General features: G+C 37.0%; 119 protein-coding genes, 6 pseudogenes and 2 other annotated features (2 of these 127 cut by a window edge). Of the genes and pseudogenes, 104 read left to right on the top strand and 21 right to left on the bottom strand.

Annotated elements, in window-relative coordinates:
• Together gntK and JHE06_RS11935 are read left to right on the top strand one after the other, a co-directional pair.
• Window positions 1-310 carry the final stretch of a gluconokinase gene (gene gntK, locus JHE06_RS11940; RefSeq protein WP_236253518.1) on the top strand. Its footprint begins 1226 nt before the window's first position, so only the last 310 of its 1536 coding nucleotides appear in the window; its start codon lies off the left edge, out of view; it ends in the stop codon at window positions 308-310.
• A gap of 79 nt (window positions 311-389) precedes the next feature.
• Window positions 390-941, top strand: a pseudogene (locus tag JHE06_RS11935) (sugar O-acetyltransferase); the annotation flags it as partial.
• Window positions 942-1060: 119 nt separating this feature from the next.
• On the opposite strand, the gene JHE06_RS11930 reads toward JHE06_RS11935, so the two are convergent.
• Window positions 1061-2167, bottom strand: a complete 1107-nt coding sequence (locus JHE06_RS11930) for an ABC transporter ATP-binding protein (protein WP_058919538.1) — start codon at window positions 2165-2167, stop codon at window positions 1061-1063.
• Between the two features lie 543 nt (window positions 2168-2710).
• On the opposite strand from JHE06_RS11930, the gene JHE06_RS11925 reads away from it, so the two are divergent.
• From JHE06_RS11925 to JHE06_RS11870, 12 genes and pseudogenes are all read left to right on the top strand, one after another.
• Complete coding sequence (locus JHE06_RS11925; protein WP_058919537.1) at window positions 2711-3244, top strand: dUTP diphosphatase; 534 nt, start codon at window positions 2711-2713, stop codon at window positions 3242-3244.
• A gap of 232 nt (window positions 3245-3476) precedes the next feature.
• Complete coding sequence (gene radA, locus JHE06_RS11920; protein ID WP_058920296.1) at window positions 3477-4847, top strand: DNA repair protein RadA; 1371 nt, start codon at window positions 3477-3479, stop codon at window positions 4845-4847.
• Between the two features lie 83 nt (window positions 4848-4930).
• Window positions 4931-6040: a PIN/TRAM domain-containing protein gene (locus tag JHE06_RS11915; RefSeq protein ID WP_058919536.1), complete on the top strand. Its 1110-nt coding sequence runs from the start codon at window positions 4931-4933 to the stop codon at window positions 6038-6040.
• Between the two features lie 10 nt (window positions 6041-6050).
• Window positions 6051-6728, top strand: a pseudogene (gene ispD, locus JHE06_RS11910) (2-C-methyl-D-erythritol 4-phosphate cytidylyltransferase); the annotation flags it as partial.
• A 51-nt stretch (window positions 6729-6779) separates the two neighbouring features.
• A complete protein-coding gene (ispF, locus tag JHE06_RS11905) occupies window positions 6780-7256 on the top strand; it encodes a 2-C-methyl-D-erythritol 2,4-cyclodiphosphate synthase (RefSeq protein ID WP_197409005.1) in 477 nt (158 codons plus the stop codon).
• 23 nt (window positions 7257-7279) lie between these two features.
• Window positions 7280-8749, top strand: coding sequence for a glutamate--tRNA ligase (gene gltX / locus JHE06_RS11900; RefSeq protein WP_201088885.1), 1470 nt, complete (start codon window positions 7280-7282; stop codon window positions 8747-8749).
• A 57-nt stretch (window positions 8750-8806) separates the two neighbouring features.
• Window positions 8807-9044, top strand: a binding site (T-box leader).
• Window positions 9045-9132: 88 nt separating this feature from the next.
• Window positions 9133-9663 (top strand): serine O-acetyltransferase EpsC, encoded by a 531-nt coding sequence (gene epsC / locus JHE06_RS11895; protein ID WP_058919533.1) that lies wholly within the window; start codon window positions 9133-9135, stop codon window positions 9661-9663.
• 36 nt (window positions 9664-9699) lie between these two features.
• Window positions 9700-11106 carry a cysteine--tRNA ligase gene (gene cysS, locus JHE06_RS11890; protein WP_058919532.1) on the top strand — a complete coding sequence of 469 codons (1407 nt, stop codon included), beginning with the start codon at window positions 9700-9702 and terminating at the stop codon, window positions 11104-11106.
• A gap of 7 nt (window positions 11107-11113) precedes the next feature.
• Window positions 11114-11527, top strand: coding sequence for a Mini-ribonuclease 3 (locus JHE06_RS11885; protein WP_058919531.1), 414 nt, complete (start codon window positions 11114-11116; stop codon window positions 11525-11527).
• Entirely contained in the window at window positions 11514-12356 is an 843-nt protein-coding gene (rlmB, locus tag JHE06_RS11880) for a 23S rRNA (guanosine(2251)-2'-O)-methyltransferase RlmB (protein ID WP_082664221.1), read from the top strand. The genes JHE06_RS11885 and rlmB overlap by 14 nt, the downstream gene beginning before the upstream one ends.
• A gap of 35 nt (window positions 12357-12391) precedes the next feature.
• Complete coding sequence (locus JHE06_RS11875) at window positions 12392-12919, top strand: NYN domain-containing protein (protein WP_058920294.1); 528 nt, start codon at window positions 12392-12394, stop codon at window positions 12917-12919.
• A 109-nt stretch (window positions 12920-13028) separates the two neighbouring features.
• A complete protein-coding gene (locus JHE06_RS11870) occupies window positions 13029-13622 on the top strand; it encodes a sigma-70 family RNA polymerase sigma factor (protein ID WP_236253517.1) in 594 nt (197 codons plus the stop codon).
• 201 nt (window positions 13623-13823) lie between these two features.
• Here the strand turns inward: JHE06_RS11870 and JHE06_RS11865 are convergent, their stop codons facing one another.
• The 3 genes from JHE06_RS11865 to JHE06_RS11855 form a co-directional block, all read right to left on the bottom strand.
• Window positions 13824-14804: a polyprenyl synthetase family protein gene (locus JHE06_RS11865; protein WP_058919529.1), complete on the bottom strand. Its 981-nt coding sequence runs from the start codon at window positions 14802-14804 to the stop codon at window positions 13824-13826.
• Window positions 14805-14842: 38 nt separating this feature from the next.
• Entirely contained in the window at window positions 14843-15421 is a 579-nt protein-coding gene (locus tag JHE06_RS11860) for a Gx transporter family protein (protein ID WP_058919528.1), read from the bottom strand.
• Window positions 15422-15617: 196 nt separating this feature from the next.
• Window positions 15618-17480, bottom strand: coding sequence for an NAD(P)/FAD-dependent oxidoreductase (locus tag JHE06_RS11855; protein WP_201088884.1), 1863 nt, complete (start codon window positions 17478-17480; stop codon window positions 15618-15620).
• A gap of 362 nt (window positions 17481-17842) precedes the next feature.
• Here JHE06_RS11855 and JHE06_RS11850 point away from each other — a divergent pair, with 362 nt between their 5' ends.
• The 6 genes from JHE06_RS11850 to nusG all read left to right on the top strand — a co-directional run bounded on the left by JHE06_RS11850 (window position 17843) and on the right by nusG (window position 21798).
• Window positions 17843-18370 (top strand): FMN-binding protein, encoded by a 528-nt coding sequence (locus JHE06_RS11850; protein ID WP_058919526.1) that lies wholly within the window; start codon window positions 17843-17845, stop codon window positions 18368-18370.
• A 152-nt stretch (window positions 18371-18522) separates the two neighbouring features.
• Window positions 18523-19572 carry an FAD:protein FMN transferase gene (locus JHE06_RS11845; protein ID WP_201088883.1) on the top strand — a complete coding sequence of 350 codons (1050 nt, stop codon included), beginning with the start codon at window positions 18523-18525 and terminating at the stop codon, window positions 19570-19572.
• Between the two features lie 37 nt (window positions 19573-19609).
• The gene (menA, locus tag JHE06_RS11840) at window positions 19610-20551 is read left to right on the top strand and encodes a 1,4-dihydroxy-2-naphthoate polyprenyltransferase (protein WP_201088882.1); all 942 of its coding nucleotides are present in this window, start codon (window positions 19610-19612) and stop codon (window positions 20549-20551) included.
• A 159-nt stretch (window positions 20552-20710) separates the two neighbouring features.
• Entirely contained in the window at window positions 20711-20863 is a 153-nt protein-coding gene (gene rpmG / locus JHE06_RS11835) for a 50S ribosomal protein L33 (protein ID WP_058919523.1), read from the top strand.
• 36 nt (window positions 20864-20899) lie between these two features.
• Window positions 20900-21079, top strand: coding sequence for a preprotein translocase subunit SecE (secE, locus tag JHE06_RS11830; protein ID WP_058919522.1), 180 nt, complete (start codon window positions 20900-20902; stop codon window positions 21077-21079).
• A gap of 170 nt (window positions 21080-21249) precedes the next feature.
• Window positions 21250-21798: a transcription termination/antitermination protein NusG gene (nusG, locus tag JHE06_RS11825; RefSeq protein ID WP_058919521.1), complete on the top strand. Its 549-nt coding sequence runs from the start codon at window positions 21250-21252 to the stop codon at window positions 21796-21798.
• A 415-nt stretch (window positions 21799-22213) separates the two neighbouring features.
• Here nusG and JHE06_RS11820 read toward each other — a convergent pair whose 3' ends face one another.
• Entirely contained in the window at window positions 22214-22975 is a 762-nt protein-coding gene (locus JHE06_RS11820; RefSeq protein WP_201088881.1) for an NRDE family protein, read from the bottom strand.
• A 154-nt stretch (window positions 22976-23129) separates the two neighbouring features.
• Between JHE06_RS11820 and JHE06_RS11815 the strand changes: the two genes are divergently transcribed.
• From JHE06_RS11815 to JHE06_RS11770, 10 genes are all read left to right on the top strand, one after another.
• On the top strand, window positions 23130-23615 hold the full coding sequence (locus JHE06_RS11815) for a hypothetical protein (RefSeq protein WP_058919519.1): 486 nt from the start codon (window positions 23130-23132) through the stop codon (window positions 23613-23615).
• 124 nt (window positions 23616-23739) lie between these two features.
• Window positions 23740-24165, top strand: a complete 426-nt coding sequence (gene rplK / locus JHE06_RS11810; RefSeq protein WP_058919518.1) for a 50S ribosomal protein L11 — start codon at window positions 23740-23742, stop codon at window positions 24163-24165.
• Window positions 24166-24262: 97 nt separating this feature from the next.
• Window positions 24263-24961: a 50S ribosomal protein L1 gene (gene rplA, locus JHE06_RS11805; RefSeq protein ID WP_058919517.1), complete on the top strand. Its 699-nt coding sequence runs from the start codon at window positions 24263-24265 to the stop codon at window positions 24959-24961.
• Window positions 24962-25014: 53 nt separating this feature from the next.
• Window positions 25015-25142 (top strand) — a sequence feature (ribosomal protein L10 leader region).
• 55 nt (window positions 25143-25197) lie between these two features.
• Window positions 25198-25698: a 50S ribosomal protein L10 gene (gene rplJ / locus JHE06_RS11800; protein WP_058919516.1), complete on the top strand. Its 501-nt coding sequence runs from the start codon at window positions 25198-25200 to the stop codon at window positions 25696-25698.
• 90 nt (window positions 25699-25788) lie between these two features.
• A complete protein-coding gene (rplL, locus tag JHE06_RS11795) occupies window positions 25789-26154 on the top strand; it encodes a 50S ribosomal protein L7/L12 (protein WP_058919515.1) in 366 nt (121 codons plus the stop codon).
• A gap of 88 nt (window positions 26155-26242) precedes the next feature.
• On the top strand, window positions 26243-26848 hold the full coding sequence (locus JHE06_RS11790) for a class I SAM-dependent methyltransferase (RefSeq protein ID WP_058919514.1): 606 nt from the start codon (window positions 26243-26245) through the stop codon (window positions 26846-26848).
• A gap of 334 nt (window positions 26849-27182) precedes the next feature.
• Window positions 27183-30746, top strand: a complete 3564-nt coding sequence (gene rpoB / locus JHE06_RS11785; RefSeq protein ID WP_058919513.1) for a DNA-directed RNA polymerase subunit beta — start codon at window positions 27183-27185, stop codon at window positions 30744-30746.
• Window positions 30747-31211: 465 nt separating this feature from the next.
• Window positions 31212-34835, top strand: a complete 3624-nt coding sequence (gene rpoC, locus JHE06_RS11780) for a DNA-directed RNA polymerase subunit beta' (protein ID WP_058919512.1) — start codon at window positions 31212-31214, stop codon at window positions 34833-34835.
• A 387-nt stretch (window positions 34836-35222) separates the two neighbouring features.
• On the top strand, window positions 35223-36683 hold the full coding sequence (locus JHE06_RS11775) for an NAD-dependent succinate-semialdehyde dehydrogenase (protein WP_236253583.1): 1461 nt from the start codon (window positions 35223-35225) through the stop codon (window positions 36681-36683).
• A gap of 34 nt (window positions 36684-36717) precedes the next feature.
• Window positions 36718-37635 (top strand): NADP-dependent oxidoreductase, encoded by a 918-nt coding sequence (locus JHE06_RS11770; RefSeq protein ID WP_201088880.1) that lies wholly within the window; start codon window positions 36718-36720, stop codon window positions 37633-37635.
• Between the two features lie 63 nt (window positions 37636-37698).
• Here JHE06_RS11770 and JHE06_RS11765 read toward each other — a convergent pair whose 3' ends face one another.
• Entirely contained in the window at window positions 37699-38460 is a 762-nt protein-coding gene (locus JHE06_RS11765; RefSeq protein WP_201088879.1) for a prepilin peptidase, read from the bottom strand.
• 57 nt (window positions 38461-38517) lie between these two features.
• On the opposite strand from JHE06_RS11765, the gene JHE06_RS11760 reads away from it, so the two are divergent.
• From JHE06_RS11760 to rpsI, 43 genes are all read left to right on the top strand, one after another.
• Window positions 38518-38751 (top strand): hypothetical protein, encoded by a 234-nt coding sequence (locus tag JHE06_RS11760; protein WP_201088878.1) that lies wholly within the window; start codon window positions 38518-38520, stop codon window positions 38749-38751.
• A gap of 24 nt (window positions 38752-38775) precedes the next feature.
• On the top strand, window positions 38776-39189 hold the full coding sequence (gene rpsL / locus JHE06_RS11755; protein ID WP_058919508.1) for a 30S ribosomal protein S12: 414 nt from the start codon (window positions 38776-38778) through the stop codon (window positions 39187-39189).
• Window positions 39190-39256: 67 nt separating this feature from the next.
• Window positions 39257-39727: a 30S ribosomal protein S7 gene (gene rpsG, locus JHE06_RS11750; protein WP_058919507.1), complete on the top strand. Its 471-nt coding sequence runs from the start codon at window positions 39257-39259 to the stop codon at window positions 39725-39727.
• Between the two features lie 116 nt (window positions 39728-39843).
• The gene (gene fusA, locus JHE06_RS11745) at window positions 39844-41928 is read left to right on the top strand and encodes an elongation factor G (protein WP_058919506.1); all 2085 of its coding nucleotides are present in this window, start codon (window positions 39844-39846) and stop codon (window positions 41926-41928) included.
• 135 nt (window positions 41929-42063) lie between these two features.
• Window positions 42064-43254 carry an elongation factor Tu gene (gene tuf / locus JHE06_RS11740; RefSeq protein WP_201088877.1) on the top strand — a complete coding sequence of 397 codons (1191 nt, stop codon included), beginning with the start codon at window positions 42064-42066 and terminating at the stop codon, window positions 43252-43254.
• Between the two features lie 658 nt (window positions 43255-43912).
• Window positions 43913-44935: a branched-chain amino acid aminotransferase gene (locus JHE06_RS11735; RefSeq protein ID WP_201088876.1), complete on the top strand. Its 1023-nt coding sequence runs from the start codon at window positions 43913-43915 to the stop codon at window positions 44933-44935.
• 461 nt (window positions 44936-45396) lie between these two features.
• Entirely contained in the window at window positions 45397-45705 is a 309-nt protein-coding gene (rpsJ, locus tag JHE06_RS11730; protein WP_058919503.1) for a 30S ribosomal protein S10, read from the top strand.
• 28 nt (window positions 45706-45733) lie between these two features.
• The gene (gene rplC, locus JHE06_RS11725) at window positions 45734-46369 is read left to right on the top strand and encodes a 50S ribosomal protein L3 (RefSeq protein WP_058919502.1); all 636 of its coding nucleotides are present in this window, start codon (window positions 45734-45736) and stop codon (window positions 46367-46369) included.
• A gap of 26 nt (window positions 46370-46395) precedes the next feature.
• Window positions 46396-47019, top strand: a complete 624-nt coding sequence (rplD, locus tag JHE06_RS11720; RefSeq protein WP_201088875.1) for a 50S ribosomal protein L4 — start codon at window positions 46396-46398, stop codon at window positions 47017-47019.
• Window positions 47019-47303 (top strand): 50S ribosomal protein L23, encoded by a 285-nt coding sequence (rplW, locus tag JHE06_RS11715; protein WP_058919500.1) that lies wholly within the window; start codon window positions 47019-47021, stop codon window positions 47301-47303. The genes rplD and rplW overlap by 1 nt, the downstream gene beginning before the upstream one ends.
• 36 nt (window positions 47304-47339) lie before the next feature.
• The gene (gene rplB, locus JHE06_RS11710) at window positions 47340-48173 is read left to right on the top strand and encodes a 50S ribosomal protein L2 (protein ID WP_058919499.1); all 834 of its coding nucleotides are present in this window, start codon (window positions 47340-47342) and stop codon (window positions 48171-48173) included.
• Between the two features lie 52 nt (window positions 48174-48225).
• Window positions 48226-48504, top strand: a complete 279-nt coding sequence (gene rpsS / locus JHE06_RS11705) for a 30S ribosomal protein S19 (protein WP_058919498.1) — start codon at window positions 48226-48228, stop codon at window positions 48502-48504.
• 20 nt (window positions 48505-48524) lie between these two features.
• Window positions 48525-48881, top strand: a complete 357-nt coding sequence (rplV, locus tag JHE06_RS11700; protein WP_058919497.1) for a 50S ribosomal protein L22 — start codon at window positions 48525-48527, stop codon at window positions 48879-48881.
• Between the two features lie 3 nt (window positions 48882-48884).
• The gene (gene rpsC / locus JHE06_RS11695; protein ID WP_058919496.1) at window positions 48885-49541 is read left to right on the top strand and encodes a 30S ribosomal protein S3; all 657 of its coding nucleotides are present in this window, start codon (window positions 48885-48887) and stop codon (window positions 49539-49541) included.
• A gap of 2 nt (window positions 49542-49543) precedes the next feature.
• Entirely contained in the window at window positions 49544-49978 is a 435-nt protein-coding gene (gene rplP / locus JHE06_RS11690; protein ID WP_058919495.1) for a 50S ribosomal protein L16, read from the top strand.
• Window positions 49968-50162, top strand: coding sequence for a 50S ribosomal protein L29 (gene rpmC / locus JHE06_RS11685; RefSeq protein ID WP_058919494.1), 195 nt, complete (start codon window positions 49968-49970; stop codon window positions 50160-50162). Before rplP ends, rpmC begins: the two co-directional genes overlap by 11 nt.
• Before the next feature lie 27 nt (window positions 50163-50189).
• Window positions 50190-50456, top strand: coding sequence for a 30S ribosomal protein S17 (rpsQ, locus tag JHE06_RS11680; RefSeq protein WP_058919493.1), 267 nt, complete (start codon window positions 50190-50192; stop codon window positions 50454-50456).
• A 51-nt stretch (window positions 50457-50507) separates the two neighbouring features.
• On the top strand, window positions 50508-50876 hold the full coding sequence (rplN, locus tag JHE06_RS11675; protein ID WP_058919492.1) for a 50S ribosomal protein L14: 369 nt from the start codon (window positions 50508-50510) through the stop codon (window positions 50874-50876).
• A 36-nt stretch (window positions 50877-50912) separates the two neighbouring features.
• Window positions 50913-51224, top strand: coding sequence for a 50S ribosomal protein L24 (gene rplX / locus JHE06_RS11670; protein ID WP_058919491.1), 312 nt, complete (start codon window positions 50913-50915; stop codon window positions 51222-51224).
• Between the two features lie 26 nt (window positions 51225-51250).
• Complete coding sequence (gene rplE / locus JHE06_RS11665) at window positions 51251-51790, top strand: 50S ribosomal protein L5 (protein WP_058919490.1); 540 nt, start codon at window positions 51251-51253, stop codon at window positions 51788-51790.
• Window positions 51791-51808: 18 nt separating this feature from the next.
• On the top strand, window positions 51809-51994 hold the full coding sequence (locus JHE06_RS11660; protein WP_016184192.1) for a type Z 30S ribosomal protein S14: 186 nt from the start codon (window positions 51809-51811) through the stop codon (window positions 51992-51994).
• Window positions 51995-52026: 32 nt separating this feature from the next.
• Window positions 52027-52425, top strand: a complete 399-nt coding sequence (gene rpsH, locus JHE06_RS11655; RefSeq protein ID WP_058919489.1) for a 30S ribosomal protein S8 — start codon at window positions 52027-52029, stop codon at window positions 52423-52425.
• 31 nt (window positions 52426-52456) lie between these two features.
• The gene (gene rplF / locus JHE06_RS11650) at window positions 52457-52993 is read left to right on the top strand and encodes a 50S ribosomal protein L6 (protein WP_058919488.1); all 537 of its coding nucleotides are present in this window, start codon (window positions 52457-52459) and stop codon (window positions 52991-52993) included.
• Window positions 52994-53038: 45 nt separating this feature from the next.
• A complete protein-coding gene (rplR, locus tag JHE06_RS11645) occupies window positions 53039-53395 on the top strand; it encodes a 50S ribosomal protein L18 (RefSeq protein ID WP_082664219.1) in 357 nt (118 codons plus the stop codon).
• Between the two features lie 20 nt (window positions 53396-53415).
• Entirely contained in the window at window positions 53416-53916 is a 501-nt protein-coding gene (gene rpsE / locus JHE06_RS11640; protein ID WP_058919486.1) for a 30S ribosomal protein S5, read from the top strand.
• Between the two features lie 17 nt (window positions 53917-53933).
• Window positions 53934-54113, top strand: coding sequence for a 50S ribosomal protein L30 (rpmD, locus tag JHE06_RS11635; protein ID WP_058919485.1), 180 nt, complete (start codon window positions 53934-53936; stop codon window positions 54111-54113).
• A gap of 43 nt (window positions 54114-54156) precedes the next feature.
• On the top strand, window positions 54157-54597 hold the full coding sequence (gene rplO / locus JHE06_RS11630) for a 50S ribosomal protein L15 (protein WP_058919484.1): 441 nt from the start codon (window positions 54157-54159) through the stop codon (window positions 54595-54597).
• A complete protein-coding gene (secY, locus tag JHE06_RS11625) occupies window positions 54597-55895 on the top strand; it encodes a preprotein translocase subunit SecY (protein ID WP_058919483.1) in 1299 nt (432 codons plus the stop codon). The genes rplO and secY overlap by 1 nt, the downstream gene beginning before the upstream one ends.
• A gap of 60 nt (window positions 55896-55955) precedes the next feature.
• Window positions 55956-56612, top strand: coding sequence for an adenylate kinase (locus tag JHE06_RS11620; RefSeq protein ID WP_058919482.1), 657 nt, complete (start codon window positions 55956-55958; stop codon window positions 56610-56612).
• Window positions 56613-56865: 253 nt separating this feature from the next.
• Window positions 56866-57084, top strand: a complete 219-nt coding sequence (gene infA / locus JHE06_RS11615; protein ID WP_034551736.1) for a translation initiation factor IF-1 — start codon at window positions 56866-56868, stop codon at window positions 57082-57084.
• A 35-nt stretch (window positions 57085-57119) separates the two neighbouring features.
• Entirely contained in the window at window positions 57120-57233 is a 114-nt protein-coding gene (gene rpmJ / locus JHE06_RS11610) for a 50S ribosomal protein L36 (protein ID WP_034551737.1), read from the top strand.
• Between the two features lie 30 nt (window positions 57234-57263).
• Entirely contained in the window at window positions 57264-57629 is a 366-nt protein-coding gene (gene rpsM / locus JHE06_RS11605) for a 30S ribosomal protein S13 (RefSeq protein ID WP_058919481.1), read from the top strand.
• A gap of 25 nt (window positions 57630-57654) precedes the next feature.
• Window positions 57655-58041, top strand: coding sequence for a 30S ribosomal protein S11 (rpsK, locus tag JHE06_RS11600; RefSeq protein WP_058919480.1), 387 nt, complete (start codon window positions 57655-57657; stop codon window positions 58039-58041).
• A gap of 73 nt (window positions 58042-58114) precedes the next feature.
• Window positions 58115-59059, top strand: coding sequence for a DNA-directed RNA polymerase subunit alpha (locus tag JHE06_RS11595; protein WP_058919479.1), 945 nt, complete (start codon window positions 58115-58117; stop codon window positions 59057-59059).
• A gap of 26 nt (window positions 59060-59085) precedes the next feature.
• Window positions 59086-59466, top strand: a complete 381-nt coding sequence (gene rplQ, locus JHE06_RS11590; protein ID WP_058919478.1) for a 50S ribosomal protein L17 — start codon at window positions 59086-59088, stop codon at window positions 59464-59466.
• A gap of 657 nt (window positions 59467-60123) precedes the next feature.
• Complete coding sequence (locus JHE06_RS11585) at window positions 60124-60963, top strand: energy-coupling factor ABC transporter ATP-binding protein (RefSeq protein ID WP_201088874.1); 840 nt, start codon at window positions 60124-60126, stop codon at window positions 60961-60963.
• Complete coding sequence (locus JHE06_RS11580) at window positions 60939-61850, top strand: energy-coupling factor ABC transporter ATP-binding protein (protein ID WP_201088873.1); 912 nt, start codon at window positions 60939-60941, stop codon at window positions 61848-61850. The genes JHE06_RS11585 and JHE06_RS11580 overlap by 25 nt, the downstream gene beginning before the upstream one ends.
• Complete coding sequence (locus tag JHE06_RS11575) at window positions 61847-62644, top strand: energy-coupling factor transporter transmembrane component T family protein (RefSeq protein WP_201088872.1); 798 nt, start codon at window positions 61847-61849, stop codon at window positions 62642-62644. The genes JHE06_RS11580 and JHE06_RS11575 overlap by 4 nt, the downstream gene beginning before the upstream one ends.
• 189 nt (window positions 62645-62833) lie before the next feature.
• Window positions 62834-63649 (top strand): tRNA pseudouridine(38-40) synthase TruA, encoded by an 816-nt coding sequence (truA, locus tag JHE06_RS11570; protein WP_201088871.1) that lies wholly within the window; start codon window positions 62834-62836, stop codon window positions 63647-63649.
• Window positions 63650-64156 (top strand): GNAT family N-acetyltransferase, encoded by a 507-nt coding sequence (locus JHE06_RS11565; protein ID WP_201088870.1) that lies wholly within the window; start codon window positions 63650-63652, stop codon window positions 64154-64156.
• A 67-nt stretch (window positions 64157-64223) separates the two neighbouring features.
• Window positions 64224-64667 (top strand): hypothetical protein, encoded by a 444-nt coding sequence (locus JHE06_RS11560; protein ID WP_201088869.1) that lies wholly within the window; start codon window positions 64224-64226, stop codon window positions 64665-64667.
• 151 nt (window positions 64668-64818) lie between these two features.
• Window positions 64819-65262: a 50S ribosomal protein L13 gene (gene rplM, locus JHE06_RS11555; RefSeq protein ID WP_058919471.1), complete on the top strand. Its 444-nt coding sequence runs from the start codon at window positions 64819-64821 to the stop codon at window positions 65260-65262.
• A gap of 13 nt (window positions 65263-65275) precedes the next feature.
• Window positions 65276-65668 carry a 30S ribosomal protein S9 gene (gene rpsI, locus JHE06_RS11550; RefSeq protein WP_058919470.1) on the top strand — a complete coding sequence of 131 codons (393 nt, stop codon included), beginning with the start codon at window positions 65276-65278 and terminating at the stop codon, window positions 65666-65668.
• A gap of 96 nt (window positions 65669-65764) precedes the next feature.
• On the opposite strand, the pseudogene JHE06_RS12380 reads toward rpsI, so the two are convergent.
• Window positions 65765-66807, bottom strand: a pseudogene (locus tag JHE06_RS12380) (site-specific integrase); the annotation flags it as partial.
• A gap of 39 nt (window positions 66808-66846) precedes the next feature.
• Between JHE06_RS12380 and JHE06_RS11540 the strand changes: the two are divergent.
• The 6 genes from JHE06_RS11540 (at window position 66847) to JHE06_RS12355 (ending at window position 75464) form a co-directional block, all read left to right on the top strand.
• The gene (locus JHE06_RS11540; protein WP_201088868.1) at window positions 66847-67023 is read left to right on the top strand and encodes a YlcI/YnfO family protein; all 177 of its coding nucleotides are present in this window, start codon (window positions 66847-66849) and stop codon (window positions 67021-67023) included.
• A 374-nt stretch (window positions 67024-67397) separates the two neighbouring features.
• On the top strand, window positions 67398-70907 hold the full coding sequence (locus JHE06_RS11535) for a hypothetical protein (protein WP_201088867.1): 3510 nt from the start codon (window positions 67398-67400) through the stop codon (window positions 70905-70907).
• A gap of 16 nt (window positions 70908-70923) precedes the next feature.
• The gene (locus tag JHE06_RS11530; protein ID WP_201088866.1) at window positions 70924-72219 is read left to right on the top strand and encodes a phosphoribosyltransferase-like protein; all 1296 of its coding nucleotides are present in this window, start codon (window positions 70924-70926) and stop codon (window positions 72217-72219) included.
• 145 nt (window positions 72220-72364) lie between these two features.
• Window positions 72365-73363, top strand: coding sequence for a reverse transcriptase family protein (locus tag JHE06_RS11525; RefSeq protein WP_201088865.1), 999 nt, complete (start codon window positions 72365-72367; stop codon window positions 73361-73363).
• A 688-nt stretch (window positions 73364-74051) separates the two neighbouring features.
• Window positions 74052-74810 carry an SPFH domain-containing protein gene (locus JHE06_RS11520; RefSeq protein WP_201090075.1) on the top strand — a complete coding sequence of 253 codons (759 nt, stop codon included), beginning with the start codon at window positions 74052-74054 and terminating at the stop codon, window positions 74808-74810.
• Window positions 74811-75332: 522 nt separating this feature from the next.
• The gene (locus JHE06_RS12355) at window positions 75333-75464 is read left to right on the top strand and encodes a hypothetical protein (RefSeq protein WP_058919469.1); all 132 of its coding nucleotides are present in this window, start codon (window positions 75333-75335) and stop codon (window positions 75462-75464) included.
• Window positions 75465-76041: 577 nt separating this feature from the next.
• Here JHE06_RS12355 and JHE06_RS11515 read toward each other — a convergent pair.
• The 3 genes from JHE06_RS11515 to istA are packed head-to-tail and all read right to left on the bottom strand — an operon-like array spanning window position 76042 to window position 78535.
• The gene (locus JHE06_RS11515; RefSeq protein WP_201088441.1) at window positions 76042-76242 is read right to left on the bottom strand and encodes a hypothetical protein; all 201 of its coding nucleotides are present in this window, start codon (window positions 76240-76242) and stop codon (window positions 76042-76044) included.
• Complete coding sequence (gene istB, locus JHE06_RS11510) at window positions 76239-76991, bottom strand: IS21-like element helper ATPase IstB (RefSeq protein ID WP_201088440.1); 753 nt, start codon at window positions 76989-76991, stop codon at window positions 76239-76241. Before istB ends, JHE06_RS11515 begins: the two co-directional genes overlap by 4 nt.
• Window positions 76988-78535 (bottom strand): IS21 family transposase, encoded by a 1548-nt coding sequence (gene istA, locus JHE06_RS11505; RefSeq protein ID WP_201088439.1) that lies wholly within the window; start codon window positions 78533-78535, stop codon window positions 76988-76990. The genes istB and istA overlap by 4 nt, the downstream gene beginning before the upstream one ends.
• A 321-nt stretch (window positions 78536-78856) precedes the next feature.
• Between istA and JHE06_RS11500 the strand changes: the two genes are divergently transcribed.
• The 12 genes from JHE06_RS11500 (at window position 78857) to JHE06_RS11445 (ending at window position 95218) form a co-directional block, all read left to right on the top strand.
• Window positions 78857-79420: a restriction endonuclease subunit S gene (locus JHE06_RS11500; RefSeq protein WP_201088864.1), complete on the top strand. Its 564-nt coding sequence runs from the start codon at window positions 78857-78859 to the stop codon at window positions 79418-79420.
• Window positions 79421-79439: 19 nt separating this feature from the next.
• The gene (locus JHE06_RS11495) at window positions 79440-81035 is read left to right on the top strand and encodes a type I restriction-modification system subunit M (RefSeq protein ID WP_201088863.1); all 1596 of its coding nucleotides are present in this window, start codon (window positions 79440-79442) and stop codon (window positions 81033-81035) included.
• The gene (locus JHE06_RS11490) at window positions 81025-82266 is read left to right on the top strand and encodes a restriction endonuclease subunit S (protein ID WP_201088862.1); all 1242 of its coding nucleotides are present in this window, start codon (window positions 81025-81027) and stop codon (window positions 82264-82266) included. The genes JHE06_RS11495 and JHE06_RS11490 overlap by 11 nt, the downstream gene beginning before the upstream one ends.
• A gap of 13 nt (window positions 82267-82279) precedes the next feature.
• Complete coding sequence (locus JHE06_RS11485; protein WP_201088861.1) at window positions 82280-85450, top strand: type I restriction endonuclease subunit R; 3171 nt, start codon at window positions 82280-82282, stop codon at window positions 85448-85450.
• A gap of 18 nt (window positions 85451-85468) precedes the next feature.
• Window positions 85469-86461: a virulence RhuM family protein gene (locus JHE06_RS11480; protein ID WP_236253514.1), complete on the top strand. Its 993-nt coding sequence runs from the start codon at window positions 85469-85471 to the stop codon at window positions 86459-86461.
• A 457-nt stretch (window positions 86462-86918) separates the two neighbouring features.
• Window positions 86919-87410, top strand: a complete 492-nt coding sequence (locus tag JHE06_RS11475; protein ID WP_201088860.1) for a hypothetical protein — start codon at window positions 86919-86921, stop codon at window positions 87408-87410.
• A gap of 140 nt (window positions 87411-87550) precedes the next feature.
• Complete coding sequence (locus tag JHE06_RS11470) at window positions 87551-87844, top strand: bacteriocin immunity protein (RefSeq protein WP_201088859.1); 294 nt, start codon at window positions 87551-87553, stop codon at window positions 87842-87844.
• A gap of 558 nt (window positions 87845-88402) precedes the next feature.
• Window positions 88403-89188 (top strand): MurR/RpiR family transcriptional regulator, encoded by a 786-nt coding sequence (locus JHE06_RS11465; protein WP_201088858.1) that lies wholly within the window; start codon window positions 88403-88405, stop codon window positions 89186-89188.
• A 113-nt stretch (window positions 89189-89301) separates the two neighbouring features.
• The gene (locus JHE06_RS11460; protein ID WP_201088857.1) at window positions 89302-90732 is read left to right on the top strand and encodes a glycoside hydrolase family 1 protein; all 1431 of its coding nucleotides are present in this window, start codon (window positions 89302-89304) and stop codon (window positions 90730-90732) included.
• 30 nt (window positions 90733-90762) lie between these two features.
• Complete coding sequence (locus JHE06_RS11455) at window positions 90763-92214, top strand: M81 family metallopeptidase (protein ID WP_201088856.1); 1452 nt, start codon at window positions 90763-90765, stop codon at window positions 92212-92214.
• A gap of 35 nt (window positions 92215-92249) precedes the next feature.
• Window positions 92250-93623, top strand: coding sequence for a M24 family metallopeptidase (locus JHE06_RS11450; RefSeq protein ID WP_201090071.1), 1374 nt, complete (start codon window positions 92250-92252; stop codon window positions 93621-93623).
• 170 nt (window positions 93624-93793) lie between these two features.
• A complete protein-coding gene (locus JHE06_RS11445) occupies window positions 93794-95218 on the top strand; it encodes a PTS transporter subunit EIIC (RefSeq protein ID WP_201088855.1) in 1425 nt (474 codons plus the stop codon).
• Window positions 95219-95460: 242 nt separating this feature from the next.
• On the opposite strand, the gene JHE06_RS11440 is transcribed toward JHE06_RS11445, so the two are convergent.
• Both JHE06_RS11440 and JHE06_RS11435 read right to left on the bottom strand, forming a co-directional pair.
• Window positions 95461-96927: a PTS transporter subunit EIIC gene (locus JHE06_RS11440; RefSeq protein ID WP_201088854.1), complete on the bottom strand. Its 1467-nt coding sequence runs from the start codon at window positions 96925-96927 to the stop codon at window positions 95461-95463.
• Window positions 96928-97097: 170 nt separating this feature from the next.
• The gene (locus JHE06_RS11435) at window positions 97098-98504 is read right to left on the bottom strand and encodes a glycoside hydrolase family 1 protein (RefSeq protein ID WP_201088853.1); all 1407 of its coding nucleotides are present in this window, start codon (window positions 98502-98504) and stop codon (window positions 97098-97100) included.
• A 190-nt stretch (window positions 98505-98694) separates the two neighbouring features.
• Between JHE06_RS11435 and JHE06_RS11430 the strand changes: the two genes are divergently transcribed.
• The 5 genes from JHE06_RS11430 to JHE06_RS11410 all read left to right on the top strand — a co-directional run bounded on the left by JHE06_RS11430 (window position 98695) and on the right by JHE06_RS11410 (window position 102849).
• Complete coding sequence (locus JHE06_RS11430; RefSeq protein ID WP_201088852.1) at window positions 98695-99867, top strand: MFS transporter; 1173 nt, start codon at window positions 98695-98697, stop codon at window positions 99865-99867.
• Window positions 99864-100559 (top strand): FadR/GntR family transcriptional regulator, encoded by a 696-nt coding sequence (locus JHE06_RS11425; protein ID WP_201088851.1) that lies wholly within the window; start codon window positions 99864-99866, stop codon window positions 100557-100559. The genes JHE06_RS11430 and JHE06_RS11425 overlap by 4 nt, the downstream gene beginning before the upstream one ends.
• Window positions 100560-101088: 529 nt before the next feature.
• On the top strand, window positions 101089-101298 hold the full coding sequence (locus tag JHE06_RS11420) for a hypothetical protein (RefSeq protein ID WP_201088850.1): 210 nt from the start codon (window positions 101089-101091) through the stop codon (window positions 101296-101298).
• 205 nt (window positions 101299-101503) lie between these two features.
• On the top strand, window positions 101504-102244 hold the full coding sequence (gene truA, locus JHE06_RS11415; protein ID WP_201088849.1) for a tRNA pseudouridine(38-40) synthase TruA: 741 nt from the start codon (window positions 101504-101506) through the stop codon (window positions 102242-102244).
• A 380-nt stretch (window positions 102245-102624) separates the two neighbouring features.
• Entirely contained in the window at window positions 102625-102849 is a 225-nt protein-coding gene (locus JHE06_RS11410) for a hypothetical protein (protein WP_058919461.1), read from the top strand.
• Window positions 102850-103177: 328 nt separating this feature from the next.
• Here JHE06_RS11410 and JHE06_RS11405 read toward each other — a convergent pair.
• From JHE06_RS11405 to JHE06_RS11390, 4 genes and pseudogenes are all read right to left on the bottom strand, one after another.
• A pseudogene (locus JHE06_RS11405) lies at window positions 103178-103521 on the bottom strand (DUF1304 domain-containing protein).
• A gap of 18 nt (window positions 103522-103539) precedes the next feature.
• On the bottom strand, window positions 103540-103827 hold the full coding sequence (locus tag JHE06_RS11400; protein WP_201088848.1) for a putative quinol monooxygenase: 288 nt from the start codon (window positions 103825-103827) through the stop codon (window positions 103540-103542).
• Window positions 103828-103844: 17 nt separating this feature from the next.
• Window positions 103845-104474 (bottom strand): nitroreductase family protein, encoded by a 630-nt coding sequence (locus JHE06_RS11395; protein WP_201088847.1) that lies wholly within the window; start codon window positions 104472-104474, stop codon window positions 103845-103847.
• Between the two features lie 2 nt (window positions 104475-104476).
• Entirely contained in the window at window positions 104477-104896 is a 420-nt protein-coding gene (locus JHE06_RS11390; protein WP_201088846.1) for a MarR family winged helix-turn-helix transcriptional regulator, read from the bottom strand.
• Between the two features lie 174 nt (window positions 104897-105070).
• Between JHE06_RS11390 and JHE06_RS11385 the strand changes: the two are divergent.
• The 3 genes and pseudogenes from JHE06_RS11385 to JHE06_RS12250 all read left to right on the top strand — a co-directional run.
• A pseudogene (locus tag JHE06_RS11385) lies at window positions 105071-105909 on the top strand (recombinase family protein).
• 12 nt (window positions 105910-105921) lie between these two features.
• Window positions 105922-106014 (top strand): hypothetical protein, encoded by a 93-nt coding sequence (locus tag JHE06_RS12440; RefSeq protein WP_442861669.1) that lies wholly within the window; start codon window positions 105922-105924, stop codon window positions 106012-106014.
• 50 nt (window positions 106015-106064) lie between these two features.
• Window positions 106065-106251: pseudogene (locus tag JHE06_RS12250) on the top strand (type IA DNA topoisomerase); the annotation flags it as partial.
• Between the two features lie 130 nt (window positions 106252-106381).
• On the opposite strand, the gene JHE06_RS11375 reads toward JHE06_RS12250, so the two are convergent.
• A complete protein-coding gene (locus JHE06_RS11375; protein ID WP_201088844.1) occupies window positions 106382-108097 on the bottom strand; it encodes a catalase in 1716 nt (571 codons plus the stop codon).
• Between the two features lie 337 nt (window positions 108098-108434).
• Window positions 108435-109748, bottom strand: a complete 1314-nt coding sequence (locus tag JHE06_RS11370; protein ID WP_201088843.1) for an IS1380 family transposase — start codon at window positions 109746-109748, stop codon at window positions 108435-108437.
• 263 nt (window positions 109749-110011) lie between these two features.
• Here JHE06_RS11370 and JHE06_RS11365 point away from each other — a divergent pair, with 263 nt between their 5' ends.
• A complete protein-coding gene (locus tag JHE06_RS11365; protein WP_058919454.1) occupies window positions 110012-110437 on the top strand; it encodes a cupin domain-containing protein in 426 nt (141 codons plus the stop codon).
• A gap of 573 nt (window positions 110438-111010) precedes the next feature.
• On the opposite strand, the gene JHE06_RS11360 is transcribed toward JHE06_RS11365, so the two are convergent.
• Window positions 111011-111316 carry a bacteriocin immunity protein gene (locus JHE06_RS11360; RefSeq protein WP_201088842.1) on the bottom strand — a complete coding sequence of 102 codons (306 nt, stop codon included), beginning with the start codon at window positions 111314-111316 and terminating at the stop codon, window positions 111011-111013.
• 357 nt (window positions 111317-111673) lie between these two features.
• Window positions 111674-112054: a helix-turn-helix domain-containing protein gene (locus JHE06_RS12435; protein ID WP_201088841.1), complete on the bottom strand. Its 381-nt coding sequence runs from the start codon at window positions 112052-112054 to the stop codon at window positions 111674-111676.
• 312 nt (window positions 112055-112366) lie between these two features.
• Here JHE06_RS12435 and JHE06_RS12430 point away from each other — a divergent pair, with 312 nt between their 5' ends.
• A complete protein-coding gene (locus JHE06_RS12430) occupies window positions 112367-112687 on the top strand; it encodes a type II toxin-antitoxin system Phd/YefM family antitoxin (protein WP_442861668.1) in 321 nt (106 codons plus the stop codon).
• 3 nt (window positions 112688-112690) lie between these two features.
• Window positions 112691-112981, top strand: a complete 291-nt coding sequence (locus JHE06_RS11345; RefSeq protein WP_201088840.1) for a type II toxin-antitoxin system RelE family toxin — start codon at window positions 112691-112693, stop codon at window positions 112979-112981.
• A 118-nt stretch (window positions 112982-113099) separates the two neighbouring features.
• Here JHE06_RS11345 and JHE06_RS11340 read toward each other — a convergent pair whose 3' ends face one another.
• Window positions 113100-113315 (bottom strand): hypothetical protein, encoded by a 216-nt coding sequence (locus JHE06_RS11340; RefSeq protein ID WP_201088839.1) that lies wholly within the window; start codon window positions 113313-113315, stop codon window positions 113100-113102.
• Between the two features lie 205 nt (window positions 113316-113520).
• Between JHE06_RS11340 and JHE06_RS11335 the strand changes: the two genes are divergently transcribed.
• On the top strand, window positions 113521-114045 hold the full coding sequence (locus JHE06_RS11335) for a MepB family protein (protein ID WP_201088838.1): 525 nt from the start codon (window positions 113521-113523) through the stop codon (window positions 114043-114045).
• Window positions 114046-114600: 555 nt separating this feature from the next.
• Window positions 114601-115343: the 5' portion of an S-(hydroxymethyl)glutathione dehydrogenase/class III alcohol dehydrogenase gene (locus JHE06_RS11330; RefSeq protein ID WP_023179462.1), read on the top strand. Its footprint extends 367 nt past the window's final position; the window shows 743 of its 1110 coding nt (coding positions 1-743); it begins with the start codon at window positions 114601-114603; its stop codon lies beyond the right edge, outside the window.

Below are 115343 nucleotides of genomic sequence, written 5' to 3'. Positions count from 1 at the left end.
GGCAACGGGCGGGTTTTCAAGATCAGAAGTCTGGCGCCAAATGCTGACAGATATTTTTAATCAGGAATTAACATTGCCGGAAAGTTTTGAAAGTTCTTGTTTAGGTGCGGCAGTCTTCGGCTTAAAAAGCATGGGAGTCATCCAAGAACTATCAGAAGTAACGTCAATGACCGGTTTCGAATACAGTCATACTCCCCAAGCAGCAGAAGGAGAAATCTATGAAACGATGTTTCCAGTCTATCGACAACTAAGTCAAACATTTGCCAGCAATTACCATCAAGTTGCAGCAATACAACGGATTTTAGAATAAAACAATTTAAGGTGAGTCGCATATAGTACAGAAATATGGGATAATAAAAAAGAGATTTAATAATGAAAGGGGAAACAAGATGGCTTCTCAAAAAGAAAACATGATTGCTGGTGAAATGTACGATTCATCAGATCCAGAATTATCAACGGCTCGAAAATTTGCTCGAAAAACATTAAGAGAGTTCAATCAAGCAGAAGATTCAGATGAGGCAAAAGCACTGCTGAAAAATCTTTTTGGTTCAACAGGCGAAAATTTTCACTTCAATCCAGGCTTAGTAGCAGATTATGGATTTAATATACATATAGGTGAAAATTTTTATGCGAATTTTAACTGTACATTATTGGATATCTGCCCGATCACCATTGGAAAAAATTGTATGTTAGCTCCCAATGTCCAATTGTACACAGCGACTCATCCTTTAGATCCTGTAAAACGCAATACGGTTTGGGAGTATGGCAAGCCGATCACGTTGGGCGATAATGTTTGGATCGGCGGAGGCGCAATCGTGATTCCGGGAGTTACTTTAGGTAATAATGTTGTTGTGGCAGCTGGTGCAGTAGTCACGAAGTCATTTCCTGATAATGTGGTTATCGGCGGAAACCCTGCTAGAGTTATCAAAGAATTGGATCTTTAATACAAACTAAAAAACTATCCAATGAGGTAAAGTGCCTCAATGGATAGTTTTTTGCGTCCCGCTAAATTAGAGCAGAGACTAAACCTCCTCCTGATTTACCAGGAGGAGGCAGGGGATTATAAGCGAATGACATCTTGCGTTTCTGTATCAAAGAAGTGAGACTTGTTCAAGTCAAAAGCTAAATCGATAAATTCACCAGGAGCATGGTAATCACGAGCATCTACTTTTGAAATAAATTCCGTATCATCCACACGAGTATAAAGCATCGTTTCAGCACCAAGCAATTCAGAAACCACTACTTCAGCATGTACCACACTATTTGGATTGGTATCTAAAGCAATTTGTTCGCTATGGATATCTTCTGGGCGGATACCAAAGACTAATTTTTTACCTTCATAGCCTTGTTCTATCAAACTTTTACTTTTGCCTTCAGGAATGGTTAATTTTAAACCTGCTCCATTTGTGATGACATTGCCGTTCAATGTAACGTTAAAGAAGTTCATGGCCGGTGAACCGATAAATCCAGCTACAAAAACGTTTACTGGCGTGTCGTAGACTTCTTTAGGCGAACCAATTTGTTGAACAAAGCCGTCTTTCATAATAACGATACGATCGGCCATTGTCATCGCTTCTGTTTGGTCATGTGTAACATAGATAGTAGTCGTTTCTAAACGACGGTGCAACTTAGCGATCTCAGCCCGCATCGCGACACGTAATTTAGCATCCAAGTTAGATAAAGGCTCATCCATCAAGAAAACTTTAGCGTCCCGTACAATAGCTCGGCCTAAAGCTACCCGTTGGCGTTGTCCGCCAGATAATGCAGCCGGTTTGCGTTTTAAGTATTCCGTTAAGCCTAAAATCTCAGCGGCTTCTTCTACACGGCGTTTGATTTCTTCTTTTTTATATTTACGTAATTTCAATCCAAAAGCCATGTTATCGTAAACAGTCATATGCGGGTACAAGGCATAGTTTTGGAAAACCATAGCGATATCGCGGTCTTTAGGCGCTACATCGTTCATCAACGTATCTCCAATAAACAATTCCCCTTCAGAAATATCTTCTAAGCCGGCGATCATTCTTAAGGTCGTTGATTTCCCACAACCGGATGGTCCAACGAACACGATAAATTCACGATCTTTGATTTTTAAATTAAAGTCTGTTACGGAGTACTCTGGATTATTTTCGTATTTTTTATGAATATTATTTAAAGCGATCTCTACCATGTTTTTCACCTGTCCTATTCATTAGTTTATAAGTAACTCAATACATTCAGTGTAATGTAAACGCTGTCTTTTTGAAACGTAGCAGTGCACAAGTTTTTGTACATTTTTTTGTGCAACATGCCGATTTAAGTGGATAGGTGACAATTGAAGGGGAAAATCGCACCCTGTTATGAGCTAGAGTCCATTTATCTCACAATTGATCCAAAAAAGAGTAGCAAATTGTTAGATAAAGCCAGTCTAGTTCTGTAGTGTCCGTATAATGGTGTGAAAAGAGAAAGGTCAGTTCAACGTTTAATACAATATAGTTCCCACAACAAACATTGAGAAAGGATAATGGTTATGACCCAACTAAATCCTAATATAAATGTTGATTGGAAATTTATTGGATTCGAAAATGTCACTACCTGCTAGTCGGAAGATATCGTAATAAAGCCTGGTTTTTGGTATAATGAATAAGGAGTTTTAGGAATCTTGAAAAATAATATACAGTGATGTAAAAGTTTTCTATTAAACGAACTAGATTTAAAGGGGACCCAGTATAGAATGGAAAAAGTACGTGGATTTGAACGTGTGTCACATTACGAAACAAAAGATATTCAGTTACCGATCAGAGCAACGAACCATGCGGCCGGTTATGATTTTGAAGCTGCAGAAGATTGTTTAGTACCGTCGATTTGGAAAGTGTTGTTTAAGAATAAAGCAAAAGAAACCTTGGCAACGGATGCTGTTTTTCCGGAAGAAAATCGCAAATATTTAAAATCAACGTTGGTGCCAACAGGCATTAAAGCGTATATGGGAGAAAATGAGTATTTACAGTTAGCCAACCGCTCCAGCAACCCGATCAAAAATCAACTGCTGTTGCCTAACGGAGTAGGGATCATTGATGCGGATTATTACAATAACGAAAGCAATGAAGGACACATTTATTTTCAATTTGTTAATTACGGCATCACAGATCACTTGATCAAAAAAGGTGACCGAATTGGACAAGGAATTTTTATGCCTTTCTTGAAGGCTGATAACGAAAGAACAACCGGGCAAAGCCGATCTGGCGGTTTTGGTTCATCTGGCAGATAACGGCAAGTTGAAATGACAATGGCATAAGAAAAAGAAGAAACCAGGAGCTAAAGCTTCATGGTTTCTTCTTTTAAAAATCACAGTTTAAGCATTTGCGTATTCTATACTAAACGTGACGTTAACACAAACGGATTTGAAAGGCTTTTTGGTGGTTTTAAAGCGTATTCTCCTTTTATTTGTGGTAAAATAAGATTAAATTCAGCTTAATGAATCAGAAGGGAATGTTCGATTGGTGGCAAAAAAAATAGCAACAAAGTTTGTCTGCCAGGCTTGTGGATATGAATCCCCAAAATGGATGGGCCGCTGCCCAAACTGTGGCGCATGGAACCAAATGGAAGAAGAAATAATAGCAGATAAAAACAATCGTAGAAGCCGAGTCAGTATGGCTGGTAAAACAGCTAAGGCACAGGCTATAGAAGACATTACCGTTTCTAAAATCCCCAGAGTAAAAACTAAGCTAGCTGAACTGAACCGTGTATTAGGCGGAGGAGTTGTTCCTGGATCAATGGTGTTGATCGGTGGAGACCCGGGTATCGGAAAATCTACTTTGCTGCTGCAAGTCTCTGCCCAGCTCAATCAAGCAGGCGGAAAAGTTCTTTATGTATCAGGCGAAGAAAGTGCCGGCCAATTGAAAATGAGTGCCAATCGTTTAGGTGTAAAAGGTTCAGATTTTTATATTTATCCGGAAACGGATATGGCTGCCATTCGTCAGACCATCGAAGAGATCCAACCGGATTTTGTGATCATTGATTCCATTCAAACGATGAGCCAACCCGATGTTTCAAGTGTGGTCGGAAGTGTGAGCCAAGTACGTGAAAGTACCGCTGATTTAATGAAAATTGCTAAAACAAATAATATTGCTATTTTTATCGTTGGGCATGTAACCAAAGAAGGATCGATTGCCGGACCGAAAATGCTGGAACATATGGTAGACACCGTGCTTTATTTTGAAGGCGACCGACACCACACGTTCCGAATTTTACGGGCAGTCAAAAACCGTTTTGGTTCAACCAATGAGATCGGCATCTTCGAGATGCGAGAAGGCGGTCTAGTCGAAGTCGTGAACCCTTCAGAAATGTTTTTGGAAGAGCGACTAGCGGGTGCAACCGGCTCTGCCGTTGTTTCAGCCATGGAAGGTACCAGGCCGATTTTGGTAGAGATTCAGTCACTGATCACGCCGACTGTGTTTGGAAATGCTAAACGGACGGTTAGCGGACTAGATCATAACCGTGTATCTTTGATCATGGCTGTCTTAGAAAAACGAGCAGGGTTATTGCTGCAAAATCAGGATGCTTATCTAAAAGCAGCAGGCGGTGTAAAATTGGATGAACCTGCAATTGATTTAGCCATTGCCGTCAGTATTGCTTCAAGTTACCAAGAAAAAGAAACACGGCCTAAAGACTGTTTTATCGGAGAATTAGGTTTAACAGGAGAAGTCCGGCGCGTAAGCCGAATTGATCAACGAGTTCAAGAAGCTGCTAAATTAGGCTTTACTCGCTTGTTTATACCCAAAAACAACATTGGCGGCTGGACGTTCCCGGAAGGAATTGAAATCGTCGGTGTTACAACTATAGCCGATACGATCCGTAAAGCATTCGCTTAGATATAAAAGCAAGACAATCAAATGGAACATGCGTTTTTTGCTGAAAAAGTAAAAAACGCAGCCATTTCTAAAGGAGGATTATTTTGGCTAAAAAAATTATTACTGGAATTTTTTTACTGATTGGTGGAAGTGTAGGAGCGAGTTTTTTACCAATGGTATGGGAAATCTTTCATATATCAAATCAACTATTTAACAATTCATTTGTGAACATTTTAATTGGTGCTATTATATTTTTATTACTATCTATTCCTAGCGAGAAATACATTGAACAAGGCATAAAAAAATTAGAACTTTTATTAAGCCAACAAAGCGTCACATATTTACTTTTTGGCAGCCTTGGAACGATTATTGGAATGGTCTTGGCTTGGTTGGGCAGTTTATTTTTGATCGGCTTATCTTTGCCAGTGATCAGCAATGTTTTTCCGATCATTGTTATGGTCGTATTTGCTTATTTAGGTTTCCGGATCGGAACGACCCGACGCGAAGAATGGCGCAAGCTGTTTCAATCAAAAGCGAAGAAAAATACAGAAGACGATAGTCAGGTTTTGGAAAGAAGAGCAGATGAAACGTTCCGCAAATACAAAATTTTAGATACCAGTGTTATTATCGATGGACGGATTTACGATATCGCAAAAACCGGATTTCTTGAAGGAGTTATTTTGATTCCTAATTTTGTGCTGCAAGAACTGCAGTACATTGCGGATTCTTCCGATAGCCTCAAACGCGTTCGCGGACGCCGCGGGTTAGATATTTTGAATGCACTGCAAAAAGAAAATGATATGGAAGTTGAAATGTACGATGGCGACTTCGAAGACATTACGGAAGTCGATTCAAAATTGATCAAATTGGCTAAATTGTTAGACGGTGTGGTTGTGACCAATGATTACAACTTAAACAAAGTCAGTGAATTTCAAAACGTCCCTGTTTTAAACATCAATGCCCTTGCCAACGCTGTAAAACCTGTGGTCATACCTGGGGAAAATATGACAGTGTTGGTGGTCAAAGTTGGAACGGAACGCAATCAAGGTGTTGCTTATTTGGATGACGGCACGATGATCGTTGTTGAAGATGGACAATACTTTATGAATAAAACCATTGAAGTTGTCGTAACGAGTGCGCTCCAAACGGCAGCAGGACGAATGATTTTTGCGAAACCCGTCCACTCTCAAAAAGGAATTAAAGAAAAAGAATAGGGGACTTGTGATGAACAAAGACTATGAGCTGATTTTATTGGCGGCTGGTCATGGGAGGCGGATGAACGCTTCTGAAAATAAAGTTCTATTGCCGCTCCTGAATAAACCAATGATTGCTTATCCCTTAAACACTTTTTTAAGCGATAAAAACTGCCGGCACATTATTATAGTGGCCAAAGAAGACGAAATCTCCTTATTGAAAGAGCTGGTTAAAAAAGACAATACTTCTGCCCAGACACCGATTACGTTTACTGTAGGAGGGCGGGAAAGACAAGACAGTGTTTACGCTGGTCTAAAAAGCCTTCATGAGCCAGCTTCAGGTTTTGTGATGATCCATGATGGAGCGCGACCGTTCATTGAACGGAAAAGCATCGATCAGCTAAACGAAAAAGTTCATACTGCTGGTTCGGCTATTTTGGGCATGCCGGTCAAAGATACCATTAAATCGGTGGAACTAGGAAAGGTCAAAAAAACCTTGCCGCGGCCTGAACTTTGGCAAGTCCAGACTCCTCAAGCATTCAGCAGTCCATTGATTTTCAAAGCGCATCAAAAAGCGGATGAAGAACATTTCTTCGGAACGGATGATGCATCATTGGTTGAACGCTTAGGCGGAGCCGTAACAATGGTCGAGGGCAGTTATGACAACATCAAAATAACGACGCCGGAAGATTTGATCACAGGTGAAGCGATTCTTCAGCAACAATTAAAAGAGCATCAGAAAGAAAAAGGAGCTGATCTTATGCTGCGAGTTGGACAAGGATACGACGTTCATCAATTGGTTAAAGGTCGGCCTTGTATCATCGGCGGAGTGACGTTGCCTTATGAATATGGGCTACTAGGGCATTCTGATGCAGATGTTTTGATTCATGCAATCATTGATGCCTTACTCGGAGCCGCTGGATTAGGCGATATCGGCCAGTTGTTTCCAGATGACGATCCTCGATTTAAAGATAGCGATTCAAGACAGCTGCTGCAAACAGTCAGCGGCTTGCTGGCATCAAAAGGGTACCGTGTCGGCAACATCGATGCCACTCTGTTGGCTGAACAGCCTAAAATGCACCCTTATTTAAAAGAAATGCAAAAAAACCTAGCAATTGATTGTCAAATAGGCATAGAACGTGTTAACGTAAAAGCAACGACATCTGAAAAAATGGGTTTTGTCGGTCGCCAAGAAGGTATCGCAGCAATGGCCATTTGTTTATTAGAAATAAAATAAAAAACCGGAAATGAGGAAATAACATGACAAAAAAAGTTCGGGTACGTTATGCACCAAGTCCAACAGGGCATTTACACATTGGGAATGCTCGTACAGCATTATTTAATTATTTGTTCGCACGCCATAACGGTGGAGATTTTATTTTAAGAATTGAAGATACCGACCAAAAACGCAACATTACAAATGGCGAACAAAGCCAATTGGAAAACTTAGCATGGTTGGGCATCGATTGGGATGAAAGTCCTGACAAACCTGGTGAATATGGTCCTTACCGACAATCAGAACGCCGGGAAACTTATGATCCATTGGTAGAACAACTCCTATTAAGCAATCGTGCTTACAAATGTTATTGTTCTGAAGAAGAATTAGAAGCAGAGCGGGATGCGCAACGTGCTCGTGGAGAAATGCCTCATTATGGTGGAACTTGTGCTCATTTGACCGCAGCAGAAAAAAGCGAAAAAGAAGCAGAAGGAATTGAACCGGTTATTCGTTTCCGCGTGTCGCCAGAAAACACGTACAGTTTTGAAGATATTGTAAAAGGCCATATTTCTTTTGAAGCCGCAAGTGTTGGGGGCGATTTCGTGATCGCTAAACGCGATGGTATGCCTACATACAACTTCGCAGTCGTTGTGGACGATCATTATATGGGAATTACACACGTTTTACGTGGCGATGATCATATTGCTAATACGCCAAAGCAATTGATGATTTACGAAGCCTTTGGATGGAAAGCACCTGAATTTGGCCATATGACGTTGATCATCAATAGCGAAACAGGGAAAAAATTAAGCAAACGGGATGAAAGTATCCTGCAATTTATTGAACAATACCGTGATTTAGGCTACTTGCCGGATGCAATGTTCAACTTTATTGCATTACTGGGCTGGTCACCGGTCGGAGAAGACGAAATTTTTGACCAAGAAGCCTTTATTAAAATGTTTGATCCGAATCGTTTAAGCAAATCACCAGCTGCTTTTGATCCTAAAAAATTAGAATGGATCAACAACCAATACATGAAACAAGCAGACCTTGAAACGGTTACGTCTTTAGCATTGCCTCACTTGATCAAAGCGGGCTATGTAGAAGAAAACCCTTCAGCTGACAAACAAGCTTGGGTCCAAAAACTGATTGGCTTGTACCATGAACAAATGAGTTACGGCGCTGAAATCGTAGAGTTGTCTAGTTTATTCTTTACTGAAACTCCAGAGCTGGACGAGGTTGCCAAAGAAGTACTGGCCGGAGAAACGGTTTCTGAAGTTCTCCATGCATTTTATGACGTTCTGGATACATTAGAAACTTTTGATGTCGCTAGCATCAAAGCTGGCATCAAAACGGTTCAAAAAGAAACAGGCATTAAAGGGAAAAACCTCTTTATGCCGATTCGTGTAGCTGTAACCGGTCAATCTCACGGTCCTGAACTAGGAGAAACAATCGAATTATTGGGTCGCGAAAAAACAAAAGCTCATTTAAAAACCGCTATTGCTCATTTATAAGAGCCTTGCACGAAGTTGACTTGATATGAAACGAAGAACAGAAAGAATTAAATAGCATAAAAAACAGTGAAGAGAAAGAGTACCTTAAAAGAAACCTCCAGAGAGTCTGTATGGGTGAAAGCAGATGGTTTAGTTTAAGCGAAGTGCCTCTCTGAGTTGAGGTATTGAACCTGCAGTAGGTACCTATCGGCTAACATCCGTTAACTTGTCCAAGGTAGTTGTTGAAGGAATACAAAAAATGTAGACCTGACAAACTACGAAGAAAAGTGGAACCACGCGAGACAGCGTCTTTTATGCAGATAAAAGGCGCTGTTTTGTTTTTTTTGACCCATTCATTTGGTTGCTAAAAGTTAAATTGTGCAATGAAAGCGAGGAAAGGGTAGATGAATAGGCTAAAGGAAGATATACAAACGATCAAAAAAAATGATCCTTCAGTAAAAAGTACACTTGAAATTATACTGGCATATCCAAGTTTTTACGCGGTCTTATTGCATCGGTTGGCACACAGCCTTCACCGTCATCGTTTTTATTTAATTGCACGAATTGTGGCTGCTGGCTCTCGTTTCATTACGGGAATCGAAATTCATCCGGGAGCTGTTATCGGCAGAAGGTTGTTTATTGACCATGGCATGGGAATCGTGATAGGAGAAACAGCTGTGATCGGAGAAGACGTAACCATTTTTCATGGGGTAACACTAGGCGGAACCGGTAAAGACAAAGGCAAACGTCATCCGACTATTGGAAACAATGTTCTCTTATCTGCCCATGTTCAAGTACTAGGCCCCATTACGATTGGCAATAATGCTAAAATCGGCGCTGCAGCAGTGGTTCTAGAATCTATTCCAGCTGATGCTACAGCAGTGGGTATCCCGGCAAAAGTTGTGAAAAAAGCGGGTGTCAAATTGCCGCACTAATTTTTTCAATAAATGAATGATTAAAGGAGAATAGATATGTTAAAAATATACAATACATTAACAAGAGAAAAAGAATTGTTTGTGCCATTAGAGACCGGCAAGGTAAAAATGTATGTATGCGGACCAACGGTTTACAACTACATTCATATTGGAAATGCACGAAGCACCGTTGCTTTTGATACGGTTCGCCGTTATTTAGAATACCGAGGCTATCAAGTGAATTTTGTCTCCAATTTTACAGATGTAGATGACAAAATCATTAACGCAGCTAAAGCGTTAAACTTAACGGCACCAGAAGTAGCTGAACGGTTTATTCAAGCTTACTATGAAGATACGATAGCGTTGGGTGTTGAGAAAGCGACCGCCAATCCGCGCGTAATGGATAACATTCCAGCTATTATTGAATTTGTTGCGGTTTTAATTGAAAAAGAGTATGCATACGAATCCGCTGGAGATGTTTATTACCGCACCCGTAAATTCAAAAAATACGGCCAGTTGAGCGGTATTTCTATTGATGAGCTGGAAATCGGCGCCAGCAATCGGATGGAAGCCAATGAAAATGAAAAAAAAGAAGACCCGCTTGATTTTGCCTTATGGAAAGCAGCTAAGCCAGATGAAATCAGTTGGAATTCTCCTTGGGGAGCTGGACGCCCTGGTTGGCATATTGAATGTTCCGTGATGGCAACCAAATATTTAGGCGATACCATCGATATCCATGCCGGCGGACAAGACTTGTCTTTTCCACATCATGAAAATGAAATAGCTCAAAGTGAGGCCAAAACAGGGCATACGTTCGCACGTTATTGGATGCACAATGGATTCGTGACGATGGATAATGAGAAAATGAGTAAATCGTTAGGGAACTTTGTCTTGGTTCATGATATTATTAAACAAGTCGATCCGCAGATTTTACGCTTTTTTATGGCTACGACTCAGTATCGCCGCCCGATCAGCTATAATGACGCAACGATCGATGAAGCACGCAACAATTTGACTAAATTAACCATGGCATTTGATAATGTTTCTTATCGATTAGCTGATGCAGTCGCACAAAAACCGGCTGACCAGCATGAATTGGAAAAATTAGCTGAATTTAAGCAGCGGTTCATAGCAGAAATGGACGATGATTTTAATGCGGCCAATGGCATCACAGTTGTTTATGAATTGGCAAAAGCCATGAACGTCTACAGCGAGCAAAAAGAAGTTTCAAAAACCGTGTTAGAAGCAATGTTAACGCAATTTCAAGAATTGATGCAAATTTTTGGGATCACATTCGGCAAAGAAGAGCTGTTGGATCAAAAAATCGAAGAGTTGCTTGAAGAACGTACGGCTGCGCGTAACAATAAAGATTTTCAAAGAAGCGATGAAATCAGAGATTTGCTAAAAGCGGAAGGAATTATTTTAGATGACACCCCACAAGGAACAAGATGGAGAAGAGGATAACAAAAAAATGACAGAAAAAAATTGGGCTCTTTTAAATGGGCTGGCATTAGCTTATGTAGGAGATGCGATTTACGAAATTTATATTCGCGAACACTTGGTTCAAATTGGGCAGACCCGACCAAACCAATTGCATAAAATTGCCACTAAATATGTTTCTGCTAAAGCCCAAAACAGCTTGATGCACGATATGCTGGCAGAAGAAAATTTTTTAACGGAAGAAGAAGTAGCTATCTATCGGCGCGGACGAAATGCGAAAAGCCATACGTCTGCTAAAAATGTTGCTGTGACAACTTACCGGGTCTCAACCGGTTTTGAAGCCTTAATGGGTTATTTGCATTTGTCTAAACAGACCGAACGTATGGAAGAATTGATCAACTGGTGTATTCAGAAAGTGGAGGTAGCAAATAATGTCCAAAGATAGAAAGAAATTTGAAAAACGAAGCTCGAGCCAACAACGTCCGAATCGTCAAAAACCGCAAAATAGACCGGTCGAACCGGTTGAAGAGGTGGAAGAAGAACGCGATTTAGTGGCAGGACGTCTTCCAGCAATCGAAGTGTTAAAGTCAGAAAGAGACATCAATAAAATCTTCATTCAAGAAGGACTAAGCGGTTCGAAAATGAATGAGATTCAACAATTAGCTAAAAAACGCAGTGTTCAAGTATCGTTCGTTCCTAAAGCAAAATTAGACCAGTTAGTTGATGGAGTAAATCATCAAGGCGTTGTTATCGCTGCAGCTGCGTTCCAGTATGCTACGATTGATGATTTGTTTGCGGCAGCGGCTGCAAAAGGGGAAGAACCGTTCTTTATTATTTTAGATGGAGTAGAAGATCCTCATAACCTTGGTTCCATCATGCGTACAGCAGATGCCAGCGGAGCACATGGTATGATCATACCCAAGAGACGTGCAGTCGGATTAACCGCTACTGTAGCCAAAGCTTCAACAGGAGCTATTGAACATGTTCCAGTAGCTCGTGTGACCAATTTGACCCAAACCATCAATGAATTAAAAGAACGTGGTGTTTGGCTTTATGGAACAGACATGGAAGGGCAAGATTATCGGCAATGGGAAACTAATTTACCGATTGGGTTAGTGATTGGCAATGAAGGCAAAGGCATTTCACGTTTAGTAAAAGAACAAATGGACGGCATGGTAACGATTCCGATGACAGGTCATGTCCAAAGTTTAAATGCGAGCGTTGCAGCTAGTTTGTTAATGTACGAAGTTTTCCGAGGAAGATCTGCAAAATAAGTTAAAATAAGATGAGAAGGGTGGGCGGATTTATCATGAAAAAAGAATTGTTAATTATTGATGGGTATAATATGATAGGCTCATGGCCAGAATTAGTGAAATTAAAAGACAAAGATGAGATGGAAGATGCTCGTGATTTGTTGCTGCATGAGTTAGCTAATTACCAACAATATGAAGGCATGGACATACGCGTGGTATTTGATGCCCAACTTGTTCCCGGAATCCAGAAAACGTACAAAAAATACCATTTATCGGTTGTTTTTACGAAAGAAGGAGAAACAGCGGATAGTTATATTGAGCGGATGATCGGAGAAGAAAATCTGCTGATCACTCAAGTAACCGTTGCCACTAGCGATCTTGCGGAACAATGGTTAGTCTTTCAAAGAGGTGCGTTACGTAAATCGGCTAATGAGTTGTATAATGACTTAAAACGCGCTAAAAAAGCCATCGATGCCGATGCAAAAGATTATCGTTTTCAAAATTACCGTCGAAATTCGCCTTGGAATCACCACCAATTAGATACACTAGAAAAGCTAAGAGATGACTTAACGAAAGAAAAATAAGGTGCTTGCTTATTTTTTGAGAATTTTCGAGAATAGTAGACTCAAAAATATAATTGTTGTTATTTTTTTAGCTTGAATAGTAGACCATCTAAAGGAGGAACAAGATTTGTTGGATAAGGAGAATTTTTATACGCAAATGAGCGACAGCGAATTGATTCAAAGCATTAAAGGCGGGAACGAAGAACCATTTGATATTCTTTTTGAGCGATACCGTGCTTTAGCCATCAAAATGACAAACGGTTATTATTTGAAAAGTTTCGAAGCGGAAGATTTTTTACAAGAAGCACGGATGATTTTTTTAAAAGCAATTCATACTTATGATAGTGAAAAAGGTCACACGTTCGGAAATTTTTATAAATTGAACTTAAAACACCATATGTTCAGCCTCGTGCGAAAAGATATGGCCAAGAAGAGAACCATTGAAAAGCTTGCAGAATCTTATGATAACTTGCTTGAAATGAGAGAAGGAATGCAGCATCCAAGGCACGGGAATGTAGAAACCCCTACGCTTGAACTGCTCCAAGTACGTGAAAAACTGGCTGATTATCAAGCGACTTTGTCTGAATTTGAGCAAAAAGTATTTTTAGATTATATTCACAATGTCGATGTAGAAGATATTGCGGAAAATTTGAACTGTGACCTCTCTCAAATAAAAAATGCTTTGGACCGTTGTAAGCGCAAAATGAAACAATTATTTGATTGACTCATTTGTGTCTAAAAGTTGATAACACTTCAATAAACTCGTTTTAAAAGATGCATTCAGCCTTAAATGAAAGCGGATACTTTCGGTGGAGAGCTGAAGTTTTTCTGGAAATACCCCATGTGTCTACTATTCTTGCAAGTTTTTAAACACTTGTAGAAAAAGCCTTTGAAAAGATTAGTCATCTTTTCAAAGGCTTTTTTATTATAGTCGGCGATTTAATAAGCTAAGAGTAACTTCGCGAATGATCTCTTTCTCAACTTGATCGGGCAATTGCTGAATACGTTTGAGAGCTTTTTGCGTATATTTTTCTGCTAACTTTTGAGCTTCAGCTAATCCGCCGAGTTTGATAACCAATTGTTGAACTTCTAGGGCATCCTCCTTGGTCATCTGTTCTTGTTTTGCAATCAATTGTTTTAAACGTGGATCATTTTTCCGCAAAGCGTAAATCAAAGGAGAGGTGTACACGCCTTGTTTGACATCTTCTAAAACGGGTTTGCCAAAGTTTTCTGTACTTTGCGAATAATCTAAGATATCATCCATAATCTGAAAGGCCATTCCAATATGACTGCCAATGTAATATCCGTTTCGAGCAAACCGTTCGGATTGTCCGCCTTCTAAAGCCCCAGAATAGCAGGCAAGGGAGAATAGCTGAGCCGTTTTTCCGGATATTTGAGTTAAATAATTTCGAATGGTCATCGTTTGTTTATAACGCAAATGCATCTGGTCTAATTCTCCTAATAAAATGCGTTCCATACCTCTCGTATTTATTTCGATTTGATTGTCTGTAGTCGCATAGGTTGATAAGAGCCGAAAACAGACTGTGAAAAGATAATCGCCCGCATAAACAGCTACATCTTTGCCATACTGTGCTTGAATACTAGGTTTTCCGCGCCTTTTCGGAGAATCGTCAATGATGTCATCATGAATCAAAGTCGCCATATGCAACAATTCGATTGCAGCAGCTACTGAACGGGTTCTTTCGCTATTTTGTTCTTTTCCGAATTTAGAAAAGAGAAGAGTGTAAGCAGGTCGGACCATTTTTCCGCCGGCATGAATACGATCTAAGAGCACGGATTCAATTTCTTTGTTTCGTAATCGAACTTGTTCACCCATTAATTGGGTCGTTTTTTCTAATTCTGCTGCTAATTCAGGATAGGTTGTCCATAAAGGATGGATCTGCATAGCTCTTTCTCCTTTCTTTTCTAAACGCTAAGAAGCGGTTAGCTTTCAAGTGGTTTGAACCATTTGGTCAGTTTTTTCTTTTTGGCAGGCTGATCGTAATAGACAGCACGAAAATCGCGTAGTGTACGGACATGATCCAATAAGTAATTAGCGGCAATGCCGATAGCAATGCCAGATAAGATGCCCATAAAGGAAAGAACAGGTAAGTAGAGCATCACGGTCCAGGTCTGTGAGATCCAGCTCGCTACCATCAACTGCCCGACATTATGCAAGATTCCGCCAGTGGCGCTGATGCCGATTATGCTGACATATTTAGAACCTAATTGTTTCACGATCATCATGCCTAGGTAACTGAGGAGAGCCCCGGCACAACTATACATAAAAGTAGACAATGTTCCGCCTAATAAAGTAGTCATGATCAATCGCATCCACACAACAGTGAAACTATCTTTAAAAGGCAGTGTAAAAATCGCGACGATCGTTATTAAGTTGGCAATACCTAGTTTTGCTCCTGGAGCAAAAGCGAAGGGAAAGGGTATGCTTCTTTCTACTAAACCAAGAATTACGGCTTGAGCGGCAAGCAAAGCGATGTAAACAATTTTTTGGTTTTTAGTCATAGGCCATCCATCCTTAGTTTAATAGTTATTATGAGTGTTCAAGAAAAATAGTAAGAGACAGCAAAGAATGGTCAAAAAAATCATTCTTTGTTCTATCTTAGCATTTTAATGGAGCTGACTGCTAATAAGGTAAGATGAGTGAAAACAGAGACGTTCTGCTTCCACACATCTTTACACAAATTAATATCTATTCGGTTTATTTATATAAAGATCTAGGCGTTCCATACCACCATTTTCCAGCAGCTTTTTGCACCCAGGGAATCACGTAGTAGTCTAAACCAAACGCACGTCCAGAACCATTCATTAGCGCGATCGCTACGAAAACGAACCAGATATTTACCCAGTAGAACATACCGGATAATGCGAAACTAGCAACTAATCCAATGGTCAAAGCACTCAACAACCAAACAAACAAACCGGCGATGATTGCTAACCCAATGGCAATTTCAAGCAAGGTCATTACTTTTTGGAAAATTAGCGCCACTTCTGGAGTTGGGACCATAAATTTCATTAAACTCTCAAACCAGGCTGGGGCTTTAGAGAACACCATCATCGGTTCTTCACCATACGCAAAGCTCAAACTAAAGACTGGTTTAGCAACTTCCGCAACGGCTTCTCCAGCATCTGCTGCTTCAGAAGCACCGGTTGTAGCTTCTTGTAACCATGAGAACGGCAAAACGACTTCATTGCCAAACCAGCTTGTTGTTCCAAATAAGCCGAAGACTTTTTTTACTCCTTCGAAAAGCCACATGCTTCCGTAGAAAACACGTAGCGGAACGCTCCAAAGAACATTTCCGTAGCGAGAAAGGTGTCCGCGGAAAATGTTGCGTTGGTCTTTTATGTGGAAAAATTCATGGAAAATATATTGAACGGCATAATAGCCTGAACGAATCCCAAAGAAATAATACAAGTTAACGAGGTGTTTCATTAAAACAGCTAAAAATCCGCTCAAATGAATGTTGTCGCCTAAGTGGGCAACGCCGTATTTAGAACCGATCGAAACCATAAATCCTTGATATTTTCCAACGTACTTCTGTTTCTCTGTATTTTCAATTGCAGCAATAATGTTTTCAGCAGCGGTATGTCCTGTTTGTTCAGCTGCTTGAACGATTTGCGGTGTTGGAGTATCTTTGAACTCTTCATAATAAACGAGGTCTCCGATAACATAAACATTCTCTAGGCCTTTAGCTTCCATGTATTCATTTGCTACCAAGCGTCCTGCTCGTCCTTCAACCATATCGAAAGCTTCGGTGTCCGTATTTGCTTTTACACCTGCTGTCCAAATCAAGGTGTGTGTCGAAATTTTTTCACCAGATTTCAGTGTAATGCTTTCAGCGTCAACGGCTATGATTGGAGAAGACTTCAATAACTGAATACCTTTCTTGGTCATAAACCGTTCTGCTTTATCTGCATCGCTGCGAGAGATCATATTAAGAATAGTTGGAGCAGCTTCAACAACGGTTAACGTGATTTCAGAAGCATCGATTTTATTGTCTTTTGCTAAACGTTTTTTCCAATCTAATAACTCGCCAATCATTTCGATCCCGGTAAACCCAGAGCCGCAGACAACGAACGTTAACATGGCTTTGCGTTTGGCAGCATCTCGTTCAAGGGCTGCTTTGGCGACTGTTTCTTCTATATGAGTGCGGATTTTCACGGCATCTTCTAAAGACCAAAGAGTAAAAGCGTGCTCTTTTACGCCGGGAGTCCCAAAATCATTAGGTTCTCCGCCCATACCTAAGATAAGGTAGTCAAAGGCGTAAACATCATTTTCGGTAACGACTGTTTTTTTATTGTGGTCAATTTCGGTTACGGTATCTGTTACCAAGTGAACGTTTTTCAAACGGCAAAATAAACGTTGCAGATCATATTGGATAGCGTTTGGTTCAACTCGTCCTCCGGCTACTTCATGTAATTCAGTCATATACGTTTGATACGAATTCCGATCGATAAGTGTGATGGTTACGTCGGGGTTCTTTTTAAATTGTTTTGCTAATTTTTTGGTGGCCGCAATTCCTGCAAATCCAGCGCCAACAACAACAATATTTTTTTGGGACATCTTTCCCACTCCTTTTATAGTTAATAGATCTATTGAGCATACTTGCGATTAACCTACCTTGAAAAAGTTATTTGTAAAGTCTATTTCTAAAAATAAAAATTGCTTAAAAAAATATTTAGTTAACTATTTCACAAGTAACTTCGAGTTTATTATATAAGATAAGAATCTGTTTGTCTAGTTATTGTTGTGGTTTTTTTAGTATCCAATGTACTGAAATGCTATTTTTAAAAAATGATTCATTAAACTTGTGAAAAAAGTAGACAACTAAAACGAAACAGGCTATACTGAACTCAGATATTCCTTTAGGTTGTGAATTATTTATCAAACTAAGGAGTAGACTAAAGGAAAGGTGGTAAATGATTATGGAAATCAAAAAAGGTTTTAAGTTGGCATCGGTTATTTTTACTTCAGCAATTGTTTTGGCAGCTTGTGGAGACAACACGGCCACGGAAGATACTGCTTCATCAGCGGTTTCAAGTGAGGTGGCATCAAGCGAAGTACTATCAAGTGAAGCAACTGTTGGCGAATTACAAGATGGAACTTATAAATTAGAAGAAAAAAACTTAGATGATAATGGTTGGAAAGTCAACTTTACTATGGTTGTCAAAGACGGCAAGATTGCAGAATCAAACTATGACTATGTGGACAAAGACGGCAATTTGAAATCAGAAGATGAAGGCTACCAAGAAGCGATGAAAGAAAAAACCGGCACAGGCCCTGCAGAATACATTCCTGAATTAAATGCAGAGTTAGTGGCTAAAGGCGACCCGGCTGAAGTTGAAGTCGTAACCGGAGCTACTCACTCAGCAGAAGCGTTCAAGATGTATGCTCAACAATTGGTAGATGCTGCTGAAGAAGGAAATACAGAAACGATTATGGTAGACAATTAATAATCAATAGAAGAATCATCTTTCGCTAGCCGGCATCCGTGCTCAGTAGGTCTTAGATTAACTTCTAGGACCTATTTAACTGTTTTTATAGGCGGCGGGTTAGATATAATGAATACAAAGAACGGATAAAAGTGATAAAGGGGTTCTGAGAAATGAAACAATGGAAAATGCTCTTTTCTTTAATCGTTGCTTTGTTGATTGTTACAAGCTGCGGCAAAGAAAACGAAGCACGCGACTTAGTGAGCGATCCTTATAGTCGGACAGGATTTATGATGGGAACCGTTGTAAATGTAAAAATTTATAATGAAGGAAAAGAAGAGGTGTTAACAGCTGTTTTTGACCGCATGGAAGAATTGGCGGGAAAAATCACCGTGGATGAACCGGGATCAGAAGTTGAAGCGATCAATCAACAAGCTGGTATTGCTCCAGTAGCTGTTTCGGAAGATGTTTACGAGTTATTAGAAGCTGCATATGCTTACAGTGAAGAGACCCGCGGAAGTTTTGATATGACGATAGGGCCGTTGACTGAATTGTGGCATATCGGGTTTGACGATGCCCGAAAACCGGAACAAACTGAAATAGACGAAGCTTTAACATTAGTAGATTACCGACAAGTTGAGTTTGATGAAGCCAACCAGACGGTCTACCTTCCAAAGCAAGGGATGCGGTTAGATTTAGGTGCTATCGCCAAAGGTTACATCACCGATGAAGTCGTCAAAGTATTGAAAGAACACGAAGTAGATACCGCTATTGTGGATCTTGGCGGGAATGTTTTTGTGTTAGGCCACAGTCCGCGAGCTGAAAACGCAGATTGGAACGTTGGTGTTCAAGATCCTTTTGAAACAAGAGGGGAAATCTTGGGTTCCATTCCGGTCAGCAATCAAACGATAGTGACATCTGGTATTTACGAACGTTTTCTTGAAGTAGATGGAATGCAATACCACCATTTGATGGATCCGGAAACGGGTTACCCTTTTGACAATGAAATAGCCGGAGTCAGCATTATTTCAGAAAAATCTATTGATGGGGACGGGCTTTCAACAGCGGCTTTTTCAGATGGGCTTGAAGCTGGACTGGACTATATCGAACAAATAGAAGGTGTTGAAGCCATTTTTGTGACTAAAGATCGTAATGTCTATGTAACAGATGGATTGAAAAAAGGCTTTCATTTAAATAACGACACATTTACTTTACAAGAGTGAAAGAACATAAATAAGACTCAAGAAAGCAGGTGATGTAATGAAGGCAGCAACTTTTTTTAAATTAGTAGAGATTCAAACCAAAATTGCCAGTCTTTTTCCTTTTTTATTAGGGACATTGTTTGCCAGCTATTATTTTAAAGCCGTTAACTTTGGGAATACGATCGTTTTCTTTTTAGCGATGATTATTTTCGATATGACAACGACAGCTATTAACAACTTAATGGATTATCAAAAAGCAAAAGACAATGGCTACAAAGATGATGTCAATATTATTGGGCAAGAACGGATTTCTGAAGCGATCGTGATTCGTTTGATTCTAATGATGTTGGCAACAGCAGCGCTCCTTGGCCTATGGTTAGTAGTGCGGACAAATGTATTGTTATTCTTTATGGGAGGCGCCTGTTTTGTTATTGGAGTTTTTTATACATTTGGACCGGTACCGATTTCTAGAATGCCTCTGGGAGAAGCTGTTTCTGGATTAGTGATGGGATTTGGTATCTTTTTTATAGCGGTATATGTGAACATTCCCTCAGAACTCTTGCTCAGTTTAGCTTTTCGAGGAGTTGTTTTTTCATTAACGGGCAACCTCTTAACGATTATTAAAATCTTTTTTGTCTCACTGCCCACAGTCTTTCTAATTGCCAACATCATGTTGGCCAATAATATTTGTGATTTAGAACAAGATATTAGCAATCATCGTTTTACACTGCCTTTTTATATTGGGAAAAAGAATGCAGTAGGGCTTTTTAATCTTTTAATGTATGCTGCTTACGGAGTTGTAGTAGGGGCTGTTCTATTGAAATTGCTGCATCCTGTATTATTAGGAGTGTTGCTCACACTGGCTCCTGTTAGGGAAAATCTTGCGCAGTTTAATCAACGGCAAGTTAAAGAAGAGACGTTTTCGGTGGCGATTAAAAATATTTCACTTTTTAGCGGAGCAGAAATTCTTTTGTTGGCCCTTAGTTTATGGCTGCCTTAAAGGAAGCTGAGCGATTTTTACTTTTCAACTGGTGAAGTTTATTTACAATTTTACGATAAGGGTTATACTGCTGAAAAAAGAACAATTGACACCATGGAAGAGTGATGGTAAGTTTAGGGAGATGTTACTCGCCAATTCAGAAAGTATAGGTGGAAAAAAATGAACACTAAAAAAGCAGCGTTAGCCTGTTCTGTGTGCGGCTCTAGAAATTATTCTAAAAAGGTCAACAGTGCTGGCCGTACAGAGCGATTAGAAGTAAAAAAGTTTTGTAAATATTGCAATCAACATACCGTTCATCGTGAAACAAAATAACAAAAAACAGTTAGGTGTCCGTTCGGAGGGAATAACATGGGAAAAATAAAAAACTTTTTCGGTGACGTACGCCGAGAAATGAAACAAGTTACTTGGCCAACGAGCAAAGAATTAAAGAAAAACACGCTGATAGTTTTTGGAGTTTGTTTATTATTTGCAGTTTTCTTTATGGTTGTTGACTTTGGAATCGTCTCTATTCTTGATTTTATTTTATAAAATTAGCAGGAACCACTAGCGGGTTTGTCCGTTAGATGGTATACTTAATGCAAATAGATAGCGCGTAGAACCTTCTTTAATCCTAAGTGAATGAAGGTTTTTTTGTGTGTCGTGAATAAGAATGAAACAAATCAATTGAAATTGAACTAAAAAGAATAGGAGTGGTTGAGATGGAACAAGTTGAAATCGAAAAACACTGGTATGTCTTACACACATACTCAGGATACGAAAATAAAGTAAAACAAAACATCGAATCGCGTGCGAACAGTATGGGGATGGAAGATTATATCTTTCGCGTTGTGATTCCGGAAGAAGAAGAAACAGAAACAAAAAATGGGAAAGAAAAAGTGAGCATGAAAAAGACATTTCCGGGATATGTTTTAGTGGAAATGATCATGTCTGACGATTCTTGGTATGTCGTACGGAATACTCCCGGTGTTACTGGGTTTGTTGGCTCTCATGGAGCTGGAAGCAAGCCGGCACCGTTATTAAAAGAAGAGATCGAAGCTATCTTGCGTCGTTTAGGCATCAGCACGCGTCATAAAGAAGTTGAGTTTGAAGTCGGCGAAACTGTAACGATCATTGAAGGCGCGTTTAGCGGTATGACCGGGAAAGTTACCGAGATTGAATATGAGAAAGCTAAACTGAAAGTCAATGTTGAAATGTTTGGTCGTGAAACGAGTACTGAACTTGATTTCGAACAAGCAGATAAACTTTAATCACCATTAAAAACGGGCCCTTTGGCAAATCGTGTTGGTAACTCTTAAGGGTGGGAATTTCCTCCGGAAATTTCAAGTTTGTAGCATGAAGTCCCTTCCTTTATCAACATCAAAAATGAAGGAACCTTTTATTCTAACGGTGAATTTTGACTGTAATTATTTTTTCACAAAAAATAATGTAGTGATTTTGATTCACCAACGTTAAGTATTATAGAACCTAAAAACGAAAAGCTTTTTGTCGAAGACCAGCAAATCTTATGGATCAGCTGTCTCTGGCAAAAAGCTTCTTTTGTATTTTTGGCTCTTTGTTAAATCGTATTGGCGACTCTTGGGCAGGAAGATTTCCGCCAGAAATTTCAAGGTCGTGGAGTACAGTCATGACGTTTGCTGATATCAAAGAGGATAGCCCTGATTTTTAAGGAGTGATTTGAAACTGGAATTGGTTTTCTTCAATCTGTTCGGTCTGATTGTAGCGTCGTTCTGCAAATGTGACAAAATCGTTGTTATCGATGAATAAGGCTGTGGAAGAAACTGTTCCATATAAAGAGCTGCTGATAAAGAGAGTATCTGTTTCTTGATTTGTGTTTGTTTTTTGCGAGTTGGCTGTATCAGCCGGCTTTCCAAAAAGGTCAAGAAGAACAGTGGGAGATAGAGTTGCACTTTGTTTAACGTACTGCGCTAATCGTCGATTGCCTTCCACAACTTTAGGCCAAGGAGTATCAAGCGTAGCATTGCTCAGTCCGTGTGCTCCTGGCGAAAGCGGTATGAGTTGATCTAGGCGGCTATTGTAATGCATCAATGTTTCAGAATCTCCAACGAGCAAGTTGAACCCGTCGAATAGAGAACGTTGTTTCCGTAAATCATGCAAGAAGGTTTCTGGGGACATCTCGGTTGTTAAATAGTGCTGGACGATCGTTCCGCGGGATCGTGGTTTTGGTTGGCTGGCCATACTGGCTGTAGCAGAAGAGTGAGCATTCGTTAGAGCTGCGAAGCGCCCTGTTTTAGTGATGCCTAACCATGTTCCGAACTTACGCAAATCCCGGCCTGCTAAAATAAACGGTTCGTCTTCCCAAAAATGAGCTGCGGCAGTTGGGCGGTCATAAGCTTCATCACGGTTAGCGACTAAGATAAGTTTGTAATTAGGGTGTTCATGGAATTGGAAATTAAGCAAGCACATAGCGGACTTCCTTCCTATTGGTTTCTTTCTTAAGTATACTTAAGCTTAGAAAGCAATGCAAAAACAAGAAGTGCAGCTGAGCAATAAAGACTGTGCTATACTGTTGCCTTGAAACCGTTGTTGATTTGTAAGTTGCATTTTGGAGGGAACAGAAATGAAAGAAGCTATTTTACTGTTGGCTAAGCTGGTAAATGAGGTGCACGATGTCTTGGCGTATCAATTTGGCGTTCGTATGACTGATAAGGATTTGCATTTTTGGGTTATGGGCATCATTGGGATCATCTTTTTCCTGTTCGTCTATGTATTCTTTAAAGCGATTGAAAAAATGAAATTCAGCACAACCATTTTGGCATTTATTTATACCTTTACTATGATGGTGGTTTTAGTATTTGCGATTGAAATACAACAAGCGATCACGAATCGAGGCAATATGGAATTTGCAGATGCTGCCATCGGTTTATGGGGTTTTTTAGTTTTTTTCTTTGGTTATGCACTATTTGCGGGTATTGTTTACAGCGTTGTCCGTTCAGTGAGAAAAATGAGAAAGCAGCCGGAACAAACAGAAAAACAACTAGAAATAGAAGTTGAGGATAAGCCGACTAGACGCTATCGAACAGAAAAACGAAAAAACAAAAAATAGGGGTTGTCGTTAAGTAAAAGAGATGGTATAGTAATTGGGTACGTTTTGACGTATGCAAGAATGTGGGAGGGGAAATTTTAACCCCATTAACCACATCACGGACTCATTCAAGGAGGTATGTCTCGTGGCCAAAAAAGTTGTTAAGATAGTTAAATTGCAGATTCCTGCAGGAAAAGCAAATCCAGCTCCACCAGTAGGACCAGCTTTAGGTCAAGCGCAAGTGAACATTATGGGATTCTGTAAAGAATTCAATGCTCGTACGCAAGATCTAGGTGGCTTACTAACACCAGTTGTAATTTCTGTTTATGAAGATCGTTCATTTACATTTGTTACAAAAACACCGCCTGCTGCTGTTTTACTTAAAAAAGCTGCTGGTATTGATAAAGCATCTGGTGAACCAAACAAGAAAAAAGTTGCAACTGTTACAAGTGCACAAGTAAGAGAAATTGCTGAAACTAAAATGCCTGACCTAAACGCTGCTTCAGTTGAAGCTGCTATGCAAATGGTTGAAGGTACTGCACGAAGCATGGGATTTGTTGTAGAAGGCTAATCTCGAAACACGCTTCTCAGTGTCTCTCGTATGAAAGAAGACGAGGATCAAGTGGGAGGTAAAACCGTTATAACCACAATCAAGGAGGAAATGAAAGATGGCTAAAAAAAGTAAACAATATTTAGCAGCTTTGGAAAAAGTTGACACTGAAAAACTTTATTCTGTAGAAGAAGCTGTAGCTTTAGTGCAAGAAACAAACTATGCTAAATTTGATGCAACTGTTGAAGTAGCATACAGACTTGGTGTTGACCCTAAAAAAGCTGACCAACAAATTCGTGGGGCAGTTGTTCTTCCAAATGGAACAGGTAAAACACAAAAAGTTTTAGTTTTTGCTAAAGGTGAAAAAGCTAAAGAAGCAGAAGCAGCAGGAGCAGACTACGTCGGCGACGCTGAACTTGTTCAAAAAATCAATGGCGGATGGTTTGATTTCGACGTTGTTGTAGCAACTCCGGACATGATGGCTGAAGTTGGTCGTTTAGGACGCGTTTTAGGACCCAAAGGATTAATGCCTAACCCTAAAACAGGAACAGTTACAATGGATGTTGCTAAAGCAATCAATGAAATTAAAGCTGGTAAAGTAACGTATCGTGTTGATAAAGCAGGAAACGTTCACGCTCCAATCGGTAAAGTATCGTTTGATGCAGCTAAATTGGTTGAAAACTTTGCAACGATCCAAGACACAATGGTGAAAGTAAAACCTTCAACTGCTAAAGGCGACTACATTAAAAATGTTACCATTACAAGCACGTTTGGACCTGGTATCAAAGTTAACGTAAGTACGTTTAACAAAGCTTAATTTAAAAAAACAAAAAATGTCTTGACCTGGACGGTTTGAGTTGATAGAATCGTCTAGGTTAAGAACTATTACCGAAGACAGTAGGTGGCTATATGCCTTAATTTCCTGCCGAGGATGATATGTGAAAGCATACAATACTCCCTCTATGTCTACGGTGACATGGAGTTTTTTACGTTATAGAGACTTTTTAGTTGATGAAGCGAAAAAATTCCAATCGATCGGGAGGTGAAAAGTTAATGAGTCAAGCAGCAATTGAACAAAAACAATTACTTGTTGAAAAAGCAACAACTCGATTCCAAAACGCAGCATCTGTTGTAGTGATGGATTACCGTGGTTTAACTGTTCAAGAAGTAACAGACTTGCGTAAACAATTACGTGATGCAGGAATTTCAATGAAAGTTATCAAAAACTCTGTGTTGAGCCGTGCAGCAGAAGCAGCTGGTTTAGCAGGAATGGATGATGTTTTTAAAGGACCTACTGCTATCGCATTTAGTGATGAAGATGTTATTGCACCTGCAAAAATCATCGCTGACTTTGCAAAAGAAGCACCAGCTTTAGAAATTAAAGGTGGCGTCATCGAAGGCAAAGTTTCATCAGTAGAAGAAATGAACGCTCTTGCAAAACTACCAAACCGCGAAGGTTTGCTATCTATGTTACTATCAGTACTTCAAGCACCGGTTCGCAACACTGCTCTTGTTATCAAAGCAGTTGCAGAATCAAAAGAAGAAGTAGCTTAATAAGAGAAATGGCTTATTGTTCGTTTGAACACGTAAGTTAAGTAAGATGAACAAAACTAACCTATAAACCTATAATGGAGGAAAATAACAATGGCATTAAACATTGAACAAATCGTTGCTGATTTGAAAGAATCAACAGTATTAGAATTAAACGACTTAGTAAAAGCAATCGAAGAAGAATTTGGCGTAACTGCAGCTGCACCTGTAGCTGCTGCTGGTGGCGGAGAAGCTGCTGCTGCTGAACAAACAGAATTCACAGTAGAATTAACTTCTGTTGGAGACGCAAAAATCAAAGTTATCAAAGCAGTTCGCGAAGCAACTGGTTTAGGCTTGAAAGAAGCTAAAGCTTTAGTTGACGGAGCTCCTGCACCAATTAAAGAAGACGTTTCTAAAGAAGACGCTGAAGCTATGAAAGAAGCATTAGAAGCTGTTGGCGCAACTGTAACACTTAAATAATCAATCTGCTTTAACAGTAGAATTTTTAGACACGCAGTTCGCTGCGTGTCTTTTTTAACTTTAAAGCTAAAATCAAGGAGGGTTTGATATGGCAGATCATTATTTCACGAATAAACCAAGCGCGGCAAGCGAACATTCAGCGTGGACATACGAATTGCGCGGCCAAACATTTAAGTTTGTTACGGACTTGGGTGTGTTTTCGAAAAAAACAGTCGATTTTGGGTCGCGTTTATTGGTTGAGACACTTGATTTAACTTCGTTAGTTGAGGGAGATATTTTAGATGTAGGCTGTGGTTATGGACCGATCGGATTGGCATTCGCCAAAGAAGCTAGTGAACGTACGGTAGAGATGGTCGATGTAAACGAGCGGGCGCTTGGCTTAGCTAAGCAAAATGCTTCTAATAACCGAATCGGCAATGTTTCTATTCATATTTCTGATATTTACGAACAAGTAGCGCAAAAAGAATTTGCAGCAGTCGTCAGCAATCCGCCGATTCGTGCCGGGAAATCAGTCGTGCACGGTATTTTGACAGGTGCTTATGACTATCTCAAAAAAGATGGTATATTAATGATCGTGATTCAAAAGAAACAAGGTGCTCCTAGTGCTAAAGCGAAAATGGAAGAAACATTCGGCAATGCAGAAGTCATTAGTAAAGACAAAGGATATTGGATTATCCAAAGCGTTAAACGGTAAAAACCAAAAAGATGGTCATCTTTAACAAAACAGGATTTATTGTGCTTGACAGAGGGCTTTTTTTTCGGTAAAATAATCTAATGCAGTAAGTGTGTCCAGTAGAAGTAAACTTGTTCTGAAATATTGTCCAGAATAGGTTTTTAAAGAAAAACAAAAGAAAATGTGATTTTTATTTAAAAGTTCACGACTCTTTTGGTTTTTTTTTGTCAAAAAATAGGGTTGCAGATCAAATGTTGCGTATTTTTAATAATTGTTACGCAATTGTAATATGTTGATCCGCCGTAAATTTTGATGGTCTACGTACACAATCAAAACATTTTGAGGGGTGAACAGGTTGGCAGGCCATTTAGTAAATTACGGAAAACACCGTACACGTAGAAGTTTCGCACGAATCAACGAAGTTTTAGAACTTCCGAATTTGATTGAAATTCAAACCAATTCCTACCAATGGTTCTTAGATGAAGGCTTACGTGAAATGTTTAAAGACATTTCTCCAATAGAAGACTTCGCAGGAAACCTATCATTAGAGTTCCTTGATTACCAATTACAAGAATCTAAATATACCGTTGAAGAAGCTCGTTCTCACGATGCAAACTACTCAGCGCCTATTTATGTGAAATTACGTTTGATCAATAAAGTAACCGGTGAAGTGAAAGACCAAGAAGTCTTCTTTGGGGATTTCCCTTTGATGACCGACATGGGAACTTTTGTTATTAACGGAGCAGAACGAGTTATCGTTTCTCAGTTGGTTCGTTCGCCAGGTGTTTACTTTAACAGTAAACTAGATAAAAACGGTAAAGAAGGTTTCGGATCTACCTTGATTCCAAACCGTGGAGCTTGGTTGGAGTACGAAACAGACGCAAAAGATATTTCTTATGTGCGTATTGACCGTACACGTAAAATCCCGTTATCTGTTTTAGTTCGTGCGCTTGGGTTCGGATCAGACGATCAAATCCTTGAGATTTTTGGAGAGAATGAAAGCCTTCGTTTAACTCTAGAAAAAGACTTGCACAAAAACGCCAGCGACTCGCGGACGGAAGAAGCGTTAAAAGATGTTTATGAACGTCTGCGTCCAGGTGAACCTAAAACAGCAGATAGCTCAAGAAGCTTATTGACTGCTCGCTTTTTCGATCCAAAACGTTATGATTTAGCAAACGTGGGTCGTTACAAAGTGAATAAAAAATTAAACCTAAAAACACGTTTATTCAATTTAACATTAGCTGAAACTTTGGTTGACCCAGAAACAGGAGAAATCTTAGTAGAAGAAGGAACTAAATTAGACCGTGACCAAATGGACATTTTAGATCCTTACCTTGATGCTGGTCTAAACAGTGTTACGTATTACCCAACAGAAGATGCGGTCGTTACTGAACCGATCACTCTGCAAGTTGTAAAAGTTGTTTCTCCAAAAGACCCTGAACGAGTTGTGAATGTGATCGGAAATGGCGTAATATCAACAGAAATCAAAAATGCTACACCGGCTGATATTATTTCTTCAATGAACTATTTCTTTAACTTGCAAGAAGGCATCGGCAATGTAGATGACATTGACCACTTAGGCAACCGTCGTATTCGTTCGGTTGGTGAACTATTGCAAAACCAATACCGTATTGGTTTGTCTCGAATGGAACGTGTGGTACGTGAGCGGATGTCGATCCAAGATATGGCTACCGTTACACCACAACAATTGATCAACATTCGTCCAGTTGTTGCGGCCATCAAAGAATTCTTTGGGTCATCTCAACTGTCACAATTTATGGATCAAACCAACCCATTAGGCGAGTTGACTCATAAACGTCGTTTATCTGCTTTAGGACCCGGTGGTTTAACCAGAGACCGTGCTGGATACGAAGTTCGTGACGTGCATTACTCGCATTATGGCCGTATGTGTCCGATTGAAACACCTGAAGGACCAAACATTGGACTGATCAACAGCTTATCTAGTTTCGCAAAAGTAAATAAATTTGGATTCATTGAAACACCTTACCGTCGCGTAGACCGCGAAACTGGTAAAGTAACAGACCACATCGACTATTTAACAGCAGATGAAGAAGATGCGTATGTTGTTGCGCAAGCAAATGCAGAGTTGAATGAAGATGGCACATTTGCGAACGATATCGTATTGGCTCGTTATGTAGAAGAAAACTTAGAAGTACCGATCGGCCGTGTAGATTATATGGACGTTTCTCCTAAACAAGTAGTTGCTGTAGCAACAGCTTGTATTCCTTTCTTGGAAAACGATGATAGTAACCGGGCATTGATGGGTGCAAACATGCAACGTCAAGCTGTACCGTTGATCAGACCAGAAGCACCATTAGTGGGGACTGGTATGGAACACGTAGCGGCAAAAGACTCAGGCGCGGCAATTATTTGTCAAAATGACGGAATCGTTGAATACGTAGACGCTAAAGAAATTCGTATTCGTCAAGACAACGGGGCATTAGATAAATACCCTGTTACAAAATTCCGTCGTTCAAACGCAGGTACTTGTTACAATCAACGTCCAATCGTTGCTAAAGGCGATCGCGTAGACAAAGGCGAGATTTTAGCAGATGGTTCTTCTATGGAAAATGGGGAAATGGCTTTAGGTCAAAACCCATTAGTAGCCTTCATGACTTGGGAAGGGTACAACTATGAAGATGCGATCATCATGAGCGAACGTTTAGTCAAAGATGATGTGTACACGTCGATCCATATTGAAGAATATGAGTCAGAAGCACGTGACACGAAACTTGGACCTGAAGAAATCACTCGTGAGATTCCTAACGTCGGAGAAGATGCTTTAAAAGATCTAGATGAAATGGGTATTATCCGCATTGGGGCTGAAGTTCTTGATGGCGATTTGCTGGTTGGGAAAGTAACTCCTAAAGGGGTAACGGAACTATCAGCAGAAGAGCGTCTATTGCATGCGATCTTTGGTGAAAAAGCTCGTGAAGTAAGAGATACTTCTTTACGCGTACCACATGGTGGCGGCGGAACAGTCCATGATGTTAAGATCTTTACTCGTGAAGCAGGAGATGAGTTATCTCCAGGAGTAAACATGCTTGTTCGGGTTTACATTGTTCAAAAACGTAAAATCAATGAAGGGGACAAAATGGCGGGACGTCATGGTAACAAAGGTGTTGTTTCGTTGATTATGCCGGAAGAAGATATGCCGTTTATGCCTGATGGAACTCCTGTTGATATTATGTTAAACCCATTAGGGGTACCTTCACGGATGAATATTGGACAAGTACTTGAATTGCATATGGGAATGGCCGCTCGCAAAATGGGCATTCACATTGCATCGCCTGTATTTGATGGAGCCAATGAAAAAGACGTTTGGGAAACAGTTCAAGAAGCCGGAATGGCTGCAGATGCGAAAACCGTTCTTTATGACGGACGTAGCGGAGAACCGTTTGACAACCGCATTTCTGTAGGAGTAATGTACATGATCAAACTGGCCCACATGGTCGATGATAAATTACATGCTCGTTCAACTGGACCTTACTCACTAGTTACACAACAACCGTTGGGTGGTAAAGCTCAATTTGGTGGACAACGTTTTGGTGAGATGGAAGTTTGGGCACTTGAAGCTTACGGTGCAGCTTATACACTGCAAGAAATCCTGACATACAAATCAGATGATGTTGTTGGACGTGTTAAAACGTACGAAGCTATCGTTAAAGGCGATCCTATTCCAAAACCAGGTGTTCCTGAATCATTCCGCGTATTAGTTAAAGAATTACAAGCTTTAGGATTAGATATGAAAGTATTGAATGCTGAAGATGAAGAAATTGAACTACGCGATATGGATGACGATGATGACATCGTAAACATTGATGCTCTAAGCAAATACGCTGAAGAACAAGAAAAAGTTCGCGCAGAAGCAGCAGAAAAAGAACGACTAAAAGATTAAGATGCGAAGCGCTCTGTTCAGCTCTGACAGAAAAATAGAAAAATTCCCGCAGAAGGCTGTAAGCCTTGAGGACAATTTTGTCTTTTTTCCGAAGAGCTAGAGCGCGCAGCTCAATTAAATTAGGATACGTAATACGCCTGATAGACTTGAAAGAAAAATAGGGAAGTACCGCAAGAGGCTAGAGCCTCGAGGATATTTCATCTATTTTCCGAAAGTCTGGCGTATGCAGTTCAACTAAGATGCGGAACACGCTTGATAGGCTCGAAAGAAAATTTGGGAATTCCACAGAGGATGTTTCATCCTCGAAGAAATTCATCTATTTTCCGAGAGACTAGCGTGTGCAGCTCAATTAAGAAGATGCGGAGAGTTCCTCCGGGGACTCGGGTTTCCGCTCTATTTTGTAATGAACCAAAACAGTGAGCAGATAGGGCAGCTCGATATAAAAAATAAAGGGAGGTAGGCCCCTTGATAGACGTTAATAATTTTGAAAGTATGCAAATTGGTTTGGCCTCTCCAGATAAGATTCGCAGTTGGTCTTATGGAGAAGTAAAAAAACCTGAAACCATTAACTATCGTACATTGAAACCTGAACGAGATGGTTTATTCTGTGAACGTATTTTTGGACCTTCAAAAGACTGGGAATGTGCTTGTGGAAAATACAAACGAATTCGTTACAAAGGCATCGTCTGCGACCGTTGTGGAGTTGAAGTAACTCGTTCTAAAGTACGTCGTGAACGTATGGGTCATATTGAATTAGCAGCACCAGTTACTCACATTTGGTATTTCAAAGGGATTCCAAGCCGTATGGGACTTGTGTTAGACATGAGCCCACGTGCTCTTGAAGAAATCATTTATTTCGCTTCTTACGTTGTTATCGAACCTGGTAACACACCGATGGAAAAGAAACAATTATTGACTGAAAGAGAATACCGTGAACGTCGTGATCAATATGGAACAGAATTCCAAGCTGAAATGGGAGCAGAAGCCATTAAGCAATTATTGAACGATGTAAATCTTGAAAAAGAAGTGACTGAATTAAAAGAAGAATTAAAAACAGCACAAGGCCAAAAACGGACACGTGCTATTCGTCGCTTGGACATCCTAGAAGCTTTCCGTAATTCTGGAAACCACCCATCATGGATGGTTATGGATGTTATTCCGATTATTCCTCCAGAGATTCGCCCAATGGTTCAATTAGAAGGCGGACGCTTTGCGACAAGTGATTTAAATGACTTGTACCGTCGTGTAATTAACCGTAACAACCGTTTGAAACGTCTACTAGATTTAATGGCACCGAATATCATTGTTCAAAATGAAAAACGGATGTTGCAAGAAGCAGTCGATGCTTTGATTGATAATGGTCGTCGCGGCCGTCCAGTTACTGGACCAGGTAACCGTCCATTGAAATCATTGTCACACATGCTAAAAGGGAAACAAGGTCGTTTCCGTCAAAACTTACTTGGTAAACGTGTAGACTATTCAGGCCGTTCGGTTATTGTTGTTGGACCAACGCTTAAAATGTACCAATGTGGATTGCCGAAACAAATGGCCATTGAACTTTTCAAACCATTTGTAATGAGAGAACTTGTTGCCCGCGATATCGCCAGCAATATCAAAAACGCAAAACGCAAAATCGATCGTCAAGACGATGCTATCTGGCCTGTCTTGGAAGAAGTTATCCGCGAACACCCAGTTTTGTTGAACCGGGCACCAACATTACACAGATTAGGAATCCAAGCTTTTGAGCCTGTTCTTGTAGAGGGTAAAGCTATTCGCTTGCACCCATTAGTCTGTGAAGCTTATAACGCCGACTTCGATGGAGACCAAATGGCTGTCCATGTACCGTTAAGTGAAGAGGCACAAGCTGAAGCGCGTATGTTGATGCTTGCTGCTCAAAACATTCTAAATCCAAAAGATGGTAAACCAGTAGTTACTCCTTCTCAAGATATGGTATTGGGGAACTATTACCTTACAATGGAAGAAGAAGGACGCGAAGGCGAAGGAATGACATTCAGCAGTTTGAATGAAGCATTGGTTGCTTACCAAAGCGGCTATGTGCATTTACATTCACGGATTGGAATCCGTGCAATCGATATTCCGAACAAACCGTTTACTGAATGGCAAAAAGATAAAATGATGATCACGACTGTTGGGAAATTGATCTTCAATGAAATCATGCCTGGGGAATTCCCATACATGAATGAGCCAACTCAAGTAAACCTTGAGGTTGCTACACCAGACAAATACTTTGTCGAAGCAGCAACGGATATTCCGGCTCACATTAAAGAGCAAGCGTTGATCAAACCATTTAAGAAGAAAAACCTTGGTAATATTATTGCAGAAGTTTTCAAACGTTTCAAAATAACCGAAACATCAAAAATGTTAGACAGAATGAAAGACTTAGGATACAAATATTCTACTATTGCAGGGATTACCGTAGGAATTTCGGATATCGTTGTCTTGCATGAAAAACAAGAGATGTTAGATGAAGCTCATGGACAAGTAGACAATGTAACCAAACAATTCCGTCGTGGTTTAATTACGGATGATGAACGTTATGAACGTGTTATTGCTATCTGGAATGCTGCTAAAGACCGTATTCAAGTGAAATTGATGGAAAGTTTAGATGACCGCAACCCGATCTTCATGATGAGTGACTCAGGTGCCCGTGGTAACATCTCCAACTTTACTCAACTGGCTGGTATGCGTGGATTGATGGCTGCACCGAATGGACAAATCATGGAATTACCGATCACATCTAACTTCCGTGAAGGACTATCAGTTTTAGAAATGTTTATCTCTACCCATGGTGCTCGTAAAGGAATGACCGATACGGCTCTGAAAACGGCTGACTCGGGTTACTTGACTCGTCGTTTAGTAGACGTGGCACAAGATGTTATCATTCGTGAAACAGATTGTGGAACGGACCGTGGTTTAGAAGTTACTGCTATTAAAGAAGGCAATGAAGTGATTGAACCTCTTGAGGAGCGTTTGTTAGGTCGTTATACACGTAAAACGATCTTTAATCCTAAAGACGGATCTGTTATCATCAAAAATAACGAAATCATCACAGAAGACATTGCAAAAGAAATTATAGACGCAGATATTGAACAAGTTACCATTCGTTCAGTATTTACATGTAATACTAAACATGGTGTTTGTAAGTATTGTTATGGCCGTAACTTGGCTACAGGTTCAGAAGTTGAAGTTGGAGAAGCAGTTGGAACAATTGCAGCTCAATCAATTGGAGAACCAGGAACCCAATTAACCATGCGTACTTTCCATACAGGTGGAGTTGCCGGAGACGATATTACTCAAGGTCTTCCACGTATCCAAGAAATTTTTGAAGCTCGTCATCCTAAAGGACAAGCTGTTATCACTGAAGTAACCGGTGAAGTCATTGCGATTGAAGAAAATCCAGCAGATCGTACGAAAGAAATTACGATCAAAGGAGTAACCGATACGCGTAGTTACCAAATTCCGTTTACTTCCCGCATGAAAGTTGCTGAAGGCGACATCGTTAAACGTGGTTCAAGCTTAATTGAAGGATCAGTCGATCCTAAACAACTATTAGGTGTCAGCGATGTTCTTTCTGTTGAAAACTATCTCTTACGTGAAGTTCAAAAAGTTTACCGTATGCAAGGGGTAGAAATCGGCGACAAACATATCGAAGTTATGGTTCGTCAAATGTTGCGGAAAGTTCGTATCATGGATCCAGGTGAAACAGACGTCTTGCCAGGAACGTTGATCGACATCCATGATTTCACAGACGAAAATAACCGTACGCTATTAGCCGGCGGTGTTCCAGCGACAGCTCGTCCAGTTTTACTTGGAATTACTAAAGCTTCTCTTGAAACAAATAGTTTCTTGTCAGCTGCTTCCTTCCAAGAGACGACACGTGTCTTAACAGATGCTGCTATTCGCGGAAAACGTGATCCGTTATTAGGATTGAAAGAAAACGTCATTATCGGAAAAATCATTCCAGCTGGTACAGGAATGCCGAAATATCGTAAAATGGAACCAAAAGGAGTTGGCGTTGTGAGCGAGAATGTTTACAGCATCAATGACAAAAAGGAACCGAATATATAAGATAAGTTAATAAGGCCGTTCAACTGATGCAACAATCAGCTGAACGGCCTTTTTTCATTGCCTAAGCTTCATAACTTTAGTCGTTGTTTTTCCGTCGATAGTGCGAATTCCTTTTGCGGACCTTAACAATGTTAAAGCTCTGTCCATGAGGTACGCAAATCCTTTTTGAGTACCTCAACATTGCTAAACCCCTCTCGTTAAGGTACACAAACCCTATTTGCGTACCTTAACGATGTTAAATCTCTCTCCTTAAGGTACATAACCTCCTTTTTTCATTTGCCTGCTTATTTGAAAGTGACATTATTTTTAGTGAGCCGGAAGGTGTGCTATGCTAAATATGAGTAGAAATATAAAAACCAAAAAATTGAAGGAGTGTTTTAAGTGGGAATAACACGAAAAAAATTACCGGATATGCAATCAGGGCTTTATATTGACGGACAATGGACAACAGGCTCGCTGGAAAGTAAAGCAGTCAACAACCCTGCTACAGGCGAAGAGTTGATACAAGTGGCACAAGCCGATACAGCTGATACTGAAAAAGCTATTGCAGCAGCAAAAGCGGCTTTTCCAGTATGGTCAGGAATGGAATTGAAAGAAAGAGTAAAGATTCTGCACAAAATTGCGGATTTAATGGAAGAAAATGCAGATCGACTAGCACTGATCATGACGCTAGAACAAGGCAAACCACTAGCAGAAGCAAAAGGCGAAATCAAAACGAACGTAGAAAATATGCATTGGAATGCTGAAGAAGCTAGGCGGATCTATGGTGAAACGATTCCTGCTCCTAATAACCACAAATTTGAAGTTAAGAAGCAGCCAGTAGGCGTTGTTGGTGCCATTACCCCTTGGAACTTTCCGTCTAACATGATCATACGGAAGATATCGCCCGCTATTTCAGCTGGCTGCACGATTATTTTGAAACCAGCCAGCAGCACACCGCTCTCTGCTATTGCATTATTTGAGTTGTTTGAACAAGCGGGGTTACCGGCCGGCGTAGCTAATTTGGTAATGGGGCCATCAAGTGATATCGGTAAAGCCTTAACGGACAGTAATGATGTTCGCAAATTAACGTTTACCGGCTCAACCAAGGTAGGGCAGCAATTGTATGAACAGTGCGGGGCTACCTTGAAAAAAATCTCATTAGAATTAGGCGGGCATGCACCGTTTATTGTTTTTGCAGATGCACCGATCGAAGAAACGGTCAAGACATTAGTAGCTATGAAATTCAGGAACAATGGGCAAGCTTGTACATCGCCTAACCGTATTTTTGTCGAAAAATCGATCAAAAAAGAATTCACGGCTGCTTTAAATCAAGCTGTTTCTCAAGTGAAGGTCGGGAATGGGCTAGATGAAGTGACGGTAGGCCCGCTAATCAATGAAGAAGCTCGTGAAACGATTGATGCTCAATTAGCGGATGCAAAAAATAAAGGTGCAGACATTCCTGTCGGTGGTGGTCGCTTGACAGAAGGAGAATATGAAAAAGGATTCTTTTATCAGCCAACTGTCGTCGATGGCGTAACGAAAGAAATGGATATATTCTATGAAGAAACGTTTGGTCCAGTCGTTCCGCTGGTTGAATTTGAAGAAGAAGATGACGTGATTCAAATGGCTAACGATTCCAACTTCGGTTTGGCTTCTTACGTTTTCACTACTGACTTGCGTCGTGCTGAAAAAGTGAGTCGAGCTTTAGAGTATGGATTAGTAGGAGTCAACAATACGCAAGTTTCTCAGTCAGAAACACCTTTTGGCGGTGTGAAACATTCTGGTCTAGGCCGCGAAAATGGGCATTATGGAATTGAAGAGTTTCTTGAAGTTAAATTTGTCCACACAACTTACTTTGTTGATTAAGAGAGAGTGCCTAAAAAAGAAAGAAGGGCTAAAGATGAAAGCTGTACGGGTTGATGAATTTGGCGGACCGGAAGTACTGAAATTAGAAGAAATCGAGACACCGGTGCCAAAGGATGATGAGGTTCTGATCAAAGTTCGTTATGCAGGAGTATTGCCGGTTGACTGGAAAATCCGACAAGGTAAGGCAGGCAAGAGAAATTTTCCTTATACTCCGGGAATTGCCGCTTCGGGGATTATTGAACAAGTTGGTAAAGATGTGGTAGGTTTTAAAATCGGCGATGCCGTTTTCGGCAGAACAAAACGCGGAGCCTATAAAGAAAAGGCCACTATTCCCATGACAGCCTTGAATCACAAACCTGTCAATCTTTCATTTGAACAAGCGGCTACGATTATTGCCGGTGCAGAAACAGCCTGGAAAGCTTTATTTACACAAGGCGATCTAAAAGCTGGTCAACGTGTTTTGATCCATGCTGCAGCTGGCGGAGTAGGACATTATGCCGTTCAGCTGGCTAAATGGAAAGGGGCAGAAGTTATCGGAACAGCATCAACGGATAACCAAAGCTTTTTAAAAGAATTAGGCGTAGACCAAGGAATCGATTATAAAAAGCAACGGTTTGAAGAAGAGGTAGCGGCCGTTGATTTAGTTATTGATTTGATTGGCGGCGAAACCCAAGACCGATCTTGGGAAATCATCAAGCCAGGTGGAAAGTTAGTCAGTTTGGTCGGCATTCGCAACCCACAAGCTGCAACAGATCATTTAGTTACAGGAATAGACAATCAGGATAGCCCCACACTAAGTGATTTGGACCAATTAGCAGAACTGATGGCTAATGGTACAATCAAAACAGAAATCGAGAAGGTTTATCCATTGGAAAAAGTTCGAGAAGCTATGATGCAAAGTGAGACTGGCCACGGCCGAGGGCGCATTTTGTTGAAGGTGACAGCTGATTAACACTGGATTAGATAATAAGACAGAGCAAAAGGGATAAAAGTACTTTTGCTCTGTTTTATTTTGTCAGATAAAAAGTTTCTCAGTTAAGGCCAAGAGAGCTTCACCGTAGCGGATAGAAAAGAACACACCGAAAAAGATAAAGGGAGCAAAAGGCAGATGAGTTTGGCGAGTTATTTTTTTTAATAGTAAAAGAATACTAGCCAGCAGCAACAACGATAAAGAAGCTGCAAACAAGGTGAACAGCATTAGTTTGAAACCTAAAAATAAGCCAAGGATACCAAAAAGTTTTACATCGCCGCCGCCAATGGCTTGATCTGTGATCCAATACAAGGCATAAAACAAACTAAAGTAAAAGAGAGCGCTGAGCAGATAGTGAGTAAATGAGAGTGGATGATACAACATTCGACCGATCAGCACGAGAGAAAAAAAGGACGCCATAAGCGAGTCTGGCAATAACTGGTAGTGGAGATCGGTTACGCTGAAGATCAGACTAAAGGCAACCAGCATATACATTAAAAAAAGTTCTTGCGGTTGAGCAGCAAAAGCTAAGGCAATAGAAACAAAGAGAAAACCAGTCCAAATTTCGCTAAGCGGATAAAAAAGCGAAAGGGAAGCGCGGCAATGGCGACACCGTCCTTTCTGAAACAGAAAAGAAAAAACCGGAATCAGTTCAGTTGGACCAAGCGAATGCTGACAATCAGCACAATGCGAGGCCGGATGGACAATGGATTGTCCCAAAGGAATTCTTAAACCGACGACCATAAAAAAAGAACCGAAACAACAACCAAGCAATCCGATCAATAGAAACAAGAGAAACACAGACATTTTTTGATTCACCTAGCTTTCTTCATTCATTTGCTTTTGTTATAAGGAATATACGTAATGTTTAATGAAAAAAATTATTTTGAAGAAAAAAGAGAAAATGTTGTCCTTTTGTTGACAAGAAAAAAAAGACATGGTATGATTCACAAGGTGCTTTTGTATACAGATTCCTGTCGATCAGTCGTTCTGACTGGTACAAGGGCCATTAAATCTACAAGTAAAGCTGGTTGCGATTTGCAGCACTATTTTTTTGCTGAAAAAAGAACCACCTGGATGTGTGGACTAGAAAGATAAACACAGGGAAGGAGGAAATTACCAATGCCTACTATTAATCAATTAGTTCGTAGCCCTCGTAAATCTAAAGCAGAAAAGTCTGAATCACCTGCTTTGAACAGAGGATATAACAGTAAAAGAAAAAAACAAACAACAGTAAACTCACCTCAAAAGCGTGGTGTTTGTACTCGTGTGGGAACTATGACTCCTAAAAAACCTAACTCAGCGTTACGTAAATATGCACGTGTTCGTTTGTCTAACTTAATTGAAGTAACAGCATATATCCCAGGAGAAGGACATAACCTACAAGAACATAGTGTTGTACTTATCCGTGGAGGACGTGTTAAGGATTTACCGGGTGTACGTTACCACATCGTTCGTGGTGCATTAGATACTGCTGGTGTTACTGACCGTAAACAAAGTCGTTCTAAATATGGTGCTAAAAAACCTAAAAAATAAGCTAACTGCTTAATTTGAAAATGAAATTCGTATTCTAAAAAAACTATTATTGAAAGGAGGAATTTGGATGCCTCGTAAAGGTCCTATTACTAAACGTGATGTGTTACCTGATCCAATTTATAATTCTAAATTAGTTACTCGCTTAATCAACCGTTTAATGGTTGATGGTAAACGTGGGAAAGCTGCTACTATTCTTTACAGCTCACTTGATGTTGTTAAAGAACAAACAGGCAACGATCCTATGGAAGTGTTTGAACAAGCAATGAAAAACATTATGCCTGTTCTTGAAGTTAAAGCTCGTCGTGTTGGGGGTTCTAACTACCAAGTTCCAGTCGAAGTTCGTCCAGAACGTCGTACTGCACTTGCTCTTCGTTGGTTAGTAAACTACGCTCGTCTGCGTGGAGAAGATACTATGGAACAACGTCTTGCTAAAGAAATCATGGATGCTGCAAACAACTCAGGTTCTGCAGTTAAAAAACGTGAAGATACACATAAAATGGCAGAAGCGAACAAAGCTTTCGCTCACTACCGTTGGTAAAATTTTTCCGAAAAAAGGCTTGGTTCCTATTGTAGAAACCTGGCCTTTATTGGAAAAGAGTGTATTTAAACTAAACATTAAAAACTTAATTAATTTAAGAGAGGTGTTATTGCAAGATGGCTAAAAGAGAGTTTACTCTAGAAAATACCCGTAATATCGGAATCATGGCCCATATCGATGCTGGTAAAACAACAACGACTGAGCGTGTCCTTTATTATACTGGCCGTATCCATAAAATTGGTGAAACCCACGAAGGTGGAGCACAAATGGACTGGATGGCACAAGAACAAGAGCGTGGAATCACGATTACATCTGCTGCAACAACAGCTGCTTGGAAAGGACACCGCGTAAATATCATCGATACTCCAGGTCACGTTGACTTCACTGTTGAAGTTGAACGTTCTCTACGTGTATTAGATGGTGCTGTAATGCTGCTTGATGCACAATCAGGTGTTGAACCTCAAACTGAAACAGTTTGGCGTCAAGCAACAACTTATGGTGTACCTCGTATTGTATTCATTAACAAAATGGATAAAACCGGAGCAGACTTTTTGTATTCAGTAGGCACAATGCACGATCGCTTACAAGCAAACGCTCACCCGATTCAGTTGCCGATGGGTGCTGAAACAGAATTTATCGGAATTATCGATTTAGTTAAAATGAAAGCTGAAATCTATGAAGACGACATGGGCCAAGTGGTTCGTGAAGAAGACATTCCTGCAGAATACCAAGAGTTAGCAGACGAATGGCGTACAAAATTGATTGAAGCTGTTGCTGAATTAGACGAAGATATGATGGAAAGATACCTTGAAGGCGAAGAGATTACTGAAGCAGAACTTATTGCTGGTATTCGTAAAGCAACTTTAAGCGTTGAATTCTACCCAGTTCTTTGTGGTTCAGCATTTAAAAACAAAGGTGTTCAAATGATGCTAGATGCAGTTATTGATTACCTACCATCTCCAATCGACGTTAAACCTATGGAAGGTATCTTACCAGGTACTGAAGACACAGTTGAACGTCCTGCAGATGATAGCGCACCATTCGCAGCATTAGCATTTAAAGTTATGACTGACCCGTTTGTAGGTCGTCTAACATTCTTCCGTGTGTATTCAGGAACGTTACAAGCTGGATCATATATCCAAAATGCTTCAAAAGGCAAACGTGAACGTGTAGGTCGTATCTTGCAAATGCATGCGAACTCTCGTAGCGAAATCCCTGAAGTATTTGCCGGAGACATTGCAGCAGCAGTCGGATTGAAAGATACGACTACTGGAGATACACTATGTGACGAAAAATCACAAGTTATCTTAGAATCAATGGACTTCCCGGAACCCGTTATCCAAGTAGCGATTGAACCTAAATCAAAAGCTGACCAAGATAAAATGGGTGTTGCATTACAAAAATTAGCTGAAGAAGATCCAACTTTCCGTGCTGAAACAGACCACGAAACAGGTGAAACGATCATTGCTGGTATGGGTGAATTACACTTAGATATCATCGTTGACCGTATGAAACGTGAATTCGGTGTTGAAGCTACTGTTGGAGCTCCACAAGTTTCTTATCGTGAAACATTCCGCGGTTCGACTCAAGCTGAAGGTAAATTCGTTCGTCAATCTGGTGGTAAAGGTCAATACGGTCACGTATGGATCGAATTCTCACCAAATGAAGAAGGAAAAGGCTTTGAGTTTGAAGATGCAATCGTTGGTGGTGTTGTTCCTCGTGAATACATCCCAGCAGTTAAAGCGGGACTAGAAGCTTCATTAGATAATGGTGTTCTTGCTGGTTATCCATTAGTGGATATCAAAGCAAAACTTTATGATGGTTCTTACCATGATGTCGACTCAAATGAAACGGCATTTAAAGTAGCGGCTTCAATGGCACTTAAAAATGCTGCGAAGAAAGCTAACCCTGTTATTTTGGAACCGATGATGGCTGTTGATATTACAATCCCTGAAGACTATTTAGGAGATGTAATGGGACACATTAGTGCTCGTCGTGGACGGATCGAAGGCTCAGAAGTACGTGGAAATACGACTATCGTTAAAGGTACGATTCCACTAGCTGAAATGTTCGGATACGCTACAGCATTACGTTCAGCAACACAAGGCCGTGGTACATTCTCAATGACATTTGATCATTACGAAGATGTTCCTAAGTCGATTTCTGCAGAAATCATTAAGAAAAATGGCGGCGAAGCGTAAAGTTAACGGTAATCGTTAAGTATTGCTTTTCCCGACATTAATCGGTATAATTCTTACAAATGATAGGGACGAACTGAGGTTTTTCCCTATCTAAAATAAAAAATGAAAACTCATTCCAAGGAGGAAATTACTAAAATGGCAAAAGAAAAATACGATCGCTCAAAACCCCATGTTAACGTTGGTACTATTGGACACGTTGACCATGGTAAAACTACTTTAACAGCTGCAATCACAACTGTATTAGCTAAAAAAGGTTTCGTAAGTACTGCAAAAGACTACGCTTCTATCGATGGTGCTCCAGAAGAGCGCGAACGTGGAATCACAATTTCAACTTCACACGTTGAATACGAAACTGAAAACCGTCACTACGCTCACGTAGACTGCCCAGGCCATGCTGACTATGTTAAAAACATGATCACTGGTGCTGCACAAATGGATGGAGCTATCTTAGTAGTATCTGCTGCTGATGGCCCAATGCCTCAAACTCGCGAACACATTCTATTGTCTCGTCAAGTTGGTGTTCCATACATCGTTGTTTTCTTAAACAAAGTTGACATGGTTGATGACGAAGAATTACTAGAATTAGTTGAAATGGAAGTTCGTGACTTGTTAACAGAATACGAATTCCCAGGAGACGACACTCCAGTTGTTGCTGGTTCTGCTCTTAAAGCTCTTGAAGGCGTTGCAGAATACGAAGACAAAATCATGGACTTGATGGAAGCTGTAGACACTTACATTCCAACTCCAGCACGTGATACTGACAAACCATTCATGATGCCAGTTGAGGATGTATTCTCAATTACTGGACGTGGAACAGTTGCTACAGGTCGTGTAGAAACTGGTGAAATCAAAGTCGGTGAAGAAGTTGAAATCATTGGAATCCACGAAGCAACAACAAAATCTACTGTAACTGGTGTTGAAATGTTCCGTAAATTGCTAGACTACGCTCAAGCAGGGGACAATATCGGTGCTTTATTACGTGGAGTTGCTCGTGAAGACATCCAACGTGGACAAGTATTAGCTAAACCAGGTTCAATCACTCCGCATACTAAATTTAAAGGCGAAGTTTATATCTTATCAAAAGAAGAAGGTGGACGTCACACTCCATTCTTCGCTAACTACCGTCCGCAATTCTACTTCCGTACAACTGACGTAACTGGTGTTGTTGAGTTACCAGAAGGTACTGAAATGGTTATGCCAGGAGACAACGTTACAATTGACGTTCAATTGATCGCACCAATCGCTATCGACGCAGGAACTAAATTCACTATCCGTGAAGGTGGACGTACTGTTGGAGCTGGCGTTGTAGTTTCAATCGAAGCTTAATCAACAAAAACTAAAAGTGATTTAAAAAGGACTCTGTCAGTGGCAGAGCGTGTTCAGACAAGAAAAAAGCCGTATCGGTTATCCGATGCGGCTTTTTTATGTTCTTTTTTTGATTTGTTAAAACAGTTGAGTACCCTATAGAAGATGGAGTAGCAGTTGTATGGTACATGAAAATAGGTTATATGCCCTATTATTTATTGTGTGATAAACCTAGACAGTTAGGATGCAAGAACAGGATACGTACCTTAACTGTATGATAAGACTCGACTTGAGGCACGCAAAATCCAGATGCGTACCTTAAGAGTGGATACGAATAGAGCATAAGGTACACAAACTCTTTTTGAGGACGGTAAGGATAGAAAACCTCTCTCCGTATGTCACGCAAGACAAGTGCATTAGTTGGATTTTTCTTCTGTGGTCGAGAAAAGCTCCGATTGGATTGGGTTGGCTAAAACCAAACCGGTTAAGAGTCGTATGGAGGATAGAATAGCAAGGGTACATCTGAAAGAAAATATAAAAACAATTATTCAGAATCTAATCAAAAGCAACTGTAAAAACAGCTTGTTTTAGAAGTTTTAGAAAATTTAGAAACTTAACCTCATCTTATTCTAATAATTGTGTTACACTAGAAAGCAATATAGCGTAAGGAGTGGTTGAAATGGGAAAAACAGTAGACTTGGATTGGGCAAATTTAGGATTTAGCTACATTAAAACAGATTACCGTTACATCTCGTATTGGAAAGACGGGAAATGGGATGATGGTGCTTTGACAGAAGACAATAAAGTACATATTAGTGAGGGGTCGACTGCTTTGCATTATGGCCAAACGGTTTTTGAAGGGATGAAAGCTTACCGTGCAAAAGACGGCAGCATTAATCTGTTTCGAGCGGATCAAAATGCTGAAAGAATGCAACGGAGCTGTCGACGTTTGCTGATGCCGGAAATTCCTACAGATACCTTTATAGAAGCGGTTAAAAAAGTTGTCAAAGCGAATGAAGCGTATATCCCGCCGTATGGTACAGGAGGATCATTGTATCTTCGTCCGTTTATGATTGGTGTAGGAGACAACATTGGGGTTAAGCCTGCTGAAGAATATCTATTCTCAATTTTTTGTATGCCGGTCGGAGCTTACTTTAAAGGCGGCTTGCTTCCAACAAATTTTATGGTATCTGGATATGACCGAGCAGCTGGGAACGGAACAGGTGCTGCTAAAGTTGGGGGAAATTATGGCGGGAGTTTGCTGCCAGGCAGAGAAGCGCAACAAAAGAATTTCAGTGACGCGATTTATCTGGATCCGATCACGCATACAAAAATTGAAGAAGTGGGGTCAGCGAACTTCTTTGGAATTACTAAAGATAATAAATTTATCACTCCCGTTTCGCCTTCTATCTTGCCGAGTATCACAAAATATTCTTTGTTGTATTTAGCTAAAGAACGTTTGGGGTTAGAGGTGGAAGAAGGAGATGTTTATGTAGATGAATTGGATCGGTTTGCGGAAGCAGGAGCTTGCGGAACAGCCGCAGTTATTTCGCCAATCGGCGGCATTCAATATGGAGAAGATTTCCATGTGTTTTATAGCGAAACAGAAGTTGGGCCGATAACCAAAAAACTTTACGAAGAATTAACGGGAATCCAATACGGAGAAGTTCCGGCTCCTGAAGGCTGGATCGTCAAAGTTTAATTATTTCAGTTGTCATCTAAAGATTGAATACCATTCTTCTGATCGGTAGGAAGGTCAGTTAAATAAAAAGAGATTTCTTAACACTTTTAAGTAGACAAATGAAACAGAATAAGTTACGATAAGCGAGTTGATCACTTCTTATCGTAGCTTATTTATTTTAATCAAATGACTGCTTTCTTCTACCTTTCTTCTATAGAATAAGAAGGATGTTTCGGCAAGAACATAAAAAAGCAAAACAATAAAAATAAAAAGTAAAAAATGCTTGATAAAAAAAGATGTATCTTGTATAATTGAACAGGTGCTGATTTCAAAGAAGAGATCGTACTGGGTATTTCGAAAGAAACCCAATGGCTATGAAACGAGAGGTTGCGACACACCCGGCCGCTTTGCCACGGCGAGTGTGACGGAAATTTTCGTGGAGCAATGTCTAATTTCTAAGACTAGGCGAAGGAGGGAAAATGATGGCAAAACAAAAAATTCGGATTCGTTTAAAAGCTTATGAACATCGTCTTTTAGACCAATCAGCAGAAAAGATTGTAGAAACAGCAAAAAGAACTGGTGCTAGCGTGTCTGGTCCAATTCCATTACCAACAGAAAGAAGCCTTTATACTGTGATTCGTGCGACTCACAAATATAAAGATTCTCGTGAGCAATTTGAAATGCTTACACACAAACGTGTGATTGATATTATCAATCCTACACCAAAAACTGTTGATGCTTTAACAAAACTTGATCTACCATCTGGCGTAGACATCGAGATCAAACTTTAATACAAACTAAAAAAATGGAGGTGTACTCATGACCAAAGGAATCTTAGGCAAAAAAGTAGGAATGACACAAATCTTTACAGCGTCAGGCGAATTAATCCCTGTAACTGTAATCGAAGCAACACCAAACGTTGTTTTGCAACTTAAAACAATGGAAAACGACGGCTATGAAGCTGTTCAATTGGGTTACCAAGACAAACGTGATATTTTATCAAACAAACCTGCAAAAGGACATGTAGCAAAAGCAGATACTGCTCCTAAGCGCTTCATACGTGAATTTGACGATGTTGAGCTGGGAGAATACGAAGTGGGTAAAGAAATTCGTGTTGAGACTTTCGAAGCTGGAGACATCGTTGATGTAACGGGGACTTCAAAAGGTAAAGGATTCCAAGGCGTTATCAAACGTCACGGATATGGCCGCGGCCCAATGTCCCACGGATCCCGTCACCACCGTCGTCCTGGTTCATTGGGTGACGCTAACGCAGCTCGCGTATTTAAACAAACATTACTACCTGGCCGTATGGGCGGAAACCGCATTACAATTCAAAACCTTGAAATTGTTCGCGTAGACGCTGAGAAAAACGTTATTCTTATTAAAGGAAACGTACCAGGAGCTAAAAAATCCTTGATCCAAATTAGATCTGCTCACAAACAAGCAGCTAAATAATGAACTAAGAGAGGAGGAACAAAGGAATGCCAAAATTAGCATTATACAAACAAGATGGTACCCAAAATGGTGAAGTTACTTTAGACGACGCTATTTTCGGTATTGAACCAAACGAAAACGTTGTGTTTGACGCAATCATTATGCAACGCGCTTCATTAAGACAAGGAACTCATGCAGTTAAAAACCGCGGTGCAGTACGCGGCGGTGGACGTAAGCCTTGGCGTCAAAAGGGAACAGGTCGTGCTCGTGCAGGATCTACTCGTTCTCCAATCTGGCGTGGTGGTGGTACAGTCTTCGGACCTACTCCTCGTTCATATAGCTACAAACTTCCTAAAAAAGTTCGTCGTTTAGCTATTAAATCAGTTCTTTCTACTAAAGTAGCAGAAGAAGATTTAATCGTTGTTGACGCATTGAACTTCGATGCACCAAAAACTAAAGAGTTTGCAAAAGTGTTAGAAAATCTAAACGTTGATACAAAAGTATTAGTAGTTGTAGAAGACGGAAATGATTTCACAATGTTATCAGCACGTAACCTTCCTGGAGTTACTGTAGTAGCTCACGACAACGTTACTGTACTGGATGTTGTATCTCACAATAAAATGATTTTGACACAAACTGCTCTTACTAAGGTAGAGGAGGTTCTTCAATAATGGATGTACGTGACGTAATCAAGCGCCCAATTATCACTGAAGCTTCAATGCTTGCTCAAGATGATAAAAAATTCACTTTCGAAGTGGATGTTCGCGCTAATAAAACTCAAGTAAAACAAGCAGTTGAAGAAGTTTTTGACGTTAAAGTTAAAAATGTAAACATCATGAACGTACGTGGGAAATTAAAACGTATGGGTAAACATGCTGGCTACACAAAAAAACGTCGTAAAGCAATCGTAACTTTAACAGCTGATTCTAAAGACATTCAATTCTTTGAAGCATAATTAAGACTTCAAAATACTATTCGGGAGGGAAAACACGTGGCGATTAGAAAGTATAAACCTACCACAAACGGTCGTCGTAATATGACTGGTTCAGATTTCGCTGAGATCACTTCAACAACGCCTGAAAAGACTTTGTTGGAACCGATCAAAAGAAATGCTGGTCGTAATAACGACGGTAAAATCACTGTCCGTCACCGCGGTGGTGGCCATAAACGCAATTACCGTGTGATTGACTTTAAACGTAACAAAGATGGTGTTGTCGGCATCGTCAAAACGGTTGAGTATGACCCAAACCGTTCTGCAAATATTGCATTAGTGCAATACACAGATGGAGTTAAAACATATATCATAGCACCAAAAGGAATCGAAGTTGGACAACAAATTTTCTCTGGAGCAGATGCAGATATCAAAGTTGGTAACGCACTTCCATTAGAAAATATCCCAGTGGGTACTGTTATCCATAACATCGAATTGAAACCAGGCAAAGGTGGACAATTAGTACGTTCTGCTGGAACTAACGCACAAGTGTTAGGTAAAGAAGGAAAATACGTATTGGTTCGCTTAAACTCAGGAGAAGTTCGTATGATTTTGGCAACTTGTCGTGCTACTGTTGGTTCTGTAGGGAACGAGCAACACGAATTGATCAACATTGGTAAAGCTGGTCGTAGCCGTTGGTTAGGCAAACGCTCAACTGTACGTGGATCAGTAATGAACCCGAACGATCACCCGCATGGTGGTGGTGAAGGTAAAGCTCCAATCGGACATCCAAGTCCAATGACTCCATGGGGCAAACCTGCTCTAGGATTGAAAACTCGTAACAAAAAAGCTCAATCTGACAAATTTATTGTACGTCGTCGTAAGAAAAAATAAATCAAGGTTAGCTGGTCAGCCAGCTACCTAATGAATGGAAGGAGGTTCAACCATGGGTCGTAGTCTTAAAAAAGGACCTTTTGTAGATGAACACTTGATGAAAAAAATGGAAGCATTGGCTAAAAGCGAAAAGAAATCTGTCGTTAAAACATGGTCACGCCGTTCAACGATTTTCCCAAGTTTTGTAGGATACACAATAGCAGTCTATGATGGACGCAAACATGTTCCTGTTTATGTACAAGAAGATATGGTCGGACACAAATTAGGCGAATTCGCACCAACAAGAACTTACCGCGGTCACGCTGCGGATGACAAAAGAACTAGACGTTAATATCGAGGGGAGGATTACTCATGCAAGAACAAATTACAGCAGCTAAAGCAACTGCAAAAACTGTTCGCATTGCGCCTCGTAAAGTTCGTTTAGTTGTCGATCTTATCAGAGGTAAAAGCGTTGGAGAAGCAATTTCAATTTTGAAATTCACTCCACGTGGAGCATCGCCAGTAGTTGAAAAAGTGCTTATGTCAGCAATTGCAAATGCAGAACATAACTACGATTTAGATGTAGAAAACTTGGTAGTTAGCGAAGCTTTTGTTAACGAAGGGGCAACGATGAAACGTTTCCGTCCTCGTGCTAAAGGATCAGCTGCACCAATTATGAAACGTACAAGTCACATTACAGTTGTGGTATCAGAGAAGAAGGAGGGATAATCTGTGGGTCAAAAAATTAATCCAACGGGGTTACGCGTAGGCATCATCCGCGATTGGGATGCTAAATGGTATGCAGAAAAAGAATATGCTAACTATTTACACGAAGATCTACGTATCCGTGAATACATTGCTAAAAAACTTAGCGACGCTTCTATTTCACAAATTGAAATCGAACGTGCTGCTAATCGTGTAAATGTTTCACTTCATACTGCTAAACCGGGCATGGTTATCGGTAAAGGCGGTTCTGAAGTTGATTCACTACGTAAAAAATTAAACGAGTTAACAGGCAAACGTGTCCACATCAACATCGTGGAAATCAAAAAACCTGACTTAGATGCAAAATTAGTTGGCGAAGGAATTGCTCGTCAATTAGAAAGCCGTGTTGCTTTCCGTCGTGCTCAAAAACAAGCCATCCAACGTACTATGCGTTCTGGCGCTAAAGGAATCAAAACGCAAGTTTCTGGTCGTCTAAACGGTGCAGATATCGCTCGTAGCGAAACTCACTCTGAAGGATCAGTTCCATTGCACACATTGCGTGCCGATATCGACTACGCATGGGAAGAAGCAGATACTACTTATGGTAAATTAGGCGTTAAAGTCTGGATCTACCGTGGAGAAATTCTTCCAACAAAAAAGAACGCTGAGAAAGGAGGGAAATAATCATGTTAGTACCTAAACGTGTAAAATTCCGTCGTGAATTTAGAGGTAAAATGCGTGGTGAAGCTAAAGGTGGTAAAGAAGTAACCTTTGGAGAATGGGGCTTACAAGCTGTTGATTCTCACTGGATCACTAACCGCCAAATCGAAGCAGCACGTATCGCAATGACACGTTATATGAAACGTGGTGGGAAAGTATGGATTAAAATCTTCCCTCACAAATCATATACGTCTAAAGCAATCGGAGTTCGTATGGGTTCTGGTAAAGGAGCTCCTGAAGGTTGGGTAGCACCAGTTAAACGTGGAAAAATCATGTTTGAAGTTGGTGGCGTCTCTGAGGAAATCGCTCGTGAAGCATTACGTCTAGCTTCTCACAAATTACCGATCAAAACGAAAATTGTAAAACGTACAGAAACTGGTGGTGAATCGAATGAAGGCTAATGAACTTAAAGAGTTATCCACTGCTGAAATGATTGGAAAAGAGAAAGAATACAAAGAAGAACTATTCAATCTGCGATTCCAATTAGCAACAGGTCAATTAGAAAATACTTCTCGTTTAAGTGAAGTTCGCAAATCGATTGCACGCATTAAAACTGCGTTACGTCAAGCTGAGCTACAAAAATAGTTGATTGGCAAAGGAGGCTACCAAACAATGAATGAAGAACGTAATCATCGTAAAGTTTACCAAGGACGCGTTGTTTCTGACAAAATGGATAAGACGATCGTTGTCGTAACAGAAACTCAAAAGAGACATAGCAAATACGGTAAACGTATGAAATATTCTAAAAAATACAAAGCACATGATGAAAACAATGTTGCCAAAATGGGCGATATCGTAAAAATTATGGAAACTCGTCCGTTATCAGCTACAAAACATTTCCGTTTAATGGAAGTTGTAGAAGAGTCAATTATCATCTAATTGAAACTCAAGATGAAGATCTGTTTCTAATTCCGAAAGGAGGATACTCTAGTGATTCAATCAGAAAGTCGTTTAAAAGTTGCTGACAACTCAGGCGCACGTGAAGTGTTAGCTATTAAAGTTCTAGGCGGTTCAGGCCGTAAGACTGCTAATATTGGTGATGTAATTGTTTGTAGTGTGAAACATGCAACACCAGGTGGCGTTGTCAAAAAAGGTGAAGTTGTTAAGGCTGTTATTGTTCGTACTAAATCTGGCGCTCGTCGTACAGATGGTTCTTACATTAAATTTGATGAAAATGCTTGTGTAATCATTCGTGACGATAAAAGTCCGCGTGGAACACGTATCTTTGGACCTGTTGCACGTGAATTGCGTGAAAACAATTTCATGAAGATCATTTCATTAGCTCCAGAAGTTCTATAATAACCAACCATCCACTAAAGGAGGTGCAAGAAACACATGTACATTAAAACAGGTGATAAAGTAAAAGTAATTACTGGTAAAGACAAAGGAAAAGAAGGCGTGATTTTAAAAGCTTTCCCTAAAAAAGACCAAGTAATCGTTGAAGGAATCAACACGGTGAAAAAACACCAAAAACCTAGTTCATTAAATCCGCAAGGAGGCATTCTTGAAACTGAAGCTCCAGTTCACGTTTCTAACGTAATGCTGATTGACGCTTCTACTGGCGAACCAACACGCGTTGGCTACAAAGTTGAAGATGGTAAAAAAGTACGTATTTCTAAAAAAACTGGTGAAGTTTTAGATAAATAAATCATAAGGAAGGAGGGACAACCCGCATGAACCGCCTTAAAGAAAAATATTTGAACGAAGTAACACCATCATTGGTGGAAAAATTTGAGTACAAATCAGTTATGCAAACTCCAAAAGTTGAAAAGATCGTTATCAACATGGGAGTCGGCGATGCTGTATCAAACGCTAAAAATTTAGATAAAGCTGTTGATGAGTTAACCGTTATTTCTGGTCAAAAACCAATCATAACTAAAGCTAAAAAATCAATTGCTGCTTTCCGTTTACGTGAAGGTATGCCAATTGGTACTAAAGTTACTTTACGTGGAGACAGAATGTACGATTTCTTAGACAAATTGGTTTCTGTTTCACTTCCTCGTGTACGTGACTTCCATGGTGTAAGCAAAAAAGCTTTCGACGGACGTGGAAACTACACTTTAGGAATTAAAGAACAATTGATCTTCCCAGAAGTTAACTACGATACTGTAGATAAAGTTCGAGGAATGGATATTGTTATCGTAACAACTGCTCAAACAGATGAAGAAGCACGCGAACTTTTAACACAACTTGGAATGCCATTCCAAAAATAAACTAAGGAGGCGAACTACGTGGCTAAAAAATCAATGATTGCTAAGAACAAACGCCCTGCAAAATTCTCAACTCAAGAGTACACTCGTTGCGAACGTTGCGGACGTCCACACTCAGTTTATCGTAAATTTAAACTTTGCCGTATTTGCTTCCGCGAACTTGCCTATAAAGGACAAATTCCCGGCGTGAAGAAAGCAAGCTGGTAAGACGATACTCGCATAAAGGAGGCTAAAAACAAATGGTCATGACAGATCCAATCGCAGATTTTCTAACTCGTATTCGTAATGCCAACCTGGCACGTCACGAATCATTAGAAGTACCTGCTTCAAAAATTAAAAAAGACGTTGCTGACATTTTAAAACGTGAAGGTTTCGTAAAAAATGTAGAGTACATGGAAGATGACAAACAAGGGGTTATCCGTGTTTTCTTGAAATATGGAAAAGACAACGAACGTGTTATCACAGGTTTGAAACGTATCTCTAAACCAGGTTTGCGTGTATACGCTAAATCCGGCGAAGTGCCTAAAGTTCTTAACGGACTTGGGATCGCGATCGTATCAACTTCTGAAGGTGTATTTACAGATAAAGAAGCTAGAGCTAAAAACGTCGGTGGAGAAATTATTGCTTACGTTTGGTAATTTTGGAAATTAAACAAGGAGGTGCATAGCTGTGAGCCGTATCGGTAATAAAACAATCACTGTTCCTGAAGGCGTAACGATTACTCGTAACGAGAATGAAGTTACTGTTAAAGGACCAAAAGGTGAATTGACTCGCTCTTTCAGCCCTATTATTACAATGACTGTAGATGGTAACGAAATTTCTTTTGCTCGTCCAAACGATTTGAAAGAAAATCGTGCGATGCATGGAACAATGCGTGCCAACTTAAACAATATGATCGTTGGTGTAACTGTAGGATTTGAAAAAGCTTTAGACTTAATCGGTGTTGGGTACCGTGCACAATTACAAGGCAACAAACTTGTAATGAACGTAGGATACTCACATCCAATCGAATTCAATGTAGAAGAAGGATTAACTGTTGAAGTTCCTGCTAATACTAGAGTTGTCGTTAAAGGTACAAACAAAGAACGTGTCGGAGAATTAGCTGCGAATATTCGTGCTGTTCGTCCACCAGAGCCTTATAAAGGTAAAGGAATTCGTTACGTTGATGAATTTGTACGTCGTAAAGAAGGTAAAACTGGTAAGTAATTACCTAGTTGCCTAAGCAAGTAAAAAAATAAAGAGGTGACAATTGTGATCAATAAACCAGACAAAAATAAAGTACGTTTGAAAAGACATTCACGTGTACGTTCTAAAATTTCTGGTACTGCAGAGTGCCCACGTTTAAACGTTTTCCGTTCTAATACAAATATCTACGCTCAATTAATTGATGACGTAGCGGGTGTGACGCTAGCAAGCGCATCTTCATTAGACAAAGGAATTTCAGGCGATACAAAAGTTGCTCAAGCAACAGCTGTCGGCGAATTAGTAGCTAAAAACGCTGCTGAAAAAGGAATCAAAAAAGTAGTCTTTGACCGTGGTGGATACCTTTACCATGGCCGTGTGCAAGCTTTAGCTGAAGCAGCTCGCGAAAATGGACTAGAATTTTAAAAAAAGGAGGAATACCACACATGGTTTACATCGATCCAACTCAATTGGAATTAGAAGATCGTGTAGTTTCAATCAACCGCGTAACTAAAGTTGTAAAAGGTGGACGTCGTTTACGTTTTGCTGCATTAGTTGTTGTAGGAGATAAAAACGGACACGTAGGTTTCGGTACTGGTAAAGCTCAAGAAGTACCTGAAGCTATCCGTAAAGCAATTGAAGATGCTAAGAAGAATCTTATTGAAGTACCTATGGTTGAAAGTACGATTCCTCATGAAGTTATCGGACGTTACAGCGGCGGAAACATTTTAATGAAACCTGCTAAAGAAGGTTCTGGAGTATCTGCTGGTGGCCCAGTACGTGCTATCTTAGAGCTTGCTGGAGTAGCGGACATTACAAGTAAATCTTTAGGATCAAGCACACCAATCAACATGGTTCGTGCAACAGTTCAAGGATTACAACAATTAAAACGCGTTGAAGAAGTTGCAAAACTTCGTAACAAATCTGTAGAAGAAATTCTAGGATAAAAGGAGGACAATAAGAAATGGCTAATTTAGAAATCACTTTAAAACGTAGCGTTATCGGACGTCCTCAAAATCAACGTGATACAGTTAAAGCGTTAGGTTTGAAAAAAACTAATACTACTGTAGTTAAACCTGCTAATGAAGCTATCAAAGGTATGGTTAACACAATTTCACATTTAGTGGACGTTAAAGAAGTTTAAAAAAAAGAACGAAATCTTTTATTGAAGGAGGTGCCCAATCTATATGAAACTTCATGAATTAACATATGCTGAAGGTTCTCGTAAAGAACGCAACCGCGTTGGACGTGGATCTTCATCAGGTAATGGTAAAACTTCAGGTCGTGGTCAAAAAGGACAAAAGTCACGTTCAGGTGGTGGCGTACGTCTAGGGTTCGAAGGTGGACAAACACCATTGTTCCGTCGTTTGCCTAAACGTGGATTTACAAACATCAACCGTAAAGAATATGCTATTGTGAATCTTGAAACCTTAAACCGTTTTGAAGATGGTACAGAAGTAACACCAGCAATGTTGGTCGAATCTGGTATCATCAAAGCTGAAAAATCTGGGATTAAAGTTTTGGGTAACGGTCAAGTTGAACGTAAACTAACTGTTAAAGCAAGCAAATTCTCCCAAGCAGCTAAAGAAGCTATTGAAGCTGCTGGTGGTTCAATCGAGGTGATCTAATGTTTACATTACTGAAGAATGCATTCCAAGTAAAAGACATTAGAAGCAGAATTCTCTTCACTCTCGGTATTTTAGTAATCTTTCGCATAGGAACCCATTTAACGGTTCCTGGCGTAGATGCCACGGCTTTACAAGGCCTTTCATCTTCTTCGAATGGTCTGTTTGGTCTGTTGAATACCTTTGGTGGGGGAGCATTGAGCAATTATTCTATTTTTGCACTAGGTGTTTCTCCTTATATCACATCTTCAATCGTCGTTCAATTGTTACAAATGGATATTATTCCTAAGTTCGTTGAATGGTCAAAACAAGGTGAAGTAGGACGCAGAAAGTTAAATCAAGTTACACGGTACTTAACGATCGGCTTGGCATTTGTTCAAGCTATCGGTATCTCATTTGGTTTTAACGCGCTGACAGGTACTGGCTTAGTCAAAAACCCTGGAACGTCTGCTTATCTTTCGATTGCAATTATCTTAACAGCCGGAACTATGTTGGTTATGTGGCTGGGGGAACAAATTACAGTCAAAGGATTTGGGAACGGAACGTCAATGATCATCTTTTCAGGGATCATTGCAAAAATACCGACAGATATAGCAACGTACTACAACATCCAAATTCGTAATGCCGGAGATGAGCTTGTAGGGGCGATTCTTTTTACAATTGCTATTTTAGTTGTAATAGCGTTACTTGTAGTTGTAGTCGTTTATATCGAGAATGCAAAACGTAAAATACCTGTTCAATATTCGAAACGAGTGACTGGCTCAGGCCAAAGCTCACACTTGCCTTTAAAAGTAAACTCAGCTGGAGTTATTCCAGTTATCTTCGCAAGTTCGTTCATTATGACACCACAAACGCTGTTGGGATTCTTTAGTCAGAATAACGCAGATGCACAATGGTTCGTCATTCTGAATAAAATCTTTAACTTGCAAGAACCAATTGGTGCTGTATTATATACGTTGCTGATTGTTGTCTTTACTTACTTCTATGCATTCATTCAAGTGAATCCAGAAAAAGTAGCAGAAAACTTACAAAAACAAGGCGGCTATATCCCAAGTGTGCGTCCTGGTAAACCGACACAAGACTTTCTCTCTCGTACATTAACCCGTTTGAGTACAGTCGGTGCCCTTTATCTAGGAATTATCGCATTATTGCCGATCGTCGCATCCGGCTTGTGGAATTTGCCTCCATCTCTTGCTTTAGGTGGTACGAGCTTATTGATCGTAGTAGGTGTCGCACTAGATTCAGTTAGACAACTGGAAGGCCAAATGATCAAACGGAGTTACCAAGGCTTTATACAATAAGAAGAAAGTGTTGGGGAATTATCCTCAGCACTCATTCTTACATTAATAGGAGGGTAAATGATGAATCTCATTTTAATGGGTCTTCCTGGTGCAGGAAAAGGAACGCAAGCTGAACAAATCGTGGACACATACCATGTGCCTCACATTTCAACAGGCGATATGTTCCGTGCTGCTATCAAAAATGAAACTGCCTTAGGTTTAGAAGCAAAAACATTTATGGATAAAGGTGAATTGGTACCTGATGAAGTAACAAACGGGATTGTAAAAGAACGTTTAGCTGAAGCAGATACTGAAAACGGCTTTTTATTAGATGGATTTCCAAGAACCCTAAATCAAGCGGAAGCTTTGGAAAACATTCTTAAAGACTTGAACAAGAAATTAGATGCCGTTATTTACATCAATGTAAACAAAGACATTTTAATGGAACGTTTAACTGGACGGATTATCTGTCGTACATGTGGTGCAACTTATCATAAAACCAATAAGCCGCCAAAAGTGGCTGGTACATGTGATCGTTGTGGCGGACATGATTTCTATCAAAGAGAAGACGATAAACCTGAAACCGTTGAAAACCGAATTGCTATTAACCTTGAATTAACAAACACTCTGTTAGACTTTTATACAAAACGTTCTGTTTTGCATACTGTCAATGGCGAGGACGATGTTCAAGACGTGTTCAAAGATATTCAAGAAATTATTGCCGATACTAAAAAGTAAGGCGAAAATTGAGTCTGTTCTTTTGATCCGTTTATGATACCTGCTCTATATTGAAGTTGTTAAGTAAGCAAAGCGATAGTCTGCAGTAGGCTTGTTACTATGTTAAGTTTGTGTTATAATGTGCCAGGTGTTGAATTTTCAACTCTGTTATGTTGTGTAACAATTAATAGGTTAAAAAAACAGAAGGTGAGGGCTATGGCGCTCACTGTTTATCGCGTTTAAGATGCGAAACACTTTAAAGGAGGTACGAGGCGTGGCGAAAGACGATGTCATTGAAATTGAAGGAACAGTCGTTGAAACTTTGCCGAATGCAATGTTTAAAGTCGAACTTGAAAATGGCCATATTGTATTGGCACACGTTTCAGGCAAAATCCGTATGCACTACATTAGAATTCTACCTGGAGACAAAGTTACAGTTGAGTTGTCCCCATACGATCTAACACGTGGTCGCATCACATATCGCTTTAAATAATTGTACTCCGTCAATTAAAATGGGAGGTATAGTTCATGAAAGTAAGACCATCAGTTAAGAAAATTTGTGACAAATGCAAAGTTATCCGTCGTAACGGACGTGTTATGGTGATTTGTGAAAATCCAAAACATAAACAACGTCAAGGATAATGATTTAAACTATTAGGAGGTGTAATTGAAATGGCTCGTATTGCTGGTGTAGATATTCCGCGTGATAAACGTGTAGTAATTTCTCTAACATATATTTTCGGAATCGGTAAAACAACAGCTCAAAAAGTTTTGAAAGCTGCTGACGTTTCTGAAGAAATTCGTGTAAATGACTTAACAAATGATCAATTAGATGCTATTCGTGCAGAAATTGACAAATTAAAAATTGAAGGTGACCTTCGTCGTGAAGTAAGCCAAAACATCAAACGTTTGCTTGAAATTGGTTCATATAGAGGCATGCGTCACCGCCGTGGTTTACCAGTTCGTGGACAAAACACGAAAAACAACGCGCGTACTCGTAAAGGCCCGTCTAAATCAATTGCAGGTAAGAAAAAATAATAATTAAGTAAGGAGGTCAACCTTCATGGTAAAAAAAGTTGTACGTAAACGCCGTGTGAAAAAGAATATCGAAAGTGGGGTTGCTCACATTCGCTCTACTTTTAACAACACTATTGTAATGATCACAGATGTTCATGGAAATGCTATTTCATGGTCTTCTGCAGGAGCTTTAGGCTTCCGTGGATCAAGAAAATCAACTCCATTTGCAGCTCAAATGGCCGCAGAAGCAGCCGCTAAAGTATGTATGGAAAATGGTATGAAAACTGTAGAAGTTGCCGTTAAAGGTCCTGGTTCAGGTCGTGAAGCAGCAATTCGTTCTCTACAAGCAACTGGTTTAGAAGTTACTGCTATTCGTGACGTAACTCCTATCCCGCATAATGGATGCCGCCCTCCAAAACGCCGTCGTGTTTAATTGAGAGCTGCTTCGTTTTGTTGCTTTGCGCTCGTTAACATGAACTTCACGTTTTGAAAGGGGTATAGATAGAATGATCGAAATTGAAAAACCAAGAATTGAAACGATTGAGATCAGCGATGATGCTAAGTTTGGTAAATTCGTTGTAGAGCCACTTGAACGCGGTTATGGAACAACGCTAGGAAACTCTCTACGTCGTATCTTGTTGTCTTCTCTACCGGGAGCAGCAGTAACCACTATTCAAATTGATGGTGTTTTACACGAGTTTTCAGCTGTCGATGGTGTACTTGAAGATGTAACGTCAATCATTTTAAACATAAAAAAACTTGCACTCAAGTTATATTCTGGTGAAGATAAAACGATTGAAATCGATGTAAAAGGTCCAGCAGTTGTCACAGCAGCTGATATCGTTTACGATAGCGATGTTGAAATCTTGAACCCTGACTTGTACATTTGTACTGTAGCAGAAGGCGCGCGTTTCCACGTTCGCATGACAGCTAAAACGGGTAGAGGTTATGCAAGAGCTGAACACAATAAACAAGATGATATGCCTATTGGCGTATTGCCAATCGATTCGATTTACACCCCAGTTAGTCGTGTAAACTACCAAGTAGAAAACGCACGAGTTGGTCAAAAAGATATTTTTGATAAATTAACGCTTGATGTATGGGCAGATGGTTCTATTAGCCCGGAAGAAGCTGTTAGTCTTGCAGCTAAAATTCTAACTGAACATTTAAATATCTTCGTGAATCTAACCGATGAAGCTCGTAAAGCTGAAATCATGGTAGAAAAAGAAGAAACGCATAAAGAAAAAATGCTTGAAATGACTATTGAAGAACTTGATTTATCTGTACGTTCATACAACTGTTTGAAACGTGCTGGAATTAATTCTGTTCAAGAATTAACCGATAAATCAGAAGCTGAAATGATCAAAGTACGCAATCTAGGACGTAAATCACTTGAGGAAGTTAAATTTAAGTTATCTGAACTTAATTTAAACTTACGTCAAGACGATTAGTACTGTACCAAGGGAGGAAAATCAAAATGGGTTACCGTAAATTAGGCCGTACAAGCTCACAACGTAAAGCAATGTTACGCGATTTAACATCTGACTTGATCATCAACGAGCGTATTGTTACAACTGAAACACGCGCTAAAGAAATCCGTAAAACAACTGAAAAAATGATCACTTTAGGTAAAAAAGGCGACTTGCACGCACGTCGTCAAGCAGCAGCTTTTGTTCGCAATGAAGTAGCTTCTATTAAAGAAGAAGGCGAAGAAATCGTTGTTCAATCTGCTTTACAAAAACTATTTAGTGATATCGCGCCTCGTTACACTGAGCGTCAAGGTGGATACACGCGTATCATGAAAACAGAACCACGTCGCGGCGATGCTGCACCAATGGTTATTATTGAATTAGTTTAATCTTATAACTGGATGGAAACTGCCGCATTGGATACGTTCAGTGTGGGAACGAAGTTGGTTGAGAAAACGAAATTCAAATGAAGTTCGCTTTTTTGATGTAATGTAAAGAGTGTTATGATGATGGAATGAACAATCAGTTTATTCCAAGTCTAGCTCGAAACTTCTCTTGAATGAAAATGGGTTTCATTCAAGAGAGGTAAATTCATCGAGAAAAGTGATTTTTTTTGTCTTAAAACAGGCAACAAATAAGTGGGTCTGTCCCCTTATTTGTTGCCTGTTTTAGTATAAAGAATACTATCTCTTTGCTGAATCGTGTTTGCGACCCTTAGGGGATGAAATTTCCTCCAGAAATTTCAAGAATGTAGAATACATCTATTTCACTTGTTAACAACAAAAAAGATAAAAGTAAAAATTCATCAATCATGATTACTAATAAAGAAAGAACTGTTTTCACCTATAAAATGAAAAATAAACGCAACAAGTCTGACCGGTTTAGATGTTATAAACACGTTAAAAAAGACTAATGGAGACGGCAATTTAAAAAGCAGGCATTTGAAGCGGTTACCTTGGTAACAAAGGCTTGAGCGTATTGCACCGGATCCTTTTTTTTGATAGTCTTAAGAAGACTTGAATTAAAAAGAACGCGAGGAATGTTCAATGGAGAAAATCATATCGTTAAAAGATATTTCATACCAATACCATGCAACAGATACTAGATTAGCTTTGAACAACGTTTCTCTTTCCATTGAAGCTGGAGAGTGGGTCGCGATCATCGGCCATAACGGTTCGGGAAAGTCTACATTAGCCAAAACAATCAATGGATTGATTGCTCCTGCCAGCGGAGAAGTAACCGTTGGGGGATTAGCTCTTACTGAAGAAAATATTTGGAAAATCAGAGAAATGGTCGGAATGGTTTTTCAAAACCCTGATAACCAATTCGTTGGATCAACGGTTCAAGACGATGTTGCCTTTGGTTTAGAAAACTTGGGCGTTCCAAGAGAAGAAATGATCGAACGGGTGGCGGATGCCATTGAACGTGTAAAAATGTCTGATTTCATGGAGAAAGAACCTGCTCGTTTATCTGGTGGACAAAAGCAGCGTGTCGCGATTGCGGGTGTCGTAGCATTGCGTCCAGCCATCATCATATTGGATGAAGCGACGAGTATGCTGGATCCTCAAGGAAGACAAGAAGTTTTGGCTACGGTCAAAGCGATCAAAGAAGAAGCTAACTTAACGGTCATTTCGATCACGCACGACATCGATGAAGCAGCCAATGCCAACCGGATTTTGGTAATGGAAAACGGCGAGTTGATCCAAGAAGGAACGCCGGAAGAAATTTTTGCTTCAGGAGAAAAATTGATTCACATGGGCTTAGATTTGCCATTTCCTGAGCGACTGAAATTGGATCTAAAAGAACGCGGCATTGATGTGCCAGGTGAGTACCTGACAGAAGAAGGGATGGTGGACTGGCTATGGACATTACTTTCGAAGAAGTAGGGTTCACTTATCAAAAAGGCACGCCTTTTGAAAACCGGGCTTTATACGCCATTGATATGACCATTAAAGAAGGCAGTTTTACAGCTTTAGTCGGCCATACCGGCAGCGGGAAATCAACGGTGCTGCAACACTTAAATGCACTGATGAAACCAACAGAAGGAACGGTCACGATCGGGGAACGAGTGATCACGCCGACAACCAATAATAAAAATTTAAAATCGATTCGCAAGCAAGTCGGTATCGTATTTCAATTCCCAGAAGCCCAATTGTTTGAAGAAACCGTTGCTAAAGACATTGCTTTTGGTCCTAAGAACTTTGGGGTTCCTGAAGCTGAAGCGATTGAATTAGCTCGAAAGATGTTGCCGTTAGTCGGCTTAGATGAAAGTTTTATGGAGCGGTCTCCTTTTGACTTATCCGGCGGTCAAATGCGACGTGTGGCTATTGCCGGTGTATTGGCGATGGAACCGCAAGTACTGGTGCTAGACGAGCCGACTGCAGGACTAGATCCGCAAGGCAGAAGAGAAATGATGGAGATGTTTTATAACTTGCATCGTGAAAAAGGCCTGACGATCGTTTTGGTGACGCACCAAATGGACGATGTAGCCAATTACGCCGATCATATGGTTATTCTTGAAAAAGGCACCGTTATTAGAGAAGGCTCACCGCAGGAGATTTTTCAAGATGGCGACTGGTTGAAGACAAAACAATTAGGCGTACCAGCTGCTGTTTCATTCGGACAGCTGTTACACGCTAAATTGCCCTCGTTTAACGAACGTTTGCTGTTAACGACTAATGAACTAGCAGATGCGATTGCAGCGCAGGTGAGCGCTCTAACAGCGAATGAGCGCCATCAAGAGACTGCAAGTGAAGCAGGTGAACCCAAATGATGGATAAACTGATTTTTGGCCGTTACATTCCTGGCGATTCTTGGATCCATAAACTCGATCCCAGAGCCAAGTTAATGGGCAGTATGTACTTTATTGGAATTATCTTTCTAGCAAACAACTGGCAAACGTATTTCTTGCTCTTTTTGTTTACCATGTTTGTGATTCAATTATCTAAAATCAAATTAAGTTTTTTCATTAACGGAGTCAAACCTCTGATTTGGCTGATTTTATTTACGGTCATCTTGCAAGTTCTGTTTACAGGCGGCGGGACGGTCTACTTTTCTTGGGGACCGATCGTAGTTTCACAAGAAGGACTCTTGAACGGTATATTTATTTTCTGCCGTTTTGTCCTGATTATTTTTATGTCGACGTTATTGACGCTAACGACCATGCCGCTTTCACTGACGGATGCTATTGAATACCTCTTGCGGCCGTTAGTGTTTTTGAAAGTGCCGGTTTATGAAATCGCACTGATGCTGTCGATCGCTTTGCGTTTTGTGCCGACGTTAATGGACGAAACCGAAAAGATCATGAACGCACAGCGAGCCAGAGGAGTCGACTTTGGTGAAGGAAACGTCTTTCAGCAAATGAAAGCCATCGTTCCCTTACTGATCCCTTTATTTGTCAGTTCGTTTAACCGTGCAGAAGAATTAGCAACAGCCATGGAAGCTCGTGGTTACCAAGGCGGAGAAGGACGAACAAAGTACCGCCAATTGAAATGGGCTTCACGCGATAACCTTGTGATCATCGGCTATGGATTGCTGACGGTCGCTCTAGTCGCTTTAAGAGCCTAAGATAAAGCAGAATAAAGACTCATTCATCAGCTGTTGGAAGAGTCTTTTTTCTTTTGAAAATAAACGGGTCTTTGTCAAATCAGTATGAGGAACGCTTAGGGAATAACATTTTCTCTAGAATACAGCCGCTTCACTTACGAATACCCAAAACCATAGAATCAAATAAAACATTTTTAGGAGTCAATGATAATGGAAACAACACGTTATAAAATCATTATTCAGTACGATGGAACCAATTTTAGCGGCTTTCAAATCCAACCTCACGATCGAACCGTTCAAGGCGATATTGAGAAAGCTTTAAAAATCATGACCAAAGGCATCGAGATCAAAATACAAGGTTCTGGCCGGACCGATTCAGGTGTACATGCACTCGGACAAGTGATCCATTTTGATTACCCTATTCGGATGCCGATAGCAAACATGAAACGTGCGTTGAACAGTTTAACGACGGATGAGATCGAAGTTTGCGATGTAGCAATCGTCAGCGAAGATTTTCATGCTCGCTACCTGACAACTGGGAAAAAGTACCAATACCGTGTGGATACCAATAAAGACACCAATCCTTTCAAACGGTTGTATACGAAGCACCATCAATACCCGATAAACATGGAAGCTCTGCAGCAAGCCTTGAAAGACATTGAAGGAACCCATGATTTTACGAGTTTCTGTGCTTCTAACAGCGGGCGGGAAGATAAAGTACGGACAGTTTACGAAGCCAGTGTGGTACAAGACACAGCAAATGGCGAGTTGATCTTTACATTTCGCGGCAATGGTTTTCTATACAATATGGTGCGGATCTTCATCGGCACGTTATTGCAAATTGCCAACGGCAGACGCCCGGCAGATGATATGAAACGATTATTGGAAGTAAAAGACCGTAATCAAGCGGGACCGACTGCAGCGCCGCAGGGATTGTATTTGGTAGAGGTTTATTATGACCTAGAAGAAGCAACGAAAGGCACCGCTTTTTATGCACCCGAGTCTAAAAAAATGGGAGTTAACTAAATGGACATAGACATTCGAACCAGCCAATGGGCTGATTACCCGCAAATCGTAGCGATTGAAAATCAAATCTGGAATTCTACCAATACGCCGCAAGTGACCCACTATGCTTCAGCAGAAGAGTACGCAGAACGGTTTCCAGTAGGATCGCATTTAGTAGCGGTCTCCCGCGTCCAAAATGAAGTCTTAGGGTTTATTGGATTTCATCGTGCTACGAGCATGAAGGCCCACAAATGGACGTGGACGATCGATATTGGCGTCAACCCCGCTGCACAAAGTTCAGGAGTTGGAACAAAACTGCTGGATGCTGTAAAAAAACAAGCCCAAAGCGAACAGATTCATAAGCTGAGCCTTCGCGTTTTAGGAACCAACCAAAATGCGATTCGCTTTTACCAAAAAAACGGCTTTGAAATCGAAGGTGTGTTGAAAAATGAATTCTACCTCGACGGTCATTTTGTAGACGATATTTTCATGGCCTTTCCTTTAAAAAATGACACTCCTTTGGTATAATGACACAATTATAAAGTCAAGTGCATAACCATAAGCAAAGATAACTGAACGGTAAAGGAGTATTCATATGAAAAAAACACTATTGGTCTTTGTGGCGACGGCCTTCATTTTAACAGGGTGCGGAACAAACAAAGCTGAGGCACCTGCGGATAGTACTTCAGAACAATCAAGCCAAACGAGTCAAGAAAGCTCAGCTGCCGAAAGTTCAACAACGGTAGAAGAAGCAGATAAAGAAGACAGCAACATGGCTTCAATCAGCGAAGAGGAACTAAAAAATGCAGAACCAGCAACTGATATCAGCCAATATGAAGAATTATCTTATGTGCAAGAAAAAGTAGACTTATCAGACTATGAGAGCCGCATTGTAACAGACAATCCAGGTACACGCGTGATGCTGTTTCTTGATGGCACCAAACAAGTCTATAAAACAGTCTATGTGAAGCATAAGCAGTGGCTGAAAGTGATTGATTTGCAAGCGAACGATTTAGTGATAAATGAATCAATACAGTAGCCGATAAAAGTTTCAAAAAGTTAGTTAGAATGATTGACAATTAGCTTTTAAAAAGGTATTATGTTAGGTGGTATTGTTTGCCCCACATAATGAGCCCCGGAAACTTATATTGTGCAACAAACAAACAGATAAGAATATGGAGGAAAAAAACGTGCGTACAACTTATATGGCTAAACCTAGCGAAGTAGAACGTAAATGGTATGTGGTAGACGCAACCGATATCCCTATGGGACGTTTGTCTACTGTAGTAGCATCCATTCTACGCGGTAAAAATAAACCAACTTTCACACCACACATCGATACAGGTGATTTCGTGATCGTTATTAATGCAGAAAAAATCAAATTGACTGGTAAAAAAGCAACTGACAAAATTTATTCTCACCACACTGGTTACATTGGTGGATTGAAACAAGTATCAGCTGGTGAATTGCGTGCTAACAACCCGCGTAAACTAATTGAATTGTCTGTAAAAGGTATGTTGCCTAAGAACACTTTAGGACGCAAACAAGGCATGAAATTACACGTTTACGGTGGTTCTGAACACGAACACCAAGCACAACAACCAGAAGTACTAGACATCACTAACCTAATTTAAGGAGGGAATTTCATTGGCACAAGTACAATATACCGGCACAGGCCGTCGTAAAAACTCAACAGCCCGCGTACGTTTAGTACCAGGTACTGGAAAAATCATCATGAACAAAAAAGACATCACTGAATACATGCCTTTCCCATATCTATACGTAATCGTTAAACAACCTTTAGCAGTTACTGAAACATTGGAAAACTATGATGTGCATGTAAACGTAAATGGTGGAGGCTACACTGGACAAGCAGGCGCTACTCGTCATGGTATCGCTCGTGCGTTGCTACAAGTAGACCCAGCTTTCCGTTCACCGTTAAAAGCTGCAGGCTTGTTAACACGTGACCCACGTATGGTTGAACGTAAAAAACCAGGTCTTAAAAAAGCTCGTAAAGCTTCTCAATTCTCAAAACGTTAATATTATTTATATATCAATGTTTCAAGGCACTTTCCAAATTTTGGAAGGTGTCTTTTTTGACTTTAGAACACATTTTAGAACACATTTTAGAACACATTATTCGGATTGGCTTTTTTGAAGAACACAATCAAAAGCTTCGTAGATATCTAGATTTACAACATTTGGTGTGTTCACATAAATTTTTGTTGTGGCTACTTCCGAATGCGTAAGAGCTTCGGAAATCTTGCTGATATCCGCTCCGCCTTGTTTTGCAAGTGTAGCAAAAGTATGAGGTAGTTTGTGTGGAGTTAAATGTTCTAAGTGCTTATGACGTCTCCTCAGTGTATTTATTCGATAGTTTAAATAATCTATATGAACAGGACAGTTAACTTCTCCAGAAGGCTTACTATAGGTAAATAAGAACTGCTCAGAAGTTTGAGTAATTTTTAGTTTTTGTAATTCAATCTTCTGCAATTCATTCCATTCTTGAAGTAGATCCATAACTGTCTCTGATACTTGAATAAGTGTATCTTTTCCTGATTTTGTCGCTTTTTGGTTTTGTCTTTTATCCAAAGATTTCTTTAAGTGAATTGTGTGATTAGGAAAATCAATATGCTTCCATTGAAGAGCATAGGTTTCACTTTTACGATCTCCTAAATATAAAGTAAGCATAAATAAAGTGTAGTCTTGGGAACTTAGTAGGTTTTTCTCTAAATCGCTTTTGACTCCGTCTAACCAATCTAACAATTCGTTTGCTGTTAAGCTTGTTTTCCTTCTTCTGATCTTTTTTCAGCCAACGTAATCTTTTTAGGTGCAGTTATACTTTGAATGATTTTTGTTGTTCGATTGAATTCGATGTAGCCAAGTATTTCAGCTATATCAAACATGGAACGAACGTAACTTTTCAATATTTTGATATTTGCATAATCCTTAGATTTTTTAGTCAATTCATCTGATATTATTTCAGTATTTGCATTTAGATAATTCATAGCGTATTTACCAAACATAGGTACAATGTGTAACCTGAATAAGTCTTTTGTATTTTGAATGGTAATATTACTAGGAATCCTACCAGCTCGTCCAGTTTGGCCCAATTCATATCTAGGAAGCCATTTAGTTTGATAAAAGTCTTTAAATTTTATCTTTCCTTTAATCTCTAATAAGTAATAAGTATTTAAGACATGGAGGGAATTGATGTAATGAGCAATTTTAAATTGAAATTAGACAAAAAAGAAACCGAAAATAAGACGATTCGATTTCCACTACCTTTAGTTGAGGAAATTAATGAAGCAATAAAGAATGAGGACGTTACTTTTTCTGGTTTTGTTATTCAAGCATGTGAGTATGCATTAAAAAATATGAATAAAAATAAATAAATTTTATTCTACTAAACTCTATCTTTTGGATTCAAGTTAAAAGAATTTATATGTATTGATTTATATCTTGTTATTAATAGTTTGTTCTCAAAAGGTTGATTCTTTTTTATACAGAATTCTCAAGGCATCTTCCATTTGGAGGGTGTTTTTTTGCGATGCGATAGAAAGACAATCAGAATGTGAAAGTAATTTTTTGAATTATAATAGATATAATGTTGTTTACAGTTTATAATTAAGATGAATTTTTAGTTGAAGTGAATGTATAGATTAAATTAGTATTTTAATAGTCACAAATTAAGTTTTTATGAAAAGGAAGGGGTATAAGGAGTGGAAGAATTTGCAAATGAAGATTTTTTTTTAATTTAATGACATCGATGGATACGCTAAAAGATGACGATAGTGAAAAAATCAAAGAAATTATAGAGAGGTTAAACAGATATGATAAATTAGAATTTTTACAAAGGGTTTCTGCTCTGAGACTATGTTTTGAAAATAGAGATAAAGCAGTTTTAATCGATGCTATTACAACAGAAATGCTAAGATGGTTATTCAAAAATAATTGGAATTATAATGGTTTAAGTATGAGTTATGGAAAGTTTAAGAAGGTAATAAATCTAGTCAATCAATTGAGTTCTAAAAATGCAATTGACCCGTTAGACAATCCTTATGTTGATGAAATACAATTTTATGGAAATTATAAAGTTTTACCAGGAATTAATGAAAGTAGTTCATATAACTTAAAGATATTAATAGATACATTATTTAGAAATGGAATTCCTGATGAAAAGCAACAAATTATTGTAGACACTATAAGTTTCCACCTATCTATTTCTACTTTGATCTGTAGTAAACTAAATTTTGCTAAAGAGTTAAAGTTTGAAAGAGAAATTTTTATTCCTAGTAAGGAAGTTCTAGATGAATATATAGGTGTTATTACATATGAGTATAGTTCTACTTATTTTGATGACTTATTGATTGATGAATTTGAATTTCAATTGGAACATAATCAATCTTTCTCGCAAAAAAAGCATTCTTTTCTAACAAAACCTTTTATAAAAATTGATAATAGTATAATTTTATTGGATGCAACATCAGTTGCAAATGCACTTTGTCATTATTTGAGTAGTAAAGTAGTTTTTGAAGACGTATTTAATATAGTTTGGCAAGATATTAGAGTTTCTTTAAAACAATTAGGCCATTATAAAGTAGCCGAGAGTAATTTATCTTTTTCATTAATTAATGAAAAAAATTATAAAGAATCCATATTTACTGTTGCAAATGATAAACTACTTTTGGTGTTTGGTATTTTTAATGGAACTGATGGAAATATTAATATGTCTAAAAAATTATCAGAAAGATTGGAAAGCATTTCAACAGTTTTAAAGAAAAATGGAATAGAAAAGAACCAGATATTTGTTTTTGTTTGCATGCAAACATTTGGAGGAAATATTGCTTCTTCAACTATGAATGATTCTTTTCCTAATTTAATGATTAAGCCTAGCGAATTAAGAGTAGTTTCTGAATCTGAAAAAGATAGCTTATTTTTACCTAGGTTTATGGAAGCTAAAAAGCATAGAGTATTCCCAAATTTTTATGGTGATTTTTGGTCATTGATACTTTTTTCAAAAAATGACATGTCGTTTTATGCGGGAGATGATATTGACTATAGAGAAATGCTGACAATGATTTCGATAGAGGAAACATCAGATTACTACTTAGATGCTTTAAAAAGAAATAGAAGTAAAATATTTAGATCATTAGAAGACGACAATTGGTATACAGGTGTAAGAGAAGAATTCAATCAGAGATATTTTATAAGCATGCCAAATCAAAAAAAATTAAAATGTTTTTTTGAAGTTAAAGATTATAAAACAATAGAAATAATAACAGAAAAATTCAACACACCTGAACAATTAGATGTTTTATTTAACTGTTTTGATACTGTATCTTATTGGCTTGAAAAGTATTATTCATATAAAGAAATAAAAAAAAATATACTGATACAGTTAGAATTAGAAAATACAGATATTCAAAATTATTTTGTAGAGAAGGAATTATTTAATAATAGTAAAAAAATAAATCTATACAATGATAAAAATAGATGTGTAGTAGAAATCTCAGCAGATTATTATCGAGCAATGGGTATGAGTAAAAATAATTATTATGAAAAAGAATTAATTATAAAAGTTATTAATGAAATTTCTATTTTAGTAGACTATAAACTTATAGATGAATTATTTAGTCCTAAGTTTAAAAAGAAGATGACTGGTGTTTTACTAGATGATAATGGTAAGCTGAAAATACCGACAAATGGATTTAAGTTACTTACGATAAGCGAATATGAAACAAATAAACTTTTAGATGAGTTAGGTGAGTTTCTAAAGGATCAAGGGATTAATCAAGGTGAAATTTCAAAAGAATTAAATGTTAAGTTTTGTAATGATATAGTAGGTTTTTTATATTCTATTTTAGAAAAAGAAGCTAAAAATTTTGATAAAGAACAATTGATGAATGTATTAGTTACTCAAACGGAAACATTGTTACCTATACAATTAGGGGAAGAATCCTCATATAATAACGATATTATCTTATCTCCAGATGAAAAAGAGTACTTTTTCAAAAGGTTAAATGAGAATAATCAATGTGCATTAGCTACTAAATTTTTATTAGAGTATGTTGTAGCTACTCCTATATCGAGCACTCGAGATGTTGGTATGTGGGAGATTGAGAGATTATTAGCAATATGCTCCTTAATAATAGAGTGGGCTCATAAAAGTGATTATTTTAAGTATGAATTAGTTGATACGACAATTAGTTTTTTACCTTCAAATAGAATAGGGTTAATTAAAGAAGATTTTTCTGATGTTAATAATTCAATGTTATCATCTAGAAATGACCAATTGGAAATTAAGAAGACGAGTCAAACAAATAATACAGAATATATAAAAAAAATAGAAAATCTATTAATGAATAAATTAAATGATTCGTTTAGAGATGCTTTTGCATTTACTTATGAAGAATACGATTCAGTCATAAATTTGATGGTGGACACTTTCAACGATTTGGATAGAATAGTCTGGGTTGAAGACAAAAAAAGTGTTATAGATCGAATTTATCTTAAATCAGATTATAAGATATCTAAAGATAAGATACTATCAGTATTAAAATTTATTACTTTAGAGGAACGAGAAGCATTTTTAAAGGCACCAAAAGGATGCAAAGGAATTGATATTTTCCCGTGGGTGTTTAATCGGCCGCTATCTTATATAAGAAGACCAATTATTAATTACCAAGATAAATATATATTTGGAATTAGAAATATTTTATATTCAAGAAAATATTTATTACACTTGATTTGGCAAGGGAAATTAAAAACAACAGGTAAATTAATGAAAGACTTGATGTCTAAGTTAAGAAATTTAGAAGGGGAAGCATTTAATGAGAAAGTAAGGTATAATCTTGATTTTTATGAGGAATTAGAGGTAATAAAAGGTGTATCTAAAATAGGGAAAAAACATATATCTGATGTAAATAATAATACTCTTGGAGATATAGATATTTTTGTAATTAATAGAAAAAAGAAAAAGATCTTTTTAGTTGAGACAAAAGATTTTAGTTTCTCTAGAAATCCTTATGAAATTGCAATGGAACAAGAAAAAATGTATGTTGGTGACAAATCATTTGTAATGAAGCATTTAAGAAGACATTTGTGGATAGAAGAAAATATAAATCACGTTTTAGTACACTATAACTTGGAGCAGGGAGATTGGGAGATAGTTCCGCTGTTTATTGTTTCGGAGTATTTAATAACAAAAGATTTAGTAGAAAACTTTGATATTGAAATTATCCCATTTAATAAAATAGCAATAGAAAAATTTGAATAAAAGGGAGGTGAGATGGATGAGAAGTATTTTTTTACGAATTGAAGTATTTAATATAGTCAGAGAATTTAAAAAAAGAAATCGTTTAACTATACATGATTTTAGAACAGAAGAATATTTAAAAGGATTTAATAAAAAAATATATTTATTCTTAAATCAGGATATTTTTAAAGATAACAAAGAGATTTACAGGGCTGTTATTAAATTTTTAAAAACATCTTTAAAAAATGAATACTTATACTATTCTGAGATCATGGTTGAAGAAATCATAAAAGATTTTCATGAAGTATATATGAAAAAAGTAACAGATTCAAAATTTATTTTAGCACCGATTAAAGACGTTAAAAATCCTTTTAAAAACAAGAGTTCGGATGATTTTTCAAAAGACTATACGAAATTGAATAATATATCATCAGGCTATATTTATGATGTTATATATAATATGAACCATCTCGATAAAGGTAAAAATATTAAATCTATTTTAAAAAAGAAAGAAGTTTCAACAATATTATTATTAGATGACTTTTCAGGATCAGGAAAAACAGTAGTAAATTACTTAAATAAAATTGATTTGGTAGTAGAAGGTAAAAAAATAATAATTTATATTTTTCATTTATCAAAAAGTGCTGAAATAAAAATTAATCAGTGTATAGCTAGCTTAATCAACAATGACTATAAATTAAATAAATATATGATATCGAAAACCCTGAATGAGGAGCATTCTATTAAAGAGATTGAAAACTTTGAAGAAAATATAATTAAAAGTTTACATCCACTAGGGTTTGAAAAATCAAAAGAATTATTATCATTTTACAGAAACACTCCTAATAATACCTTTAGTGTTTTTTGGGATACGTATATAGATGTTTGGAATCCATTATTCCCAAGAAAAGAAACGGTATCTTTCGAGCAATATAAAAAAAATAGAGAAATAATTAGATATAATATTGCAGCGATACTAGGAATTGGTACTAGAGATGAAATTTTAGAAGAAATTAGTTATAAATATCTAGTAACAATTATATTTATTAACTTGAAGAGAGATATAAGCAATATTGATTTAGAGAATATTTTAGCCTATAATGAAATACAATTAAAGGTACACAAGAAAGACATGGAAGAAGAAAATTGGTTAAAAAAAGATAAACTTAAATTAACACCTAAATCTAAAAATCTTATTGAAAGATATGAAATCAATAAGATTGAATCAATTGATCAACTAATTAGTAATAATGTGAGTAGTAACTTCTTAGATTGTGATGATAGTTTATCTGTTTTAGAAGATTATAAACCTAGCACTTCTTTTAGATTCTAGACGCAAACTGCTATATGCAGACTTGTGATTGGATAGTTGATTTCAACTTATCTAAAAAAAAATGGCTCTAACATAGTATCAATCTTAATCAGCTTGATACTATCTCAGTCAATCTATCGGTTAATAAAAGTAAAAGAGGTAAAAAATGAGTAATAATTTATCTAAACATAATGAAAAGAATGATTATGAAAAAAAGATTAAATCTTATTCTCAAAAAATCCATGAAAACGGTGTGCCTTTAATTTTTGATTCGGAGCATTTAAGAAGAATTATTGGGGTTAATAAAAAATCTTTTTTAGAAATCATAAATTCTATAGATATTCAATATCATACAATCTATGTCCCTAAAAAAAGAGAAGGATTTAGAGAAATTAATAAACCATCTATTAATTTGATGATAATCCAAAGATGGATATTGGAAAACATATTATACAAAAAGAAAGTTCATAATAATAGTTTTGGATTTGAGCCTAAAAAATCAGTGATATCAAATGCTAAAGAGCACTTAAATAAAAAAACAGTTTTATCTGTAGATATTGAAGACTTTTTTCATTCTATAAAAGAAGATTATATAAAAAAAATTTTTTTGGATATGGGATATACTAAAAAATTATCAGAATTATTAGCTAAAATTTGTTGTTTTAACGGAATGTTGCCTCAAGGTAGCCCTAGTAGCCCGTATTTATCTAATATTTATTGCATAGAATTGGACAAGGATATTTACAAATTATGTCAGAATTATGATCTTAAATACTCTAGATATGCTGATGATATTACAATATCAAGCAATAATCATATTAATTCAGAAGAAGTTATCACTAATTTAATTAAAATTTTTAATAAGTATGGATTTGAAATGAATTCAAGTAAAACACGTGTATCTTTAAAAGGAAATCGTCAAATAGTAACAGGTATATTAGTTAATGATAAACTAAATGTGTCAAAAAAATATAGAAATGATCTAAGGCAAGAAATATACTACCTTAATAAGTATGGATTAGAGAATCACTTGGATAAAAGAGATGATATTATGAGGAGATCGAATTATAAAGAATATATTTATGGTAAAGTGAATTATCTAAAATTATTTGATATAGAGAAGGCAAATAATTACTATGAAGTTTTAAATCGCATTGACTGGTAAACTCTTATAAAGATAGTATTCAACTAACATTCAAAAACTAGGTTCAAATTGGTTCAAGTTATATCTATTTTTACTCACTTCTGTCCAATTTCTTCCTCTTAGAAAAACTGTAAACATTGATATAAAAGGATTTTAACGGATAGAGATGAATAACTATATCAGCCGTTCGTTCTCAAAACGTTAATTGCTGGAGCCGTCGCGAATTTATTCGCTTACGGATACAGTATGGGACGGAGATTTCGAAAGAAATCGAGTACCAATCATTACAATATCAAGAAGAACTGTCATATGGCAGTTCTTTTTTTGCTTTAAATTTTTTTAAAATATTTAATTAAGGGTAGAAATTTAAGGAATTCAATGTTTTGGCTCATTTTTTTGGTATAATTAAAAGTGATGATTTTTTATGGGAAGAGGCAGAAAAAACAATGATCAACTCGTAAAAGAAAAAGTATGTAGAGAAGAATGCGTAGACTTAAAGCAGGAAATTCTATGTATTTTCTTTATATATTGCAGTAAATAATTATACGGGGTGATATTTTGTAAGGAAAAAAGTAAAAATGAAAGCAGTAGTTATCAGGTTAGTGGTTCATTTGAAAAAAGAAAAGAGGAAATAGAATTGAACGAAAAAGTATACGATAAGAACAGTATCAAAAAAGTCAAAGGGCTAATCATTGGTATTATAGTAGTTATGTTATTAATAGGCGGCTTTTTAGTGTTCTTTGAAAAAATAGAAAATGGTTATGTAGGTGTTCGTTATTCAATGAACGGCGGAGTTAAAGATCAAACTCTAAGTCAAGGGGTTAAATTTGTAGGTCTTGATAAAGTAACCCAGTATCCTATTCGATTACAAACGGTTAAAGCAGAAAAGTTAAATTTGGCTACAGAAGATGGAAAAGCTACTCACGTATCTATTACATATGCCTATAAAGTAGATTCAAAAAAAGTTTCTGATGTATTTAAAGAGTTTGGAAGTATTAACGTTGAAGACATTGAAGCCAATTGGTTAAAAGCACAATTGCTTAAATCCTCTCGTGCTGTAGTAGCTAGATATAGTTTATTGGATGTAACGGGATCGAAATCAACAGAAGTTCAGCAATCAATCTTAGAAGATTTCACTAAAGCAGTTGAACCAAAAGGATTTCTGGTAGAAGATGTTGCTTTTGGAGTTCCAGATGTAGATGCTGAAACACAAAAATCAATTGATGAAATTATTAAAGCTGGTCAAGAAAAAGAAAAAGCTATCTTAGAAGCTGATACAGCAAAAACAAAAGCTGATAGTTTAGCCTATCAAAAAGTAAAAGCAGCAGAAGCTGAAGCTGAGGCAAATAAAAAGTTATCAGAATCCATTTCAGAAGAATTAATTAAGTTAAAAGAAGTAGAAGCACGTTTAGAACATGGTTGGGTTGAAGTACAAACTGGTGAAGTAATTGTTGATACTACTAAGTAGGTGATAAAATGATTTTTTTCTTAGGTAAGCTTATTTTTATAATTATACTAGTAATACTAATAGGTAGTTTATTATTTGAGCTTTTTAAAGGCGCTAATAAAAACAAAGATGATGATTTAACCTTTTAAGTACCTTCTTGAAAATGCCTTGTTGAAAATTTTGAGAAAGAGGTTCTTGTGATTACAAGGATCTCTTTTCTGTTACTTATCTCAAATCTCATTCTACTAAAAAATATTGCCATTTATTGAACAAGTTATTTGCTTAATAAATTAAAATATGTTTGTTGCTTCTCGGTTTATCCTGTATGATTTAAGGAAGATTGTAAAACCAAATATTGTACTGTTGGGCAAAGGATACGGAAAATAATAATGGATTTAAGAAATAGTGTTATGCGGTTTTAAAAATGGATTCACCATTTTTTTAAAGCTCGTAGACATTAAAATTAATTCCATTAATGTAGTCATCACTCCTCTTATCTCACTGAAAGTATTTAGTGCTACATTAACGAGGCGGTGTGAAAAAGTGAATTCAAAAGAGAAAATGTTAGAGTTGATCAAAAAGAAACAAGCAGGTGGCGGAAAATCTAAACAAACCAACACACCAAAAAATGATATAAAAAATATGCGAAAAGGTCCAAAGATTTTTAATAAATAAGCTGATTACAGTACTTTGAAGAGGCAATGGATAGTGATGGATTGCGAATATCTGCTGTCCGTCTAATGTTCTAGTCCTGAAGCTGTATGAATAGAATAAAATGATGAAGATAGTAGATTTGAATGTAGTTTATTTTACACGATACCTAAAACTAGTAAATCTTCTCGCTTATAAAGCATTTATACATCTTATATATCAATGATTCATGACACCTTCCTTTTGAAGTGTGTCTATTTTTTTGCCTAAATTGGCAATCTCAATTTACTAAGACCGTTCAAATAGATAGTTACGTATACAGTCAGTAGTAGGGGTAACGAAATGAAGTATATTTACCAAATTTTTGGATTTCTATTTTTCTGTAGTATTTAAAAATTAATGATAAAGGTGATATCCGCCACTGGAAATTACCGGTAGCGCCATAAATATTACCATCTATTGACATAAATATTGCCACTGAATGCCACGTAAATTACCAATAAGAAACAAAAGGAAAATAATGACCACAAATACCTGTATCGAAGGCATTTGTGGTCGTTATTTTATAGTTATAGTTGAACTCGAGGTGGTAATGGTTCATTTAATCTATAGAATCTGGATTAGTGACTTTCTGAATAATTTCAATCGCTAATTGGACAAGCTCATCTTCGGAGATTTGTTCCTCTGTATCCCACATGGCTTGTAAGAGGGTTATATCAATCAAATTTGTGAGCTCTTCTGAAGCTGTATAACGATAATAAAAATCGGTAATTCGCCTAGTAACTGACTCTGAAAGCATCATAGTGTACCCACCAATCCATGACGTTCTCGCATGGATATTTCCCCATCTATCATTAATTGAATAGAATTATGAACAATTCGATCCATAATCGCCTCAGCTACAGTACCATTACCGAGTCTTTGCGTCCATCCTTGCGGATCTATTTGAGAACAAAAAATAGTTGATTTGAGTTTGTATCTCATTTCTACAATTTCAAGGACCAAAGCAGCTTGTTCTGGTGAAATATCAATTAATAACCATTCGTCAATGATAAGCAAATCTACTTTTGAGAGTTTTTTAATACTTTTTCGATAGGAGTCGTCATTTCTATGTTGTTCTAATAGAAGTTCGTCTAACAGTTCAGGAAGACGTAGATATTTTACGGTGTGGTGTTGGCGGCATGCGGAGACCCCAAAAGCCTGAGCCAGAAAACTTTTCCCCGCACCTGTTGGCCCTTTTATAATCAGATTATTTGTTTGACGAATGTAATTACAGCTGGACAATTCCATAATGCCTGTCTTATCCAATTTTCGATCTTCATGGTATTCAATATCCTCAATACAAGCTAGAGAATCCTGGAAGTTTGCGCTTCTAATGAGTCTTTTTAAGGTGTTCGATTTACGCCGGTCATATTCATGATCAATTAAAATCTGGAAACGTTCTTCAAAACTCATTTTTTGAAACTCAGAGATATTTTCCTGATGTTGATAGCCTTCAACCATACCTGATAACTTCATTGAGATCATCTTACTTATTGTTTGTTCATTCATTTGCTTTTTCCTCCCCAATAATCTTTGCCACGAGTGAATCCAAACTCTTCATGCAATGAAACATCTTTTTCGAGTGCTTTTTCAGCATCTTTTTTCTTAATTGCTTTCAACTGATTTTGTATTAATTTGACCGTAGGTCGATTTGTAATACTTAAGATTTCTTTGCATGCTCTTTCAAACTCATACTTCGTGTACCGGCGTGAACTATTTTTTAAGGCGAAAATAGAAGAAAGTGCTTGTCGCTCTACTTGATAAGTGTCCAGAAGATATTGAATAATGCGTAATGTATTTTCTCCAATAGATTCCGCCCATTTTAAAGCATTTTCTGGTGTTTGTTCGATATAAAGTTTATGATTGTCTGGCATATGGTCTTTGCTGGTGGATAACTGTCCAAATTTCCCATATAATCGAGAGTGTGTAGCTACTCGCATATGTTTGAAGTACACTTCAATAAGATGTTCGGAAACCCTTACATCTACTGGTTTTGCAATGTATTCATATGGAACAGAGTAGAATCTATTCTCAATACTGATATGATAATCTGGGCGAACTTTGGCGGTTCTCCATTCAGCCATTTTATATGGTTTTAATGGAAGAGGAGAAAGGGCAAATTTTTCCTCTTCTTCAAATGCTGAAAAGCGAGTGCCTTTCTTTTTAGAAAAGTCTCTATGATTAAATTCTTCCAACTTTTTTGCAACTTTTTGATTCAATTCATCTAACGTAAAACATTGTTCATTTCTCAAGGCTGCTATAATCCATGTAGAGAGGGTACCAACGGATCCCTCAACAGAAGCTTTGTCTTTTGGAGCCCGAACTCTAGCCGGCATACATATAGTGCCGTAGTAATCACACATTTCTCGATAAGTCGGATTCAAAACAAGTTCTTTCAGCGTATGACGGGTAACAGACGTTTTTAAATTATCAGGTATAACAATCTGAGTTCTACCCCCGAAGTATTGAAAAGCACGGTTGTGCGCTCCAATCCAAGCGTTTAAATCCATAGATAAGGTTGCCTCAGCGTAAGATAGCTGACTACAAGGAAGGGTCGAGACAAAAACGTAAGCTTTTATTTTTTCACCAGTATCTCGGTCAGTGATAAAAGCGGTTGAGCCAGCCCAGTCCACCTCCATTATTTCTCCAGGTTTTCTCCTAACCCTTAGGGTTGCTTTGTATTTATCTGCATAAGATTTATAGTGACGCAGAAAAGAACGGTAAGCATAAGGAATTTTACCATTTGCACGACAACTAACTTCATACTCATAATGAAGTAGAGATAATGTCACATTAGGTTTAGCCAACTCTTTATGAACCTGATCGAAATCAATCATGCCATAACCAGAGTTTTCAATTGACTTGTGTGGATACAAAAACTCTTCTATCCACTGATCATCCATTTCATCTAACAAGGGGGACTCTAGTCCCTTGTCTTTAGCCAACTGAAGAATTTCAGTGACTTTTGGTCGACCGTGGCCTGTACTTGCAGAAATAGCGCGCAAGCTCAAGCCTTCATCAGCCAGTTCTAATATTTTTTGATATTGAATCATACAAAAAAAACCTCCTATATAATGTTTTTGCACTATAAAGTGCTTCTTCATTATATGGAAGATACTGTTGTTTTAGTTAACTATTATCCAAGATGGTAACTTCATTGGCAATAGGCGGTAATTTCTGTGGCAGTGGCTGGTAACAATTATGTCGTTACTGGTAATTTAGCCTGGCGGATATCATAAAGGATTTGAAATCCGAAAATAATATTTGTAATTTCGTTAAATTACTTATTAAATATTGACTAATTTCTAATATATGTTATCATTCAAACATGGGTTCTTCGTAATTCGTTTAAATTACTAACAAGGAGATTAGTTATGAAGTTTGAAAAAATAGTACAGATAAACGTTGGACAAAATATCTCTAGATTTAAAGGGAAACAAAGTGATCGTTCAGGTATTTATACTAATGAGGATTTAATTGGTGATTTGCAAGAAGGTTTAAGGAATTTGGCGACTAAAGCTGATACAAGTCTTTCTCAAAAGGATAAGTACCAATTATTCCCAGGAGACATTTTGTATAGTTTTGTAAGTTCCAAAGCAGGGATTGTTAGTAATAAGAATACAGGAAAATTGTTTAATCAGAACTTTGCAAAACTGACATTGCTATCTGACGAAATAGACTCAAAATACATATGCTATATTTTGAATGAATCAGTAAGTATAAAGAAGCAAATGGCCATTTTAATGCAAGGCAGCGTTGTTCCGAAGCTAACTCCAGCAATTTTACGTGAAATTGATATTAAACTCCCAAATAAAGATACGCAGTCAGTTATTGGAACCAGCTACTTTAACTTAAATAGGTATCAATACTTAACTGAATTAGAGACAGATCTAAATAGAAGAATATATTTAGAAATGCTAAAAAAATTAGATGTTTAAAGAAAAGAGGAATTAAATTATGGAGAACAATTTAAATCAGAAATTATTTAGTGCAGCAGATAACCTTCGCAGCAAAATGGATGCATCAGAATATAAGAACTACTTATTAGGGCTGATTTTCTACAAATACCTTTCTGATAAATTATTGCAAAAAGTGGTGGAGTTAGCGGATGAGTCATTAGAAAAATATGCTACTACAGATAAACAAACAGCTCTTTATCAAGAGTTGTTATCTGATGAAGAATCCAAAGAAGACTTGATTGCAACGATCGTTGATACCTTAGGCTATGATATTGAGCCAGCTTATCTCTTTAATGTGTTAGCAGATCAAGCAAAACAAAATATTTTTCAATTGAATGAACTAAACAAAGCATTCATTCAATTATCGTCGAGCTATAATCAATTTAGTGGATTATTCGATGATGTGGATTTGCAATCAAGAAAATTAGGATCGGATGACCAACAGCGGAATGTCACGATCACGGAAGTTTTAAAGAAATTAAATGATGTTGATGTGATTGGACATCAAGGAGACGTCATAGGAGATGCTTATGAGTTTTTGATCAGTCAATTTGCCTCAGAGGCAGGGAAAAAAGCCGGAGAATTCTATACTCCTCACATGGTGTCAGACATGATGGCGCAAATCGTGACGATCGGTCAAAAAGACAAGCAGCTGTTTAGTATCTTTGACCCAACCATGGGTTCAGGGTCATTAATGTTGAACGTAAGAAATTATTTGAATTACCCGGAAAATGTAAAATACCATGGACAAGAATTAAATACCACAACGTATAACTTAGCCAAGATGAATTTGATTCTGCATGGTGTAGATGCGGAAGACATGGAATTACGTAATGGGGATACGCTAAATAAAGACTGGCCAACTGATGAGCCGTATACGTTTGATTCAGTAGTTATGAATCCTCCTTATTCAGCCAAGTGGTCTGCAGACGATACCTTTTTAGATGATTCGCGCTTTAACCGCTATGGCAAATTAGCACCAAAATCAAAAGCGGATTTCGCTTTTCTTTTACACGGCTATTATCACTTAAAAGAAACAGGCACGATGGCAATCGTTTTGCCGCATGGTGTGTTGTTTAGAGGAGCAGCAGAAGGTGTTATTCGCAAGAAGCTGTTGGAAGATGGCAGTATCTATGCTGTGATTGGAATGCCGGCTAATTTGTTCTTCGGAACTTCTATCCCAACGACCGTTATTATTTTGAAGAAGAACCGAACGAACCGTGATGTTCTATTTATTGATGCCAGCAGCGACTTCATTAAAGAAAAGAATCAGAACAAATTAACTCAAGAAAATATTGAAAAAGTTGTTTCAACTTATAAAGAACGGAAAACTGTTGAAAAATATGCTCATCTAGCAAGCTTTGAAGAAATCAAAGAAAATGACTTTAACTTAAATATTCCACGGTATGTGGACACCTTTGAAGAAGAAGAGCCTATTGATATGGCAGCTATTGGAAAAGAAATAAAAGACATCCGCCAAGAAAAACAAGCTTTAGAAAAGAGTCTTTTCGAAGCGATCTCTTCGTTGCAAGTAAACTCAGAAAATGCAGAATGGATCAAAGGTGCTTTAGAGGTGTTTAACCATGAAAAATAATAAACAACCAGAGATTCGTTTTCGTGGATTTACTGAGGATTGGGAACAGCGTAAATTTGGAGATTTGCTTGAACCTAAAGATGGAGTACGTCGAGGACCATTTGGAAGTGCTTTAAAAAAAGATATATTTGTCCCTGAAAGTGATTATGTGGTTTATGAGCAACAAAATGCCATTTATAACAATTACGCAACAAGATATAACATCACTAAAGAAAAATTTGAGGAACTTAAAAAATTCTCTTTAACTGAAGGAGATTTTATTATGAGTGGTGCAGGCACAATTGGGAGAATATCTAGAGTACCTAAAGGGATTAAATTAGGTGTATTCAATCAAGCACTTATAAGATTCAGAATTAACAAAGAGCTTACAGATTCTGAATATTTTATCCAGTTTGTTCGTGCTGATAATATGCAAAGAAAGTTGACTGGTGCGAATCCAGGATCAGCAATTACTAATTTGGTACCAATGTCTGATGTGAAACAATGGAGCGTTTTAGTTCCTTCAAAGCAAGAACAAAGGGAAATGGGAGACTTTTTCAAGACAATTGATGATACTATCGCTCTTCATCAGCAAGAACTTACTGCCCTTAAAGAAACCAAACAAGGCTTTCTACAAAAAATGTTCCCAAAAGAGGGGGAGAGGGTTCCTGAAATTCGTTTTCCAGGATTTACTGACGATTGGGAACAGCGGAAGTTAGGTGATATTGCAGATAGTTTTTCTGGTGGAACTCCAACTGCGAATAATAGAGATTACTATAATGGTCATATTCCTTTTATTCGCTCTGGTGAGATTAATTCTGATACAACTGAACTTTTTATAACTGAAGAAGCTATAAAAAATTCATCTGCCAAGCTCGTTAATAATGGAGATATTTTGTATGCTTTATATGGTGCAACCAGCGGAGAAGTTGGTATTTCTAAAATAAATGGTGCAATTAACCAAGCCGTTTTAGCTATAAAACCCAGATTTGGTGATGATTCTTATTTTATATCTCAGTGGTTGAGAAAACAGAAACAGACGATTATAAGCATTTACTTGCAAGGTGGACAAGGAAACTTATCAGGCGGAATAGTAAAGAAATTAATGATTGATATTCCAATTAGTAAAGAAGAACAAATTAAAATAAGTATTTTCTTTAAACAACTCGACAACACTATCGCTCTTCATCAACGTGAGTTAGACCTATTAAAAGAAACCAAAAAAGCATTCTTGCAAAAAATGTTTGTTTAAGGAGATGAATTCAATGAACAAAATCAATCATCGTGATGAAGCTGAAGTTGAAAAGCATCTCATTGATGTGTTGGGAGAAGGGCATAACCAATGGACTTATCGCCCGGATTTGAAATCTGAGGAGGATCTTTGGCAAAACCTGCGCCATAAAATCACGCAAAATAATCTATCTGAAATTGAAGAGCATCCTTTGACCGATAAAGAGTTTGACACCATCAAAACAGAATTGCTTTTGCGTACCCAGACACCGTTTGATGCGGCAAAATGGTTGAAAGGGGAAAATGGCATTTCCCGGATCACGATTGAACGCGAAGACAGGGATTTAGGTTCAGTTTCATTGGTTCTTTATTCTAACCAAGATATTGGCGGCGGCATTTCCAGCTATGAAGTGGTCAATCAGATTGCAAAGAAAGGCAGTAGCGGGGACGCTCGTAATCGTCGTTTTGATGTGACCTTGTTGATCAACGGATTGCCAATTATTCAAATTGAATTGAAGCAAGTGACGGCAAAAGATGGTGTTTACCAAGCGTTTAATCAAATCAAAAAATATGCTGAAGAAGGAATGTTCAGAAATAATATTTTTTCAACTTTACAGTTATTTGTTGTATCCAATGAACAAACTACACGCTACTTTGCCAATGCAATGCCAAAAGACATGCATCGGAAATTCTTATTCAGCTGGCGTACGAGAGACAACAAAAAAGTGGATAATTTATATGAATTCTGCAAACAAGCCTTGAACATCCCAGATGCTCATCGTTTGATTGCACATTATACGATTGTTAGTGAAGACCAAGACAATAAAACGCTGATGGTTTTACATCCGTATCAAGTTCACGCGATTGAAGCGCTCTTTACAGCTGCCAACAAACACCAATCGGGTTACGTGTGGCATGCAACCGGTTCAGGAAAGACCTTGACCAGTTTCGTTTCAACAAAGCTGCTCGCAAGAAAATCAGGCATTGATCGGACGATCATGTTGGTAGACCGGAAAGATTTGGATAACCAAACCACTAGTGAATTTACCAAATTTGCTTCAGAATTTAATACCGGCATATCTTCAGGAAACTCTAAAGCCAATAGCCTGATTGTTGGAACAGGAAGTGCTAAAGAATTAAGCGATACCCTTTTAGCAGATGCCAATTCGAATGTCATCATTGTCACGACCCGTCAAAAGCTGGATGCTGCTTTAAAGTATGCCAACAACCAAGAAGAACAAAAAGGAACGAACCGTTTTCATAAGTTAATGGGTCAGCATATCGTTTTTATTGTCGATGAATGCCATCGTGCGATAAGTGCTGAAAACATGGAAGAGATCAAAGCATTTTTTCCTAATTCTACTTGGTTTGGTTTTACCGGGACGCCTATTTTTAGCGAGAACAAGAAACAAGCTAAAGGACAACTAGCACGAACGACTCATGACCAATATGGAGAAGTCCTACATACGTACACCATAAAAAACGCATTGGAGGATGGCGCTGTCTTAGGATTCCAAGTAGAACATGAAGATACGATCGAACCGACTTCTTTAGACAATAAAATCCATCACCAGTTTCGTGTGAATGAGAAATATGCTGACTATACAACGGAAGCGATCAATAAAGTCATTGATGAGATGGATGACATCAAAAAAGAAAGCTATTTGGAAAGCAGCACATATGAAAATGACGAACATATCCAAAAAGTCATTCATAAACTATTCCGGCCGGATAATGCTTATACAAAATTTGATTTCCGAAATGGAAAACCGACAAAGTCAGCGATTCTAACGACCAGCTCGATTGCCATGGCAAAGAAATACTACAAAGAGATCAAAGAAATGATGAAAAATCCAAATTGGATGGAAAAAGAGTTTCCCAATCATCCGGTTCGAGCAGGACGCACAATGGATGATCCGGATTTTCCGCGAATCGCCATTACCTACTCGCTGGAAGAAAACGCAGGCGATTCCAGTGAACAACAAAAAGAAATGCAAGAGATTATCGAAGAATACAATGCTTATTACAATACGGCATGGAATTTAGCAGAGATTGAGCGGTATAACGGAGATATCAATAACCGATTGGCGCGGAAGCGGGCTGAATTCAAACAATTTGGCCGGCAAGTAGATTTGGTCATTGTTGTGGACCGCTTATTGACAGGTTTTGATGCGCCCACAGTCCAGACTCTTTTTGTGGATCGAAATTTGGAATATGCCGGTTTGATCCAAGCATTTTCTAGAACCAATCGGACGTATCCAGACAAGACTAAAGGAATGATTGTGACTTTCAGGAAACCGGCAACGATGGAAAAGAACGTGGCCGATGCGACTAAATTGTATTCAGAAGCAAAAGAAGAAACAGGGTTGGTTTATCCAACCTATGTGGAATCCAAGAAACGTTTCAAAAAGGCCTATCGAAAAATACAAGAATTTGTACTCGTATCTGATGAGCTGGATGAGCACACTTCTTTAGAAACTCGCGTCGATTACGTCAAAGCCTTTCAAGAGTTGAACAATGCCTATGAATCTCTGGTTACCTATGATGACTACAATGATGATATGGAACAATCATCAGCGCTGCAAGAACAAGTGCATGTCTTAGAAGAACAAGTAGGAGTTTATGAAACGGTCAAAGGATCACTTATCGATATTGAACCGGATCCAGATCAAATAGATCCAGAACTACCAGATTTTTCAGAAATATCCTTTTATACAGACAGTACAATCAAGTTATACGATATTGATTCCGCTTATATCGATCAATTATTAGGGATCTATGCAGCCAATAGTTTAGATGCCAGAGAAGAAATTGAAAAAGCTTTGCAGAAGTTGAACAAGACAGAAAGCGTCAAACAAGTGTATCGACAGATTCTTAATGCGATTGATAAAGAAGAAATTGATGCGAAAGAAGATATTTTCGTGATAAAACGACACTTCTTTACTCAAGCACAGGACCAGTTGATTCAAGATTTTTCCAAAGAGTGGTTTGTATCTCCTGGCGAACTAAGGTCTTCAGTCGTTCAATACATGATTGGGATGGAATCGATTCCTAACCTGAAAGGAATCATTGAAAGCAAGGATTACGAAGCCTATAAAAACCTTCATCCAGAAGTAAAACCCTTTAAGTACCCACAAGCCATGAAGCGAGCCTGGCGAGAAGTATTAGATGAACAAATCTTGCCGCTGGATAATGAATTAAGATAAATGATGGGAGGGAAAAAAGTGGAAGAAATACAATTTTTGCTGTATGAGTCAGACGAAAAAATTGAAGTTGTAATGAAAGATGAAACAATTTGGGCCACCCAAAAAGCAATAGCTGGTTTATTTGATGTAGGTGTTCCAGCCATAAATAAACATCTAAAAAATATATTTGAATCAGGAGAACTTTCTGAAGAACGAACTATTTCCAAAATGGAAATAGTTCAAAACGAAGGAACTAGGAGCGTAAATCGGGAAACTGCATTCTATAATTTGGATGCCATCATTTCAGTTGGTTATCGTGTTAATTCACAAAAAGCAACGAAATTTAGGATTTGGGCAACGGATGTTTTGAAAGATTATATTCAAAAAGGATTTAAAATCGATGTTGAACGAATGAAACAAGGTGAAACAGTTTTTGGTAAAGATTATTTCCGTGAGTTACTGGAAACTGTTCGTTCGATTCGAGCAAGTGAACGTAGGATTTGGCAGCAAATTACTGATATATTTGCAGAGATTTCTTATGATTATGATAAAAACTCGGAGATAACTAAACAGTTTTATGCAACCGTTCAAAATAAGTTTCATTTTGCTATAACTGGCAAAACTGCTGCAGAGATAATTCATGGCAGTGCAGATAAAGAGAAAGACCATATGGGGTTAACAACATGGAGAAATTCTCCGGACGGACGTATCCTGCAATCAGATGTAACTGTGGCTAAAAACTATCTGACTGAAAAGCAAATTCGTAGTTTAGAACGAAACATATCATCTTATTTTGACTATGTAGAACGGCTGTTGGAAGATGAAAAGCCGCTTTCTATGCAAGCTTTTGCTAACAGTATTGATGAATTTTTGAAGTTTAACCGTTATGAAGTATTGGAAGGTCACGGAAGGATATCTGGCAAAAATGCAAAGCAAAAAGCTGTAACAGAGTATAAAGAATTCAATAAAGATCAGAGAATCAATTCAGACTTTGATAAAGAAATCGAAAAAATCCAGCGAGGGTCAGAATGATTTTCAATATTATTGAAGAAAAACATACACATATAAAAATCTATTAATTAACTACGTATAGAGTGTTTACTCAGCATCAGATTAGATTCTGAGTATTTATAAGATAGAGCATCAAGTAACCATTAAACAAGTATTGAGCAATTTGACTGATTTAAAAATAAAGTATACTCTTTAAATCAGTCAACTCGCTAAGCTGAGGCAAAGATTTGTGATACTGATAGCACGTAATGCTATAAAATCTAATATCGCTATAAGCATTAATAGATAGTAGATTTAAGGCATTTTATAACTTTATAAGACATAATAAATCAGTAGTTTGTTTAACCAAAGGCCTTAAGAAAGCTCGTGAAATTAGCCAATTTAAAAGCATTAATACTGGCTCTTTGTCAAATAGGGTCGGTGAGTAAAATTATCCGATTGAATAAAGCTATGGTGAAGGTCTTAAGAAGCTAATTTCTTGAGACCTTCATTTTTTATTTTGAAAGATTATGGTGATTTATTAGTTTCTGTAAAAGAGCAATCTAATAAAATCGAATATCAAGCGAAACAAATTGATTTTGATAATCATTTGAATAAGTATAATTCCTATTTGCATGAACTGTATCGGAGAATAAAACGAGAAGAATGCAATTATTCTGAACAATGTACATTAATGATGAAACGCATTCTTATTTCACTCTGGCTAATGGAAAAAGGACATGTTCCAAATGACTTAGGAGATTGGAGTAAATATGAAGGAAATAGAAGCAAACTAAGTGACATGCAGAAAAATTTTATCTCAGAATATACACCGATTTCATTTAGAAAAATAGGTGAATTTGTTAACCAAATTAATAACGTATTTTATCAAGCTGCAATAAATGTATCAAAGAAATATGATCTAGCTTTTAACGAGGAAAAACATCATCGCATTGTGTCTCTTGTTGATTCTGAAAATATGAACAGATGATTTCCCCATTCAAAAATGCCTGTTTATCGTAATTTCTAAAAGTTGGTTTTTTCAAAATAGAGAAAATCACTTTGTTTTTGCTGTTAATACTAAGATACATAGGCGTATAATCAATATAAAGTCAAAAAGGTGGGTTTAAAATGAAAAATAAATCTAAACAAATTGTACACGATTTTTACAATAGTATTGATCAATCAAATATGGGAGATATTAAAGAAGTCTTGTTAAAAGTGTATACAAAGTTGGATGATTCTAAAGAAAATGCTCCTCTGATTAATCGTCTGGTTAATTTTATTTACTTTACAGGCTTCCATCAAAAATTGCATTTTAAACCAGAACAAGAAAGCATGATTAGAAAACTAAGCAAGATTGGGCAAAATGCTGGACTTAATGGTGTTTATCGCTCTAGCTATGGAGACAAAACACAATTTTGAAGTAAGTTATCGAATATAAAATGAGTTGTATATTAATTATTTTAGAGGTTTATTCAATAGATATATTGCATGTGGTGCAGTATATCTATTTTTTTGCTTAATTTGGTAATTTCAATTTACTGAATCTGTTTAAATAAAAAAATTACAGACAAAATAGTAGGTGTAACGAAGTGAAGCGTGAAATAAAATGTTAATCATGTTTCAAGGTACTTCTCTTAGTAAAATATATCTCTTATGGATGTACAAAAAGTGCCCAAATCTGTTATGGTTAAAGCATCTGAAGTAAACCCAAAAGAAGAATCTTTGCTGGATTCATAGTAAACGTTCTCTGCTGAACAAATTTTTTTTAAATAATTTAGCAAGGATAAATTAAGGTTCACTAGACATAAGTTGTTTTTATGAACAAACTAAAGCATTAATTGAAAACAAATTAATGCGTACTTAAATTTGAACTATGCATAAAGACAGCTCCTGTATATTGAGCATCGCTCTATTATTGATTATATAAATTATTAAGAAAATAGATATAAAATAAGCGTTTAAGAGGTGCGTTATAGAATGAACATTAATAATTTAGGATTGTTAAATAGTTTAGCTGCTATTATTAATGAGGGAGTATATGATAGCGACTATTCAACAACGGAATATATATTGCATAACATTGATAATATACAAAATATAACAGTTAATATGATTATGGACGAAGCTTATGTTTCGCGATCAGCAATAAGGAGGTTTTGTAATAGATTGGGGTACGAGAATTTTAGTGTATTGAAACATTCATTATCAGATATTATTTTTCCCTCTAATATCCATTTACGAGAATTCGAAAATATAGGCAGCTTCAGAAAAAAAGTAACCGAAGGATTATCAAAAATGGTAACTGAAATTAATGAAATAATTACTGATGATATTATTGACAGCTTAGCAAGTTTGATTAATGAACACGAAGGTGTTTCAATGATCAGCGCAAATAATATCAGTGCAAACTTATTAAAATTTCAACAGGAACTATTTTATGCCAAAAAAATCATTAAGATCGTAGATAATTATTTTGATAGGGACGAGATGGACGTTTCTTCTAGAGAAACGAACCTTATAATTGTTGTTTCTGTGTCAGGCATATTTGCAGAAGCAATTAATGACATAATTCGTGAAGTTGATGGAAAAAAAATCCTGATCACTGGTAGTCATGGCGAAGAATATAAAAAAGTATACGATCAAATTATTTATATTAGTAAGAGTGATATTTCTGATGACAAAATGGGTTTGTATGGAAAATATGGAATTACCTACTTTTTTGATTTACTCTCAGAGCATTATATTTTTACGTATAAACAATAATTGTATAAAATATCATAGTCTTAGTGGTTCAAATTCTGAACCACTTTTTTTTTGCGTATAAGTTATGATTAATTTAAGAAAACGTTACCAATAAAATAGATGGGGGTATTATAATGCGAAAGTATTCAGATGTTTTTAGCGATACAGATTTTCTTTGGGGATCAGCAACTGCTGCATACCAATGTGAGGGTGCTTGGAATGAGGATGGTAAAGGAGAAGGCGAGTGGGATTATTTTAATCACCATAGCGTACTCAATATTCATAATGAGGATGGCGATGAGGCGAGCGACTTCTACCATCGATACAAAGAAGACATTGATTTAATGGTAGAAGGAGGACAAAACACATACCGCTTTTCAATTTCTTGGGCTCGAATATTACCTAATGGCACAGGAGAAATCAACCAAAAGGGTATTGATTTTTATAATAATGTCATTAACTATTGTTTAGAAAAAAATGTTGAACCAAATGTTACGCTTTTCCACTATGATTTGCCGCTTAAGTTAGCTGCGCAAGGTGGATGGTTAAACAATAAAATTACTGACTACTTTGATGAATATGCAAAGGTTTGTTTTAAAGAATTTGGAGACAGAGTGAAGATTTGGGCAACCATTAATGAGCCTCGCTACTATAGTTATTGTTCAAATATAGTAGGGAACTATCCACCAAATCGTTATGCAGATATTCAGTCGTATTTTCAATACCAATATAATTTAATGTTGGCAAGTGCTAAAGCAGTCAATTCATTCAAGCAAATGAAGGTCGACGGTATTATCGGCATTGTGCATGATAACGGTAGCGTGGAAATTGATCCAACAGCTGAGAACCAAGAGGAAATATTTAAAATTGCAGATTTCTTTTACAACCGTATGATTTTAGTACCAGCGTTAGAAGGAAAGTTACCTGATGAACTTGAAGAAATGAAGAAGACGTTTAACTTTATGATTTACCACAGTGATAACGATGCAGAAATATTTAGTAAGGGAAAAGGAGACTATTTAGGTCTTAATTTGTATAACAGGCAATATGTGAAGCACTGGGAAAATGGGGAAACAGAAATTTTTCATAATAACAAAGGCGCTGACAGTATGAGCTTAGAAGGTATCCGTCTAAAAGGGTTATTTGAAAGTTCATTTGATAAAGAAGTGAGACGAAATAAATGGGGAAGAGAAATTAACCCTAGAGTTATGCATACAGCTTTATTAGAAATAAAAGAACGATATGGAAATCCATTAATATTGATTGCTGAAAATGGCCATGGAATTTATGAAACTCCTGATGAAAATGGGTATGTAGAAGATGATGAAAGAATAGAAATATTTAATGAATTTTTGGAATATATGTTAAAAGCTAAAGCAGACGGGGTTAATGTAAAAGGCTACTATCACTGGGCAACAATGGATTTATACAGCTGGATCAATGGCTATGAGAAAAGATATGGATTAGTGAGAGTAGATTTTAAAAATGATTTCAAACGTATACCTAAAAAAAGCTATTACTGGTATAAAGACTTCATCAATAATTACAGTAAAAATACTAAATAGTTTCAATTGCTTGGATAGGAAGGTGTTAATGTGAAAGTCTTAATGGGCCACTATACCTTAGAAAGTAACGAACACGTGCGTGGTTTAACTGAATTAGATAGCTTTAATCTCAAATTCGGAGAAAATCTAATCAATTCGATGCATGTAGGAGATATCTTTAACGAGAATAATATTGAGATGATTCCTGCAATCTTTGCCGATGCACATTCGGCTAAAATTGTTAGTCAAGAAGCATATAATTATATTCATGATAAAGCGATGCGAGTCCTTAAAGAGAACTTGCATGAATTAGATGGGATTTTCTTATTCCTTCATGGTGCGAGTAAAGTAGAAAATTTGCCAGAAGGTTCGGGGGAAAGACAGTTATTAAAAGACATTCGTGAAATTACAGGACCATATCTACCTATTTGCGTAGTTATGGATCCGCATGGAAATTTAACCGAAGAATATGTATCCATGATGACGATTGGACGTTGCTATCGACAATCGCCTCATACAGACTTAATAGAAACACACAGAATTGTAGCTAATATGATGGTTGACTTACTGTATAATAAAAAGTCACTAGTCGCTCAATATCGTAAGCTTCCTTTTGTATTAGGTGGGGAAAGAAGCGTTTCAACTGATGAACCAATGGTCTCTATTAATAAAAAGTTAGACGAAATAGAAAACGATAGTAGAATTTTAAGTGCTTCTTTCCATGTAGGTTATTTAAGACATGATAACTTTGCTGCAGGTTCTGGTTTAATAATTGTACCTTCTGATATGAAATACAAAGATTACGCACAAGAAGCATTGGATGATTTATATGAGTTTTGTGTTGGTAAATACAATGAGTTTAAATACCACGGCAATGCATTAGAAATAAAAGAGACGATTAAAGAATCTACTGAGTCTGAATATAAACATGTCGTTGTTACTGATTCTGGAGATAATGTGACGTCAGGAGCAATTGGAGATAACACCTATTTATTAAATGAGTATTTGTCTCTTGAAGATTATAATGATAAGAATTTGTTGTTTGCTGGAATTACTGATAATAAATTATTTAATTTGATAAACCGAAATGACAATAAGGATTATTTTGATATTGAATTAGGAACAAATACAGACGAATTATCAAGGAAAATAAAGTTAACGGTTAAGATCAAAAATAAAGGAGTTCTCCAACAAACCTTTGGTGATAAAGACAATTATGGAGATACGCTGACATTATCAGTTAAAGGAAAACCAATTGATATAGTATTAATTGATAAGTCTGTTAGTTTTGCTGAAATGCATCAATTTGATGCTGCTAATATTGAGTTGAATGACTACAATATAGTTGTAGTGAAACAAGGATATATTTTCCCGGAATTAAAAGAGTATTGTAACTATTCAATCATGGCTTTAACTGACGGGACTACAAACCAGCAAACTGAGAACATTATATTTAAACAAATAATGCGTCCAATGCTGCCTTTTGACAAACTTAATTATTAATGATAGATAGTAAATACAAATAAAGGGTGATTACTATTCCTGCAAATGTAAAAAAAACACAATTACCAAATGCTGATAATTCAGGCGAAGTGATTTCACTTACAGATAGCACGATAGAAGAAAGACGCAATAAAGTATTGAACTTAATGAAAGAAAAAGAGATTACTTCTTTAGTTATATATGCTGACAAAGAGCATGGGAGCAACTTTGAATATTTAGTAGGATTTGTTCCAAGATTTGAAGAAGCGTTACTGGTATTAAATATTGACGGTACAAGTACATTGGTTTTGGGAAATGAAAATTTTAATAAAGCACAATACTCACGCATTAAATCTGCTAGTAAAAAGTGTTCTCTATTTTCATTACCAAATCAACCGATGGAAGAACTAAGTGAACTAGAGGAGATTCTTTCTGAAATTAGCATGGATACCACAGGGAAACTAGGAATTGTTGGTTGGAAATTGATACCTGGAATGAAGACTTACTTCGATATTCCTGAATTTATCGTTATGGCGTTAACTTCTGTAGTAGATAGAGAAAAATTAATGAACGCCACAGATTTATTTATAAGTCCAAAATATGGTGCAAGAATCACAAATAATGCAAATGAAATTGCACATTATGAGTATGGGGCATCTTTAGCTTCAGATGGAGTTCTTGAAGCAATGAACTCTCTGGAGATAAATAAAAGCGAAACTGAAGTTGGTGAAATTCTAAATAAACAGGGACAATACAATAGTGTGGTAACAATTGCTGCTTTTGGAGAACGATTTATTAAGGGAAATCTTTATCCTACTGATAATATTTTAAAGAAAAAAGACAAGGTTTCGTTAACGGTAGCCTATCGAGGAGGATTATCAAGTAGATCTGGCTACGCTGTAGAAAATTTTGCGGAGCTTGAAGAAGTCGATAAAAATTATTTTTCAGAAGTTATAGTGCCTTACTTTAATGCATACCATCACTGGCTAATGAATATTAAAATTGGGAAAAGTGCTGGAGAATTTTATAATCAATTTGAAGAGTATTATCCACAGAAAAAATTTGGTTGGTCACTTTGTCCAGGGCATTTAACTGCAGAAGAAGAATGGTTATCTTCACCTTTTTATAAAAATTCGGATGCAACAATCCAATCGGGAATGATTTTTCAAATTGATTTTATTCCATCTCAACCAAACCATAATAGCGTCTCTGCTGAAAGTACCATAGTATTGGCAGATAAAGAGCTTCGTAATGAAATAAAACAAGAATACCCAAAATTATGGATGAGAATTGAAAATAGAAGGAAATACATGCGTGAAGAACTAACTATTCATTTAACTGATGAAGTTCTACCTTTGACAAGTACTGTGGGCTACTATAGACCGTTTCTTTTAAATAAAGATTATTCTTTATGTATGAACGAAAAATAATTATTTTATTTATGGTAACTCCTCTCCTTTGAGGAGTTTATCTTCTAATGAATTTGTAACCGATTACAAAACACGTGAAATGTTAACTGTTATTTGAAGTTAAAAGCAACGGTAAAAACTAGCAGTAGCGCATTGAAGCATAGCGCTAAAAGAAATAGGAGGGAAAACAAATGAAATACATGGAGATGTCAAAAAAAGTAGTAGAAAACATTGGCGGAGTTGAAAATATTCAAAACGTTGGTCATTGTGCAACTAGATTAAGAATTAATGTAAAGGATGAAAGCTTAGTAAATGGAGAAGCTTTAACGAATTTAGATGGATCACTTGGATATGTTTTCAAAAATGGACAAGTACAGTTGATCATTGGAGCGAACGTAAACGAAGCCTATAATGATTTTGTTAAAATTTCTGGATTCAGTACTCAAGTAGATGAAAGCACCGAACATACGGAACTTAAAGAAAATAAGAAAAAGAACTTTATGTATTATGTTAACCTTGTAGGTGGGTTTAGTGCAGAGATTTTCATGCCTATTGTACCGGCTTTAATAACAGGTGGTGTGATTTTAGCAGCTAATAACTTTATGATTAATTATTTAGGTGTCTCTCCAGAAAGTGGTACGGCTACAATAATTTTAGCAATTTTTAGTGCAGCGTTCTCTATGTTACCTATTTATTTAGGTTTTACTACTGCAAAGAAATTAAACCTTCCACCAATCATGGGAGCTTTCTTAGGAGCAATTTTAGTAAGCACGTCTATTAGCGGAGTAGAAGGTCTCGACTTCTTTGGAATTCCAGTTACGTCAGTTGATTACAGTGGCAGCATATTGCCAATAGTCATAGGCGTCGGATTTATGTACTATATAGATAAATATTTAGACAAACTGATACCTGAATTTATTAAGTATTTCCTCAAACCATTCTTAACGATGCTTATCGTGGTACCTTTTACATTAATTGTATTTGGACCAATCGGAACTGTTCTTAGTACTCATGTAGGTAATTTTGTTGTTTGGTTAATGGATTCAGCTGGTTTTATTGCCTTGCCAGTATTGTCTGCTTTATATCCTTATATGGTCATGTTGGGTTTAGACAAAGCTATCATGCCAATTGGATTTAATGCAGTCGCAACCTTAGGATATGACCCAGTAGTCATGGTTATGGGCTTTATTTCAAACTTAGCTGTTGGCGCTTCTGCTTTAGCTGTAAGCAGATCCGTTAAAGAAAACAAAGAAAAAAGTGGAGCTCTTTTCTCATTTGGACTTACAGGTCTGCTCGGTATTACTGAACCAGCATTTTATGGTGCACTAATAGGCCGTCCAAAAGCATTAATTGGTACTGCAATTGGAGCCGCTGCTGGAGGTTTAGTTGGAGGGATTTTCCTATTGAAAAGTTATGTTATGGGAGGGGCACCAGGATTATTTACATTATTATTTTTCTTGGCTCCAGATGGAACAATGGGTAATATGATCTTAGCAGTCATTACGGCTGCTGTCACTATTGGGGTTTCGTTTGTTGCGACAAAAGTTATTTTGCGACAAGATGTTAAAAAAAAGCAGTTAAAAGAAGAAATCTTAACAACAAGCGAAAATAACTGAATGATTAAAAGGTTGGAACAAAAAGTAAATTTGTAAAAATAGGCCTTACTAAAAATCGCAAACAAATTAAAAATAAAACTCCGGAATTTTTTTAAAAGTTTTGCTAAAGCTCTAGTCTATTGCCATAGGCCTAGAGCTTTTTTAGTTAGTTTGCAATAAAACAAAAACACAATCTCTATTTATATCAATGATGTTTTCGTTGATATAAATAAAATTGTGTTTTTGAAGGTAAATTTTTACTGTTATATCTTACTACTTTGTAAGGTAGCAGTTGCAGGTTCTTTTTTTTGTTCCTTCTCGGTAGTTGGTAAATCTTCAAATCCTAAAATATAGGTGAGTGCAACTCCTCCAATGAAAGCAGCTAAACAACCAATGATATAATAGACAAATACCTTTGTTCCAAATGCAGCATACGTAAACATCGTTAAAATTCCATTATTTGCAAATGCGTCGCCGTAAACGCCGCCAAATCCCATAATCGCTCCACCAATAGCACCACTAATAACTGCAGCTACCATAGGTCTTTTAAGTCTTAAGTTTGCACCATAGATGGCAGGTTCTGTTATTCCGACTAAAATTGCGGAAATAAATGCAGATAGGGCAACGTTTTTCAAAGCAGCATTTTTTGTTTTTAGCATAACAGCTAAAACCGCTCCGCCTTGTGCAAAGTTTGCAGCTCCTGCAAAGGCTAAAAGGTTTTGTTTGCCCATTATTGCAATATCATTTAATCCAACAGGTAACAGGGCTCTATGAGCTCCTAGGACAACTAGTACACCCCACAGACCGCCTACAAGTGCTCCTCCAAGCGTTGCGTTGAAACTAATAATACTGTTGTAAACAAGTTGGATGATATTGCCAGCATAAATTCCAATTGGACCAGTAACAACAAGCATGACTGGCACCATAACAATAAGGGAAATACCTGGTACTAGAATGATTTGTACAACTTCTGGAATGATTTTCTTAAGTGCTCTTTCTAAAAAGGCTAGTACAATAATAGAAATAACAATAGGGATAACAGATTCTACATAACTGAATACTCGTAATGTATCTCCAGAACCCCAGGCTCCTTTGATAACTGGCAATCCGAAAATTGTAGTATTTGTTGTATAATCCATCATGATAGCTTCAACTTGTGGATAAACTAAGAAAGCTCCCAACGTCATCCCTATAAACGGATTCGTTTTCAATGCTCGAGAGGTGGTATATGCTAAGAATATAGGCATAAAATAAAATACTACTTGACTGGCAGCAAATAAGAGCACATACGTATCTGAATTTGTAATGTCTAGGCCATAATAATTACCTAACAACATGTTAGCAGCTGTTAATAAACCTTTTATTAATCCAGCTGCCGCAATAACTGGTACAATAGGCGTAAAAATTTCAGAAAGGATTCTTAAGATTTTGTTCCCAAATTTTTCATTGCTATCGTTTTCAGCAAAATTTTCTTCATCAACCTTATAACCTAATTGATTTATAACCTCATTATATACTTTTCCAACTTTATTACCGATAACGACTTGATATTGTCCAGTTTTATTCACTGTAGAAATGACTGTTTCAATTGATCGTAGCTCATCTTCATTGGCTAATTCATCATTTTTTAGAACAAATCTCAAACGAGTCATACAATGAGTAACATTACTTATATTTGATTTTCCACCAACATTCTCAATAATGTCTTGAGCAATTTTTTCAAAATCCATAAACTCTACATCCTCTCTTATTCAACTCCCAGTGTACAACTACTACTTTATACGTTTTATCTTATTGTTGTACAACATAACTTGTTTCCTGAGCACTCATTTTAATGAACAGTTAGAAATAAACGATGGTTAAGATTTGATTTCTTTCTATCTAGTTTGGCTTGCCTATATTAATCTGATAAGCCATTATCTTCAATTACTTTTTGATAAAAGTAAAAACTATCTTTTTTGATTCTTGCCAAATCCTTTAAATCATGATCTTTTCTGTTTACATAAACAAATCCGTACCGTTTTTTGAACCCTTGGTGAGAGCTTAAAATGTCAATTACTGCCCAAGGACAATAACCAAATAGCTCTACGCCGTCTGCAATTGCATCGTTGCAAGCAGCAATGTGTTCTTTAATATAATCAATACGATAATCGTCATGGACTTTTCCGTCTTCAGTAAGTGTATCAGGTGTCCCTAAGCCATTTTCTGTAATGATGAGTGGAAGTCTGTAGCGATTATAGTATTCGTTCAATACTAAGCGAAGTCCCATTGGATCAATTTGAGCACCGTATTCACTTGCTTGTAAATGAGGGTTTTTCTCAATTTTAAAGTAACCATATAAATCATAGTCTATTTCATTTATTTTCGTGCCAAAAGGGTGTTCTTCGGTTTCTGGTAGGTAACTCGCAACCAATGTCCGATAGTAATTAACCGCAATCAAATCTGGTTTTGCACGTTTTAAAATTTCTTCATCTTCTGGCTGCCTTACGGGACTAATTCCTGTTTTTTCTAAATATTCCTTGTAATATCCAGGATAATCACCATAACAATACATGTCTAACGCATAATTTGTTTTAAAATTATCATTCATTTTTGCTGCCCAAATATCCATTGGTTTATTGGAAGCAGGGTACGTCATAGTTGAAGAGACAGCTGGGCCGACTTTTCCGCCTTCAACAAGTTCGTGACAAGCATTTGTTGCTAATGCATGAGCAACGAACATATGGTAATCCATCTGTGCACGTACTCTTTCAGCATCTTCAGCTGGAACATCGTACATATTCATTCGTTCATTCACACGGACCATCAAATTTTGTTCATTGTTTACTTGCCAATGTTTAACTCTATCTCCGAATGCTTTGTAACAAATTTTCGTAAATCGTTCAAATGCATAAACACATCTTCTGTCTTCCCAACCATTGTATTTTTCAGCTAATGAAAATGGCAAATCAAAATGATACAACGTAACAAATGGAAGAATTTCATTTTCAAGTAATAAGTCGATTACTTTATTATAAAATTCAACTCCTTTTTCATTCACTTTACCATCACCATCCGGGATAATTCTTGCCCAGGAAATAGAAAAACGATATGTCTTCATTCCAAGTTCTTTCATCAAAGAAATATCTTCTTCATAACGATGATAGAAATCGCTTGCTACTTTTGTGTCTGCTTGTGCCTCTGACTTTTGGAATGAATTATAATCTGCCACGGACATTCCTTTGCCGTCTTCATCCCAAGCTCCTTCTATTTGAAAGGCAGAGGAAGAAGCTCCCCACCAAAAGTTTTCTGGAAAATGATTTTTCATAATTGTTATTCCTTTCTTTAAGTTAATCATTGTAAGGGCTTCACTTCATGGATCTAATCAAAATTATAGCACGATTATTAAAATAATCAACACTAATTTTGTAATTTTTATACCGAATAATTGAAAAAAACATAAATTTGGTATATTATTATGATAATATAAATACCAATATATTAAAGGAGTACTATGAATGAGTATAAAGAAGAAACAAACTTCCTTACTTTTAACCATTATTGTTTTATTTTGGTTTGCGCAATATGTCTATATCCCTTATCAAACTCCTTATTTGAATTCCATTCATTTATCCAGTAATGCAATAGGAATTATTATTGGAGCATATGGGATTTCACAGATGCTTCTTCGGTTACCTATTGGAATTTTAGCAGATAAAAAGGGAAAGCATACATTGTTGATTTTTATTGGAGCATTGTCTTCAGGCCTTGCTTCTTTATTTAGAATGTTTCTTCCAAATGGAATAGGTTTTCTCATAGGTAATTTATTTTCAGGGTTAGCGAGTGCTATGTGGATTTCATTTATGGTGCTCTTTATGAGCTATTACTCTTATAATGAGCAGCAAAAAGCTACAGGAAAACTGATCTTTGCAAATAATTTAGGGATGCTAGGCGGTTTTGTAATGAGCACCTTACTATACGACAGAGTGGGTATGGTAGTAATCTGTTTATTTAGCGTGATTGCAGGCTTTGTTGGAGCATTCTTAGCTTTGTTTTTGAAAAGACCAAACAGACAAAACCGAACTTCATATTCAACTATAGATCTGTTGGATGTCTGTAAGAATAATAAATTATTACTATTCTCATTATTAGCCTTGATTCAGCAAGGAATACAGATGTCTACTACAATGTCTTTTACTACTCAAATTGTAAGGGATTTAGGAGCATCTAACCTAGCTGTTGGATTGACCTCCATCGTCTACATGATGGCAGCAGTTCTTTCAGCTGTCATCGGCTCCAAACCAAACTTTTATAAAAGGTTCACGTTTGATCGTTCTATACCAACTGTGTTTTTATTGCTATTTCTTTATTGCTTATTTATTCCTCTCACAAATTCGGTTTTTATGATTTGCTTATTGCAGATCTTACCGGGACTTTCGACAGGGATACTATTTTCATCTTTAACAACTGAAGCGATGACTGAAGTTCCTGATGACAAAAAATCTACTGCTATGGGTTTCTTCCAAGCAGTGTATGCAATAGGAATGAGTACATTTCCTTTAATTAGTGGATACATCAACACGCATTTTTCAATACAAGCTGCTTTTTTATTTCTTGGATGTACGAGCATAGTTGGAGTAGTTGCTTCAAAATGGTATTATAAAAGAAAAAAGATAGGTGAGTATGCTTGAACAAAAATCTAAAAGCGTATAAAGTAATGCAAAATATTCGCGAGCATATTTTGGATGGAACATACCCAATTGACTCATTATTACCTAGTGAAAGAGAACTATCTGAAATGTTCAAAGTAAGTAGAATGCCCATTCGAGATGCTTTAGAAGAGCTGGAAAAAGAACAAAGTATCGCAAAAACTGAATCGAATAAATGGATGGTAAAAGGGTATAAAAAAGTCTCGTTATTCTCAGAAGTTGAGCCTTTAGAAGAGGTGAATTTAAAAAATATCATAATGGAAAGTCTGAAAGCACGGCAATTAGTTGAAAGTGAAGGAGCAAAGTTGGCTGCTCGATTTGCTACTGAAGAGGATATTAAGGAAATGAGGTTATATTTAAATAACTCGATTATAGAATTAGAAAATTTTGTGGATTTAAAAGATCCTAATTATAAAGAAGCCGATTTTCAATTCCATTTATCTGTAGCCAAAGCTAGTCATAACCCTTTGTTTTCGTCTTATTTGACATCCATTAAAGAAATCGTGCATATGCATCAATATTTAAGTATGAAGTATAGAACGACAATTCAAGATTTTGGACAACATCATATTGAACTCTTTCAAGCGATTAATGATAGAAATGAAGACAAGGCTTATAATCTGATGTACAAGCATTTAGGAAATGTCATACAACTGATTACAGCTAGCTACTAGTTAAGTCAAGTCGTAGGAGACTTTTGAGCCTAGTGATTTCTTGAATGTGATATTTTGTTAGACAATGTTTTTGTTTGGGTGTACAAAAAGAACGAGATACCCTTAAAAATGCTATTCTAGAAAAATAAAAATTTTTTTTACTTAGTGTGTTTAGGCCTCTAGTACAGAATATAGTTTAAGTTCTGTTTGTAAGGCAACTGCTGCTAAAAGGTTTCTAAAGGCGTTAAATAAATTGAAGCCAATTGAATACACTCATCCAATTTAAGGATTTCGATTCTATAAAGGATATTTATAGGAGTGCGCTGTTTAGGAAAGTAAGTACTATTAGTGGTGTATAAAGAATATTTAACACAAAAAAATGTAGCTGATGATTGTGTTTTCGAGAATCTTGGTGAACCGTATTTTATGCAGTTCTTTTTTTGTTCACCAGCTCATGTTATAATAAGGGACTCGGAAAAGTACTACTGTTACTTTGAACGGATGCCAATAAAAGCCTCCGCCTAACGATAAAACATGGAGGTATAAGAGAATGAATAAACGATGGACTATTGGTGAGATTGAAAAATTTGTTGAGAGCAATTCGGAAAGTACGTTGCTGTCGACAGAATATTACGGTTTTTCTAAAAAATTACTATTTAAATGTGCTTGTGGCAGCAATTTTGAAAAAACATTTACGAAGTTTAAAAATAAAAATCAACGCAAGTGTGATACTTGTCAACCTCCGAAGGAACCACGCTAAACAGATAGCGAATAAACATTCGAATACGCAGATGAGGTTGAGACTGTTGTCCCAGCCTCATTATTTTTTACTGCATTCGAAATTTGGTTAGATAATTGCAAAGCTTTGTTACCAGTTATAATGAATGAAACTGCTATTAGGTCTAATAGTGATGAAGTATAGAGCTTGAAAATATGAATAGAATAAAATGATGAAGAGGGATAAAATGAGAAACATTAAAATGACCATTGAGTATGACGGCGGCAGATACCAGGGTTGGCAAAGGCTAGGGGATTCTGATAAAACCATTCAAGGAAAAATAGAAAATATCCTGTCGGAAATGACGGAAACCGACATTGAAATCGTCGGATCAGGCCGGACGGATGCCGGAACCCATGCTAAAGGGCAAGTAGCCAATTTCAAGACGACATCTAACTTGGACTTGGTAACGATGCGGGACCATCTGAATACTTATCTCCCTCGTGATATTATCGTTAAAGAGCTAGAGAAGGTTCCTGAAAGGTTCCATTCCCGGTATAATGTCGTCGGTAAAAAGTACAGCTATTATGTCTGGAATACTGTTGTACCATCTGCATTTGAACGTAATTACAGCTACCATTATCCTGAACAACTTGATGTCGATAGGATGAATGAGGCTTGCAGCAAGCTTATCGGAACCCATGACTTCATCGGTTTCTCTTCGCTCAAGAAGACGAAAAAATCGACGGTCAGGACCATCGATGAAATCTCGATCCACAGGGAAGGCGATTTGTTGCACTTTACGTTCGTAGGGGAAGGCTTCCTGTACAAAATGGTCAGAATCATTATGGGGACGCTCCTAGAAATTGGGGCAGGAACGAAAAGTCCAGAATGCATTGATGCCATCTTTGAGAGTGGAGTCAGAAGTGATGCCGGGATGACCGTGCCTTCTCAAGGACTGTTCTTAGATGAAGTTTATTACGATTGATGGGACTAAGATGACGTATTAGATGGTTATCCGCATGAAGGTTTTCTTTCAAATAGAGCAATAAAAATTGAGATTGAAAAAATCACACAGTAGATAGCAAAAAAGAAACTAAAAAAGGGCTAACCAGCGATGAAGTAGGAACACAAGAAGCCTTTCTAAAAAGTATCTCAAATTTTATTAACCATTTGATTGGTTTAAAAAACAAAATGTTTATACATGATTTCATTTCTAATACAAAATAAGCATGTATTGGGTAGGTTTATAAAAAAAGAACCCTATGGGGATAGAATTCCCAATACGGGATTTTATCCAATTTCATGTATCGAATTTTTAAGTTAGCTAGGGTACAATAAATCTAATCAGTATAGAGGAGGAAGAGTATGAAAAATGCAGGTGAATGTCCAAAGTGTGCATCAAGAAATATTGTAAGAATTCCAGGCCAAACAGGTGCGGTTGGAATTGGTAATAATATTTCTATTGGCTCAGTTATTCCTACTTTAGTAGATGTATCAAGATACTTATGTTCTGAATGTGGCTTTTTGGAGGAATGGATTGTCGATAAAGAAGACATAGAAAAAGTAGTCAAAAAATTTAAAGGTAAATAGATTACTAGTGGAGATATAGTGAAAAAAACAAAGAAAGTAAATGGAACCTAAATAATTCATAGTTTTTCTGAAAGCTATCTAAAATCTTGATTAAATACTATACTTACTGAAGAGAGAAATGATAGCTAAAAAAACTGACACCAGCACTGGGATCAGTTTTTTAGTTTTTTTAATTAACCCTCTTTTTTTATTGTCTTTGAAACAAGGGGTCAAGTTAAATGTTTTTAGCACATATTAAGGCTCTATATCGGTCTATTGTGTATTAATAATTTGTAAAATCCAAATATTTTTTAACACTAGCTCCTTCGTAGAGACGTAGTTATAAAAATTAAAAGAGTGTTGAAATTAAGGTTACTAGAGCTGGACCACCTTGTGTAAAAATAATTTTTTACTACTTGTAACACTACCATATGAAGCAACCACTATAATGTAAACTAATAGCAATCTTGTGACTTCAAGAGAATCTGTTGATAAAAATGCACCATAGAGCAATCCTAACCCAAATAAACCATTATATACTCATTGATTTTTGAGTAATACATTAAGTGATTTTTGACTTAATTCTTTCTGATCAATGTTGAATATACGACTTGTCTTGCTAGAAGTTGTAATAATTGTTTGGATATACAGGATATAAAAAAACTCAATTGCAACCACTACCGTTAAAATAATAGATCATGTAGACATAAGTTATTCACCTAATTCGGAAATTTTTAAGTCTGGCGCTTTTAAGCTGTAATGAGCTATTTTACTAACAAAATTTTGTAGTAAAGGATTTTGATTATGGGTATCAATTGCAAATTGATCTTTCCAAATTTCTACCATAATGAATGTATTTCTTTCTTCTAGTGATTCGTAAAGATTGTAGGCTAAACAACCGTCTTCTTTTCTAGTTTCTGAAATTAATTCTTTGGTGTCTGATAGAAAATTATCACGTTGATCTCCTTTGATAAAAAATGAGGCATTAATAACTTTCATTAAATAATCTTCCTCTCTTATTTAAAAGTAGTGAATTCTTTTGCATCCAGTCGAATAGAATCATATCCTTCTTCTAATGCTTTACCAATGGATAGAATCATGACCGGTACATAACGTTCTTTTTCTAAGCCAAATGCTTCTGCTAATTCATCGGCTTCAAATCCACCAATAGGGTTCGTATCATATCCATAAGCGCGTGCAACAAGCATAAACTGCATAGCAGCTAAACTGGAATCAATTTTTACGACATCATTCATTTCTTCTCTAGTGAAATTTTTGTAATAAGGGATAATTGCAGCTAATTGCTCATCTCTCACTTTTGGAGACATTTTACCTTCAATTACTGCCTGATTATAAATCACTTCCCCATACTCATAACATTCCATATCTCCAAATATAAGTATCATTGCTGAAGATGTGTCATTTTGTCTTGTATTGAAACGAATTAATGGTTTCAATTTTTGTTTTTCTTCAGTACTCTCGACAACTACGAAACGCCAAGGCTGCATATTTACTGACGATGGTGCTATGGTTGATTTCTGAATCATTTCAAGCATTTCTTCTTTAGAAATTTTGACACTCTCATCGTACAATCTGATAGATTTTCTATTATAAGCGATATCTGAAAAGTCATTATTTATTGTCATTTTTAAACCTCTTCTTGTTTGATTAACTTTTTAAGCAATAGTTGTAACTGCTTTTCTTCTACAGAACTAAGTAGATGATATAAAGGATTTTGTAGCTTATCATGTTCTTTTTCACAGATTTCAAGATCCTGTTTTGCTTTCTCAGTAATTTCTACGAAGACTTCTCGATTATTTTCTTTATTTCTTTCTCGAATTACATATTCTTTTTCTTCTAGAACTTTTAAATGTCTCGTTACGGCAGCACTATCTATTCGTAGCTTATGCTGTATTTGCTTTTGCGAACATTTTCCTGTTTCTTTAAGAAGCATCATTAATTCATATCTGGTTAAACTAAATCCAGTTGCTTTCTCAAATCTGGATGTCATTTCTTGATTCGCAATCTTTATCTGATAAAGAAGACTACTAAATTCTCTAAGATTCAAACTATACCTCCTTTTTAATTCTATAATTGACTAATCAATCGTTGACAAGTCAATTATAGAATTAAAATATCATTTTGTAAACAATAAAAAATAAATTTAAACAATTACTATTATCCAGGTTTTAGAAAACTCATTAAAAATATTTTTCATTTCTAATAAAAAGGAGGTTTAAACATGGTAGTAGTGCAGGTTGGTTTAGAGCTTCCAGATGATATTCAAGAAGGTATTGCAAAAGGTATACCAAGGATGTCTGGTAGTGTTGTTAGAAAGGTCAATAGTGGAGCAATTGTGAGACATTTAAAAGAAGCAAATATTGATAAAGAAAAAGACAGTCATATCATTAGTTTGAAAAAGGCCAGTGAGATAGTAAGTAATGTAAATCCGAAGACTAAACTAATTGTTGGAAGTTCTCTTATTTTAGGCGTAGAAACTACTAGAGCTTATTATGCAGTTAAAAATTTTAAGAAAAAGAAAAAAACAGATCACAATGTTATCAACCAGTTTAATCAGAGCCTTCTTCAGTATATAGATGCTGCAAAGAATAAGCGATTAACTCCAAAAATAATAAAACATCTTGAAGATAGTCTAAAATTAATTATGGCTACAAATAGCGGTATCGATTTTAATATAGTAGTTGATCCTCAGAAAATAAAAGACCTTGTTGATTTGATTTATCACTATACTAGAGATCTAGCAGAAATAAATTTTGAAGAAATCCAAGAAATCCAAATAGGAGATACACTAGTCGTAACAAAACTCGATCGATTCGCTCGAAGTACTCAAGATGCTCTAAATACGATTAAATTACTTTTTGAAAAAGGGGTTAAGATTAATGTATTAAATCTAGGAGTGATTGAGAACACATCTACTGTAGACTCATTATCACTATTTTTAGTGCTTTCGCAGATTTTGAACGAGACCTAATCGTAGAACGAACTCAAGAAGGGAAAGAAATAGCTAAGCAGCAACCAGGATACAGAGAAGGTCGTCCTAAAAAATTTTCTCAACAATAGATTACTCTAGCCATGAGTCTACTAGAGACACACTCTTATACACAGGTAGAGAAAATGACAGGAATTAGCAAAAGTACCTTAACAAGATATAAGCGGAAGAAATAATTGAAATAGTACAAAATACGTTTAGTAACAGCTAAATAAAGATCCTTGTAAAAGAAATCGATAATAGCCTCACTATTGGAACTTGTCCCAAATATCGGAATAATAATATTGGAAAAGGGAAATTTTATGGTTGTTCTAACTATCCGACTTGTAAATTTACTTTATCCAATAATTTTCGAAAAGAAAAATATAAAAGAATTATTAGAGGGCAAAGAAATGTTAGTCAAAAGTATTAAAAAACCTATAATGCAACACTAGTGGTAAATATTATATAAAATAAAAAAATGAGATAACTTTGAGCATAGTCAAAATTATCTCATTTTTTTATTTTATTTTAGCATATTAACGACTATTAGTAATGGTTATTTTATAAGACAAATGGATCGTTCATGATATCGGAGTAAGCTGTTGGATCTCCAGCATTTGTATCACGGCCATTTTCACCTAAGTCTTTGGCTGTTTCTGGTACACCAACTGGTTCAGAAGGTACATTTAAATCTGCATAACCACGTGCATTTGCTTCTTCCCAAGCTTTACGAGAATCATTCGGTGTTGGTGTTACATCGACATCATTGATAGCGATATTCATAGCAGCTGCTACACCTTTTCCGTATTCTGGGTCGGCTTGATAAGTATTGCGAATGTGACGGTGTTTGATTTGTAAAGTAGCATCTCCCATATTGCGGGCTGTGTTTTCAAATAACACTAATTGTTGTTCAGCAGACATAGCACGGAATAATTGACCTGGTTGAGTATAGTAGTCATGATCATCTTCACGGAAATCATAAGTAGCTACCGGTCCGTTATCTTGTGCAGGCGTTTCGTTTTCACGGTTATCAGTCCAGTTACCATAACTGTTTGGTGTGTAATGAACTTCACTTCCGCCGTTCCCGTCAACTCGCATAGCGCCATCACGGTGGTAGATGTGGTGGTCTTTAACACCACGTGGTGCATTTACTGGAATTTGGTGGCTATTAACACCAATACGGTAACGTGCAGCGTCACTATAGCCGAACAAGCGAGCTTGTAGCATACGGTCAGGTGAATAACTGATACCTGGTACAACGTTAAGTGGTGAGAATGATACTTGTTCTACGTCTTGGAAGTAGTTAGCAGCATTACGGTTTAATTCAAATTCACCAACTTCGATGATTGGGTAATCTTCTTTCGGCCACATCTTTGTTAGGTCGAATGGATTATTTTTCCAAGCCTTTGCTTGCTCTTCAGTCATAATTTGGAAATACATCTTCCATTTCGGGAATTGCCCTTGTTCAATGGCATTATATAAGTCGTTTTGATGAGACTCACGGTCTCCTGCAATGACTTGTTCAGATTCTTGGTCTGTTAAGTTTTGGATACCTTGCTCAGAACGGAAGAACATTTTCACCCAAACACGTTCGTTATTTTCATTAATCAAGCTATATGCATGGCTACTAAATCCATGCATATGGCGGTAAGATGACGGAATACCACGATCACTCATCACGATTGTGACTTGTAGCAAAGCTTCGGGTAGAGATGTCCAGAAATCCCAGTTGTTATTAGCACTACGCATGTTTGTACGTGGATCACGTTTAATTGCGCGGTTCAAATCGATGAATTGTTTTGGCTCACGGATGAAAAATACTGGCGTATTGTTACCAGCCATATCCCAGTTACCTTCTTCAGTATAAAACTTCAAAGCGAAACCACGGATATCACGTTCAGCATCAGCAGCACCACGTTCACCAGCTACTGTAGAGAAGCGAGCAAACATTTCTGTTTCTTTCCCAACTTCTGAAAATAATTTTGCTTTTGTATATTTTGATATATCATTTGTAACTTTAAAGGTACCAAAAGCGCCTGACCCTTTTGCGTGCATACGACGTTCAGGAATTACTTCACGGTTAAAGTTTGCTAGTTTTTCTTGTAACCAAGCGTCCTCTAAAAAAGTTGTGGGGCCGCGTTTACCGGCAGTCATGGAGTCAAAGTTATTGTTTACTGGTGCACCACTTTGATGATGAAGTGCTTTTTGATCTCCTGTTGTTTGATTGCGACTAGGTTCTGAACCGTTCAAACCATTCTTGTCCATTGGATTAGACATTTAATCTTCCTTTCATCATTTAAATTTAATAGTACTCTTAATAGTATAGCGGTCTTTAGGCAAAAAAATAAGGTAAATGTTCAAATTTTTAAAAGATAACGTTTTTATATAAAATATCACTAGCCTGAATAATTCATACTTCTAAAATTTATCTGTAAAAGTTATTTTTTTTATCTGTCCATCCCAATTAATTTACTTTTTTATTCATTAAAGGATGGAAAAAGTTAAAATAGGTAAAACGATGAGCTGAATGATAGGGTATTACTTGATTTTGGCCGCACGAACTCCCTGAAAGAAATGAATTTTTTAAAATTCATTTGGATGGTCACCAACAGAGTTATTGTATTTTTTCTAACAACTGATAGAAACTATCTTGAAAGACATGAGTCGTGCTCAGTTTTAATAGCAATCTACGGCTACTTCGTACCAATTTTCCTGCTACTTTAAATAAATGCAAGCGGAGAGTATCAATTTGAAGTGTCGCTTCTTTTGCTGATAAACAAAGTGTTCGCATAAAGTTAACGATATTGTAAGCCAATAGGCTTATCATCATATGAGCATGATTTTCCAGAAAAGTTGAGCTATCGGTTTTATCAAAATAGAATCCATTTTTTGTTTCTTTAATAAAGTTCTCCATCGTACCGCGATTTTGATAGGTGTAAAATATGTTTTTAGCGGATAAATTTTCTGAACAATTGGTGATCACATATTCATGGCGAAAAATCAGCTCTCCTGCTTCTCTAGTTGATTTGATGCAAACCCGACGTTCTTGTGACCAATTTTTTGCTCGATAAGACGTAGAATAGTAGTGAACTTCTTTTTCTTCCCAATGATGATCATCGCCAATTAAAATGAATGATTCTGCTAACTTTGCTAGTTGAGCATTGGCTTTCAGACGAAGCACATAAAAGCTTTCGTTCAATTCACAAGTTTCATATACTTCTGGTGTCGCAAAGCCGCTGTCTCCACGCACAAGAATCGTTGTGCAAGGAAGTTGCTGGCTGTAATGATTGAGTAAAGGCCTTAGAAAATCCCTTAGAAAATCCCTTACACCGTTTGATGTATAAACATTTCCAGAACGAAGTTCTGCCTTTAAAAAGTCGCCCGTTAGCCCATCAAAAGCAACTAAAGGGTGGTAACCGTTTGTTTGATAGTGGGCATTATAGTTCGTTCCTTCTTGATTTCCAAAAGTATCCGAATGAGTAGAATCCAAATCAATGATCATCTCTGTTGTGTTTCGCTTCAATCGTACTTTATCAATCAAAGCTTGATTCAAATCTTGGAATTGACGGATCGTTTTTTCATCTATTCGGTCCCAGAAACGTGAAAGAGAAGGTTGTGAAGCAGCAGTTTCTTTATTTAAAATAAGTTGGAAGATGGGATCTTCCTTCAATAATTTAGCTGATGAATCTGCAGCGTAGCCAGAGATCAGTTGGAAAAGAAGTTGTTCTAGTAAGGAGATATTGTCGTGTCTCCAGTAAGTCCGGTCCTCTTTGATTTGAAGGAAGCTTTTGGCCAATTCTAAAAATCCAAGTGAGTCCATAAATTCTTTTACTAAAATCAATCCGGCATCTGTTGAAAGATTACCACCAGTGTTGGAAACTGTTAGTTTAGGATTGAAATTTATCCGTTTTTCCTGTAATGTAGCCATTGAGAGAACCCCTTTCATGGTTTAGTTTAGTCACTTTAACCATAACAGATTGGGGTTCTTTTTGTACACCCAAAGGGTGTTGTAAAATATGTGAAATAATGGCTTCACTGTAAGGTTTTAGATAGCTTTCAGAAAAACTATGAATTATTTAGGTTTGAATATAATATTAAATATTTGCTTTTTAACTTAGTTATTAGTAAAGTTATCATAGAGATAGTTTGTAATGATTGTTAAATGAAGCTTATTCTAAGGAGGAAGAAGAAATGGAAATTAACGATAAAAAATATGGAAAAAAACCTTATATAGTGAATATCGAAGAGGCTACTGTCCAAAATGATAGGTATCGGACAACAATGTGGACGGGTGAAAAATTACAAGTCACCGTTATGTCTATCCAGCCTAATGATGATATAGGGTTAGAAGTTCACCATGGTATTGATCAATTTATTCGTATTGAAGAAGGAAACGGACTATGTAAAATGGGCCCTACAGAAGACAACTTGAATTTTGAACAAAAAGTTAAAGATGATGACGCTGTTTTTGTTCCAGCTGATATGTGGCATAATATCTTGAATACAGGTGATAAACCTTTAAAACTATACACGGTTTATGCAGGTCCAGATCATATTCCAGGTACTATACATGAAACACATGATGATGCACGTAATGATCCTAATGAACAAGACTAGAATAAATTTGTTTTAAATTGAAAAAAAAAGGCTTAGGACTTTTGTCCTAAACCTTTTTTTCCAAATACACTATTATTTTATTTGGATCAGTTTAAGTTCTAACCCAAAATAAACACTTACTAGGTATTGATCTGATTTATTTTTCGCTGTCTATTATAAATGTCGATTAAAATATTCAGATTTCCTAACTTAAAAAACCATGTATATATACCCTTGATTTAATAAGGTTTTATATACACGAATTTATCTAATTTCACGTATCTAAAAACCTAGTTAAAAAGAAAGAGGTATTATATGCAATTCTTAAAAAGAATGATTGAAATTAAGTGGCCTTTTTTGTTAATTGAACTTGTATTTTTATTTGTAGGAATTGCACTCATTATTACTGGAATTAAAATATGGAAAAAAAGCAAGTCGGCAGCTATAGTCAACATAGTTATTGGGCTTACAATGACGCTAGTATTGTTGTGGGTTTTATTTTGGACTTTAATATTTGGATACAATTCCTAAGAAAAAAGAACCTTATTCGTTTAAGATTCTAGATACACGACTTTATATCCTTTCATGTGTCTTTTAGAACTGTGATTTATCTCCATAGTTAGCTCGATAAGAACCGTTCAATCCAGCTTTTTGCCCAATTCCACTTAATTGTCTAATTAGTTCATCTTGCTCTTCACTAAATGTTAATTTTTCAGTAAAGGCTTTAAAATAAATGAAATTGATTAGACGATTAATCATAGGAGGATTTTCCTTAGAGTCATTAAGTCTTTTATATACTTTCAATAGAACTTCTTTAATGTCTTCCATTTCTTCGCCTGTATTAGACTGAACAAGGCTATTATATAAATCATGTACAAGTCGTTTCGACTCATTTCCCATCCTATCCATCTCCTTTTTTATATACTATGTCCTTATTGTGTCATTATTACGGCTTTAATTCAAATCGATTTAATAAAAAAGGATTGGAGATATAGCGAAAAAAAACAAAGAAAGTAAATGGAAATTTATTCTTTGGATCGTTTCGTTAGTTGTCATTGGAATTCTAGGAATGCCAGAAATACCTGTCGATCAAATTGATGATAAATAATTTTAGAATAGAGTTGGTAACTTTTTGAACCGAAAAAATAACCTTATTAATTCAAGGTTTTATATACACTATTTTAAGCAATTTCATGTATTGAAGTAAACACACTTGCAAGTACACGTATAAGTGTACTTGCAAGTGTGTTTTTGAGTTTAATTTAAAAAATTATCTATATATTTTGCTAATTCTTCACTAGTTAAAACTAAACCCAAGCCAATCATAGTAACAAATATATTTAAATCAAAAAATAATGATCCTAGAATAACGATTCCCATACCCAAAATCATAATTTCATCTTCGTAATTATGTTTGATTTTTATTTTTCTTTGCATTTTCTTATCCCCTTTTATAAGTTCATCTAATGAGATTTCATACAATTCGCTAATAGAGATTAAACTTTCTATATCGGGAAGTGTTTTTCCGTTTTCCCAGTTAGAAATTGTTTGTCTTGAAACAAACAATTTTTCTGCTACTTCTTCCTGTGTAAGGTTTAAATTTTTTCTCTTTTCTTTAATAGATTCATGAAATTTCATAGGACTACCTCCTTACTACAAACAATAGCTACTCCATTCCCTATTGTCTGTCAAAGTTCTTTTACAAATAGAAAAATCGTACCATTTATATCATTCATTATGAAATAGAACCAGTATTAGTACAATCAACTAGTTACATCGTTTTTTCTCCCTCGTCATTCTAAAGGATTTTATATCGAAACAAATAAACTTAACTTCCGTTATACATAAGGGTTCAATATTTTTACACGTGTTAAGCTTAGCAACAGAAAAAAGTCTTTAAAAAGTCTTTTAAAAGGTTTATACTGATTTTAGATAAAGGAGAGGATTTATATGGCCATGAAAATATTAGATATTCCAACATCTTCTATTTCCGAAGTAAAACGATCTCCTATGGAGATCTTTCAAAGAGCAGATAAAGAAGCTGCTGGGGTCTATGTCTTTAATCGAGAAAAAGTAGCTGGAGTCATGTTGACACAAAATCAATACGAATCACTCAATAAAGAAGTCGATGGATTATATGATCAAATTGCTGATTTAATCACTGAAAAAAGGCTGCTGAACGAAAAAGTCGCTACTTTTTCTGATAGTGAAGTACGTGGAGAAATCGCAAACGAACGACCTATTATCGACGAAGATGATGGGTGGGAGTAAAGTTTGCACCAAATAGAATGGACAGAATACTCAAAAGAAGATTACGACAAGCTTGACGGCAGCCAAAATTTTATTGTTAATAAAGCTCTTAATCGCATTAAATTACGTGGTATGGACGCTGGTCAGCCGTTACATGGTGCTTTAGCACAATGCAATAAGTTGAAAAACAAGAAAATGGGGCTTCGTGTCATTTTTAGAGAAGTACAAGGTAAAGTTGAAGTCATTCAAGTGGTCGTTATTGGAAAAAGAGATAATGAAGAAGTCTATACGATTGCTGAAAATCGAATAAAATAATCAAATAAGACATTTAACACTCCATTAAGAAGTGTTAGATGTTTTATTTGATTGTGACGCATGATTCTATCTAATTTCGTGTATATAAGTAACTAGAATTATTGGATCTCTTCTAAATTTAAGAATTATATCCAACTATGAATGTCCAAAATAATAAATATAGTGAAACTAATGTAAGTATTGTCCCTATAACTATGCTAAACAAAGCTGAAGATTTGCTTTGCTTTCGTATTTTTATTCCGGTAGCGATAAGCATGATTCCTCCAATTAAAAAAATAACTTCAAATAGTAATATAGGCCATTTTATTTCTATTGATCTTTGTATAAATTTCATGAGACACCACCTTTTTATCAATATAACAATTGTAACTAAAATAAGTTATATTGGATATGCTGACAATAAGATAAGATTTGTTTGAATAGGTTACAAACACACTATTTTATAGAACTTCATGTATCATTTTAGTGAATACAAAAAAACAAGAACTACTTTTATTTGTAATGAAGTCTTATCAATTAAATTTTTAAGGAGCGATAAAATGAATGTGTTTCAAGAAGCCTTAAGACATATGAATCAAACAATTTACGAACCAAAACAATTAACGGTAGAATACGTTCAAGAAGAAAAGCAAAATTCTGAGTATGCTGCTGGTGTTTTTAGATTATCTTCTAAAACCATTCGATTTAGAGTTGCGAAAATCACACCTACAAAAATAGGACAGTTTGTTGCTTTTTGGGAAAAAGATAGTAATAATAAAAACCGTCCTTTTTTATCTGAAGAAGCACCTGAATTATTAGTTATAACAACTTTTAAAAAAAATAATGAATTTGGTCAATTTGTTTTCCCAAAAGAAATACTTATTAAAAAGAATATCCTTCGATCCCAGTCCGCTAAAGGAAAGATGGCTATAAGAGTCTATCCCAGTTGGGATAGACCAACTAGCAAACAAGCAATTAATACTCAGAAATGGCAATTACCTTATTTTGTAGATATGAGTACGCCTAATAAAATATCTATAGATAAAATAATTAAATTATACGCTCTGGGACGTACAAAATGCTGAAGAATAAGTCTAAAAAAGTAAAGTTAAACCTTGTTAAGTCAAGGTACGAAATACATGATTATATCCAATTTCATGTATTAAGAACATGAAATTGTATGTCTAACTCTTAAACACAAGTTTTATACCTAATATAAAAGAAAAGATTGAAAGAACAACATATCTTACTCCATTTAAACTTGTTACTAGGATATAGAGATAAATATACATTCCGTCCTCATTAGGTACTGGATAGGCTATATTGGGTAAGCTAACTAATATTAAAACAGCGACTAAAACTAAACGGAATAATTCATTTAAATCGCCTTTAGTGACTAGAGTTTGCACAATTTCTGTAGTAAAATCATTTATAGGGAGGTCCTCTTTTCTGTGAATTGGTTGTCGTTAACTTTATTCTACAGAAGGGACTTCCTTTTTTGTATGGATTTTTTCATTTACACAAGATATTTTACACTCTCTAAATCTATAGTGACAAATATATCAGTATTAACTTTTATTACATTATGTATTACACTGAATTTATTACAAATGATCGACATCTAAGAAAGAAGGAAAAATATGAAGAGTAGAGCAGCAGTAGCATTTGGTCCAAATGAACCACTTAAAATTGTTGAGATTGATGTAGAAGAACCAAAAGAAAATGAGGTATTAGTTAAAATATTGTATACATCTGTTTGTCATACGGATGCATTTACGTTGTCTGGAGATGATCCAGAAGGAGTTTTTCCAGCTGTCTTAGGTCATGAAGGTGGAGGTGTGGTTGAATCTATAGGTAAAAATGTCACTTCCGTAAAACCAGGAGATCATGTTATACCACTTTATACAGCAGAATGTGGAAAGTGTGAATTTTGTCTTTCTGGCAAAACAAATTTATGTAGTGCAGTCCGTGAGACGCAAGGTAAAGGGTTAATGCCTGATGGAACAACTCGTTTTTCATATAAAGGAGAGCCAATTTATCATTATATGGGAACCAGCACTTTTAGTGAGTACACAGTTGTAAATGATATCAACTTAGTAAAAGTTGACGAAAATGCTCCTTTGGACAAAATTGCTTTACTTGGTTGTGGAGTTACTACAGGTCTGGGAGCAGTTAAAAACACTGCAAAAGTTGAAGAAGGCGCTGTAGCAGCTGTATTCGGTCTTGGTGCAATTGGTTTAGCCGCTATTCAAGGATTAAAGAAAGCAAACGCCAAACGCATCATTGCAATTGATATTAATCCTAGCAAATGGGAATTAGCTAAAAAAATGGGCGCAACTGATTTTGTTAATTCAAAAGAATATGATCGCCCAATCCAAGAAGT

Source organism: Carnobacterium sp. CS13 (assembly GCF_016653495.1).
GTDB lineage: Bacteria > Bacillota > Bacilli > Lactobacillales > Carnobacteriaceae > Carnobacterium_A > Carnobacterium_A antarcticum.
This window is presented reverse-complemented; position numbering and strand designations above follow the sequence as displayed.

Coding starts and splice junctions, on each gene's coding strand:
- JHE06_RS11930 (WP_058919538.1), bottom strand. CDS start 2,167: ATGGTAGAGATCGCTTTAAATAATATTCATAAAAAATACGAAAATAAT.
- JHE06_RS11925 (WP_058919537.1), top strand. CDS start 2,711: ATGGAAAAAGTACGTGGATTTGAACGTGTGTCACATTACGAAACAAAA.
- ispF (WP_197409005.1), top strand. CDS start 6,780: ATGCTGCGAGTTGGACAAGGATACGACGTTCATCAATTGGTTAAAGGT.
- gltX (WP_201088885.1), top strand. CDS start 7,280: ATGACAAAAAAAGTTCGGGTACGTTATGCACCAAGTCCAACAGGGCAT.
- epsC (WP_058919533.1), top strand. CDS start 9,133: ATGAATAGGCTAAAGGAAGATATACAAACGATCAAAAAAAATGATCCT.
- cysS (WP_058919532.1), top strand. CDS start 9,700: ATGTTAAAAATATACAATACATTAACAAGAGAAAAAGAATTGTTTGTG.
- JHE06_RS11885 (WP_058919531.1), top strand. CDS start 11,114: ATGACAGAAAAAAATTGGGCTCTTTTAAATGGGCTGGCATTAGCTTAT.
- rlmB (WP_082664221.1), top strand. CDS start 11,514: ATGTCCAAAGATAGAAAGAAATTTGAAAAACGAAGCTCGAGCCAACAA.
- JHE06_RS11875 (WP_058920294.1), top strand. CDS start 12,392: ATGAAAAAAGAATTGTTAATTATTGATGGGTATAATATGATAGGCTCA.
- JHE06_RS11865 (WP_058919529.1), bottom strand. CDS start 14,804: ATGCAGATCCATCCTTTATGGACAACCTATCCTGAATTAGCAGCAGAA.
- JHE06_RS11860 (WP_058919528.1), bottom strand. CDS start 15,421: ATGACTAAAAACCAAAAAATTGTTTACATCGCTTTGCTTGCCGCTCAA.
- JHE06_RS11855 (WP_201088884.1), bottom strand. CDS start 17,480: ATGTCCCAAAAAAATATTGTTGTTGTTGGCGCTGGATTTGCAGGAATT.
- JHE06_RS11850 (WP_058919526.1), top strand. CDS start 17,843: ATGGAAATCAAAAAAGGTTTTAAGTTGGCATCGGTTATTTTTACTTCA.
- JHE06_RS11845 (WP_201088883.1), top strand. CDS start 18,523: ATGAAACAATGGAAAATGCTCTTTTCTTTAATCGTTGCTTTGTTGATT.
- menA (WP_201088882.1), top strand. CDS start 19,610: ATGAAGGCAGCAACTTTTTTTAAATTAGTAGAGATTCAAACCAAAATT.
- rpmG (WP_058919523.1), top strand. CDS start 20,711: ATGAACACTAAAAAAGCAGCGTTAGCCTGTTCTGTGTGCGGCTCTAGA.
- secE (WP_058919522.1), top strand. CDS start 20,900: ATGGGAAAAATAAAAAACTTTTTCGGTGACGTACGCCGAGAAATGAAA.
- nusG (WP_058919521.1), top strand. CDS start 21,250: ATGGAACAAGTTGAAATCGAAAAACACTGGTATGTCTTACACACATAC.
- JHE06_RS11820 (WP_201088881.1), bottom strand. CDS start 22,975: ATGTGCTTGCTTAATTTCCAATTCCATGAACACCCTAATTACAAACTT.
- JHE06_RS11815 (WP_058919519.1), top strand. CDS start 23,130: ATGAAAGAAGCTATTTTACTGTTGGCTAAGCTGGTAAATGAGGTGCAC.
- rplA (WP_058919517.1), top strand. CDS start 24,263: ATGGCTAAAAAAAGTAAACAATATTTAGCAGCTTTGGAAAAAGTTGAC.
- rplJ (WP_058919516.1), top strand. CDS start 25,198: ATGAGTCAAGCAGCAATTGAACAAAAACAATTACTTGTTGAAAAAGCA.
- rplL (WP_058919515.1), top strand. CDS start 25,789: ATGGCATTAAACATTGAACAAATCGTTGCTGATTTGAAAGAATCAACA.
- JHE06_RS11790 (WP_058919514.1), top strand. CDS start 26,243: ATGGCAGATCATTATTTCACGAATAAACCAAGCGCGGCAAGCGAACAT.
- JHE06_RS11770 (WP_201088880.1), top strand. CDS start 36,718: ATGAAAGCTGTACGGGTTGATGAATTTGGCGGACCGGAAGTACTGAAA.
- JHE06_RS11765 (WP_201088879.1), bottom strand. CDS start 38,460: ATGTCTGTGTTTCTCTTGTTTCTATTGATCGGATTGCTTGGTTGTTGT.
- JHE06_RS11760 (WP_201088878.1), top strand. CDS start 38,518: ATGTTTAATGAAAAAAATTATTTTGAAGAAAAAAGAGAAAATGTTGTC.
- rpsL (WP_058919508.1), top strand. CDS start 38,776: ATGCCTACTATTAATCAATTAGTTCGTAGCCCTCGTAAATCTAAAGCA.
- rpsG (WP_058919507.1), top strand. CDS start 39,257: ATGCCTCGTAAAGGTCCTATTACTAAACGTGATGTGTTACCTGATCCA.
- fusA (WP_058919506.1), top strand. CDS start 39,844: ATGGCTAAAAGAGAGTTTACTCTAGAAAATACCCGTAATATCGGAATC.
- tuf (WP_201088877.1), top strand. CDS start 42,064: ATGGCAAAAGAAAAATACGATCGCTCAAAACCCCATGTTAACGTTGGT.
- JHE06_RS11735 (WP_201088876.1), top strand. CDS start 43,913: ATGGGAAAAACAGTAGACTTGGATTGGGCAAATTTAGGATTTAGCTAC.
- rpsJ (WP_058919503.1), top strand. CDS start 45,397: ATGGCAAAACAAAAAATTCGGATTCGTTTAAAAGCTTATGAACATCGT.
- rplC (WP_058919502.1), top strand. CDS start 45,734: ATGACCAAAGGAATCTTAGGCAAAAAAGTAGGAATGACACAAATCTTT.
- rplD (WP_201088875.1), top strand. CDS start 46,396: ATGCCAAAATTAGCATTATACAAACAAGATGGTACCCAAAATGGTGAA.
- rplW (WP_058919500.1), top strand. CDS start 47,019: ATGGATGTACGTGACGTAATCAAGCGCCCAATTATCACTGAAGCTTCA.
- rpsS (WP_058919498.1), top strand. CDS start 48,226: ATGGGTCGTAGTCTTAAAAAAGGACCTTTTGTAGATGAACACTTGATG.
- rplV (WP_058919497.1), top strand. CDS start 48,525: ATGCAAGAACAAATTACAGCAGCTAAAGCAACTGCAAAAACTGTTCGC.
- rplP (WP_058919495.1), top strand. CDS start 49,544: ATGTTAGTACCTAAACGTGTAAAATTCCGTCGTGAATTTAGAGGTAAA.
- rpmC (WP_058919494.1), top strand. CDS start 49,968: ATGAAGGCTAATGAACTTAAAGAGTTATCCACTGCTGAAATGATTGGA.
- rpsQ (WP_058919493.1), top strand. CDS start 50,190: ATGAATGAAGAACGTAATCATCGTAAAGTTTACCAAGGACGCGTTGTT.
- rplX (WP_058919491.1), top strand. CDS start 50,913: ATGTACATTAAAACAGGTGATAAAGTAAAAGTAATTACTGGTAAAGAC.
- rplE (WP_058919490.1), top strand. CDS start 51,251: ATGAACCGCCTTAAAGAAAAATATTTGAACGAAGTAACACCATCATTG.
- rpsH (WP_058919489.1), top strand. CDS start 52,027: ATGGTCATGACAGATCCAATCGCAGATTTTCTAACTCGTATTCGTAAT.
- rpsE (WP_058919486.1), top strand. CDS start 53,416: ATGGTTTACATCGATCCAACTCAATTGGAATTAGAAGATCGTGTAGTT.
- rpmD (WP_058919485.1), top strand. CDS start 53,934: ATGGCTAATTTAGAAATCACTTTAAAACGTAGCGTTATCGGACGTCCT.
- rplO (WP_058919484.1), top strand. CDS start 54,157: ATGAAACTTCATGAATTAACATATGCTGAAGGTTCTCGTAAAGAACGC.
- secY (WP_058919483.1), top strand. CDS start 54,597: ATGTTTACATTACTGAAGAATGCATTCCAAGTAAAAGACATTAGAAGC.
- JHE06_RS11620 (WP_058919482.1), top strand. CDS start 55,956: ATGAATCTCATTTTAATGGGTCTTCCTGGTGCAGGAAAAGGAACGCAA.
- rpmJ (WP_034551737.1), top strand. CDS start 57,120: ATGAAAGTAAGACCATCAGTTAAGAAAATTTGTGACAAATGCAAAGTT.
- rpsM (WP_058919481.1), top strand. CDS start 57,264: ATGGCTCGTATTGCTGGTGTAGATATTCCGCGTGATAAACGTGTAGTA.
- rpsK (WP_058919480.1), top strand. CDS start 57,655: ATGGTAAAAAAAGTTGTACGTAAACGCCGTGTGAAAAAGAATATCGAA.
- JHE06_RS11595 (WP_058919479.1), top strand. CDS start 58,115: ATGATCGAAATTGAAAAACCAAGAATTGAAACGATTGAGATCAGCGAT.
- rplQ (WP_058919478.1), top strand. CDS start 59,086: ATGGGTTACCGTAAATTAGGCCGTACAAGCTCACAACGTAAAGCAATG.
- JHE06_RS11585 (WP_201088874.1), top strand. CDS start 60,124: ATGGAGAAAATCATATCGTTAAAAGATATTTCATACCAATACCATGCA.
- JHE06_RS11580 (WP_201088873.1), top strand. CDS start 60,939: ATGGACATTACTTTCGAAGAAGTAGGGTTCACTTATCAAAAAGGCACG.
- JHE06_RS11575 (WP_201088872.1), top strand. CDS start 61,847: ATGATGGATAAACTGATTTTTGGCCGTTACATTCCTGGCGATTCTTGG.
- truA (WP_201088871.1), top strand. CDS start 62,834: ATGGAAACAACACGTTATAAAATCATTATTCAGTACGATGGAACCAAT.
- JHE06_RS11565 (WP_201088870.1), top strand. CDS start 63,650: ATGGACATAGACATTCGAACCAGCCAATGGGCTGATTACCCGCAAATC.
- JHE06_RS11560 (WP_201088869.1), top strand. CDS start 64,224: ATGAAAAAAACACTATTGGTCTTTGTGGCGACGGCCTTCATTTTAACA.
- JHE06_RS11540 (WP_201088868.1), top strand. CDS start 66,847: ATGAGCAATTTTAAATTGAAATTAGACAAAAAAGAAACCGAAAATAAG.
- JHE06_RS11535 (WP_201088867.1), top strand. CDS start 67,398: ATGGATACGCTAAAAGATGACGATAGTGAAAAAATCAAAGAAATTATA.
- JHE06_RS11530 (WP_201088866.1), top strand. CDS start 70,924: ATGAGAAGTATTTTTTTACGAATTGAAGTATTTAATATAGTCAGAGAA.
- JHE06_RS11525 (WP_201088865.1), top strand. CDS start 72,365: ATGAGTAATAATTTATCTAAACATAATGAAAAGAATGATTATGAAAAA.
- JHE06_RS11520 (WP_201090075.1), top strand. CDS start 74,052: ATGTTATTAATAGGCGGCTTTTTAGTGTTCTTTGAAAAAATAGAAAAT.
- JHE06_RS11515 (WP_201088441.1), bottom strand. CDS start 76,242: ATGATGCTTTCAGAGTCAGTTACTAGGCGAATTACCGATTTTTATTAT.
- istB (WP_201088440.1), bottom strand. CDS start 76,991: ATGAATGAACAAACAATAAGTAAGATGATCTCAATGAAGTTATCAGGT.
- istA (WP_201088439.1), bottom strand. CDS start 78,535: ATGATTCAATATCAAAAAATATTAGAACTGGCTGATGAAGGCTTGAGC.
- JHE06_RS11500 (WP_201088864.1), top strand. CDS start 78,857: ATGAAGTTTGAAAAAATAGTACAGATAAACGTTGGACAAAATATCTCT.
- JHE06_RS11495 (WP_201088863.1), top strand. CDS start 79,440: ATGGAGAACAATTTAAATCAGAAATTATTTAGTGCAGCAGATAACCTT.
- JHE06_RS11490 (WP_201088862.1), top strand. CDS start 81,025: ATGAAAAATAATAAACAACCAGAGATTCGTTTTCGTGGATTTACTGAG.
- JHE06_RS11485 (WP_201088861.1), top strand. CDS start 82,280: ATGAACAAAATCAATCATCGTGATGAAGCTGAAGTTGAAAAGCATCTC.
- JHE06_RS11470 (WP_201088859.1), top strand. CDS start 87,551: ATGAAAAATAAATCTAAACAAATTGTACACGATTTTTACAATAGTATT.
- JHE06_RS11465 (WP_201088858.1), top strand. CDS start 88,403: ATGAACATTAATAATTTAGGATTGTTAAATAGTTTAGCTGCTATTATT.
- JHE06_RS11460 (WP_201088857.1), top strand. CDS start 89,302: ATGCGAAAGTATTCAGATGTTTTTAGCGATACAGATTTTCTTTGGGGA.
- JHE06_RS11445 (WP_201088855.1), top strand. CDS start 93,794: ATGAAATACATGGAGATGTCAAAAAAAGTAGTAGAAAACATTGGCGGA.
- JHE06_RS11440 (WP_201088854.1), bottom strand. CDS start 96,927: ATGGATTTTGAAAAAATTGCTCAAGACATTATTGAGAATGTTGGTGGA.
- JHE06_RS11435 (WP_201088853.1), bottom strand. CDS start 98,504: ATGAAAAATCATTTTCCAGAAAACTTTTGGTGGGGAGCTTCTTCCTCT.
- JHE06_RS11430 (WP_201088852.1), top strand. CDS start 98,695: ATGAGTATAAAGAAGAAACAAACTTCCTTACTTTTAACCATTATTGTT.
- JHE06_RS11420 (WP_201088850.1), top strand. CDS start 101,089: ATGAATAAACGATGGACTATTGGTGAGATTGAAAAATTTGTTGAGAGC.
- truA (WP_201088849.1), top strand. CDS start 101,504: ATGAGAAACATTAAAATGACCATTGAGTATGACGGCGGCAGATACCAG.
- JHE06_RS11410 (WP_058919461.1), top strand. CDS start 102,625: ATGAAAAATGCAGGTGAATGTCCAAAGTGTGCATCAAGAAATATTGTA.
- JHE06_RS11400 (WP_201088848.1), bottom strand. CDS start 103,827: ATGAAAGTTATTAATGCCTCATTTTTTATCAAAGGAGATCAACGTGAT.
- JHE06_RS11395 (WP_201088847.1), bottom strand. CDS start 104,474: ATGACAATAAATAATGACTTTTCAGATATCGCTTATAATAGAAAATCT.
- JHE06_RS12440 (WP_442861669.1), top strand. CDS start 105,922: ATGAGTCTACTAGAGACACACTCTTATACACAGGTAGAGAAAATGACA.
- JHE06_RS11375 (WP_201088844.1), bottom strand. CDS start 108,097: ATGTCTAATCCAATGGACAAGAATGGTTTGAACGGTTCAGAACCTAGT.
- JHE06_RS11370 (WP_201088843.1), bottom strand. CDS start 109,748: ATGGCTACATTACAGGAAAAACGGATAAATTTCAATCCTAAACTAACA.
- JHE06_RS11365 (WP_058919454.1), top strand. CDS start 110,012: ATGGAAATTAACGATAAAAAATATGGAAAAAAACCTTATATAGTGAAT.
- JHE06_RS11360 (WP_201088842.1), bottom strand. CDS start 111,316: ATGGGAAATGAGTCGAAACGACTTGTACATGATTTATATAATAGCCTT.
- JHE06_RS12435 (WP_201088841.1), bottom strand. CDS start 112,054: ATGAAATTTCATGAATCTATTAAAGAAAAGAGAAAAAATTTAAACCTT.
- JHE06_RS12430 (WP_442861668.1), top strand. CDS start 112,367: ATGGCCATGAAAATATTAGATATTCCAACATCTTCTATTTCCGAAGTA.
- JHE06_RS11340 (WP_201088839.1), bottom strand. CDS start 113,315: ATGAAATTTATACAAAGATCAATAGAAATAAAATGGCCTATATTACTA.
- JHE06_RS11335 (WP_201088838.1), top strand. CDS start 113,521: ATGAATGTGTTTCAAGAAGCCTTAAGACATATGAATCAAACAATTTAC.